Consider the following 115,343-nt stretch of genomic DNA (forward strand, 5'->3'; position numbering starts at 1 on the left):
GGCATTTTCCAGCGCGAGCCGGTTGGCACGCGTGGCCGTGGCGGCCAGCTGGCGGGTGTAGTCGCTGAAGGAATCGGTGAACGCGGACGCCATGGTCAGGACGGTTCGAGAACGTTGATGCAATGCAGCATACGCTGAAAATATTGCGATGCAACATATTTTTCCCGAACCGGTCCGGATTTGCCCGGTGGCGGTCAGAAATGCTTCAGGATCAAGGGGATGGCATGGCATCCCCGGAAACGATCAACCGCGATAGCGGCAGCCGGAGGTGCAGGTTTCGTGCACGGTGACTTCGCTCAGCGCAGGCAACCCCGGCTTGAGCTCGTTCCAGATCCATATCGCCAGCCGCTCGCTGGTCGGGTTCTCCAGGCCGGGAATGTCGTTGAGGTAGTGGTGGTCCAGGCGATCGTAGATCGGCTGGAAGGCGGCTTTGACGTCGCCGAAATCCATGATCCAGCCGGTCTGCTCGCCGGGCTCGCCTTCCACCTTCAGTTCCACCCGGAACGAGTGGCCGTGCAGGCGCGCGCACTTGTGGCCCGGGGGCACGTTGGGCAGGTGGTGAGCGGCCTCGAGGGTAAAGACTTTGAAGATTTCCATGCCCGCATTGTAGCGGTGGGCCGGGGAGGGCGCGGGTCCCGTTCGTTAATTTTTGCTCACTAAAACATTTCCATCCGGATGAAGAGATGTTAGTTTCTCTTATATCCGTATGAAGAGATGTTATTGGCCGTGGTTCAGCCAGACATGGACTACTGCGGAACTTGTCGTCCACCACCCCACTGAAGTTCATGCCCAAGCACACTCTTCTCGTAGCGGCGCTGTCCGTCGCTCTGGCAACGCCTTTGACCGCGTTCGCCGACGCCGCCCCCGATGCCGCCGCCACCGGCGACAGCAAGACCCTCGCCGCCGTGCGGGTCACCGGATCCAACATCAAACGCACTGACACCGAGTCGGCCAACCCGGTGCAGGTGATCGAGCGCCAGCAACTGGAGGAGACCGGCAAGGCCACCGTCGCCGACCTGCTGCGCTCGATCTCGGCCAACACCGGCAACGCCAACAACGAAACCACCAACAACGGCTGGGCCTCCGGTTCGGCCGGCATCGGCCTGCGCGGCCTGTCGCAGAAGAACACCCTGGTGCTGCTCAACGGCCGCCGCCTGGCCAACTACGGCTTCCCGGCCGGCGGCCTGTCGGACACCTTCGTCAATCTCAACGCGCTGCCGCTGGTCGCCGTGGAGCGCATCGAAGTGCTCAAGGACGGCGCTTCGGCCGTGTACGGCTCCGATGCCGTGGCCGGCGTGGTCAACATCATCACCCGGCAGAATTTCGAAGGCGCCGAACTCGGTGGCAGCCTCGGCACCGCCGATCAGGGGGGACTCGACGAGCAGAACCTGAAGTTCATCGGTGGCATTGGTGACTTGGACACGGACGGCTACAACATCCTGGTCAGCCTGGAAGGCTACAACCGCGAGCGCCTGGACCAGGACCAGCGCGACCTGACCAAGTCGGGCATCTACACCGACAAGCCCGGCGGCCGCTGGAACGGCTGGTCGGCCAAGGGTGCGCGCTATCTGGTCAACGGCACCTCGGTGCCCATGCTCGATGCCAACGGCAACTGCCCCGACGGCACCACGCTGGTGGCCAGCGCGCCGATCGATGGCCTGGCCGGCAATACCTGCGGCTTCAACCAGGCGCCGTACACCACGCTGATCCCTTCGACCAAGCGTTACCAGGCCTACGTCAACGGCACCTTCCGGGTGAACGACAACGTGGAAGCCTTCGGTGAAGTGCTCTACAGCGACATCAAGGGCGTTGCCTGGTTCGGCAGCAGCCCGTTCTTCACCTTGGAAAGCGGCCGCTTCGCGCTCAACGCCGATACCGGCCTGGCCGAGCCGGTATCGTCGAACCTGCCGGCCAGCAGCCCGTACAACCCGTACGGCCGCGCGGTGCCGATCGAGTACACCTTCTTCAACCTCGGCGCGACCATCAAGACCAACCGCTCGCAGGCGTACCGCGGCCTGGTCGGGCTGCGTGGCAGCCTGCAGAACTGGGATTGGGAAGTGGGCGCGTTCGGCGCGCGCAGCAGTGAGCGCGAGACTGTCTCCGGTGGCTTCGCCAACCGCTATGCGCTGGCCGATGCCCTCGCCACCGGCAGCTACAACCTGCTCAATCCCGCAGCCACCCCGCAGGACGTGCTCAACGCGATCAACATCAGCACGCTGCGCCCGGCCGAGTCGGTGCTGCAGGGCGTGGATGCCAAGATCTCCGGTGCGATCGGCCACACCTGGGCGGGTGAGATCGGGTTTGCCGCGGGTGCCGAATGGCGCCGCGAGAAGCTCGATTCCAACAACCCCTGGCAGATCGATGCGGGCCTGCAGATCCGCCCGGCGATCGCCGAGGTTCACGGTGAGCGCAAGGTCAGCGCGGCCTATGCCGAGGTGAACGTGCCGCTGGCCGAGCGCCTGGAACTGCAGGCGGCCGCGCGCGCCGATCACTACAGCGACTTTGGCGATGCCTTCTCGCCCAAGCTGAGCCTGCGCTGGCAGCCGTGGGACATCCTGCTGGTGCGCGCCGCCGCCTCCAAGGGTTTCCGGGCGCCGTCGCTGTCGGAGAACTCCAACAGCACTAGCATCGCCTACGGCAGCGTGATCGATCCGCGCGACCCGGACGTGCCGGGCTCGCGGCAGAACCCGACCTTCTTCACCGTCGGCAACAACGACCTCAAGCCCGAACGCACCAAGAGCTTCAACGCCGGCATCGTGCTGTCGCCGTGGTCCAACACCAGCCTGAGCGTGGACTACTACCGCATCGAGCTGGAGAACCTGGTGGGCACCAACAACACCCAGACCCTGGTGACCGACAACGTTCCCGGCGCGGTGCTGCGCGATGAGCGCGGCAAGCTGCTGGCGGTCTACAACCGCTACCAGAACCTGAGCGAGCTGAAGACCTCCGGCTTCGATGTCGAGCTGCGCCAGCGCTTCCCGACCGAGCGCGCGGGCGACTTCGGCCTGAGCACCGCCTTCACCCACGTGCGCGACTACAGCCGCCCCACCGTGGTCGGTGGTCCGCTGGTGGATTACGCCGGCAGCAACCTCGGCGCCACCCTGCCCAAGAACAAGGCGACCACCACCTTCGATTGGAGCTACGGCGACTTCCGCACCGCGCTGACCTGGTACTACACCAGCGGCTACGACCAGAAGGCCGGCGCCGCGGCCACCGCCGTGCAGGACCGCGTGGATGCGTACAACCAGTTCGATCTGTACCTGGGCTACACCGGCATCGACAAGCTGACCCTGTACGCGAAGATCCAGAACCTGGCCGACGAGGAACCGCCCTACGACGCCTCGTTCCCGGGCATCCGCGCGCCGTACGACTTCAGTCAGTACGACCTGCGCGGCCGCTACTTCACGGTCGGCTTCGACTACCGCTTCTGACCTTGTCCACTGCACCGGAGCGTGCGCATCCACAGGGCCGGAAGGAACCGGCCCGTCTCCCGGGGAATCGCTGTGTCTCTGCAACGTCTGCTCTCTCCCATCGCCTGGCTGGCGCTGGTGCTGTGCCTGTCCGCTGCGCCTGCGTCCGCGCAGAGCGCGTATTTCTTCCCGGCCGGCGGTGATTTCGATCCCGCCGTGCCGACCCCGCAGCAGTTCCTTGGCTATGAGATCGGCAGCCGCTACACGCGGCACGATCAGCTGGTGGCCTATTTCAACGAACTGGCCAGGCACTCCGACAAGATCAAGGTCGAGGAGATCGGCCGCAGTTACGAGGGCCGCCCGCTGCTGATCGCCACGGTGACCTCGGCGCAGAACCTGCAGAACCTGGAGGCGCTGCGGCGCCAGCACGTCACCCTGATCGATCCGGCGCAGCCGCTCGCGGCCGCCGGCAGCAGCCCGGTGGTGGTGTGGCTGGGCTACAGCGTGCACGGCAATGAAACCTCCAGTGGTGAAGCGGCGATGCTGACTGCCTACTACCTGGTCGCCAACCGCAGCGCGGAGACCGCGCAGTGGCTGCAGCAGGCGGTGGTGCTGTTCGATCCGGCGCAGAATCCGGACGGGCGCGACCGCGCGGCGAGCTGGCACAACGCGTACGCGTCCTCGCCGGCCTCGGCCGATCCGGCCGACAAAGAACATGTCGAACCGTTCCCGCAGGGCCGCACCAATCACTACTTCACCGACCTCAACCGCGACTGGCTGGCGCTGACCCAGCAGGACACGCGGCCGAAGATCGCGTATTTCCATCAGTGGTATCCCAACGTCCAGATCGACTTCCACGAGATGGGCAAGGACAGCACCTACTACTTCGAACCGTCGCCGGCGAGCATGCACAGCCCGCTGATTCCGGCGGCGTCGTATGCGTTCAACAAGACCCTGGCCAAGTACCACGCACAGTCGCTGGATGCGCTGGGCTCGCTGTACTACACCGGGGAGACCTTCGACAATTTCTCGCCGGTCTACGGCTCGACCTACCCGGACTTCCACGGTGCAGTGGGTGTGACCGTGGAGCAGGCCAGCTCGCGCGGCCGCGTGCAGGAATCGGTCAACGGCCTGCTGACCTTCGGCTTCACCATCCGCAACCAGGTAGCCACCGGGCTGGGCACGGTGCGCGGCGCGGTCACCGAGCGCGACGGGTTGCTCAAGCTGCAGAAGGAGTTCTTCCAGTCCGCGTTGAAGCAGGCCAACCAGCAGCCGGTAAAGTCGTTCGTGTTCGGCGATGCGGCCGATCCGGGCCTGACCCAGCGCCTGCTGGATCTGCTGCTGCAGCACCAGATCACCGTGCAGGCACTGAGCGCCCCGGTGACCGTGGAGGGGCAGCGTTTCGAGCCGGGCAGCGCCTACGTGGTGCAGGCGGCGCAGCCGCAGTTCCGTCTCGTGCATTCGATCTTTGCCGACACCCCACCGATCAAGGGCGATGTGTTCTACGGCAGTACCTCCTATGCGATCGCGCCGGCCTACGGCATCGCTTTCGCTGCCAGCCGCAGCCGGATTGCCGGTGGCGAGCGCGTCGCCAGTGTGCCGGCCGCCAACGGTGGCGTGGTCGGTGGCCAGGCCGGCTACGCCTACGTGTTCGATTGGCGCGATTACAACGCCAGCCGCGCGCTGTATGCGCTGCAGGCCAAGGGCCTGCTGACCCGCGCCGCGTTCCAGCCGTTCACCGCAACCACCGCGCAGGGCGAGCAATCGTTCGGCTACGGCAGCGTGGTCGTGCCGGTGGCTGGCCAGCCGCTGGCCGGTGCCGACCTGCTCGCCGCGGTCGACGCGGCCGCGCGCAGCAGTGGCGTGCACATCCAGGCGCTGTCCAGTGGGCAGAGCCGCGGTGGCATCGACCTGGGCAGCGACAGCGTCAAGGCGCTGCGAAAGCCGGCGGTCGCACTGGTGATGGGCGAGGGGGTCAGTGCCACCGAGATCGGCTCGGCATGGTTCCTGCTTGATCAGCACCTGCAGTTGCCGGCCAGCAAGATCGACCCGGCCCAGCTGGGCAAGATCGCCCTGGATCGCTACACCACGATCGTCCTGGCCGGTGGCACCTATGCCGGCGTGGACGCGACCGCCGTCGCGGCGCTCAAGCGCTGGATCAACGCCGGGGGCTCGCTGGTCACCTACGGCACCGCCGCGCGCTGGGCGATCGAGCAGAAGCTCAGCGACGAAGTGCTGGGGCCGGAGGAAAAGGAGCCGGAGGCAGCACGACGTGCGTTCGGCGACCAGCGTGATATCGCCGCGATCGAGCGCGTGAGCGGCAACATCCTCAGCGCGGACGTGGACACTACCCATCCGCTGGGCTTCGGCGTGCCGCGCCGGCAGCTGGCGGTGAACAAGGAAAACGGCCTGAGCTTCCAGCCCAGCCGCAACCCGTTCTCCACGGTGGTGCGCATCGACGAGACGCCGAAGGTCAACGGTTACCTCTCTGAGCGCAACCGCAGCCGGGTCGCCGGTGCTGCCTGGCTGCTGGTGTCGCCGCAGGGGCAGGGCAATGTGGTGCTGTTCGCCGATGACCCGGCCCACCGCAAGTACTGGCATGGCACCGAGCGCCTGCTGTTGAACGCGATCTTCTTCGGCAACCAGCTCAACCCGACCAAGCCGCGCGGCTGAGGGGTCGGATCCGGAAACAGCCGACCCAGGTCGGCTGTTTCCGGTTGTTGGACACCCGTCACACCCCCTGTGAAAATTCCGTATTGCGAATCATTCGCAATACGCATACGATGGCGCCCGCCGGGATCGCCCGGTCCCGGCCGCGAGAGTCCGTCATGTCGTTCCGCCCGATCGCTGCGTTGTTGCTGGCCGCGCTCTACGCGAGCCTGGACCGGACCGCCACCCCGATGTACGACGGCGCCGACACATTGAGCGTCCGCGTTTTCGAACCGTAACCGTCCTTTCTCCAGGGGAACCACCATGAAGATCGTCCCGCTCACCGCGGCCGTGCTGGCGCTGGTGCTGGCGCCGGCCGCCCATGCGCAGCCGGCCAACAAGGCCACCACTGTTTCGCCGACCGCCGCCGCCTTCCTGGCGCAGTTCGCCACCGAGGGCAACGACAGCGTCAGCTGGGCCCAGTTCGAGGCTTTCCGCAAGCAGCGCTACGCCGACACCGACCGCAACCAGGACGGCCATGTCGACGAACAGGAATACGTCGACGAATACCTGCAGCGCTTCGACGTGCGGCTGGCCGATGCACGCGCCGGCCACCTGCGCCAGACCGACACCCGCTTCAAGGCACTGGACCGCGACGGCAATGGGGCGATCAGCCGCGCCGAATACGACGCCGCTGGCGAACGCACCTGGGCCGGCTACGAGCGGTCGCAGAACGCCACGCAGGAGACTGCTGCGGCGTCCTCGCGCGATCCGCTGAAGATGCCGACCTCGCATACCGCCAATGGCATGTTGGACCTGTACGACCGCAACAAGGATGGCGCGGTGGATCGCGAGGAGTTCGACGCGGTGCGCGCAGCGAGCTTCGCCGCGACCGACACCGACGGCAACGGCACGCTGTCGTTGGCCGAGTACACCGCCGAATTCGAAGGCCGCCTGGACCAGCAGCGCCAGCGCGTGCGCGCCGATGCCGAGCGCCAGGCACGCGTGCGCTTCGCCTCGCTGGACAAGGACACCGATGGCCGCATGACGTTCGCCGAGTACCAGCTCTCGGGCAAGCGCATGTTCGACCGTGCCGACAGCAATGGCGATGGCGTCGTCGACGCACGCGATCCCGAGCCGATCGCCGGCGCGCACTCGGCCAACGGCAACCGCTAGCGCCCCGGACGTGCCGCGCACGTCCCACGTATCAGCCAACGATGAATCCGGCGCGTGGTTTCCCGCGCGCCCTCGCGCCTCCCAGCCCCGCTCGATCCACCGATCGCCGCAGCCAGGAACGGCCCGCCGCCACCGCGGCGTTCACGCCATTCCCTTTCCCTCCTGCGGAGTCTGATCATGAAGTCGTCCCTCACCCTGCTGGCCATGGCGGTCGCCGCCAGCCTGTCCTTCACCGTGCACGCTGAAACCGCTGCCGACGCCAGCACGCTCGATACCGTGCGCGTGCAGGCCGAGCGCGCCAAGAAAACACGCTCGGCCAACCAGAACGTCACCGTGCTGACCGCGGCCGATCTCGACAACGAGATGGCCAACACGATGGAAGAAGCCATCCGCTACATCCCCGGCGTCAGCATCGTGGACATGGGCCGCTTCGGCGACAACGGCTTCAACATCCGCGGCCTGGAAAGCGACCGCGTGGCGATCACCGTCGATGGCCTGAGCCTGGGCGAATCGGTGGAAACCGCGCGTTCCTACGAGTTCTTCCGCGGTGGCCGCGGCGATGTGGACATCGATACGCTCAAGAGCCTGGCCGTGATCAAGGGCGCCGATTCGATCAGCGCCGGCAGCGGCGCGCTCGGTGGCGCGGTGGTGTTCACCACCAAGGACCCGGCCGATTACCTCAAGCCCGCCGGCAACGACACCCACCTGGGCTTCAAGGCGGGCTACTCCGGTGCCAACGACGAAACCATGGGCACGCTGACCTTCGCCAACCGCACCGGCATCGTCGAATCGATGCTGGTCTACACCCGCCGCGAAGGTCATGAATCCGAGTCGTGGTACGACACCACGAACGACCGCATCGGGGTCGGCCGCCGCACGCCGGACCCGGTCGACAGCACGCGCGACAACCTGCTCGGCAAGCTCGACCTGCAGCTGGACGACGCCAACACGCTGGGCTTCCTCTACGAGCGCGGCCGCGCCACCAACGATGTGGACAACCTGTCGCGTGTCTATGCGCCGGGTTATCTGTCGCGCAAAGGCCATGACACCAACGACCGTGACCGCTACGGGGTGAACTACCAGTGGCGCGCCGACACCGCGCTGTTCGATACGCTGGATGCGCAGGTGGACCGCCAGGTCACTGACAGCCGTGGCATCACCACGATCGTGGCCGGCAGCGGCTGTCCCGGCGGCGCCACGCCGTGCCTGCGCAGCGAGAACCGCTCGACCAAGCAGACCTTGGACCGTGCCGCGGCCGACTTCAGCAAGGTGTTTGCCACCGCAGGCGCGCGCCATGATGTGGTCTACGGCCTGGCCTGGCAGCAGCGCGACATCGATTTCACCGCCGTCGATACGCGCTGGAATGCCGCCGGCGCCATCGCCTCGGTGGAGATCGATCCGCGCCAGGTACCCAAGACCGATGTGACCGCCTGGAACCTGTACCTGCGCGACAGCGTGCAGCTGCTGGACGAACGGCTGACCCTCAGTGCCGGCGCACGCTATGACCGCTACGACTATTCGCCGCAGGTGGATGCCACCTTCGTGGATCGCACCGGCACCGTGCGCGATGTGAGCTTCGCTTCGCCGAGTTGGCAGGCCGGCGTCGAGTATCGCTTCCTGCCCGACCATGCGCTGTGGGCGCAGGTGGGACGCGGCTTCCGTGCGCCGACCGTGGCGGACATGTATTCGCCGACCAGTGCGACGCAGGTGATCAACGCGCAGAACGGCCAGCCGCTGCTGCTCAACGACACCGTGTCCAATCCGGACCTGGAGTCGGAAAAGAGCCTGAATCTCGAGTTCGGCTACCGCTGGAGCACCGATCGCGCGCAGCTCGGCCTGTCGGTGTTCCGCGACCGTTACGAGAACTTCATCGAATACACCAACCTGGTGCAGTCCGTACCCGGCGGCTTCCGCACCACCGCGACCGGCCCGGTGCTGTATTCGCGCAACTACACGATGCCGACCAACGCCGGCGAAGTGACGGTCAAGGGCGTGGAACTGGAGGGCCGCTGGCAGGTCAATGATGCATGGTCCTCGCGCCTGGCGGCCTCCTACAGCGAAGGCGAGAAGCGCAACGGCGACCCACTGGAGAGCATCGTGCCGGCCAGTGCCGTACTGGGCGTGCGCTACGCACCCTCGCCGGTGTGGAATGTCACGGCCAGCATCACCCACGCCGTGGCCAAGAAGGCCAAGGACGCCTACACCACCGACGCCACCGGCAAGGTCACCACGCCGGCCTTCGTCGACAAGGCCGACGGCTACACTGTGCTGGATCTGTACGGCACCTGGAACGTCACTCCGCAGTGGAAGCTCAGTGCCGGCCTCTACAACCTGACCAACGAGGAGTACTACCTCTGGCAGCGCGTGCGCAACATCAACAAGGGCAGCAACACGCTCTACGGCTACGTCAACGATGAAGGCATCGGCCGTTACAGCGAGCCGGGCCGCAATGCGCGGATCACGGTGGCCTACAGCTTCTGACGCAGGGGCGCCTACCCAGGGCCGGGCCGGTAGTGCCGGCCACTCACCGGCTCCGTACACATAAAAAAAGGGCGACGCAGCTGCGTCGCCCTTTTTGCGTTTCAGCGATGCCCGAAGGAATCAGCTGGCGCGACCGCCACCGCCGCCCTGGCTGCGGCCACCACCGCCACGGCGCTGGCCCTGCGGCTGGCCACCGCGCGGTGCACCGCGACCGGCGCCATCACGCTGACCGCCACCGGCCTTCTTCGGGCCGGCATGGGCGTGGCGCGGGGCCTCGGCGTGCGGACGACGCGCGTGCTTGCGCGGCGAACGATCGCCACCCGGCACTTCGGCCTTGCCCGGCGCGCTGTTGCCCCAGCGGATCGGGGTCTGCGGCTCGAAGCCCGGCACGTCGCGGATGTCCATGTCCTTGTCGAGCAGGCGCACGATCTGGCGCAGCAGCTTGGCTTCGTCCTGGGCCACCAGCGAAATCGCCTGGCCGGTCGAGCCGTTGCGGCCGGTACGGCCGATGCGGTGCACGTAATCCTCGGCCACCATCGGCAGGTCATAGTTGATGACCTTCGGCAGCTCGTTGATGTCGATACCGCGCGCAGCGATGTCGGTGGCCACCAGCACGGTCACGCGGCCGGCCTTGAAGTCACCCAGCGCACGCAGGCGCTGGCCCTGGCTCTTGTTGCCGTGGATCGCCGCGGTCTTGATGCCGGACTTGTCCAGGAACATGGCCAGCTTGTCGCAGCCGTGCTTGGTACGGCCGAACACCAGGGTCTGCTCACGGCTGTCCTGCGCCAGCAGGTGCAGCAGCAGTTCGCGCTTGCGCGCGCCATCGACCGGATGCACGCGGTGAGTAATGGTCTCGGCGACGGTGTTCTTCGGGGTCACCTGGATCTGCGCCGGATCGCGCATGAACTCCAGGGCCAGCTGCTTGATGCTCTCTTCGAAGGTAGCCGAGAACAGCAGGGTCTGGCGGTTCTGGCGCGGCAGCTTGGCGAGGATCTTCTTGATCGACGGCAGGAAGCCCATGTCGAGCATGCGGTCGGCTTCATCCAGAACCAGGATCTCGATGCCGGACAAGTCGACGCTGCGGCGCTCGATGTGATCGATCAGGCGGCCCGGGCAGGCGACCAGCAGGTCCACGCCACGGCGCAGCACGTCGAACTGGTTGCCCATGCCGACGCCGCCGTAGATGCACGCGCTCGGGATGCGCAGGTACTTGCTGTAACCGCGCAGGCTGTCATGCACCTGGGTGGCCAGTTCGCGGGTCGGGGCGAGCACCAGGGCGCGCGGCTTGCGCGGGCCGCTGACGGCCTGCGGGTTGGTGCCCAGGTGCTGCAGCAGCGGCAGGCCGAAGGCAGCGGTCTTGCCGGTGCCGGTCTGTGCGCCGGCCAGCAGGTCGCGGCCTTCCAGGGCGAGCGGGATGGCCTGCTCCTGGATCGGGGTGGGGGTATCGTAGCCCTGCTCGGTCAACGCGCGCAGCAGGAACGGGGCAAGGCCCAAGGATTCAAAAGACATCGGGTGGAAGCTCCAAAGACAAAGTAACGCCAGGCCGAATGGCCGGACGCGAGGCAGATCAATGTGATCGGCTGACTCGGAGCGTTCCCGTAAACCGCGCTGCGAGAATTGGGTGCAGTCGACGCGGTGCGAAGACTGGAATGCATGACGAATGGCGTCGGAGTGGGGGCGGGCGACGGATCGTTGATCCATATCGCCGGCGATCCCGAAGGGAAACGGACGGCCGCTGCAGACCCGGATAGTCTAACGGATGTTTGAGACCCATACCAAATCCCCCTGTTCAGTTTGCAAGGAGGGGGAGGGGGCGGTAGTGCCAGGCCACGCGTGGCTGGGGCAATGCATTACGGTAAGGCGATGCGGCGGTGCAGCTGGTCGCCCCGCCAACCATTTGATTACACTTGAAACCTATTTTCGCGATCCCGGATACCCACCCATGAAGCTTGGTTCTTTGAAGGAAGGCGGCCGCGACGGCACCCTGATCGTGGTCTCGCGCGATCTGCGCCACGGCGTGCGCGCCACCGGCATCGCCGCGACCCTGCAGCAGGCCCTGGAAGACTGGAGCCACCTGGCCCCGCGCCTGAACGCCCTGTACGAATCGCTGAACGATGGCGACGCCGATGGCGTGTTCGACATCGACCTGCAGGCGCTGGCCGCGCCGCTGCCGCGTTCCTATGAATTCGTCGACGGCAGCGCCTACCTGCCGCACGTGGCCCGCGTGCGCCGCGCCCGTGGCGCCGAAGTGCCGGAGAGCTTCTACACCGACCCACTGATGTACCAGGCCACCAGCGCCGGGTTCTACGGCCCGCGCGATGCGGTCAAGGTGGTGAGCGAGGACTACGGCATCGATCTGGAAGCCGAGCTGGTGGTGATCACCGACGACGTGCCGATGGCGGTGAGCCCGGAGCAGGCCGCCGGCCATATCCAGCTGATCGGCCTGGTCAACGACGTCTCGCTGCGCAACCTGATCCCGGGTGAGCTGGCCAAGGGGTTCGGCTTCCTGCAGTCCAAGCCGCGCTCGGCGCTGTCGCCGGTGTTCGTCACCCCGGATGAGCTGGGTGACGCCTGGCAGGACAGCAAGGTCCACCTGCCGCTGGTCACGCATATCAACGGCACCTGGTTCGGTGCGCCGGAGGCGGGCGTGGACATGCAGTTCAACTTCGCCCAGCTGGTCGCCCATGCGGCCAAGACCCGCCCGCTGGGCGCCGGTGCAATCGTCGGCTCGGGCACCATCGCCAACGAGGACACCAGCAAGGGCGCCTCCTGCTTCGCCGAACAGCGCACGGTGGAAACCCTGCGCGACGGCAAGCCGAGCACGCCGTTCATGTCCTTCGGCGACGTGGTGCGGATCGAGATGTTCGATGCGGCCGGTGAGAGCATCTTCGGTGCGATCGAGCAGCGCATCGAGCAGGCGGCCAAACCCTGAGCGGCGCTGCGGAGACCGTCATGGAACCGATCGAGCTTTTCAGTTACTGGCGGTCCAGCGCGGCCTACCGCGTGCGCATCGGGCTGAACCTCAAGGGTCTGCCGCACCGGATCACCCCGGTGCATCTGGTCCGCGAGGGCGGCGAGCAGCACAGCGCGGCCTATGCCGCGCTCAACCCGCAGGAGCTGGTCCCGACCCTGCGCCATGGCGATCGGGTACTGCAGCAGTCGATGGCGATCCTGGAGTACCTCGACGAGGTGTTCCCGGCGACGTCGCTGCTGCCCGGCGACGCCGAAGGCAGGGCGCGGGTGCGCGCGCTGGCCCAGCTGGTGGCCTGTGACATCCACCCGCTCAACAACCTGCGGGTGATGCAGTACCTGGAGCGCACGCTGCAGGCCAGCGCCGAGGCGCGCACGCAGTGGACGCTGCACTGGATGGCAGAAGGGTTCGCGGCGATGGAAACGCTGCTGGCCGGTCATACAGCGACCGGCACGTTCTGCCATGGCGACCAGCCCGGCCTGGCCGACGCCTGCCTGGTGCCGCAGCTGTACAACGCGCACCGCTTCGGCCTGGCGCTGACGCCGTACCCGACCCTGCAGCGGATTGAAGCCGCGTGCCTGGCGCTGCCGGCCTTCGATGCCGCCCGCCCCGAGCATCAGATCGACGCCACGTAGATCCACGCCCTGCGTGGAGCCACGGGCACCCACTGCCGGAACCGTCAGAACCCGTGTGTGATCGCCGGGGCCGAGGCCGCCGAGTAATCCGCGTACGGGTCGTGCTCGCTGCCGCCTTCGGAGAGCCGGAACTTCAGTGCCAGCCCATCGCGCGAGTCGGCCGCGCGCAGCGCTTCCTCCTGCTCGATGATGCCGTTCTTGGCCATCCGGAACAGGCACTGGTCGAAGCTCTCCATGCCTTCTTCCAGCGAAGCTTCCATCGCCGCCTTGATCTCGTGCACCTGGCCGCGGCGCAGCAGGTCGCGGATCATCGGCGTGTTGATCAGCACTTCGGTGGCGGGCAGGCGGCGCCCGTCCTTGCCTTTGACCAGGCGCTGGGAGACCACCGCGCGCAGGTTCAGCGAGAGATTCATCAGCACGTTGCGGTGCGCGCTCTCGGGGAAGAAGTTGAGGATGCGCTCGATGGTCTGGTCGGCGTTGTTGGAGTGCAGGGTGGCCAGGCACAGGTGCCCGGTTTCGGCAAACGCGATCGCCGCCTCCATGGTTTCCGCATCCAGGATTTCGCCGATCAGGATCACGTCGGGCGCTTCACGCATCGCGTTCTTCAACGCGTCGTGGAAGGTGTGCGTGTCCAGCCCGACCTCGCGCTGGTTCACGATCGACATCTTGTGCTTGTGCAGGTACTCGATCGGATCCTCGATGGTAAGGATGTGCCCGGTCGTGGTGGTATTGCGGTGGTCGATCATCGAGGCCAGCGAGGTCGACTTGCCCGAGCCGGTCGAGCCGACCACCAGCACCAGCCCGCGCGGGGTCATGATGACGTCCTTGAGCACCTGCGGCAGGTTGAGCTCTTCGATGCTGGGGATCTTGCTGCGGATCGCACGGATCACCATGCCGACCTCGCCGCGCTGCTTGAACACGTTGACGCGGAAGCGCCCGGCATCGGGCAGGGCAATGGCCATGTTGAGCTCGAGCTCGCGCTCGAACTGCGGGGCCTGGCCTTCATCCATCAACGAGTAGGCGATCTTCTTGACCATCCCGGGCGGCAGCCCGGTATTGCCCAGCGGATAGAGTTTCCCCTCGATCTTGATGTATACCGGTGCTCCGGTCGTCAAGAACATGTCCGACGCGTTCTTTTCGGTCATCAGCTTCAGGAAATAGCCGATATCCATGCGAAATGTTTCCCCAACAATCAGCGGCTTGCCATTGCAAGCGCACCGCAGGCTTCCGACAATGGCCGTGCACACAACTTCTGGCGACGGCACCCCCAATGAAACCTAGCTTCGCACAAATACGACGGGCCCTGTATGTGACGGTGTGCGCATTCGCGCTCTCTGGTGCCGCACACGCGCAGGATGGCGCCCTGGAACTGATGCAGGCCCGGCAGGCGGTCGACAAGGCCACCCAGGCCGATGCCGACCAGTACGCCCCGGACCTGATCGCCGTGGCCCGCCAAGGCCTGGAGCAGGCCCAGCGTGCCGCCGGCGACCGCCGCGAGCGCAAGAACGCGCCGATGCTGGCCGTTCGCGCCACGGTCGATGCCGACCTGGCCCGCGCCCGCAGCGAAGAAGCCACCGCCACTGCCCAGCTGCAGCTGCGCCGCAATGAAGTCACTCAGCTGCAGCGCCAGCTCGCCACCGGGGAAGACCGCTGATGATGTCCACCAAGATGCGCATGCCCTGCCTGCTGCTGGCCGCCAGCCTCAGCCTGCCGCTGCTGGTCCAGGCCGCCGATGACCCGGCCGTGGCCCAGCTGACCCAGCGCCTGATGGCGATCCAGGCCAACCCGGATGCCGCCCAGCTGGCTGCCTTCGAGCGCCTGCAGGCCCAGCAGGCCGTGGCCGATCTGGCCAAGGCCAAGCGTCGCGACCAGGACCAGGCCCGTTACCTGGCTGAGCGCCGGGTGGAAATCGCCGAGACCAGCGTGCGGGCCGCGCTGGCCCAGCGTGAGGTCGACCAGCTCGAACGCACCCGCAGCGAGCTGCTGATCGAAGCCAGCCGCCGCGATGCCCAGCGTGCCCGCCAGGAGGCCGAGCGCCTGCGCGTGCAGGCCCAGATCCAGGCCGAGGAAAGCGAACGCCTGCGCCAGGCCGCCGAGCAGGAAGCGTTGGCCCGCCAGGATGCCGAAACCGCGCTGACCAGCGTGGCCGGCAAGCAGACCGCCCGCCTGAGCGCGGCCCAGCAGAACGCCGCCAAGCTGGCCCGTGAAGAAGCCGAGCTGGTGTCGGGCAGCAAGCTGCCGGGCTCCAAGTTTGATTCCCGCGGCGAAGTGTTCACGTTCAATGGCGATGCCTTCGCGGCCGGCAAGGGCAGCCTGTCCGGCGGTGCCAAGGGGCAGGCCAAGGCCCTGGCCGAGTACCTGAACATCGGCAAGAAGGGCCGGGTCCGGATCGAGGCTTACGACGCCGCGGCCGGGGTTGGCCAGCAACGCGCCGAGGCCCTGCGCGATGCGCTTGTCGCGGCCGGCGTGAGCGCCAGCCGCCTGCAGGTCAGCGGCAAGAAGGCGGCGGCAACCAAGGCCCGCTCGGCGGAAGTCATCATCGCGCCGTGATGCCGGGCCGGTGCGGCGTCATGCCCATGGGGCATGACGCAACTGGTTGTTTTTGTTTATTTTTCGTTGTTCTGCGCGTTCAGCCTGAACCCCGCTTAGGCGCGGTCGACGATATCGTTTGAAAGGGTTGAACCGGCTCCGAAGCAAGCGTAGGGTCAATTGTCCGGGTCGCCTTCCGCGCCCCGGACGATTGGAGGGCCGGCAATGCACCAGCGCCACGAATCACAGCAGTCGCAGGTCCAGTACGCACTGGACGCCGCTGCGGGTTCGCAGGTCAGGGTTGCCCGGCACTCCGCCCCAAGCAGCGCCCCGTGCCGTCAGGCCGGGGCGTTCTTGTTTCTGCAAAAGCGATAGGAGGTTCATCATGTTTGAAGGTCAGCCCCAGAGCGATATCGACGCACGGCGCAAGCAGGATCCCGAATTCAAGGCGCTTTACGAACGGCACCAGAAGTTGAACAAGAAGTGCATGGATGCCGAGCTGGGTGTGCTCCCGATAGACAGCCTCACCCTGGGACAGATGAAGCGTGAAAAGCTGCTGGCCAAGCAGAAACTGGAACGGATGTACGCCTCCCCCGTGCACTGACCCCTTTACCGCCCTACGTCGCGGGCGGTTCCGGTCTCCTCGTCGACCGGTGCCGTCCGCGCCGCTCCGGGTCTCCCGCTGCAGCGGGATTGCGGCGGCAGGGTCGATGAACGCGGCAACCTGACTTTCGCCGCCAACCGTCGGATAATCACCGGTCCGGCCGCATTGCGGCGCGAATCGATGTGAACCGATGGCAATCCACTCCTCCGTACTCGAACTCATTGGCCAGACCCCGATCGTCAAGGCCCAGCGCTTGGATACCGGTGTCTGCGAGCTTTACCTGAAGCTCGAGAGTGCCAATCCCGGAGGATCGATCAAGGACCGCATCGGCCTGTCGATGATTGAAGCCGCCGAGAAGCGTGGCGACCTCAAGCCGGGCGCGACCCTGGTCGAGGGCACCGCCGGCAATACCGGCCTGGGCCTGGCGCTGGTCGCCCAGCAGAAGGGCTACAAGCTGATCCTGGTCGTGCCGGACAAGATGAGCCGCGAGAAGATCTTCAACCTCAAGGCGATGGGCGCCGAAGTGCGCCTGACCCGTTCGGACGTGGCCAAGGGCCATCCGGAGTACTACCAGGACATGGCCAAGCGCGTGGCCGAGGAAACCCCCGGCGCGTACTTCATCAACCAGTTCGGCAACCCGGACAACCCGGCTGCCCACGAATTCGGCACCGGCCCGGAAATCCTGGCGCAGATGGACGGCGACCTCGACGCGATCGTGTTCGGTTGCGGCAGCTCGGGCACCATGACCGGCCTGTCGCGCGCCTTCTCCACCCTCTCGCCGAAGACCGAGCTGGTCCTGGCCGATCCGGTCGGCTCGATCCTGGCCGAGTACATCAATGACGGCGTGCTCAACGACAAGTCGGGCAGCTGGCTGGTGGAAGGCATCGGCGAGGACTTCCTGCCGTCGATCGCCGATTTCAGCCGCGTCACCAAGGCCTACGCGATCAGCGATGCCGAGAGCTTCCATACCGCGCGCGAGCTGCTGGGCAAGGAAGGCATCCTCGGCGGCTCCTCGACCGGCACCCTGCTGGCCGCGGCGCTGAAGTACTGCAAAGAGCAGACCACCCCGAAGAAGGTGCTGGTGTTGGTCTGCGACACCGGCAACAAGTACCTCTCCAAGATGTACAACGACTACTGGATGCTGGACAACGGCTTCCTGGAGCGCCCGCAGTCGGGCGACCTGCGCGACCTGATCCTGCGCCCGTATGGCCAGCGCGACACCGTCGTGATCGGCCCGAACGACCTGCTGACCACCGCCTACCAGCGCATGAAGCTGTACGACGTCTCGCAGCTGCCGGTAATGGATGGCGACCAGCTGGTGGGCATCGTGGATGAAAGCGACGTCCTGCTGCACGTCTACGGTGACGAAGCCCGCTTCCGCGACCCGGTCGCCACCGCGATGGTCAGCAAGCTGGACCGCCTGGACGTGAAATCCCCGATCGAGGCCCTGCTGCCGGTGTTCGACCGTGGCCAGGTCGCCATTGTCATGGATGGCGCCAACTTCCTCGGCCTGATCACCCGCATCGACCTGCTGAACTACCTGCGCCGCCGGGTACAGTAAGCCGTAGTGTCGCAATGAACCCATGTTTATCCGCGTCAACGGCCGATTAAGCCACCGCTGATAGACTTCCGCTCCTTTTGCGGGGCCCCCCATGGGGGCTCCTCTTGCTGGGAAACAACATGTCCGATCACGCTTCTTCCGGGCACGGCGACCGCTCGCTCGCCCTGGCCACGCTGGCCATCCATGGCGGCCAGTCGCCGGATCCGAGCACTGGCGCGGTGATGCCGCCGATCTATGCGACCTCCACCTACGCCCAGTCCAGCCCCGGCGAGCACCAGGGCTTCGAGTACTCGCGTACCCACAACCCCACCCGTTTCGCCTATGAGCGGTGCGTGGCCTCCCTGGAAGGCGGCAGCCGCGGTTACGCCTTCGCCTCGGGCATGGCCGCCAGCTCCACGGTGATGGAACTGCTGGATGCCGGCAGCCACGTGGTGGCGATGGATGACATCTATGGCGGCACCTTCCGCCTGTTCGAGCGTGTGCGTAAGCGCACTGCCGGCCTGCAGTTCAGCTTCGTCGACCTGACCGACCTGGCCGCGTTCGAGGCCTCGATCACCCCGCAGACCAAGATGGTCTGGATCGAAACCCCGACCAACCCGATGCTGAAGATCGTGGATATCGCCGCGGTCGCCGAGATCGCCAAGCGCCACAACCTGCTGGTGGTGGTCGACAACACCTTCGCCTCGCCGATGCTGCAGCGCCCGCTGGAGCAGGGCGCGGACCTGGTTCTGCACTCGGCCACCAAGTACCTCAACGGGCACTCGGACATGGTCGGCGGCATGGTGGTGGTCGGCGACAACGCCGAACTGGCCGAGCAGATGGCCTTCCTGCAGAACTCCATCGGCGCCGTGCAGGGCCCGTTCGACAGCTTCCTGGCCCTGCGTGGCCTGAAGACCCTGCCGCTGCGCATGAAGGCGCACTGCGCCAACGCGCTGGCCTTGGCCCAGTGGCTGGAAAAGCACCCGGCCGTGGAAAAGGTCATCTACCCCGGCCTGACCTCGCACCCGCAGCACGAACTGGCGACCCGCCAGATGAACGGCTACGGCGGCATCGTTTCGATCGTCCTCAAGGGCGGGTTCGATGCAGCCAAGCGCTTCTGCGAGAAGACCGAACTGTTCACCCTGGCCGAGTCGCTGGGCGGCGTGGAAAGCCTGGTGAATCATCCCGCAGTGATGACGCATGCCTCGATTCCGGTGGAACGCCGCGAGAAGCTGGGCATCAGTGATGCGCTGGTGCGGCTGAGCGTGGGGGTTGAGGAGTTGGGGGATCTGCAGTTGGATCTGGAGCGGGCACTGGCGGAATCCGTCTGATGAGTGCCATTCATACTGAATTTGGCAGCTCTCCGATGGCGCTTGTGAGGAGCTTCCTGTCCAATCGAATGCTCGTCTGGCAGTTGACCCGGCGTGACGTAGTGAGCCGATATCGTGGCTCCGTATTTGGGCTGGCGTGGTCCTTCTTCAATCCCTTGCTAATGCTGGCCGTCTACACATTTGTTTTCTCAGTGGTCTTCAAGGCCCGCTGGGGTCTGGATACAAATGGTCACGGCGACTTTGCGGTGATTCTCTTTGTTGGAATCATCGTGCATGGTGTATTCGCCGAGTGCGTGAATCGTGCACCGGGCCTGATACTCAACAATGCCAGCTACGTGAAGCGCGTGATATTTCCGTTGGAGACCTTGCCTTGGGTGGCGATGGGGGCAACCCTTTTCCATTCGCTGGTCTCCGTGCTTGTGCTGCTGATCGCGCAGATTGTTCTTCGTGGTTCCGTTCCCTTAACTGCTCTGTGGCTGCCGGTGGTCGTGCTGCCCCTGATCGTAGGTACGATGGGAATTTCATGGCTGCTTGCTGCCTTTGGGGTTTATCTGCGGGATATCGGGCAGGTCACAGGCATTCTGACCACCGTCATGCTGTTCATGGCACCCGTCCTGTATCCGGTGCAGGCACTTCCCGAGGGCTTGCGGCCATACATTTACTTGAACCCATTGACCTTCATCATCGAACAGTCGCGTGAGGTCTTGTTGTGGGGGAATGCGCCGAATCTGGTGGGACTGGGTAAATACGCGCTGGGCGCGATGCTTGTGGCCTGGTTCGGATTTGCTGCATTCCAGAAAATGCGTAGGGGGTTTGCTGATGTCCTCTGATGCTCCGACCGATGTCGCAATCCGGGTGACCGGCGTGACCAAGTGCTTCCAGATCTACGACCAGCCGCATCAGCGCCTCCGTCAGGCAATAATGCCTCGGCTCCGCCGTGCGTTTGGACTTTCCCAACGCTCCTATTTTCAGGAGTTCTGGGCACTCAAGGGGGTGGACTTCGAGGTCCGTCGCGGCGATACGGTGGGTATCATCGGCCGCAATGGTTCGGGGAAATCCACCCTGCTTCAGATTATCTGTGGCACGCTGCAGGCCACCTCCGGCACGGTGGAAGTGAACGGCCGCGTTGCAGCGTTGCTGGAGCTTGGCGCCGGCTTCAATCCCGAATTCACCGGTCGGGAGAATGTGTATCTCAGTGCGTCGATCCTTGGCTTGACTCGAGAGGAGATCGATGCACGTTTCGATGACATCGTCGATTTCGCCGATATCGGTGATTTCGTCGAGCGCCCGGTCAAAACATACTCCAGTGGCATGTATGTCCGCTTGGCGTTCGCGGTCATCGCGCATGTTGACGCCGACATCCTCGTCATTGACGAGGCCTTGGCCGTTGGTGATGCCATCTTTGTCCAGAAATGCATGCGGTTCCTGCGCAAGTTCCGTGAGAACGGCACGCTTCTATTCGTAAGCCATGACACCTCGTCGGTGCTGAACTTCTGTCAGAGCGCGGTATGGCTCAATCGCGGCGACATGCTCATGCATGGGTCGGCAGAAGAGACCTGTAATGCCTACATCGAGTACTGCTCGCAGGAGGTCTATGGAGATTCGGTCAAGATCACCTCGCGCCAGGTTGCCCGTGAAGCGGTGCCGACGGCGCTGAAACCGAAGGCGAAGATTGAGAAGGACACCCGATTGGAGATGTTCGACAATGTTGCCAACGCGGCAGGTTGGCAATCCGGCGTCGCCAGCATCGATTCGGTGGTTCTAGGCAGTCTGGAAGGGCAGCCCCTTTCATCCTTTGCTGGCGGCGAGGAAGTTCTGCTCAGGGTCCGTGCTACTGCGCATCAAGCCTTGTCGAGCCCGCTGATCGGCTTCTTCGTGAAGGATCGGCTGGGTCAGTCGCTGTTTGGGGAGCACACCTTCACGTATATCCAGCCGCCCATGCAGGTAGAGGCCGGCACCACTCTCGAGGCCAGCTTCCGCTTCACTTTGCCGATGCTGCCAAACGGCGACTATTCGATGACCGTGTCAATTGCCGACGGTGATCCGTTCGCCAACACCCAGCATGCCTGGTTGCACGACGCGGTATTGATCAAGGTTGCGTCGCCCAAGCTGCGCTACGGCCTGGTAGGCATTCCCTTCGATGAGGTCACCATGAAGCGGGTAGGGACAACAGAATGAATCACGGTTTCATTCCCCCGCTGACGACCGACGACCCCCGTGTCAGCATCGGTCGTTTTACCTATGGCGGCGCCAAGTTCAAGCTGTGGAGCGACGGGGAGCGTATCGAGGTGGGGGCATTCTGCTCGTTCGCCGAAGATGTGTTGATCTTCGGTGGCGGCGAGCACCGCACGGACTGGGTCACCACCCATCCACTGCGCATCGCATTCGGCTCTCCGGGTGCGGGGCAGGATGGGCACCCCCATAGCAAGGGCACCACCCGTATTGGCAACGACGTGTGGATCGGCCATGGCGCCCTGGTTCTCTCCGGGGTCACCGTGGGCGATGGCGCCTGTATAGGTGCTGGCGCCGTGGTCAGCAAGGATGTCCCTCCCTATGCCCTGGTTGCCGGCAATCCTGGACGCGTCGTGCGCATGCGGTTCAGCGAGTCACAGATCGAACAGCTGTTGGGTATCGCCTGGTGGAACTGGTCGATCGAGAAAATCAGGCAATTCGAATCGCTGCTGTGCAGCCCCAGCATCGATGCATTCATTGCGGCCGCGCTGGCCGATCCGGACGCTGCGGCGTCGATACCGTGATAGAGACTGAAATGATTGATTTCCCGTTGTCGCCCAGCATGCTGATGATGCCTCGCAAGCTTCCGCACAGTGCGTGGCTGGGGCACATCCCCTTCGCCAGCTGGCTGGTAGATGTGGTGCGCCCGAAAAGCATCGTCGAGTTGGGGACGCACAACGGCGCGTCGTTCCTGGCGTTCTGCCAAGCGGTGGAAGCCCAGCAGGTGAGCGCGCGCGTGTTCGCGGTGGATACCTGGCAGGGTGACGAGCATGCCGGTTTCTACGGCAATGAGATTCATGCGGAGCTTCGCGATTACCAGCAGCGGCACTACGCGGGCATTTCCGAGATGATGCGGATGCGCTTCGACCAAGCGCTGGAGTACTTTGCCGACGGATCGATCGACGTGCTTCACGTTGACGGGCTTCATACGTATGAAGCTGTCCGCGAGGACTTCGAAACCTGGCGCTGCAAGCTCTCTCCACGTGCGGTGGTGCTTTTCCATGACAGCTGCGTTCGTGAGCGTGGATTCGGGGTGTGGCAGTACTGGAGTGAAGTGTCCTCCCAGTTTCCGTCATTTGAGTTCACCCATACCCATGGGTTGGGCGTGCTGCTGGTCGGGGAGGAGCAGCCGGATGACCTGCTGCGGCTTGCCGAGGCCTCGCGCAATGGACAGTTCGCGACCATCAACCAGCTCTTCGATGCGCTGGGGCGCAACATCAAGAACGTGGAGGAGATCGAGCGGGTGAATCAGGGCCTGATCGCCGCCCACGGGGAGATCGGACGGCTTACCGCAGAGGAGGCTCGCCTGCGCGCGCTGCTCGACCGGAGCAGCGACGTTACTGAAGAGCATTACGCCGTTGTCGAATCGCAGCTTCCCAGCCTCGCCCAGGGGCTGTCGACGTTGGAGCGTCGCGTCATCGAAGAGATGAACGACACACGACTGGCGCTGGATCAGTCGCGCGAAGCGTCCGTTGCCAACGTCGTGGCGTCGGTGGTCCCACGATTGGATGAGCAGGACCGAAAATTGAATCACCTCATGCGCCCTTGGTGGCGCCGTGTCCTTGGCCGTTGAGCAACGAGGATCCGCAAGGCACCCACATGTCCATCGACAAGACTTTCCTCAAGCGTGGCCTGAAGCGGGTGGCGATCAAACTGCTATCCATCAACTGGTTTTCGCTGCTTCCAGACCGCCTCAAGTTGCTGGTCGCCCGCCGGGCGGGCGTTTGCGACTGGCACTGGTATGCGCGCTTCATCCTGCGTGCGCCTGATGCCGTCGCGGACGGGCCACGTCATTTCCTGTCCTACGGCAACGCTGAAGGAAAATCTCCCAGCCCCTTGTTCGATCCGGCATGGTACTGCGCGCGTTTTGGTCTCAAGGCGAGTCCGCTCGATGCACTGATGCAGTATCTCCTCATCGGTGAGAGGCTGGGTCTGGCTCCGAGCCCTTGGTTTGATCCGCGCCATTGTCGGGCGACGGGGGCTTCGGCAGGCGTGCTGCAGTCGGTGCTGGGCAAGTACCTGACCGACTACCGACGGGCGGGGGCGCCGCATCCCTTGTTCGACCAGGATTGGTACCTGAACCGCTACCCGGACGTGCGCGATAGCGGCGCCAATCCGCTGTTGCACTTCCTCTACGACGGCATTCCCGAAGGGCGATTGCCAAATCCCTACTTCGTGCCGCTGTGGTATGTGGAGACCTACCCGGACGTGGGCGGCAATGATCCGTTTGCCCATTTCTTCCAGCATGGCGCGGCGGAAGGGCGCAGTCCGGGGCCTGAATTCAACGCGCGACAGTACCTCGACCAGAATCCGGACGTCGCCCAATCAGGGATGAACGCGCTGGCTCATTATCTGGCAGTCGGGCGTCACGACGGCCGCGAACTTGGCAAACGCCCTCTGTCGCTGGCGGACCTTGTATCTCCTGCACCGGTTGCGGATAGGGGGCTGAGCGCAGGTGTCGTCGACATCGTGCTGCCGGTCTATCGCGGCCTGGAAGAAACAAGGAACTGCATCGATTCGGTGCTGCGCTCGCACAACCGTACGCGTACCCGGCTTCACATCTACAACGATTGCTCCCCCGAGCCGGAAGTCACCGCCTACCTGCGAGAGCTTGCCAGCCGTGAGCCGTCGGTGCGCCTGGCCGAGAATCCGCAGAACCTGGGTTTCGTGCTGACCGTCAATGCTGGAATGGCACATGCGCTGCAGCAGCCGGACAGCATCGGCGCGCTGCTGCTCAACAGCGACACCATTGTTGCCGCGGACTGGGTCGATCGCATGGTCGCCCATCTGGACGCCGATGTCGGCTCGGTGACGGCGCTGTCCAACAACGCCACCATCTGCAGCTATCCACAGCTGGGTGCCAACGCGCTTCCCGAGGGGATGGACGCGGCGGCGCTGGACCACCTGACGCGGAGCACCAATGCAGGAGTGGCCGTGGACGTTCCGACCGGCGTCGGCTTCTGCATGCTGATTTCCCGCACGGCTCTGGAGAAGGCCGGTCTGTTCGACGCAGAGGCCTTTGGCAAGGGCTATGGCGAGGAGAACGACTTCTGCATGCGCTCCGGGCGCCTGGGCTTCCGCCACCGATTGGCCATGGACGTGTTCGTCGAGCACGTGGGCGAGGTCAGCTTTGCCGACGACAGCAAGCCCGGCAAGATCATTGCCCAGAGGATCATTGACGAGCGCTATCCGGACTATGGTTCACAGGTCGCTCGTTTCTGCTCGATGGATCCAGGCTTCTCGGCGCGCGTGCGACTGACCCTGCAGGTGTGGAAGGCACGGCGACGCCCGGTTTCGGTGTTGCTGAGCCACACCTGGGGCGGGGGGACAGAGCGCGCCGTCCAGGCGATGCGGGCTTCGCTGGCTGGTGCCGGCGAAGTCGTGATCGTACGCCCGATGGAAGACAACAACGGCGCGGGCCTGGTCAACGTGAGCCATGCCTCCGACTTCGACGGTTTCGAGTTCCTGTTCCGTTATCGGACGCCAGAAGAGCTGGCGGCGCTGCTGGAAGTGATTGGGGCAAGTGTGCTGCAGATCCATCACCTTGTTGGATTTGGCCCCTCGGTCCGGCGCGCAGTAGCCTCGTCGGGTCTACCTTATAGTTTCCACGTGCACGACAACTATGCGATCTGCCCGCAGATCACGCTTACCGATGCCTCGGGGAATTATTGCGGCGAGCCGGCCGAGAATGGCTGTGACGCCTGCATTGCCGAGCGACCCTCCAATGGAGCGGCAGATATCCGCAACTGGCGCGCCAACAACCAGTGGCCCCTTCTGGGCGCGCAGGCCGTGCTGGCACCGAGCCGGGATGCGGCGCAGCGGATGCAGCGTTACAGCGGCATTCCTGTCCAGGCCGTTTACCACGAGTCGAACATCGATGCGCATCCGGGGCGGTTGGGGCGGGGTCTGCGGCCGTATCGCGTGCTTTTGCTGGGGGTGATGGCCGCGCACAAGGGCTTGAACCATCTGTTGGCCATCGCCGATGAAGCCCGACGGGCAGGGGCGCCGCTGGAGTTCCATTTGATCGGATACCCGCAGACGGAAGTGCCGAAGAACCCAGGCTTCAGCTGGAGCGGTCCGTATGAGGAGCATGCGTTGGATGACCTGATCCAAGCCTACGACCCCGACGCCTTCCTCTTCCTGTCTCAGGCACCTGAAACCTATTCCTACACCTTGTCGCACGCTCTTCGTGACGGTAGGCCGATCGCCGCCAACCGCCTCGGTGCGTTTACCGAGCGGCTCGAAGGCGTGCCGAATGCACTGATGCTGGCGCATGACGCACCTGCGACGGACGCCGTAGATGCGCTTGTTGCATGGATGGAAGGTCTGTACGCAAAGGAAAGCGCATGAACCAGCGATTTGGCATGGGTGCACGCCTCGCACTGCGTTCACAGTACGGCCTGCGCGTTGCCGTAATACCCGAGCGCTACGGTGCGGTGATGTCGCCGTGTGCCAGCATTCGCTTGCACTCGTTCACTGAACGCTTTGCTGCAGATGTGCGGTATCTGATGCCCGAAGAGCTGGCGGCTTTTGCACCCCACCTCGTGCTGTGGAATCGCGGGGCGGTCGTTGCCGAGGCGGAATTGGCGCTGATCGCCGAAGCGGGGCGGCAGGGGGCGTCGCTTGTCTACGACTTGGACGACAATCTGTTGGCCATGGACGAGCATCCCGAGCGGGAGGCGTATGCTGTGGTCATCGACGCGGTCCGTGTGTCGATTGCAATGGCCGACGTCACCTGGTGTTCGACGCGCAGGTTGGCCGATGTCGTCAAGGATGCCGGTGGCACGGCACAATGGATGCCCAACGCGCTGGATGCCGACCTTTGGCTGGCAGCACCGCAGACGCCGATGCCACTTCCCGATAAGGGCGTGTTGAGGCTGCTCTATATGGGAACGCGCACCCATGACGACGACTTCCTTCTACTCGACGCGGCGCTTCGCCAGGCGTGGGACGAGCGGCCCGATACGTTTTCGTTGACGCTCGTTGGCGTCACTGCGGCTGCAACCGACAGCCGTCCGTGGATGGCAGGTTTGAGCCCGCCGCCGCATGTGGGGGCATCCTATCCTGCATTCGTGCACTGGTTCTCGCGCCTCCGTGGCTTCCATGCGGGCGTGGCGCCATTGCTCGACACAGGTTTCAACCGTTGCAAGAGTTCGATCAAGGTGCTGGACTATGCCGCAATGGGCTTGGCGACGTTTGCATCAAACGTGCCGGCCTATGCTGACGATGCACAGGAAGATCGCATCCTGGTCGACAATACGCACGACGCTTGGGCAGAGAAGATCGTCGCACTGATTGATCGGCGCCTTGCGGTAGATGAGGTTGCCGCACGCGCTATTTCGCGCGTGGGGCCGCATATGTTCGACGAGGCGGTGACCCGTCGCTGGCAAAGTTGCATGCAGGTTTTGGGGGAGTGATGAAACAAGGTCTATTGAGGCGCGGGCTGGGGTGGTTGTTGCCCATCGAGAATCCGCGTATCGCGGGTGCGTTGCTCGCACTTGGTGTGGTCGTAATGCTTGTGGCGCGGCTGTTCTCCTGGCCGGGGTTTGCAACGCACGACACGGTGTTCATCACCCAGGAGGCGCTCCGCGGTGAGTACACCTCGTACCATCCGGTTCTCAATGCACTGCTGATCCGTTGGCTGGCGGTGCCATTCGAGTCTTTCAGCATCTACACCACGCTGCAGATCGTGTTCTGCGGGACACTTTACTTGCGTAGTGCGACGCTGTTTGCGCGGATGGTCAACCGACCGGTGTGGATTCTGCTTGGCGTAGCGCTTTGGGCGGCTATGCCCAGCACGTATCTCTATCTGGGCATGATCTGGAAGGACGTGCTCTGCGCATACTGTCTTCTTTTCCTGGCGACGCTGGTTTTGCAGGCGCGCCAGACTGGCGTTCTTGCCGGGCGTGGCGACGCCGTTCTTCTCGGCCTGTCGCTGTTCTTGATCGTTGCCACCCGTCATGGAATGGCGATCAACTTCCTGTTGCTCCCGCTAGCCATCGGAGCCCGTCGACTGTGGGCGGCACGGCCTTACCGAGCTGCCTTTGTGGCCGCGGTAGTCGGTTGGTTGTTCATGTCAGTGATCACGGCTTCCCCCTTGGTGAAGAATGACGTCGCGCATCTGAACAAGCTGAAGATCTCAGCCGTGTCCGGCCCTTTCCTGGGCATGGTGTCCAACCGGAGTGGATATACCAGTAATGATCCAGGACAGGACCAGGCGTTGGCCGCCCGCGTCTTTGGTCCGGATTACGCTGAGAAGTACCGTCCGGACTATCTCATGAATGACGTGGTACTCACCGATGCCCAGGAGCTCGATGAGGCTTATCGTCTCATCCTGCGTCGTACCGCACGTTTGTGTCTGCTCAATGTCTCGCAGTGTGGCTCCGACCGCCTGCAGATGATGCTTGCAACGCTGCAACCCAGTACCGCCTTCGGCGGCATGAAGTTCTATGACTTGGCCATCATGGAAAACTGCCCGAAGGTGTTCGGCATGGATCCCGAGAAATGCGACGTGCTCGAGCGCTTCGAACGCGGTGAACGGCCCAGCATGCTGGTCGATTTCCAGCGAAAGTTCGTTTCACGGTTTGTGGATACCCGCGGCACCACGCAGAACCTGTTCGTGTGGAACCTGCTGCCAGCTTTCGTGCTGCTGCTGTCGTTGTTGGTATTCAGTGCACCGCGGCGCCCGCTCTGGATCCTGTCGTTGTTCATCCTGATGCAGATGGTATTGCCGATCGCAACGTCAATGGCCAACGACTTCCGCTACTACTATTTTTTGGCGCCGCTCAGCACGCTGCTGGCGGTATTCGTGATTGGCCGGATGGTGCATGGTCGTGGGTTCTGGCATGACCGCCCAATGAATTCTAATGAGGCTACCCATGTCTGACGTCAAGGCGGATAAGCCGCGCCAACAGGTGGCAGTGGTGATTCCCTGCTACAAAGTCCGCCGCCATATTCTCGGGGTCATCGACGCGATTGGGCCGGAAGTCGATGCGATCTACTGCGTCGACGACCGGTGCCCGGACTCAAGCGGTGACTTCATCGAACAGCAGGCGCGGGACACGCGCGTGGTCGTACTGCGCCATGAGCAGAACCAGGGTGTAGGCGGAGCGGTCATGACGGGCTACCAGCGTGCGATAGCCGATGGCATGTCGATTCTGGTCAAGGTGGACGGCGATGGGCAGATGGATCCAACGCTGGTGCCGCTGTTCATCGGGCCGATTTTGAAGGGCCAGGCGGACTACACCAAGGGCAACCGATTCTGGGACCTGTCCAACATCCGCCGCATGCCGCTGGTGCGGCGTATCGGAAATCTTGGCCTGTCGTTCATGACCAAGGCGTCGACAGGCTACTGGGATGTGTTTGATCCCACAAATGGCTACACGGCCATCCATGCCAATGTCGCTGCCCGACTTCCGTTTGCCTCCATCAGCCGGCGCTACTTCTTCGAGACCGACATCCTGTTCCGCCTGAACATCATGCGGGCGGTTGTGTGTGACGTGCCGATGGACGCTACCTATGGTGACGAAGAGAGCAATCTGAAGATTGGTCAGGTTCTGACTGAATTCTCGTACAAGCATGCGAGGAATCTCTTGAAACGCATCGGGTACCGCTATTTCCTGCGTGACCTCTCTATCGCATCGTTCGAGTTGCTTGCCGGGCTGCTTCTACTGGTCAGCGGCGTGCTCTATGGCGGCTGGCACTGGTGGCAGGCGCTGGAGGCTCAGCAGGCGTCGGCTGTCGGCACGGTGGTCCTGCCGTCGATTGCGGTGGTCAGCGGACTACAGTTCCTGCTGGCATTCATCGGGTATGACATCGCCAGCGTGCCGCGCCAGGTGCTGCACCCCCTGTTTGCCCCGTTCCGGCCTGGCAAACGTGCCTGAATCGAGGACGACCCGCGGGCCAGCGACGCCGGCCCGCATGTTGGTGTCATCTAGGGCCGGAAGATGGCCTGAATACCAGTCGTGAGAACAACAGGTAGTTCCACGCCGCGATCATGCCCATCACCATGAACTTGGCGAGCAGGACATGGACGTGTGCATGGTCAACCAGCATCACCATGGCGAAGTTGCCCAGCACCAAGTTAACTGCTGCAAGCGCACCGTAGCGCGCCAGTTCGGTAGTCCAGGTGTTCTCGCTGCGGAACACCCAGCGGCGGTTGAGTAGAAAGCTGACTACGAAGCCGCATGCGAAGCTGGTCGACTGACTGACGAGCAGCCAGCGGTTACCGAAAGCTGTCTGCATCCCGAGGAACACCAGGTATTCAACTGCGGCAGCGGAGCAACCGGACAGCAGGAAACGAATAAGGCGCGGAATCATGTGGCATCGCTCATCCGGCTGACAGGGAGCGCCTCGCGGCGCCCCTGTCTGAGGTGGACGAATGCCTCAAAGCGCCTTTTCCAGTTCCGGCAGCAGGGTGAACAGATCCCCCACCAGCCCGATATCGGCGATCTCGAAGATCGGCGAGTCCGGATCCTTGTTGATCGCTACGATGGTGCCGGCGTCCTTGATCCCGGTCAGGTGCTGGATGGCACCGCTGATGCCCACCGCCACGTACAGCTCCGGCGAGATGATCTTGCCGGTCTGGCCGACCTGCAGGTCGCTGGGCACATAGCCGGCATCCACGGCGGCGCGGGAGGCACCCACGGCGGCCCCGAGCTTGTCGGCCAGCTGGAAGATCACCTTGAAGTTCTCTTCTGATCCGACACCACGGCCGCCGGAGACCACGCGCTTGGCGCTCTGCAGGTCCGGGCGGTCGGTGGCACCGGCCGCCAGGCCGACGAAGCGGGTGTGGGTCGGCAGGGCCGCATCGACGCTGGCCGCTTCCACGCTGGCGCTGCCACCCTTGGCCGCTTCCGGCCAGGAGGCTGCACGCACGGTAGCGACCACGATCTGGTCGGCCGGCACGTCCACGGTGATGATCGCGTTGCCCGCATAGATCGGGCGCTTGAAGCTGTGGCTGCCTTCGACGGTCATGAGGTCGGAGACCTGGTTGACGCCCAGCAGGGCGGCCACGCACGGCATGAGGTCCTTGCCGAAGGTGGTCGAGGGGCCGAACACGTGGGTGTAGCCGGTGGCCAGCTTCGCGATCTGCGGGGCCAGCACCTGGGCCAGCGCCTGCGCGTTGGCGGCGTTGGCCACGGTCAGCACCTTGGCGACGCCGGCCAGCTGGGCCGCTTCAGCGGCGGCCGCGGTCGGGTCCGCGGCCAGCACCACCACATCGATGCTGGCGCCGCTGATCGCAGCGGCTGCGCTCACGGTCTTGGCGGTGGCGGCGTTGAGCTTGCCGTCGTGGTGTTCAGCGACAACGAGGATCTTGGTCATTACAGCAACCCCTTCTGCTTGAGTGCAGCGACCAGTTCGGCCGCGTCCTTGACCATCACGCCCTTGCTGCGCTTGACCGGCGCCGCGTACTGGGTGGTCTTGAAGGTATCGGCGGCTTCAACGCCGAGGTCGGCCAGCTGCAGGGTCTCCAGCGGCTTGGCCTTGGCCTTCATGATGTCGGGCAGCTTGATGAAGCGCGGCTCGTTCAGGCGCAGGTCGGTGGTGACCACGGCCGGCAGGTCGACTTCCAGCGTTTCCAGGCCGGCGTCGACTTCACGGGTGACCGTGGCCTTGCCGTCGGCGATCTCCAGCCTGCTGGCGAAGGTCGCCTGCGGGCGCCCCCACAGCGTGGCCAGCATCTGGCCGGTCTGGTTGGCATCGTCATCGATGGCCTGCTTGCCGAGGATCACCAGGTCCGGCTGTTCCTTCTCCACCAGCTTGAGCAGGGTACGAGCCGCCGTCAGCGGCTGGATGGCCTGGTCGGTCATCACATGGATGGCGCGGTTGGCGCCCATGGCCAGGCCGTTGCGCAGGTGCGCCTGGGCATCGGCCGGTGCGATCGTGGCAACCACGACCTCGGTGGCGATGCCCTTGTCACGCAGGCGCAGCGCTTCTTCCAGGGCGATTTCATCGAACGGGTTGGGGGACAGCTTGACGCCGTCGGTGACCACGCCGGAACCGTCCGGCTTGACCTGAATGCGGACGTTGTAGTCCACCACGCGCTTGTACGCGACGAGGATTTTCATCTGGTGCTCGATCCTTCAATAACGGGGGGAACGTCCGGTTCTGTACACAGCAACCGGTTCTCGGGTGGGACAGCGATTCTAACTGGCGCAGCGGCACCATGCGAATGCGTATGGAGGCTGCAGGCCTGCTGCACCTGCAGCAAGATTCCCAGCCCTGTCGCTAGTATCCTCAGCCTCAGTACGTCCCCCAGCCGTCGCGAGTCCGTACTTTCCGCTGCCTCGCCACCCGAGTCCTAGCCTGAGGAGACCAATGAATGGAAGTCGGTCACTGTCCTGCTTGCGAACAACCATTGAGCAAAGGTCTTCAGAGTTGGCACCGCCAATGTACCCGCTGCACCTACGAGGGAAGCACGTTGCAGGTCGACATCGATCTCCAAGGTGATCGCGAGGTGCTGGATGAAGTTCTGCGCGAAGAGGGCCTGGGGACGTTGCGGCAGCGTAATTTCCGAATTCTTGCCGAGGAGCTGGCAGCGCGCTTCCCCCATGACGGTCGACGCCCCAGGCTGCTGGATGTTGGCTGCGCTCATGGTTGGTTTCTTGAAGCCGCAGCCGGCCATTTTGATGTGCTGGGAATCGAACCGGACGCGCGTGTAGCGGAGCTGGCTACTGCGCGGGGACTGCCTGCTCGACGTGGTTTCTTTCCAGATGTGTTGGCCGCAGACGATTCTTTTGACGTCATCATTTTCAATGACGTCATGGAGCACATCCCCGATATCCGTGCGGCTTTGCACGCATGTGCACGTCATCTTCTGCCTGGTGGGATGATTGTGATCAATGCCCCAGCGCGGACGGGGGTGCTGTATCGAACTTCACGGGTAATGGCCGGCATTGGTCTCTCCGCCAGCTTCGATCGCATGTGGCAAAAGGGCTTCCCTTCCCCCCATGTGCACTACCTCGATGACCGGACAATGGCAGCATTGGGTGCACGGGCGGGCCTGCGCTTACACAGTGTCCGTACCTTGAAGTCAATAAGCGTACGGGGGTTGTACGCGCGGATACGTTACGACCGCTCTGTTTCCGCTACGAAGGCTCTGGCAACGACAGGGGTTCTGGCCGTATTGGCCCCGCTATTGGGCCTGCTCCCGGCGGATATCAAGGTCTGGACCCTGGTGGCAGCGTAGCCGGATCGTTCAATTTAAGGATCGTCGGCCGGCGGCGCTGTATCCTTGGGGGTCTAGTTCTGCGGGGGGCTGCTTCCATCCGCGGGTAGCTCTACTCAAGGAGAATCTTTTGGTGCCCACATGGCTTGTCACCGGCGGAGCCGGATTCATTGGCGGTAACTTTGTCCTCGAAGCGGTCGCCAAAGGCGTGCGCGTCATCAATCTCGATGCGCTGACCTACGCGGGCAACCTCAAGACGCTGGCCTCTCTGGACGGCAACCCGGACCACGTGTTCGTCGAAGGCGACATCGGCGACCCGGCGCTCGTCGCCCGCCTGCTGGCCGAACACCGCCCGGACGCCGTGCTGAACTTCGCCGCCGAAAGCCACGTGGACCGCTCCATCGACGGCCCCGGCGCCTTCATCCAGACCAACGTGGTCGGCACCCTGGCGCTGCTGGAAGCCGTTCGCGATTACTGGAAGGCACTGCCGACGGACAAGGGCCAGGCGTTCCGCTTCCTGCACGTGTCCACCGATGAGGTGTACGGCACCCTCGGCGAGACCGGCAAGTTCAGCGAGACCACCCCGTACGCGCCCAACTCGCCGTACTCGGCGTCCAAGGCGGCCTCGGACCATCTGGTGCGCGCGTTCCACCACACCTACGGGTTGCCGGTGCTGACCACCAACTGCTCCAACAACTACGGCCCGTACCACTTCCCCGAGAAGCTGATCCCGCTGGTGATCGCCAAGGCCCTGGCCGGCGAACCGCTGCCGGTCTACGGCGATGGCAAGCAGGTGCGCGACTGGCTGTTCGTGAGCGACCACTGCGAAGCGATCCGCACCGTGCTGGCCAAGGGCCAGGTCGGCGAGACCTACAACGTCGGCGGCAACTCCGAGAAGCAGAACATCGAAGTGGTGCAGGCGATCTGCGCACTGCTCGATGCACGCCGCCCGCGTGAGGATGGCCAGCCGCGCGCCAGCCAGATTACCTATGTGACCGACCGCCCCGGCCATGACCGCCGCTACGCGATCGATGCCTCCAAGCTCAAGGACCAGCTGGGCTGGGAGCCGAAGTACACCTTCGAGCAGGGCATCGGCTTCACCGTGGACTGGTACCTGGACAACCAGGCCTGGGTCAACGGCGTGCTGGACGGAAGCTACCGCCTGCAGCGCATCGGCACCACCGCCTGAGGGCGGTGATCACCAGACAGAGGACAACCGCATGACTCAACGCAAGGGCATCATCCTCGCGGGTGGTTCGGGCACCCGCCTGTATCCGATCACCAAGGGCGTCAGCAAGCAGTTGCTGCCCGTGTACGACAAGCCGATGATCTATTATCCCCTCAGCGTGCTGATGCTGGCCGGGATCCGCGACGTGTTGATCATCAACACGCCGCACGAGCAGGCGCTGTTCCAGAGCCTGCTCGGCGATGGCTCGCAGTGGGGCATGAACATCGAGTACGCCGTGCAGCCGAGTCCGGATGGGCTGGCGCAGGCCTACCTGATCGGCAAGGACTTCATCGGCGGCAAGCCGAGCTGCCTGGTGCTGGGCGACAACATCTTCCACGGTCATGGCCTGCGTGAAGTGCTGCGCAATGCCGACCAGCGCGATACCGGGGCCACGGTGTTCGGTTACTGGGTCAATGATCCGGAGCGCTACGGCGTGGCCGAATTCGACAAGGCCGGCAAGGTGATCGACCTGGTCGAGAAGCCGGAGAAGCCGCGTTCCAACTATGCGGTCACCGGCCTGTACTTCTACGACGGCCATGCCAGCGAGTATGCCGCCGAGCTGAAGCCGTCGCCGCGTGGCGAGCTGGAGATCACCGATCTCAACCAGCGTTACCTGCGCGAGGGCAACCTGCATCTGGAAGCGCTGGGCCGGGGCTATGCGTGGCTGGACACCGGTACGCACCAGTCACTGCTGGAAGCCTCCAACTTCATCGAGACCATCCAGACCCGTCAGGGCCTGCAGGTCTGCTGTCCGGAAGAAATCGCCTTTGGCCAGGGCTGGATCACCGCCGAACAGCTGGAGGCGCTGGCGGCGCCGCTGATCAAGAACGGCTACGGCCAGTATCTGCACACGCTGGCTGTGCGAGGAGTGGTGCCGTGAAAATTGTCGAGACCAAGCTGCCAGGTTGCGTCGTGATCGAGCCGGCCGTGTTCGGTGACGAGCGCGGGTTTTTCTTTGAAACTTGGAACGCCGAGCGTTTCGGCCAGCACGGCCTGCCCACGAAGTTCGTTCAGAGCAACGTCTCCACCTCGGCCAAGGGCGTGCTGCGTGGCCTGCATTACCAGTGGCCGCGGCCGCAGGGCAAGCTGGTTAGCGTGCTCGAAGGCGAGGTCTATGACGTGGCCGTGGACATCCGCCGCGGCTCGCCGACGTTCGGCCAGTGGGAAGCGGTGGTGCTGAGCGCGGACAACAAGAAGCAGTTCTGGATTCCGGAAGGGTTCGCACACGGCTTTGCCGTGCTCAGCGAGCGTGCGGTCTTCAGCTATTTGTGCACCGAAGTGTACTTGAAGGACTTCGATGCTGGCGTACGCTGGAACGATGCCGACGTCGCCGTCGATTGGCCGATCAGCGCACCAACGCTCTCGGGCAAGGATGAAGCCGCGCCGTTCCTGAAGGACATCGCCGAGGACCGCCTGCCGGTCTATCAGCCGTGATTCTGCTGCTGGGTGCCAACGGCCAGCTCGGTCGTGAACTGCAACGCGCGCTGGCTCCGCTGGGCACGATCGTGGCGACCACGCGCAGCGGCGTGCTGCCCGATGGCGGCGCGTGCGAGGTGGCCGATTTCGATCAGCCCAGCTCGCTCACCGCACTGCTGGATCGCCTCCGTCCGAGCGTGGTGGTCAACGCAGCGGCCTATACCGCTGTGGACCGCGCCGAGGAAAATCGCGATGCCGCCTTCCGTGCGAACGCCGAGGCACCGGGGGTGCTGGCGCGCTGGTGCGCACAAGCCGGCGTCTCGCTGGTGCATTACTCCACCGACTACGTCTTCGACGGGCAGGGCACGCGCCCCTATCGCGAGGATGACGCGACGGCACCGCTCGGCGTGTATGGTGCCAGCAAGCTGGCCGGTGAGGGCGCCATCCGTGTGGCCGGTGGGCGGCACCTGATCTTCCGTACGGCGTGGGTGTATGCCTCGCACAGCGCCAATTTCCTGCGCACCATGCTGCGGGTCGGCGCGGATCGTGATGTGCTTCGCGTGGTCGCCGACCAGGTCGGAACGCCGACACCAGCGGCGCTGATTGCCGATGTGACCGCGCAGGCGCTGCAGCAGGGCGGTGGGTTGTCGGGCACCTGGCACCTGACCGCCAAGGGTGAAACCAGCTGGCACGGCTTTGCCGAAGCGATCTTTGCCGAGGCGGTAGCAGCAGGCGTACTGCCGCGCGCGCCGACCGTCGAGGCGATCACCACGGCCGAGTACCCGACGCCGGCCAGGCGTCCTGCGTATTCGCACCTGGATGTGGCGAAGCTGGAGCAGGACTTCGGCATCGTGCTGCCACGCTGGCAGGAAGGCCTGAAGCGGGTCATCGCGGACTGCTGACCCGGGCGTAGACCCACGCCATGCGTGGCTGACGCGGAGTCAGAATCCCGGGCAGGGCAGCCACGCATGGCGTTGCTCTACCGGCAATGAAAAAACCCGGCCTTGGCCGGGTTTTTTCATGGTTCATCCATACGCTCAACTCCGCCCGTACGTATCCTCGAACCGCACGATATCGTCTTCGCCCAGGTAACTACCGGACTGCACTTCGATCAGCTCCAGTGGCAGCTTGCCCGGGTTCTTCAGGCGATGGGTGACGCCCAGCGGGATGTAGGTGCTCTGGTTTTCGGTGAGCAGCAGCACTTCATCGCCCCGCGTGACCTCGGCCGTACCGCTGACCACAATCCAGTGTTCGGCGCGGTGGTGATGCATCTGCAGGCTCAGCGTTGCACCCGGCTTGACCGTGATGCGCTTGACCTGGAAGCGGGCGCCATTGTCGATCGAGTCGTAGGCGCCCCACGGGCGGTACACCTTGCGGTGCCAGGTCGCTTCGGGACGGCCATCGGCCTTGATCCGCGCCACCACCTGCTTGATCTCCTGCATCCGGTCGCTCTTGCCGACCATGACCGCGTCATCGGTTTCCACCACGATCACGTCGTCCAGGCCGACCAGGGCGATCAGGCGCTCGCCGTAGGCAAAGGTATTTCGGCAGTCGATCGCGATCACGTCGCCGTGGTGCGCGTTACCATCCCCATCCTGTTCGGACACGTCACGCAGCGCGGTCCACGAACCCACGTCGTTCCAGCCGGCATCCAGCGGCACGACCACGGCATCGGCGGTCTTTTCCATCACCGCGTAATCGATGGAGTCCGACGGCACGGCGGCGAAGGCGTCTTTGTCCAGGCGGGTGAAATCGCTGTCGCGGCGCGCCTGCTGCCAGGCGGTGCGGCTGCCGGCGAGCATGGCGGGATGGAACTTCTCCAGCTCGGCCAGGAAGCGCGAGGCCTTGAACAGGAACATCCCGCTGTTCCAGAAGTACTCGCCCGATTGCACGTAAGCACTCGCGGTCTCCGCATCCGGCTTCTCGACAAACCGATCCACCGCACGGACATCACCACCCGAGGCGGCCTTGATGTAGCCGTAGCCGGTTTCCGGGCCGGTCGGCACGATACCAAACGTCACCAGTTTGCCGGATTCCGCCGCCGGCACCGCACGCAGTACCGCGGCACGGAATGCGTTCTCGTCGGCGATCACATGGTCCGAGGGCAGCACCAGCAGCAGCGCGTCATCGCCATCCCGGGTCGCTTCCAATGCGGCCACTGCGATCGCCGGTGCGGTGTTGCGGCCGACCGGCTCGAGCAGGATCGCCTGCGGCTCCACGCCGAGCTGCTGCAGCTGCTCGGCAGCTACGAAGCGGTGTTCCTCGTTGGCGACGATCAGAGGCGCGCGGCCGGCAATCGGCGCCACGCGCTGCCACGTGGCCTGCAGCATCGTCTGTTCACCGGCCAGGGCCAGGAACTGCTTTGGGTAGGACTCGCGCGACAGCGGCCACAGGCGGGTGCCGGAGCCACCGGAGAGGATGACGGGAAGAAGATTCTGCATGGTGGGGGGTACTCGCCTCAGGCGTCCTTGAGCAACTGCGAAATTTCATCGGTGCGCGCGCGCAGCAGTGCTGCGTCGCCGCGGGTTTCAACATTCAGGCGCAGCAGCGGCTCGGTGTTGGAGCTGCGCAGGTTGAAGCGCCAGTCGCCGAAATCGGCGCTGATGCCATCGGTATGGTCCAGCGACGGTGCCTGCGCCGCGTAGTGCTCCATCACGCGGGCGACGGAACGCTTGGCGTCGGCCACCTTGAAGTTGATCTCGCCGCTGCACGGGAACTTCTGCATGCGCGCTTCGACCAGATCGGCCAGCGAGCGGCCGGATTCGGAGACCAGCGCGGCGATCAATAGCCACGGGATCATGCCGGAATCGGCGTAGGCAAACTCGCGGAAATAATGGTGCGCACTCATCTCGCCGCCGTAGACGGCATTTTCGGAGCGCATCTTTTCCTTGATGAAGGCGTGGCCGCTCTTGCACAGCACCGGCTGGCCACCGGCTTCCTCCACCATTTCCACGGTGTTCCACGTCAGGCGCGGGTCGTGCACGATCTTGCCGCCGGGTTGGCGTGCCAGAATCGCCTGGGCGAGCAGACCGACCAGGTAATAGCCTTCGATGAAGCGACCGTTGTGGTCGAAGAAGAAGCAGCGGTCGAAATCGCCATCCCAGGCGATGCCGAAGTCCGCGCCATGCTCGCGCACGGCCTGCGCGGTGAGCTCGCGGTTTTCCGGCAGCAACGGATTGGGGATGCCGTTGGGGAAGCTGCCATCGGGCTCGTGGCAGATGCGGATGAACTCCAATGGCAGATGCGGGGCCAGCAGATCGACGATCGTGCCGGCGCCACCGTTGCCGGCATTGACCACGAGCTTCAGCGGCTTGAGCGCCTTGGGTTCGATGTAGCTCAGCAGATGCGTGATGTAGGCGCTCTTGTCCGGATGCGACTGCAGGCCGGCGCTCGGCGCGGCGGCGGGCGCCTGGTCGGCCTCGACCGCATCGGAGATCGCGAACAGGCCGGTATCGGAGCTGATCGGGCGCGCCTGCTCCTTGACCAGCTTCATCCCGTTGTAATCCATCGGATTATGGCTGGCGGTGACCATCACGCCACCGGCCGCCTTCAGATGATCCACCTGGAAATAGACTTCCTCGGTGCCGCACAGGCCGATATCCAGCACTTCACGGCCGGCGCCACGTAGGCCGGCGGCCAGGGCATCCTGGAGGGCCCCGCTGGTCAGGCGGACATCGTGGCCGACGACCACCGTGCCGGGCGACAGCTGCGCTGCCAGCGCCACACCGATGCGGCGGGCCAGATCTTCGTTCAGTTCATCCGGAACCCGGCCGCGGATGTCGTACGCCTTGAAAGCGGGGAGCGTCATCTTTTCAGTCCTTCTGACAGTCAGCGCAGTAGTTTAGCCGCTGCCGTGTATGGGAATCGTTTTCACCGGGGCGGGTCGGGGCAACGCGGGACCCCAGGCCGGGGAAAGGCTCGGGCAATGGCTACAATGGCCACTTACATCAACGAGGTGAGGGCGTAGATGAGCAAGTCCCCAGACAACGCCGGGCGACGTGGCAAGCAGTACGCCAGTGCGGCCGAGGCGCTGCAAGGTGCAATCGCCGACGGTCAGACCCTGGCGGTCGGCGGGTTCGGCCTGTGCGGTATTCCCGAGGCCCTGATCGCCGCGCTGCGCGATACCGGCGCCAGGGATCTGACCGTGATCTCCAATAATGCGGGCGTGGATGGCTTCGGCCTCGGCCAGCTGCTGGCGACCCGCCAGATCCGGAAAATGATCTCGTCCTACGTGGGCGAGAACAAAGAGTTCGAGCGCCAGTACCTGGCCGGTGAGCTGGAGCTGGAGTTCAATCCGCAGGGCACCCTGGCCGAGCGGCTGCGCGCCGGTGGCGCTGGCATTCCGGCCTTCTTCACCGCGACCGGTTACGGCACGGTGGTGGCCGAAGGCAAGGAAACCCGCGAGTTCGATGGCAAGCACTACGTGATGGAGACCGCGCTGCGGGCCGACGTAGCGCTGGTCAAAGCCTGGAAGGCAGACGAGGCCGGCAACCTGGTGTTCCGCAAGACCGCGCGCAACTTCAACCCGGCCTGCGCGATGGCCGGCAAGCTGTGCATCGTGGAAGTGGAAGAGGTGGTGCCGGTGGGCAGCATCGACCCGGACCAGGTGCACCTGCCGGGCATCTACGTGCACCGCATCGTGCACAACCCGCACCCCGAGAAGCGTATCGAACAGCGTACCGTGCGCCAGGAGGCGAACTGAGATGGCCTGGACCCGCGATGAAATGGCACAGCGCGCCGCGCGCGAACTGACCGACGGCGCCTACGTCAACCTGGGCATCGGCCTGCCGACGCTGGTCGCCAACCACATTCCCGACGGCGTGGATGTGTGGCTGCAGTCCGAGAACGGCCTGCTCGGCATCGGACCGTTCCCGACCGAGGCCGAAGTGGATGCCGACCTGATCAATGCCGGCAAGCAGACGGTGACCGCACGCGCGGGCGCCAGCTACTTCGGCAGCCACGACAGCTTCGCGATGATCCGCGGCGGCCACATCAACCTGGCCATCCTCGGCGCGATGCAGGTCACCGACAAGGGCGACCTCGCGAACTGGATGGTGCCGGGCAAGATGGTGAAGGGGATGGGCGGCGCGATGGATCTGGTCGCCGGCGTGCAGCGCGTGGTGGTGCTGATGGAGCACACCGCCAAGAGCGGTGAGCACAAGATCCTGCCCGAGTGCACGCTGCCGCTGACCGGCGTGGGCGTGGTCGATCGGATCATCACCGAGCTGGCCGTGTTCGATGTCACCGACAAGGGGCTGGTGCTGGTCGAGGCGGCCCCGGGCGTCGGCATCGATGAGCTGAAGGAAAAGACCGGCGTGGCGTTCGCTACGGCTTGATGTGAAAGCCGCCCCGACGCATCGGGGCGGTCCGCGAGCGAAGTCAGCCCTTCTGCGCGAAGCGGTAGGGCTGACCGGCATCGAATACCTCGCCCAACAGGCTCGCAGCTGTCGCTTCGCGTTTTCCGCTGCTACGCACCACCAGCGAGATGATGCGCTCGATCGCGTGCGCCAGCGTGCCATCGAGCTGTCCGGCCTCGGTATCGAATGCCGAACAGTAGAGATGCGCATCCAGCAACGGCCGTAGCGACGACAAGCGCACCCAGAACATGCTGCCCGCGACGAAGGTATCGGTGTCGATGTCGGCCGCCGGCAGGCCAAGCCGGGCCAACAGGGCGCCTACGTTGCGCTGGTTGGCACCCCAATAGAAATGCAGGGGCTGGACGTGCCCTTCCGGGGCCACCAAGCCCAGCGATTCATCTTCGGCGAAGCCTTGGAAGATCCGTCCCGCACGGTCAGCATCCAGCAATCGACGGGTCAGCTCGCGCCGCCAGTCTTCGCCGTCGCTGCGATGCGTGGACCTCTTGGTATGCAGTTTGAGTACGATCTGTTCGCCGTCTTGGTACAGACGTTCGGCGACTTGGAGGAAGGGCAGGATGTCGCGGCCATGGTTGGCGAACACTTCGATCTCCGCATCGAGATGGGCATCCGTTACCGCCCGCTGCACGTCGTTGCGTTTTTCTTCGGTCGTGGTGATCACGATCCTCCACGCCAGCCCACTGGCGCCCAGATCGGCAAGCAGTTCGGCGAGCACGTCCAGGTACCACGCATGTATCACCACGCAGGGGCGGGTCACGACGCCCTGCACCGTCGGCGCATTCAGCGCATCGCGCGTCGCTTGCAGGTACGCGTGTCCCAAGCGGGCATCCGGCTCCAGCACCGCGCCCTCGGCCCACTCATTCCACGCGTTGATGAACACCAATCGCTGGTCGGCCGACACCGCGGCCAAGCGCGTGTGCACGGTGGTCGACAACCAGTCGCCGTAGCCGCGCGGCGAGGCATGCAGGTAGACGCGGCCCTTGCCGGAGCGGCGTGCTTCGTTGTCCCAGCCCGGGTTGACCCCCGGATAAAGCGTGTAAGACGGCAGCGGGCGCGCGGCGCTTTCTGCGGCCAGCTCGCGCCAGTCGCGCACGTCGCCCTCGAAATCCGGGTTGATCAGGTACTGGTCGGCAGTGAGCGAGCGCGGGTTGCTCATGTTCGGCGGGAACTCGACAGCCGCGTCGAAGCCGATGTCACGCGGATCCGGGCGTTCGAAGCCTTGTACATACGCCAGATGGATCTCGCCGATGCCGTTGTCCAAGCACCACTGCCGCCAGCGCTGGGCGGTGGCGCGTGCATCGGGCAGCAGGTGCGGGCGGTAGACCAGCAGCATGGGCTTACCGTCCACCTTCAGTGCCCGGCGATCCCGCAGGTAGTGGGCGACGTGGGCGATGAAGGCTAGATCATCTTCGGCGCTGTGCTGCTGTCCGATCAGGATGTCCTCGTCGCGACCGTCCCAGCGCCGGGCCCAGTTCTCGTTGGCCCAGCACAGGCAGAACGGCAGGTCGATGCTGTCATCGGCCAGCCACTGGCGCAGCGGGTCCTCCATCAACGTGGTGCCGCTGAACCAGTAGTAGTAGAAGCAGAATGCGCCGATGCCGTACTCGCCGGCCAGTTGCGCCTGGTCGCGCATGGTCTGCGGGTTGCGCAGATCATAGAACCCCAGGTCAGCGGGCAGGCGCGGCTGGATGTGGCCCTCGAACTGGGGCAGGGCGCGGGTGACGTTGCGCCATTCGGTGAACCCCTTGCCCCACCACGCATCATTCTCGGCGAAGGGATGGAACTGCGGCAGGTAGAACGCCACCAGCGTCGCGGGCAGCTGCGCGGGCAACGTATCCACCCGATGCGGTACGTAGCCGATCGCAGCCTCATCGGCGCGCTGCAGCGGGCGATGGACAGTCGCTGCCGTGGCATCGATGTGGCCGCGGGGCGGTGGCGGGACCCAGTCGCCGTGATCGCGCAGGAAGCGCGCGCGAAGCCGATCACGCTGGTCATCGGACAGGGGCAACGTCCGAAATCCGGTGCGGAGCGCCACGAAGAGCGCCTGGCGCAGCCTGGTCTTGATCGTGCTCACGCGCGACGGACCTCGATCCAGGGAAAAACGACAGCAGGCATGCGGGCTCCAGCGGCACAACGGGGTGGCCGCCATTCTCGGGGTTTGCCTGCGCACGGGCAAATCCGCACGTGCTAGCGTCACCCCATGGATCTCCACCTCCCCGACGCCCAGGTGCACTGGCACCGCCATTGGCTCTCCCGCGACGCCGCCGACACCCTTCAGCGCACGCTCCGCGACGATGTCCCGTGGGAAGTGCACAAGATCCGCATCTTCGGCCGCCAGGTCGATTCCCCGCGGCTGAGCTGCTGGATGGGCGACCCGGCCGCGCGCTACCGCTATTCCGGCACCGCGTTCGTGCCCGAGCCCTGGCATCCGGCGCTGCTGCCGCTGCGCGATCAGCTGGCAACCTTCTGCGGCGCGCCGTTCAACAGCGTGCTGCTCAATCGCTACCGCGATGGCGATGACGGAATGGGCTGGCATAGTGACAACGAGGCCGAGCTTGGGCCGGCGCCCGTGATCGCGTCATTGAGCCTGGGCGCGCCGCGGCGGTTCCTGCTGCGCCGCCGGGACGACCATGCCAAAAAGGCCGAGGTGCTGCTGGACCATGGCGATCTGCTGGTGATGGGCGGGCAGACCCAGCGCCATTACCAGCATTCCCTGCCCAAAAGCGCGCGACCGCTGGCCGAGCGCCTCAATCTGACCTTCCGCTGGATTACCGCACCCGGGTCGGCGTGACCGCAGCGCGGGCGTGATCCTGCTCGCCGGTGACCAGCGTCCAGCCCACCACGTTTGTGGTCAGCGTCTGCAGCCCCTGTTCCAGCGCGGCGGTGACCTGGGCGACGTCGGTGCTGCCGACCGGGTTTTCCTGGCGGAAGGTGCGATCGGCGACGACGCGCTGGTCGATCACGTGGATCAGCTTGGCGTTGACTTCGATCAGCGCGGTCGGCGTGGCCTGGCCGCGGTAGTCAGCTTCGAAGCGGCGCACGTCCATCGCCAGCTTGTAGTCGGCACGGATGCCGGTGGTGACGCGGGCGACGCCGTTGATGCGGCCGGAATCCTCGAAGCCGCGCACCAGCGCGTCGTCGAGCATGTCGGTGGCCGGCTGGGCCCAGCTCACGCCCTTGTAGACCTCCAGTTCGGAGGGGGTCGGGCGTACGTTGATGCGCGGGCTGTCGACCACGCGCGCGGCGCTGGGCTTGACCAGCACCAGCTGCCAGTCGACGGTCGGCCAGCTGGGGTCGGCCTGGATGCGCACCACGGGCGAATAGATGGTCACTGCGCTGCGCTCGTTGCTGCCCAGCAGCGAGCAGCCGCCAAGCGCGGCGATCAGGGCGATCGGCAGCAGGGGCCGGAAGAAGGTCGGGCGGCTCATTTGGGTTCGAACTCCTTGGGTGCGTCGCGGCCGAGCAGATAGCGTGCCGGGTTGTTGTCCAGGCGGTCGCTGACCCGGCGCAGGTCGCGGATCAGGCCGCGCAGCTCGGTCAGGGTCGGGCCGAGCTGGGCCAGGCCATCGTTGGCGAAGCTGTTGATCGCGGCGCGGTTCTCGCCAAGGATCGAGTCGGCATTGCCGGCGGCCGAATCCAGCTTGCTCAGCGTGGTCTCCAGCTTGTCCAGGATCGGCGGCAGCTGCTGCACCAGGTTCTTGTCCAGGCGCTGGATGGTGCCGTTGGTGCTCTTGAGGGTGACATCCAGGCTGCGGGCGGCATCACGCGCGCTGAGCAGCAGCGCCTGGGTGCCCTGGTCACGGTCGGCCAGGCCGCCGCTGATGGTTTCCAGGTTGGCCAGGGTCGCATTGATGCTGGCCACGTTGCGGTCGCTGAGCACCTGGTCCATCCGCTCGACGATGCGGTTGGCCACGTCGGTGATGTTCTGCAGCGCGGAAGGCGTGGTCGGGATGATCGGCGCCGGATCCTTGTTGACCGCGGTCAGCGCGGGCGATTGCGGCGTGCCCCCACTGAGCTGGATGATCGACGGGCCGGTCAGGCTGGTGATCGCCAGCTTGGCGCGGGTGTCGGTCTTGACCGGCGTATTGGAGTTCAGGCGGATCCGCGCGACCACCTGGCGCGGGTCGTCCGGCACCAGGTTCAGCTCGGTGATCGAGCCGACCGCGATGCCGTTGTACTGCACCGGGCTGCCCACCGACAGGCCGGTGACGGCCTCGCGGAACACCACGCGGTACTCGGTCCAGGTGCGGTCGGAGGAGTACTTGGCGGCCCACAGGCCGAAGGCCAGCAGCGCCAGGCCCACTATCAGGGTGAAGGCGCCGATCAGGACGTAATTGGCTTTGGTTTCCATGGCTTACTCGCTCTCGTGCTTTGCATCGCGCGCAGCACGCGCGCGCGGTCCGTGGAAGTACTCCTGGATCCACGGGTGGTCCAGTTGTTCGATCTCGTGCAGCGGGGCATTGGCGATGACCTTCTTGTCGGCCAGCACCGCCACCCGGTCACAGATCGCATACAGCGTGTCCAGATCGTGTGTGATCAGGAAGACCGTCAGGCCCAGTGCTTCCTGCAGGGTCTTGATCAGGCGGTCGAAGGCGGCCGCGCCGATCGGATCCAACCCTGCGGTGGGCTCATCGAGGAACAGCAGCGGCGGGTCCAGCGCCAGCGCCCTGGCCAGGCCGGCGCGCTTGCGCATGCCGCCGGACAGCTGCGAAGGCAGCTTGTTGATCGCATCGGCGGGCAGCCCGGCCAGCTTCACCTTGAGCAGGGCCAGCTCGTAATGCCAGCGCTCGGGCAGCTCGCCGTGATGTTCCTTCAGCGGCACCTGCACGTTCTCGCCCACGGTCAGCGAGGAAAACAGCGCGCCATCCTGGAACAGCACGCCGGTGTTGCGCTCGATATGCAGGCGGTTGGCCGGGTCGCTGGAGCGGGCGTCGACGCCCAGCACCTCGATCTGGCCATCGTCGGGCGTACGCAGACCAAGGATGCTGCGCATCAACACCGATTTGCCGGTACCCGAGCCGCCGACCACGCCGAGGATCTCGCCGCGGCGCACATCCAGGTCCAGCCCGTCGTGCACGACCTGCGCGCCGAACCGGTTGGTCAGCCCGCGCACACGGATCAGCAGTTCACCGTCGTCGGTGGCGGCGTCGTCGCGGTCAGCGGCCGGGGCGGTGTCGGTGATCATCGGTTACCAGCCCATCTTCATGAACCACAGTGCGGCGAACGCATCGAGGATGATCACCAGCGAAATCGCCTGTACCACGCTGGAGGTGGTGCGCTCGCCGACCGACTGCGCGGTGCCTTCAACCTTGAGGCCTTCCAGACAGCCGATCAGGCCGATCACCAGCGCGAACACCGGGGCCTTGGACAGGCCGACCAGCATGTTGCGCACTTCCATGGTGTCGTGCATCCGCGCGATATACATCTGCGGCGGGATATCCAGATCGAACGCGCCCACGGTGATGCCACCGGCCAGGCCGGCGACCATCGCGATGAAGGTCAGCAGCGGCAGCGTGATCAGCAAGGCGATCAGGCGCGGCAGCACCAGCAGGTCGACCGGGTCCAGGCCGAGCGTCTTCATCGCGTCGATTTCTTCGCGCGCCTTCATCGCACCGATCTGCGCGGTGAACGCACTGGCGGTGCGGCCGGCCAGCACGATGGCGGTCAACAGCACCGCGAACTCGCGCAGGAAGGCGATGCTGACCAGTTCGACCACATAGATCTCTGCGCCGAAGTCGCGCAGGATCGTGGAGCCGAGGAAGGCGATCACCGCGCCGACCAGGTACGACAACAGGGCCACCAGCGGCACCGCGTCCAGGCCGACCTGCTCCATCTGGGCGACGGTGGCAGTGAGACGGAAACGGCGCGGTTCCTTGATCAGGCGCGCACCCTTGACCAGGTTCTCGCCCAGGAAACTGGCCAACGCCACGATGTTGTGGCCCATGCCATGCACGCTGACACCCAGCCGCTCCAGCGCGGCCAGCACGCCGAAGTCGCGCTTGGCCTTGGGGCGGTCGTCGGCAACTTCCTCGATGGTGGAGACCAGTGCGCGATGTTCTTCGCGGAACGTCACCGCGTCCTCGCCGAGGTCGGCACGGTGGGCCACGCGCAGCAGCTGCAGCACGCCGGCCGAGTCGAGCAGGGTGATCCCGCTGGCGTCCAGCCCGGTCACTTTCTCCGGAAGGCCGCGCAGCACTTCGGCCGCGTCCAGCGCGGTGCGTAGTGTCCAATGGCCAGACAACCGGATCAGGCCGGGGTCCTGGGCATCCTGCTCGAGATGGGGGGCTTGGTCTGAGGTCATGTAGGCGTCCTGCGCGCAGCATAACCTGTCCGGGTGCATGGCTCGCGTATGCGCCGGAGCAGGCTGAACGCGTCGGTCAGTGCGCCCAGCGCCCGCACACCGGCGCACGATGACACCGGGATTCCTCAGGCCGGGGCGTGTTCGGGTAATACTACGGCGCATGTCTGCCGACGCCCCCACCATCGTTGCACCACCGGCCACCTACGCACAGCGCGTGGCCTTCGTTTCGGAAATGGCCGGGCGCCTGCACAGCTATGGCACCACCGCGCAGCGGCTGGAGGCAGCCGTGGTCGCGCTGGCGCAGCGCCTGGACCTGGATTGCGAGCCGTGGTCGAACCCGACTGGCCTGATCCTGAGTTTCAGTGACCCGACCAAGGCCATCGGTTCATCGGACATTACCCGCGTGATCCGGCTGGCACCGGGCGAGAACGACCTGCATAAACTCAGCATCGCCGACCAGATCACCGACGCGGTGGCCAACGGCACCATGAGCATCGCGCAGGGCCATACCGCACTGCGCCAGCTGGACAAGGACCCCGGCCGCTGGGGCAAGATCCGCACCATTCTGTCCTACAGCCTGGGCGCGGCGGGCGTGGCCGGCCTGTGGAAACTGCCGTGGCTGGATATCGCCACCGCTGGCGTGATCGGCCTGCTGATCGGCGTCATGGGCATGTATACCGACCGCCGCCCGGCCACGCGCGAAGCCAACGAAGCGCTGGCGGCCCTGCTGGCCGGCTCGGTGGCCACGCTGGTGGCCTCCTTCATCGGGGCGCTCAACCTCAACACGGTGATCATCGCCTCGCTGGTGGTGCTGCTGCCCGGAATGTCGCTGACCAATGCGGTCAACGAACTGGCCAGCCAGCATTGGGTGTCGGGCACGGCGCGGTTTGCCGGTGCGGTGACCACGATCCTGAAACTCACCGTGGGCGCGGTGATCGCGGTGACCCTGTCCGGCATCGTCGGGCTGGAGCCGCTGGTGCGTGCTTCGCGGCCGCAGGCCGATTGGGTCGAGTGGGGCGCGTTGCTGCTGGCCGCGTTCGCGTTCGCGATGCTGTTCAAAGCCAACCGCCGCGATTTCCCGTGGGTGATGGCCGCGGCGGTGGCCGGCTATGCGATTTCCAAGTTCGCGGGCCAGGCCTGGGGCATACCGGCGGGCATTTTCATGTCGGCGATGCTGCTGACCGCGGCGGGCAATCTGTTCGGTCGCCTGGCGCAGCGGCCGGGCGCGATCATCCGCCTGCCCGGCATCATCATGCTGGTGCCTGGCAGCACCAGCCTTCGCGGCGTGCTGACGCTGGTCCAGCAGCAGGACATGAGCGCCGGGCAGACGGTGTTGATGACCGTGCTCAACGTGGTGATGGCGCTGGTGGCCGGCCTGCTGTTCGGCAACCTGCTGATCCCGGCGCGCAAGAATCTCTGACCGCGCGGGCCAGGCCCGCTCGATCAATGGATAAGAAAACGCCGGCGCGAGGCCGGCGTTTTCATATGCAGCAGTGACTGACCGGCTTACTTCTTGATCAGGAACTCTTCGACCTTCTTGCCCTTGGCGGTATGCGCGGCCAGCCAACGCGGCTGCTTGCCACGGCCGGTCCAGGTTTCCTTCGGGTTGGCCGGGTTGCGGTACTTCGGGGCGACCTTGCCAAGCTTGCGCACGGCCTTGGCCGGAGCCTTGGTGGCCTTTGCGGCACGGCCGCGTGCGGCCGGGGCGGCGCCGCCGAACAGTTCTTCCACCGAATAGCCCTGGGCCTTGGCCAGCTTGGTCAGCTGTGCGCGGACCTTGCTGATCGCCGGACGCTTGGCCACGATGGTCTGCTGCTTCTTGGCGTTCTTGATCAGCGCGCCCAGCTCTTTGGCGGACAGGCCGCTCAGGTCAATGCTCATCTACTACTCCGCAATATATTAAGGACAGGGTGAGCCGGTCCTTGGCATCGGAAACAGCATACATTCTCTTTTGCGAAATACACAAACAAACCGGAGATATTGAAACCGGGTCCGCCATTGAAAAGGCCGGGTTACTCACCCGGCCTTTGTCATTACTTCGTCAATTTCGCCAGCAGTGCGTCCTTGTCGAGGACCTCCGCTTCGGCGGCATTGCGCGCGCGGTACTCGAACGTGCCGGCGGCGACGCCGCGTTCGGAGACCACGATCCGGTGCGGGACACCGATCAGTTCCATGTCGGCGAACATCGCGCCCGGGCGCAGGCCGCGGTCGTCCAGTGCCACGTCCAGGCCGGCGGCCTGCAGCTGTGCCAGCAGGTCGGCGGCGGTGGCCGCCACGGTCTCGTCCTGCTTCGGGTTGATCATGCAGACCACCACCTGCCACGGCGCCATCGCGTCGGGCCAGATAATGCCGGCGTCGTCATGATTCTGCTCGATCGCCGCGGCGACGATGCGCGAAATACCGATGCCGTAGCAGCCCATCGCCAATACCGCGGCCTTGCCGTTCTCGTCGAGCACGGTCGCATTCAACGCCTGCGCGTACTGGCGGCCGAGCTGGAACACGTGGCCGACTTCGATACCGCGCGCGATCTTCAGTTCACCGCCATCGGCGGCACGATCACCGGCCTTGGCGTTGCGGATGTCCGCTACTTCCGGTTCGGGCAGGTCGCGGCCCCAGTTGACGCCGGCGATATGGAAACCGGCTTCATTGGCACCGATGACGAAATCGGCCAGTGCGGCGACGTCGCGGTCGGCCACGATGCGGATCGGCTGGGCCGGATTGAGCGGGCCGAGGAAGCCCGGCTCGCTGCCCAGGTGCGTGGCGATCTCCGCCTCGCTGGCCATGCGATAGCCCTGCAGGCCCTCGACCTTGCCCAGCTTGATTTCATTGACGTCGTGATCGCCGCGCACCAGCGCCAGCACGAAACCGGCTTCGCTCATGATCGCAATCGACTTGACCGTGCGCTCCAGGCCCAGGCCAAGCAGGGCGGCCACCGCCTCGCAGGTTTTCTGCGTGGGCGTTTCGACCTTGCGCAGTGATTCGCTGCCGGCCGGGCGCTCGCCGGGAGCGGCAGCGATGGCGGCTTCCATATTGGCCGCGTAATCCGAACCGGTGGAAAACACCAGCGCATCTTCGCCGGACTCGGCGATCACGTGGAATTCCTGCGAGGCGTCGCCACCGATCGCGCCGGAGTCGGCCTGCACCATGCGGAAATCCAGGCCCAGGCGGGTGAAGATGCGGGCATAGGCCGACTTCATGTTTTCATATTCGCGCACCAGGCACTCATCGTGCAGGTGGAAAGAATATGCATCCTTCATCAGGAATTCGCGCGAGCGCATCACGCCGAAGCGCGGGCGGATCTCATCGCGGAACTTGGTCTGGATCTGGAAGAAGTTGACCGGCAGCTGCTTGTAGCTGGACAGTTCCTGGCGCGCGAAATCGGCGGCGGCTTCTTCAGCGGTCGGGCTGTAGCAGAACACCTGCTCCTTGCGATCCTTGATCTTGAGCAGCTGCGGGCCGAACTTTTCCCAGCGGCCGGTGGCTTCCCACAGTTCCTTGGGCTGGATGGTCGGAATCTGGAATTCCACCGCGCCGGCACGCTCCATTTCCTCACGCACGATGCGCTCGACCTTGCGCAGCACGCGCAGGCCCAGCGGCGACCAGGTGTACAGCCCCGAGGCCAGCTTGCGGATCATGCCCGCGCGCAGCATCAAGCGGTGGCTGGTCAGCTCCGCGTCGCTGGGGGTTTCCTTGGTGGTGTGCAGGTGGAACTGGGAGAGGCGCATCGTCGGCTTCGCTGAACGGCAGAAGCCGATATTCTGCCAGTCCGGCCGCCGCGATGGGTGCTGGCGGTGGTTTTGGCCCCTCGCAGGGGCCGGCGGCTCAGGCCTTGGGCGTGCAGTAGGCCTGGATGGCGGTCTCGGCGAGGGTCTTCTGCGCGCTGCGCTGCTCATCGGTCAGGGCGGTATCGGGCTTGCCATCGCCATCGGTGTCCTGCAGAACCTTGCCGGGCCCGTCGAGCAGGGCCAGATTGCCGCGGGCGGTGGTGCAGGCGCTGTTCTCGGCCGGGGCGGCCGCCGTCGCGCGCGGGGCCGGGTCCCGGTTCTCGACCTGGCGGGCCTCGTATTTCTGCCCGGTCGGCGGCTTCTCCGAATACTGGGTGACGCCGTTGGCGTCTTTCCACTTGTAGACGTTGCCAGCGCTGGCCGCGGCGCTGGCGAGCAGCAGCAGGGCGCTCAGACGGGACAGGGCACGCATGGCAACTCCGGGAACGGGGCAGAACCGCGATTGCAGCACCCCGGGCCGGTGCTGGCAAGCTAAACTGGCCGCATGGATCAACTGAAACCCCCGCCGCGCTCGCGCAGCATTTACCTGCTGCCCAACCTGTTCACTACCGCAGGCCTGTTCGCCGGCTTCTACGCGATCATCGCCGCGGCCAACGGCGACTTCGTCAACGCCGCCATCGCCGTGTTCGTCGCGGCGGTCATGGATGGCCTGGACGGCCGCGTGGCCCGGCTGACCGGGACCAGCAGCGAATTCGGCGTGCAGTACGACTCGCTGGCCGATCTGGTCAGCTTCGGCATGGCCCCGGCCCTGGTGATGTACCACTGGTCGCTGTCCTGGCTGAAGTTCGACGACCCGGTGCTCGGCCGCGTCGGCTGGGCGGTCGCCTTCCTGTATGCCGCCTGCGCTGCATTGCGCCTTGCCCGCTTCAATACCCAGGTCACCGTGGTCGACAAGCGCTGGTTCATCGGCCTGGCCAGCCCGGCCGCGGCCGGCCTGATGATGTCCTTCGTCTGGGCCTTTGCCGATGGCAACCTGGGCTGGGACGGCAACCAGCTGCGCTATGTCGCCCTGGGCGTGACCCTGGTGTCGGCCCTGCTGATGGTCAGCCGGATCCGCTTCTGGAGCTTCAAGGGCAGTGGCGAGAAGGGACCGCGCGCGGACCGCGTGCCGTTCCTGGCGCTGGCCCTGGTACCGATCGCCATCGCGATCATGGTCATCGATCTGCCGCGCGTGCTGTTCGCGGTGGGCGTGGTGTATGCCCTGTCCGGCCCGTGCTACTGGGTGTGGCAGCGTACCCGCAAGACGGTCGAGCCGAACGCGTGAGCGGCCAGGCGCTGCCGCCATTGTGGTCGCCGGCGCAGCAGTCCTGGCTGCAGGCCATGGGCTACACGGTATTCGTCGATGGCAGTGTCGCGCCGGAAGCGTCGGTGGCGCCGGAGGTCGAGCTGCGTGTGGCCCCGGTTGCCGAGCCGCCGGCGCCTGCGCGCCCCTCGCGCCCGCCAGCGCCGGCGGATGAGCCGTCAGCGGCACGGCGCAGCGCCCCGCGCACGGTGGAAGAACAGGCACCGGCCCGTCCGTCGGCGGCCACGCCGGCACGCGCCAGTGGCGGGCGCCGCGCGGCGGTACGGATGCCCGATCGCCTGCAGATCGCCCTGCTGCGCGCCTCCGGCTGCAACCCGGCCGAGCCGGATACCCAGGCCTTGATGGCCAGCTGGAACTTGGATGAACTGCGCAGCAGCGCGGCCGCCAAGCGTGCGTTGTGGCCGCAGCTGCGCGCCCTGCGCAAACGGGGCCGCCCGTGAGCGCGGTGAGCTCGCCGCGGCCGTTGTCGCTGCGCGCGCTGCGCGAAAGCGACCTCAATGCGGTGATGGCGATCGAAGTGCGTGGTTATCCGTATCCGTGGACCCGCGGCATCTTCCAGGATTGCCTGCGGGCCGGTTATCCCGGCCTGGCGATGGAAGAGGACGGCCTGCTGATGGGCTACGGCCTGCTCAGCATCGCCGCCGATGAAGCCCATATCCTCAATATCTGCGTGGACCCGCTGTGCCAGTCGCGCGGTCACGGTCGTCATCTGCTGCGCGCGCTGGTAAAGCTGGCGCGTGACCACGGTGCGCACCGCGTGTTCCTGGAAGTGCGGCCGTCCAATACCCCAGCGGTGGCGCTTTACCATAGCGAAGGATTCAACGAGATCGGTCGCCGGCCGCGTTATTACCCGGCTCGCGAGGGGCGCGAGGATGCGCTGGTGATGGCGATCGAACTGGTCGACGACGATATCCAGGTGATGCCGCCGCTCTGACGGCGTGGGGTGGCACTACGCCATCCGCAGCAGCACCGCGCCGAGCAAGATCAGGCCGGCGGCGATCCAGCGCTGGCCGGTCACGCGTTCGCGCAGCAGCCAGGCCGAGATCAGGATCCCGAACAGGATCGAGGTTTCGCGCAGTGCGGAGATCATCGCGATCGGCGCGACCGTCATGGCCCACAGCGCCAGCCCATATGAGACCAGCGTGCCGACACCACCGATGATGCCGTAGCGCCAGTTGCGGCGCGCGTAATCACGCAGCGCGCCGGCCCGGGTACATAGCGCCCACAGCGGCAGGGGCAGCCCGGAGAGGAGGAACAGCCACAGCGTGTAGCTCACCGCGGCGCCCGAGTGGCGTGCGCCCCAGCCATCGACCAGCGTATAGGTGGCGATGACGCCGGCATTGAGCAGGGGCAGCCACAGGTGCTGGCGTGAGGTGCCGCGGGTCATGCACAGGATGCCCAGGCAGATCAGCGCGATCCCGCTCCAGGCGATCCAGGTCAGGCGCTCGCCGAGGAACAGTGTGCTGACCAGCGCGACCAGGATCGGCGCGCAGCCGCGCATCAGCGGGTAGGACGCGCTCATGTCCGTCAGCTGGTAGGTGCGGGCGACCAGCAGGTAATACCCGACCTGGAGGAGCGTGGAGGTCGCCAGCCACGGCCAGCTCTGCGGCGCGGGGGCGGGCAGGAACGGCAGGCCGATCGCGGCGATCACCGCCGCCGAGCCGGTGACCAGCAGCGTGGTCATCAGCTTGTCGGTGCCACGTTTGACGATCGCGTTCCAGCTGGCATGCAGCAGGGCGGCGAACAGCACGATGCAGAAGATGGACAGCGACATCGTGTCGGCGGTCATTCATTCCATGGGCGAACCCGCATCATGCCGCAGATGCGCGGACATCGCGCCCGAAACCGCTCGGGCGGGCCCTGCATGCACTATGGACTGGGTAGAGCCACGCATGGCGTGGCTCTACCCGGGCGCTTACAGCTTCGCGCGCTGCGAACGCAGGCCATCCAGCTGTGCGGTCCACTCGACCAGGCGCACACGCTCCTGCTCGACCACCGCCGCCGGCACCTTGTCGGTGAACTTGGCCAGCTTGGTCTCGCTCTTTTCCTTCTCCGATTCCACCCGGGCGATTTCCTTGTCCAGGCGCGCGCGCTCGGCGCCCAGATCGACCAGGCCCTCCAGCGGCACCAGCAGGGTGAGATCGCCCACGATCGCGGCGGCCGCCGGGGGCGTGTCGCTGCCGTTGGCCAGCCACTCGATGCGCTCCAGCTTGAGCAGGAACGACAGCGAGGAGGTGAAGCGGGTCATGCGTGCGCGGTCGTCGTCGGTGCCGCCCTGCAGCAGCAGCGGCACCAGCTTGGACGGCGGCACATTCAACTCGCTGCGCACGCGGCGCAGGGCGTTGACCATCGACTTCAGCCATTCCACGTCGGCCTCGGCGCGGGCGAAATCACCGGCGAACTCCTCGGCGGTCGGGTACGGCCGCAGCGAGATGGTGTCCTCGGTGATGCCCAGGCGCGGGGCGACCTGGCGCCACAGCTGCTCGGTGACGAACGGGGTCAGCGGATGCAGCAGGCGCAGCAGCGCTTCCAGCACGTACAGCAGGGTGTGACGGGTGCTGTTGGCATCCTCGGCGTCGGCCCCGTTGAGGGCCGGCTTGGTCAGTTCCAGGAACCAATCGCAGAACTCGTTCCAGGCGAACTCGTACAGGCACTGTGCCAGCAGGTCGAAGCGGTAGTTGGCGTAATGCGTCTGCGCTTCGGCCGAGACCGCCGCCAGGCGCGCGAGGATCCAGCGCTCGGCATCGGTCCGCGGCTGCGGCACGCCGGTGAAGCTGCCACCCTCGGTGTTCATCAGGGTGAAGCGGCTGGCGTTCCACAGCTTGTTGCAGAAGTTCTTGTAGCCCTCGGCGCGGTTCATGTCGAACTTGATATCGCGGCCATGGGTGGCCAGCGCGGCGATGGTGAAGCGCAGCGCATCGGCACCGTGGGCGATGATGCCCTCGGGGAATTCGCGGCGGGTCGCCTTCTCGATCTTCGGCGCATCCTTGGGCTTCATCAGGCCGGTGGTGCGCTTGGCGACCAGGTCCTCCAGCGAAATGCCGTCGATGATGTCCAGCGGGTCGAGCACGTTGCCCTTGGACTTGGACATCTTCTGACCCTGCGCATCGCGGATCAGGCCGGTCATGTAGATGTCCTTGAACGGAATCTTCCCGGTGAAGCTGTCGGTGGCCATGATCATGCGGGCCACCCAGAAGAAGATGATGTCAAAGCCGGTGACCAGCACCGCCGACGGCAGGTAGCGCTCGAAACCGCGCGCTTGCATGGCCTGCTCGTTCGGCCAGCCCAGCGTGGAGAACGGCCACAGCTGCGAGGAGAACCAGGTCTCCAGCACGTCGCTGTCCTGGTGCAGGGGGAGGTCGGCGGCGAGGTTGTTCTTCGCGCGCGCTTCGGCTTCGTCGCGGCCGACATAGCAGTTGCCTGCAGCGTCGAACCACGCCGGAATGCGGTGGCCCCACCACAGCTGGCGGCTGATGCACCAGTCCTGGATGTTCTCCATCCAGTGGCGGTAGGTGTTGATCCAGTTGGCCGGGACGAACTGGATGCTGCCGTTCTCGACCAGCTCCAGGCCGCGCTTGGCCAGCACGTCCATCTTCACGAACCACTGGTCGGTCAGGTACGGCTCGATCACCTGCTGGGTGCGATCACCACGCGGCACCTGCAGCTTGTGTGCCTTGGTCTCCACCAGGATGCCCAGGTCTTCCAGCTCGGCCAGGATCACCTTGCGTGCTTCGTAACGGTCCAGCCCGCGGTACTTCTCCGGGGCGTTGTCGTTGATCGCCGCCTCCGGGGTGAACAGGTTGATCATCGGCAGGCTGTGGCGCAGGCCGACCTGGTAATCGTTGAAATCGTGTGCCGGGGTGACCTTGACCACGCCGGTACCGAACTCGCGGTCGACGTAATCATCGGCGATCACCGGAATCTCGCGATCGGTCAGCGGCAGTTTCACCATTTTGCCGATCAGGTGCGCGTAGCGCTCATCGTCCGGGTGCACCATCACCGCGGTGTCGCCCAGCATGGTTTCCGGGCGCGTGGTGGCCACGGTCAGGGTGCCGCTGCCATCGGCCAGCGGGTAGCTGATCGACCACAGGAAGCCGTCTTCCTCCACGCTCTCCACTTCCAGATCGGAGATGGCGGTCTTGAGCACCGGATCCCAGTTGACCAGGCGCTGGCCACGGTAGATCAGGCCCTGCTCGTGCCAGCGCACGAAGGCCTCGATCACCGCTTCGGACGGCTGCGGGTCCATGGTGAAGGTGCTGCGCGACCAGTCGCTGGAGGTGCCCAGGCGGCGCATCTGGCGCTCGATGGTGTCACCGGACTGCGCCTTCCACTCCCACACCTTTTCGATGAAGCCGTCGCGGCCCAGCGAATCGCGGGTCTCGCCCTGGCCGGCCAGCGCCAGGTTGCGCGACACCACCATCTCGGTGGCGATGCCGGCGTGGTCGGTGCCCACCTGCCACAACGTGTCGTAGCCGCGCATGCGGTGGTAGCGCACCAGCGCATCCATCAGGGTCTGCTGGAAGGCATGGCCCATGTGCAGCGTGCCGGTCACGTTCGGCGGCGGCAGCAGGATGGTGTACGGCTCGCCCTTGCCGGACGGCTTGAAATGGCCGGCCTTCTCCCACGCGTCGTACAACGCGGTTTCAAAGGTTTTGGGGTCGTAGCTGGAGGCGAGTTGGGTCATGCGGGAACCAGGATCGAATACGGAAGGTGGGGGTGCCGGAAGCTCAGCGCCCTAAGGCGCGACGGATCTTCTGGTCGGTATGGAACTGTGAGACCGCGTAGGCGGCCCAGATCGCGGCGGGCAGCCAGCCGATCAGCGTGATCTGCAGGATCAGGCAGAGGATGCCTGCGATCGGGCGGCCGATGGTGAAGAAGGCGAACCAGGGAAAGATCAGGGCGATCAGCAGGCGCATCAAGGGTCTCCGGGGGCGGCGGCGACCGGACGGGCGCCGCGCGGGTTACATGTCGTACTTGTTCAGGTCAAAGCCCAGCGCCTTGTACTGGCGCCAGCGCTCGCGCAGCGGTTCGCGCGCTTCCGGGTCGGCCGGGACCACTTCCAGCACGCGGTCGCAGGCGGCCAGGTAGGGGTCGTCACGCAGGTTGATCACCAGCGGCCGGGCCGGGGCCTCGGTACCGGGGACGGCGATCAGCACCAGCGCCTCTTCCTCGTCCATGTCTTCGCCGGCGATCTGGTGCGGGATATAGGCATCGTTGTCGAACGCCCACAGCAGTTCGTCCAGCTCTTCGGCCTGGGCCTGGTCGCGCGCCAGCACCAGGGTGAACAGCCCGGCGTCGTTGGCCTTGCGGGCCAGTTCACAGACCAGCCGCAACGGCTCGGTCAGGAAGCGGGGCTTGGCGATCAGGTAGAAATCAGCACGGGACATGGCAGGGCCTGGAGCGGAGGGAGAACCCGGCGCCAGGCCGGGCGGGATCGCGGCCACCGATGGGCGGCCGCGATCGGGCAGGACATCAGGCGCGGGCGACCTGGTCCAGCAGCCACTGGCTCAGCAGGCCAACCGGGCGACCGGTGGCCATGCCACGCTTGCCTTCATCGCTGGCCACGCCGGCGATGTCCAGGTGGGCCCAGCGCTGGCCTTCGGCGAAGCGCGACAGGAAGCAGCCGGCGGTGATCGCGCCAGCCCAGCGGCCGCCGATGTTGTAGATGTCAGCGAAGCTGGAATCCAGCATCGGCTGGTACTCGTCCCACAGCGGCAGGCGCCAGGCGCGGTCGAACACGTGCTCGCCGGCGGCCAGCAGTTCGTTGGCCAGGTCGTCATGCTTGGTCATCAGGCCGGCGGTCTGGTGGCCCAGGGCAACCAGGCAGGCGCCGGTCAGGGTGGCCACGTCGATCAGCGCGGCCGGCTCGAAGCGCTGCGCGTAGGTCAGGGCGTCGCACAGGATCAGGCGGCCTTCGGCGTCGGTGTTGCCCACTTCGATGGTCTTGCCCGACATCGAGGTGATCACGTCCGAGGGGCGGTAGGCATTGCCGTCGATGGCGTTCTCCACCGCCGGCACCACCACCACCAGGTTCAGCGGCAGCTTGGCCGTGACGGCCGCGACGAAGGTGCCGATGACGTTGGCGCCACCGCACATGTCGTACTTCATTTCCTCGATGCCGCCCTGGGTCTTCAGGTTGACGCCACCGGTATCGAAGGTGATGCCCTTGCCGACCAGCACGTAGGGCTTGGCGTCGCCACCGTTGTTCCACTTCAGCACGACCAGGTGCGGGCGGTTGGCCGAACCACGGGCCACGGCCAGCAGCGAGCCCATGCCCAGCGCTTCCATCTGGTGCTCGTCCAGGATCTCCGCTTCGGCGCCTTCATGGGCCTGGGCGAACGCGACCGAGGATTCGGCCAGGTAGGCCGGGGTGCAGACATTCGGCGGCAGGTTGCCCAGCTCGCGGGCGTACTGCACGCCGGCGGCGATGGCCTGGCCCTGGGCCAGGGCTGCGGTGTCCGTGCCGGCGATGGCCAGCGTGGTCAGGCCGGGCTCGTCGGCCTTCTTCTTGCCCAGCGTGGCGCTGTAGCGGTAGGCGGCGTGGTCGGCGGTGATGATGGCCTGGCGGATGTTCCAGGCGGCATCGCGGCCCTTGACCTCGATCTCGGTCAGGGTCAGCAGCGCGTGGTGGTTGACCCCGCTCTTCAGGGCGCGGCTGGCATCGCCGACCGCCTTGAGGTACTGCGGCACGCCGAATTTGGCCGGCTCACCCAGCCCGACCACCAGCACGCGTGCGGCGCTGACGCCGGGCAGATCGTGCAGGAGGGTGGTGTTGCCGGTCTTGCCGCCCACGTCGCCGCGGGCGACCAGGGCCGACAGGCGGCCACCGGATGCGGTGTCCAGGGCCTGTGCCGCCGGGCTCAGGGTCTGGTCGGCGTAGGCGCCGACGATGACGCAATCGCACTCGGCCGAGGCCGGCGCTGCGTGGTTCAGGGTGAATTCCAGGGCCATTGATCAGATTCCGTTGGCAAATCCGTACAATCGCGAGCTGTTTACGTCCCGTCAGTAGACTGGGCAGCACCGCGAACGAATCCGAGAGTTTAAACCACCGCCCCATGTCGAAGCTCGATCGCTATCTCCTGCGTGATTTCGTCCAGAGTTTCCTGGCCACCCTGATCGTGTTGCTGGTGGTGAGCGTCGGTGGTGTCCTGGTGGACATCCTCGGCAACATCGCCGACGGCCGCCTGCCTGCCCGCCTGCTGTTCTCCCAGCTGGGCCTGCAGTTCATCGTCTATATGCCGCTGATCCTGCCGCTGGCGCTGATGCTGGGCCTGCTGCTGGCCACGGCCCGGCTCTACCGGGATTCGGAAATGGCGGTCATCACCGCCATCGGCGTCGGTCCCAAGCGCCTGCTGCGCCCGCTGCTGATGCTGGTGTTGCCGGTGGTCGGGCTGATCGCCCTGTGCTCGCTGTGGCTGGGCCCCTGGGCCGACCGCACCGGCGAGACGATGATCGACGAGGCCAACCGCAGCGTGGTCATGGCCGGCCTGGAAGCGGGCAAGTTCACCTCCCTGCCCAATGGCGGCGTGGTCTACCTGTCCTCGGTCTCCCCCGACGGCACCCAGCTGGGCAAGGTCTTCCTGCAGCGCCAGAAGGAGGACCGCCTTGAGGTGATCTCCGCCGATCACGGCCGGATGTACTTCGAGGGTGCCAAGCAGCGCTACCTGGAACTGGACGACGGCCACCAGGTCGAAGGCCCGGCCAATGGCGCGCTGGACTACAAGCTGATGACCTTCGCCCGCAACGACGTGGCCATGCCCGACGGTGCCGAGACCCGCAAGGACGACGATCCCGAACTGCTGCGCACCACCCAGCTGTTCGGCGATGAACGCCCTGAAGCCCAGGCTCAGCTGCACTCGCGCATCGCCCCGCCGCTGATCGCGCTGGCTTTCGCCCTGATGACCCTGCCGTTGGCCCGCAGCTCGCCGCGCCAGCAGCGCTACGGCCGGATGATGCTGGCCTTCCTGGCCTACATGGTGGGCATGAACCTGATGTTCATCGGCACCCGCTGGATCGCCGATGGCAAGATCCCCGCCGTGGCGGGCCTGTGGTGGCTGACCTTGCCGTTGCTGGCCCTCGCCCTGTGGATGTACTTCCGCGACGGCAAACTGTCGCGTCCCCGGAGGACCGCATGAACGTGTTGCGCCCCATGCGGTTTGATCTATACCTGGGCCGTGCCGTGTTCGGCACCGTCCTGCTGACCTGGGCAGTGCTGGTCGGCCTGGACGTGGTGATGGCCTTCTCCGGTGAGTTCAAGGACGTGGGCAAGGGCAGCTACACCCTTGGTCACGCCGCCGCCTGGGTGCTGTACACCGTGCCGCGCCGTGCCTATACCTTCTTCCCGACCGCGGCCGTGATCGGCGCGCTGATGGGCCTGGGCCAGCTGGCCGCCACCTCCGAGCTCACCGCCCTGCGCGCGCTGGGCCTGTCGCGCAAGCGGCTGAGTGTCTCGGTGGCGATCGCGCTGTCGCTGATGACCGCGGTGATGGTGTTCAGCGGCGAAACGCTGGGCCCGTGGGGCCAGAGCAAGGCCGACGACATCAAGATCAGCGCCAAGTGGGGCAGCAGCCTGAGCGCGGCCCGCTACTCCGGTGTATGGGCGCGCGAAGGCGATACCTTCCTCAACGCCCAGAGCGGCGACGAGCAGCTGCAGGCCGGCGGCGGTACGCGCCTGATCCTGCACGATGTGCGCCTGTACAAGATCGCCGACGACGGTCGCCTGGCATCGCTCACCTATGCCACCACCGCCGAGCATGGCGCCGACGGCTGGGTCCTGAACAAGGTCCGCCGCGACACCTTCGGTGAGCGTTCGGCAACGCGCGAGACGGCTGAGTCCGAGCCGTGGGATTCACGCCTGGATGCGGCGGCGCTGGCCAGCGGCATTTCCAAGCCACGCAATCTGACGGCGATGGATCTGCGCACCAGCATCGAGTACCGCAAGCGCAATGGGCTGGACGCGCGCGATTACGAGGATGTGTACTGGAGCCGCTGGTTCTATCCGATCAATGTGCTGGCGCTGTGCCTGGCGGCGGTGCCGTTCGCGTTCGGTTCGCTGCGCAGTGGCGGCATGGGCAAGCGCTTGTTCCTGGGCATTCTGTTCGCGCTGGGCTTCTGGTTGCTGCAGTTGTTCTTCGGCCGGATGGCGGGTGCGTTGAAGTTCGATTATCGGATTGCGTATGCGTTGCCACCGATCGTGATGATGGTGGTATCCGGGTTGTTGTTCCGGCGAAAGTCGGGCTGATTTTTCCGCTCGAGCGGAAGATGTCAAACGCTGCAAGAGCCAAAGACCAAAGCCAAAGCGGCCACCATGTTCTCTCAGGCTAGGCGCGACGGGCTCACCATTCCGGGACCCGCCGCAAGTACGTCCCTGTAGGCTCGTGTGCTGCCATCCATGGCAGCACACGGTCCCGGCCTGGTAATCCCGCCGCGCCTCCGATCGTGTGCTGGTGGGGAGGGGAGAGCAGCCGGGCATGGCCCGGCTCTACCCGTTCTGATGGAATGCGCAGGCGCCTTTGCTCGTGTCGAATCCTGTTGGTCGAGCGGCAGAGCGGCAGAGCGGCGAATGAATTTATCGATTGAGCCAACGTTCGACTTCGCGATGAAGGTTGCGCTCCTTGAGGCATCTTGATCGCGACACTCGGTGTTCAGCGCGATACCTCAGGCACGCAGTAATTCCGCTTCTACCAACCGCATTACGTGATCTGTCAATGCGGAGAGGCGCAGCCCATTTCAGGACCGTAGTGCGCCATGGATGGCGCACTACGAGCCTACAGGGACGTACTTGCGGCGGGTCCAGAAATGGGTTGCGCCTCTCCGCAAACACAGAGAAAACAGAGACGCTGCCGTTTTGCGTTTTGCGTTTTGCGCATTGCGGTTGGCAGTTGCCTTCAACGCTTCGGCAACCGCACAACCCGTGTCCCGCTGGCCCGGTCATGCCAGGTCAGCCGCTGCCGATCCACCAGCGCCCACCAGAACCCCAGCCCGGCCGCCAACACCGACAGCGACCCCACCGCATAGCGCCGCCACAACTGCCCGCGCGTCGGCACCGTGCCGTCCAACGACACCACCCGCAACCGCCACGGCCGCATCCCCAGCGTCTGCCCACCACGACGCCAGCTCATCGTCGCGTACAGCCCCGTCACCACCCAGCAGCACGCCCACAACGCCCACTGCCATGCACTGAACGGTGCGATGTTCTCGCGCTCCGCATGGCCGCTCAACGTGTAGATCGCCACGAACACCGCACCGAGCAGCATCCACAACGCCAGCGCCGGGAAGAGGTCGTACAACAGCGACAACAACCGCCACAGCAGCAACGATGCAGGGCGATCAGCAGCAGGGGACGACAGCGCGGTATCGGTCATGTTCCGGAGCATACCCGGCCCGCCGCCCGCGTTCGATGGCCCACGCGTGTTCCGCTCCGTATGCTGTCCACATGTCCGACGCCACCACCCCCGCCCTGCGCCGCCAGCTTGTCCAGCACCTGCCCGCGCTGCGCGACGACGACAACGTCCGCATCCAGCGCTTCCTCGACACCGCCTGGGCCGAACACGGCCTGGCCCGGGCCAGCCTGGACAGCTACCGGCGCGATCTCGAAGGTCTGGCGCGCTGGCGTGATGGCGCCACGGGGGGCTTGGCCGGGCTCGACCGCGCCGCGCTCTTCGATTACCTCGCCTGGCGCTCGCGCCATGGCTGGTCGCCACGCAGCAACGCCCGCCTGCTCTCCGCCCTGCGTGCCTTCTTCGCCGATGCCGTGCGCCGCGGCGAGCGCACAGATGACCCCAGTGCGCTGCTGGACCCGCCCAAGCTGCCGCGGCTGCTGCCCAAGGCGCTGGCCGAAAGCCAGATCGACGCCCTGCTGGCCAGCCCTGACATCGAGACGCCGCTCGGGCTGCGCGACCGCGCCATGCTGGAGCTGATGTATGCCGCGGGCCTGCGCGTGAGTGAACTGGTCAACCTGCCAGCCAATGCCGTCAACCTGCGCCAGGGCGTGCTGCGCGTGACCGGCAAGGGCAGCAAGGAGCGGCTGGTACCGCTTGGGGAAGAATCCCAGCACTGGCTTGAGCGTTATCTGGGGGAGTCGCGGCCGCAGCTCACCGGCAAGCGCAACGTGCCGACGCCGCAGGATGGCGCCGTGCCGATGTTCCTGGAGCCCTCGCTGCACCCGCTCAGCCGCCAGCAGTTCTGGGGACTGGTGAAAAAATACGCGGTCCTGGCCGGGATCGATCCGGTCAGGATCAGCCCGCACGGCCTGCGCCACAGCTTTGCCACCCATCTGCTCAACCGCGGCGCCGACCTGCGCGCGCTGCAGATGCTGCTGGGCCACAGTTCGCTGTCCACCACCCAGATCTACACGCTGGTCGCCCGCGAACACCTGCAGAAACTGCACGCCAAGCACCACCCGCGCGGCTGAGGGGGCGGGCAGAACCGGGCCGCGCGTCACCGTTCCACTGCGGTCCAGCTGCGTGAGCAGGCAGCTGTGCGAGAATCCAGCCTGACCTCTTACACCGGAATGCTCGATGCTCCGTGTTGCCATTGCGGCGCTCTTCGGCGCGCTCAGCCTGACTGCCTGCGCGCAGCAACCGTCCGCCCCGGCGGCCAACTCCACTGCCGCCGCCCCGGCCCCGGCCCCGGCCGCTGCCGGTGATGCCGACCAGCGCGTGCGCACCGCGCTGCAGCAGCTGGATCCGACCTTCAAGCCCGATTTCATCGGGGCCGCGCCGTTTGCCGGTTTCCGCGAGGTGCTGGTCGGCGGCCAGGTGCTGTACGTCTCCGATGACGGCCGTTACCTGATGCAGTCCCAGCCGTACGACATCCAGAACAAGGCGCCGGTGAGCAGCCAGGGCCTGCTCAGCTACCGCCGCAAGCTGCTCGATGGCGTGCCGCACAACGAGCGCATCGTGTTCGCTGCGCCGAATGCGAAGTACACCGTCAGCGTCTTCACCGACATCGAGTGCGGTTACTGCCGCAAGCTGCACCAGGACATCGCCGAGCTCAACCGCAACGGCATCACCGTGGAATACCTCGCGTTTCCGCGCATGGGCCTGGGCAGCCAGGACTACACCGACATGATCTCGGTCTGGTGCGCGGCCGATCGCAAGCAGGCCTTGACCGCGGCCAAGACCGGCAAGGCGGTTACCCCGAAGAACTGCACCAATCCGGTGGCCATGCAGTACAAGCTTGGCCAGCAGATGGGCGTCAACGGCACGCCGGCGATCTTCGCCGCCGACGGCACCCAGCTCGGTGGCTACCTGCCGCCGGCCCAGCTCAAGGCGGCGCTGGAGCGCGTCTCGGCAGGCGGTAGCCGCTGAAACAGAACGCCCCGGCCAGGCCGGGGCGTTTTTTTCACTCGGCGGGAGCGCCCTGCTCGATCAGCGGGGCCGCGTCCCGCGCCACGGCATCACTTCAAGCCGTCGCTGATCGCCTTGGTCAGGGTGCCCTGCGCATCATCGCCACTGAACTCCCAGAAGAACGCACCGCCCAGGCCCTGTGTTTTCACATAGCCCATCTTCTCGGTAACCATCGCCGGCGTGTCCAGAGTCCAGAACGTGGTGCCGTTGGAGATCCACGTGGCCTTGGCGACGTTGTCGGTGTAGACCGGCCAGTTGAGGTTCTTCAGCACCTTCCAGTCTTCGATGCCGGCTTCGTAGGTGCCCGGTGCAGCCCCGCTGGCGCTCTTGTAGAGGCCGTTGTTGCCGCTGGCCACACCGGTCCAGCCGCGCCCGTAGTAGCCGATGCCGAGGTTCAATTTGCTGGCCGGCACCCCGCGGCTGAGGAAGGCCTCCATCGCATCATTGCTGTTGTAGAACTTCTGGTCACCGGTGGAGGGATCGGCCGGTGAATCGAATAGCGCCGAGTGATGGTTGGTCTGCGGATCCCACGCGCCGTGGAAGTCGTAGGTCATCACGTTGATGAAATCCAGGTACGGGTGGTAGCTGGCCGGATCGGTCACGCGGATCTTGTCCACGCCTGCGCCCACGGCGACCGTCAGCAGCAGGCCCGGCCGCACCGCATCGAGCTGGCGGCGGAACTCGGCCAGCAGCGCGGTGAAGTTGGCGTTGTCCGCCGGCGTGCCGCAGCTCAGCCCGCAGGCCACCGGGTACTCCCAGTCGATGTCGATGCCATCGAACACGCCGAGCGCGGCACCTGCGCCGCCCGCACCGTCGGCGACCGGCAGGTTGCCCTTGATGTAGGCATCGATGCACGAGGCCACGAACGCCTGCCGGTTGGCCGGCTGCGCCGCGCTGGAGAAGCCGCGCGACCAGGTCCAGCCGCCGAGCGAGATCAGCACCTTGATGTTCGGGTGCTTGGCCTTGAGCTGCTTGAGCTGGTTCCAGTTGCCGCGCAGCGGCTGGTCCCACGTGTCGCCCGTGCCACTGACGCTGTCGCCGGCAGCGAAGGATTTGCCATAGTCGGCATACGCATCACCGCCCACGCCGGTGTTCGGGTCGGAGGCCTGGGTCACGCCCACTTCGCAGCGGTTGTTGCGCACATTGCCGAAGGCATAGTTGATGTGCGTCAGCTTGGCGGCCGAGCCGCTGGTGTCGATGTTCTTGACCTGGTAATTGCGGCCGTAGATGCCCCATTGGGTGAAGTAGCCGATCACGCGTTTGTTGCCGCCGCCGCCGCCGCCGGCGGCCGTGGTCACGCTGATCGAGCCGCTCTGCGCCGAGGCGTTGCCGGCGTTGTCGCGCGCGCGCACGGTGTAGGTGTAGGCCGTGCTCGCGGTGAGGCCGCCATCGGTGTACTGGGTGGCACTGGGTGAGCCGACCAGACTGCCGTTGCGGTACACGTCGTAGCCGGCCACGCCGCTGCCGCCGCTGTTGTCGGTGGCGGCGTTCCAGGCCAGGTTCACCGTGGTGGCGGTCCTGGAAGGTGAGGCCAGCCCACCCGGCACGCTGGGCGGGGTGGTGTCGTTGCTGGCCGCGGTAACGGTCACGCTGACCGTGGCCGAGGAGGTCACCGCGTTGTTGTTGTCGGTGGCCACCGCCTTGAAGGTGTGGCTGCCGGCCGAGGCGTTGCTCCACACCACGCTGTAAGGCGCGCTGGTGTCGATGCCCAGCGAGGTGCCGCCACGGAAGAACTCGACCTTGCTGATGCTGCCGTCGGTGTCGCTGGCATTGGCGCTGACGGTGATGCTGCTGCCAGCGGTGAAGCTGGCCCCGGCCGTGGGCGAGGTCAGTGCGACGCTGGGCGGCTGGTTGCTGCCGCTGCCATCGCAGGCGCCCAGGTTGGTGTAGTAGGGCGCACCGGCCGGGTGGTCGGGCGGGGCGTTCCAGATGTCCTGGTTGGCGCGGTACAGCACGCCGCCTTTCTGCAGGGTCTGGCCGGCCAGGTAGATGGCCGCGCCGTTCCATTCGGGTACCCCGGTACAGTTCGCGGCCTGCACCAGCGTGGGGGTGCCAGCGGCAGCGGCCAGGGCCAAGGCGAGCAGCCAGCGCTGTCGGCGCGGCAAGAGGGCGGGGGAGGAAAACGATGTCACTGCACGGCGCGCAATCGGGTCTGGCATGGTCGGTCTCCGATCAGGTGGGCGCATGCCGCCGGGATGGCGGCATGCGTGCAGCAGGTCCGGGCGCCGGTGAGAGAGGCCGGCAACGACATGGGGGACGGACAGCACCGGGCACTGGGCCAGGTGGTGATAACGTTGTCATGTAATTCCGGCGCAATCCGTGAACCAGCGCATGGTTCGGGCGTGAACGCCCCTGGCCCCCTGCTTGGGCGGCCGATCCCCCGGGCCGGGCCGCGGCGGCCGAGTTGGGTACAATAGTGGGCCCCGTTCCCAACCACGGTTCCCCGGACATGATGGTCCTCGAGGGCGCATCCGCCCTTTCGCCGTTCCGCCGCGAACGTCTTGAATCCCGCCTGCAGTCCCTGGCCGCCGATCTGCGCATCACCGGTGCCTGGCATGTCTACTTCATCCAGACCGAGGGCGATGCGGCCCCGGACCCGGCGATCCTGAGCCGGATCCTGGAAGCCCAGCCGGACCTGGCCGGGCGTGAGGACGGGGCGGTGTCGCGCTTCGTGGTGCCGCGGTTGGGCACGCTGTCGCCGTGGTCGAGCAAGTCCACCGAGCTGGTCCGGGGCGCCGGGCAGCCGATCCGCCGGGTCGAACGCGGCCTGCGCATCGATCTGGCCGGCTGGCCGGCCGACGCGGCTGCGCAGGAGGCGGTGATCCGCGCCCTGCACGACCCGATGACCCAGTCCGTGCTGGCCGAGACTGCCCAGGCGCAGGCGCTGTTCAGTGCCCCGGCCCGCGGTGAGCTGGAACGGATCGCCCTGGATGACCTGGAGGCAGCCAACAGCCGCCTCGGCCTGGCCATGGCCCAGGACGAGATCGACTACCTGCGCCAGCGCTTCGGCGAACTGGGCCGCAAGCCGTCGGACGTGGAACTGATGATGTTCGCCCAGGCCAACTCCGAGCACTGCCGCCACAAGATCTTCAATGCCAGCTGGACCATCGACGGTGCCGACCAGTCGCACTCGCTGTTCCGGATGATCAAGAACACCCACCAGCAGACCCCGCAGCACACGTTGAGCGCGTACAGCGACAACGCCGCCGTGGTCGCCGGTTTCCCGGCCGCGCGCTATCGCCCGGACCCGGCCACCGGTCAGTACCGCAGCGAAGCCGTGGTCGATTCGGCGTTCTGCATCAAGGTGGAAACGCACAACCACCCGACCGCGATCGCCCCGTTCCCGGGCGCGGCCACCGGTGCGGGCGGCGAAATCCGCGATGAAGGCGCGACCGGCCGCGGCGGCAAGCCCAAGGCTGGCCTGACCGGGTTCTCGGTCTCGCACCTGCGCATCCCGACCCTGCCGCAGCCGTGGGAAGCGCCGCGCGCGCTGAACCCGCGCATGGCCCCGGCGCTGGACATCATGCTGGACGGCCCGCTCGGCGGCGCTGCGTTCAATAATGAATTCGGCCGCCCGAATCTGCTGGGCTACTTCCGCAGCTTCGAACTGCCTGAAGGCGAGGGCCTGACCCGCGCGTACGATAAGCCGATCATGCTGGCCGGTGGCCTCGGCGCGATCGACCAGAACCAGGTCGAGAAGCTGCGCCTGCAGCCTGGCGATGCGGTGATCGTGCTCGGCGGCCCGGCGATGCTGATCGGTCTGGGCGGCGGCGCCGCCAGTTCGGTGGCCTCCGGTGAAAGCGCTGAAGACCTCGATTTCGCCAGCGTGCAGCGCGACAACCCGGAAATGGAGCGTCGCTGCCAGGAAGTGATCGACCGCTGCGTCGCCCTCGGCTTGGACAACCCGATCCGCTGGTTCCATGACGTCGGCGCGGGTGGCCTGTCCAACGCGATTCCGGAATTGCTGCACGACTCCGGCGTGGGCGGTGTGATCGATCTGGGCAAGGTGCCCACCGATGACCCGTCACTGTCGCCGATGCAGTTGTGGTGCAACGAATCGCAGGAACGCTATGTGCTCGGTGTGCCGCAGGCGCGCCTGGCCGAGTTCGCCGCGCTGTGCGCACGCGAGCGCTGCCCGTTCGCCGCGGTCGGTGTCGCCACCGCAGAAGAGCGGCTGGTGGTGGCCTATGGCGCGACCGTGGGCAACACCCCGGCCGATGCCCCGATCGACCTGCCGATGGACGTGCTGTTCGGCAAGGCGCCGAAGATGCACCGCGACACCGTGCACCCGGCGGCGCCGCGCTGGCCGGCGCTGAAGACGGCCGGGCTGGACCTGCATGAAGCGGGTCTGCGCGTGCTGGCGCATCCTTCGGTGGCCTCGAAGAACTTCCTGGTCACCATCGGTGACCGCAGCGTCGGTGGCCTGACCGCACGCGAGCAGATGGTTGGTCCGTGGCAGCTGCCGCTGGCCAACGTCGCCATTACGCTGGCCGGTTTCGACACCGTGGCCGGTGAAGCGATGGCGATCGGCGAGCGCACCCCGCTGGCCCTGCTGGATGCGGCCGCCTCGGCGCGCATGGCCGTCGGTGAAGCGATCACCAACCTGTGCGCGGCCCCGGTCGATGCACTGGAAACGGTGAAGCTGTCGGCCAACTGGATGGCTGCGGCCGGCCATCACGGTGAAGACGCGCTGCTGTATGACGCGGTGCGTGCGGTCGGCATGGAGCTGTGCCCGCAGCTGGACCTGAGCATTCCGGTCGGCAAGGACTCGTTGTCCATGCAGGCGCAGTGGCAGGCCGACGGCCAGGCGCACAAGTCGGTGTCGCCGGTGTCGCTGGTGATCTCGGCGTTCGCGCCGGTTGCCGATGCCACCGGCCAGCTGACCCCGCTGCTCGACCGTGACGCCGACAGCGAGCTGTGGCTGATCGGCCTGGGCGCCGGCAAGCAGCGCCTGGGCGGCTCGATCCTGGCCCAGGTGCACGCCGACCATTCCGCACTGCCGGCCTTTGCCGGTGCCGTGCCGGATCTGGACGACGCACAGCGCCTGCGCGCCTTCTTCGAACTGATCCGCGATGCGCGCCAGGCCGGCCTGCTGCTGGCGTACCACGACCGCAGCGATGGCGGCGCGTTTGCCGCGCTGTGCGAAATGGCCTTTGCCTCGCGCCTGGGCCTGGACATCACCCTGGATGCCTGGGGCGATGATCCGTTCCGCAGCCTGTTCAATGAAGAGCTGGGTGCGGTGGTGCAGATCGCCAAGGAAGACCGCGCCGCGTTTGCCGATCTGGTCGAGCGTCATGCACTGACCGAATGCGCGCAGCGCATCGCCCGCCCGACCACCGCACCGGTGGTGCGCGTCTCGCTGCAGGGCGAGAGCCTGGTGGAGTGGCGCTGGGAGGCGCTGTTCGACGCCTGGTGGTCGGTCACTCACGCCATGCAGAAGCTGCGCGACAACCCGGACAACGCCGACCAGGAGCGTGCCATCGCGCGCAACTTCAACGCGCCGGGCCTGAAGCCCAAGCTGACCTTCGATCTCAACGAAGACGTGGCGATGCCCTTCATCAACACCGGCGCGCGCCCGCGCGTGGCGGTGCTGCGCGAGCAGGGCGTCAATGGCCAGATCGAAATGGCCAACGTCTTCGAACGTGCCGGCTTCAGTTCGTTCGATGTGCATATGAGCGACCTCATCGAAGGCCGTGTCGCGCTGTCCGATTTCACCGGCCTGGTTGCCTGTGGCGGCTTCAGCTACGGCGACGTGCTCGGTGCCGGCCGCGGCTGGGCGACCTCGGTGCTGGAGCGCAGTGCGCTGCGCGATGCCTTCGCCGCGTTCTTCGCCCGTGAGGACAGCTTCGCGCTGGGCGTGTGCAACGGCTGCCAGATGATGAGCCAGCTCAAGGACATCATCCCCGGTGCCGAGCACTGGCCGCAGTTCCGCCGCAACCGCAGCGAGCAGTTCGAAGCGCGCACCGCATTGCTGGAAGTGGTGGAATCGCCGTCGATCCTGCTGCGCGGCATGGCCGGCTCGCGCCTGCCGGTCGCGGTGGCGCATGGCGAGGGCCAGGCGGTGTTCACCAATGCGGTCGATCAGGCAGCGGCGCGCGTGTCGCTGCGTTACATCGATGGCGACGGCAATGTGGCCACCCAGTACCCGCTGAATCCGAACGGCTCGCCCGACGGCATCACCGGCCTGACCACCACCGATGGCCGTACCACGATCATGATGCCGCACCCGGAGCGCACCCCGCGTGCGATCAACCACAGCTGGCATCCGGAAGATTGGAACGGTGATTCACCGTGGCTGCGGATGTTCCGCAACGCAAGAGTATGGTGCGGCTAATACTGCGCACCGCCTCAAAATCGAGGCAGTGAATATCGCGTGAAGAAGCCGCCGGCATGTCCGGCGGTTTTCTTTTGTATGCCCGACAACATGATCGGTGCCAATGAGTTACATCGCGTTACAACGTGAAAACGCGTTATGGCGATTGCTCACATGTATCTAACAAACTCACGCAATTACACGTCGTTTTTGTGACGCACTGCGCGGTCATATGAATTTCAATGTCAAAGTCTTGACGTTGTTCAAACTGTACGTTAACACTGGATCCTCATTTCGACAGCGTTCAGTTCCACAGTAACCGCATGGATGGCGTGCACGCTGTAGGTATCTGCCAGCCATTGCGCACAACGCAGTAAATCAAGCGAAAAACGCCCCCAGGGGACGTTGGACCACGCGGTCCGGCGTTGGCGTCGCTTTGCCTAAAACCAGCCTAATCAGGAGCCGCATCGATGAATCGGATTTATCGCAAGGTCTGGAACAAAGCACTGGGGCAGATGGTCGTCGCCTCGGAATTGGCCAGCAGCCAGTCCTCGGGTGTCGTCATCGATCAGCGCCGAACCTCTGGCGGACGCAACACCGCACTGCTCTCGGCCGCCATCGCGTTGACGCTGGGATTGAGCGCGGCAGGCGCGTCGCAGACTGCTTACGCGCAGTCGGTGGAGGTCGGTGGCAATGCCAACTGCCTGGTGCTCAACAGCAACATCGTCGACAGCTGCGTGGTCGATGGCAACGCCACCGCCTCGGGCACGAACGCGGTCGCGATCGGCAGCAACAGCACCGCCTCCGGCGCCAACAGCGTGGCGCTTGGCGCCGGCTCGAAGACCAACCGCGCCAACACGGTATCGGTGGGGGACGCCGGCAAGGAACGGCAGGTCACCAACGTGGCCGCCGGCACCGCCGCCACCGATGCGGTGAACAAGGCACAGCTGGACAGGGTTGCGGTCGCTGCCGAAGGCGCGACCCGCTATTTCAAGGCCGATGGTGACGGCACCGATGCCGACGCGGCGAAGATCGATGGCGAAGGTGCACTGGCCGCAGGGGCGAGCGCCAACGCAGACGGTGACGGCGCAACGGCGCTGGGCCACAGCAGCCAGGCCATCGGCAATGCAACCACCGCAGTGGGCAGCGAGGCACTCGCGGTCGGCCTCGGGGCGAGCTCGTTCGGCCAGGGCAGCCTGGCCTTCGGTGATGCCAGCATCGCGCTCGGCCAGAGCGCCGCGGCGTTCGGTCTGGGCGATGTCGCGCTCGGTGCCTCGGCGGTAGCGGCCAGTGAAAACGGCGCGGCCACCGCAATTGGCGGTCTCGCCGAAGCCAGCGCCGATGGCGCGACCGCGATTGGGGGCGGCGCACTGGCCATCGGCCCGGGCAGCACCTCGCTCGGGCGCGGTGCGGCCAGTGCCGGCGAAGCCTCGGTGGCGGTCGGTGCGTTCAGTGTCGCGGTCGCCGATTTCAGTGCCACGTTGGGCGCCAATTCGGCTGCGGTGGCGGTGGGCAGCGTGGCGCTTGGCGCCGGTTCGTATGCCGATCGTGTCGACACGGTATCGGTCGGCAATGCCGAGAACGGCCTGCGTCGCCAGATCACCAATCTGGCCGACGGTACCGAAGACAGCGATGCGGTGAACAAGGCGCAGCTCGATGCCGTCGGTGCCGTCGCCACCAACACGGACAAACGCTTCCAGGCCACCGGCGGCAGCGACAGCGATGCCGGCGCGCTGGCGGCAGGCGACAACGCCACCGCGATCGGTGAAGCCTCCAACGCGCTGGCCGATGGCGCGACCGCGCTTGGCAGCGGCGCCACCGTCACCGCGCAGAACGCCACCGCGGTCGGCTACAACGCCAGTGCCACCGGCCAGAACAGCGCGGCCTTCGGCACCAATGCGCAGGCCAATGGCCCGGGCAGCGTGGCGGTTGGCGGTGCAGCGGTGGATGCCGACGGCAACCCGCTGATCACCAATGGCGGCGTGCCGGTCGATACCGGTGCGACCAGCGCTGGCGTGGGCGGCACGGCGGTGGGCGCGAGCGCGGAAGCATCCGGATTTGCTGCGTCGTCCTACGGCGTCGGTGCGTACGCGGCCGGTGCGCAGGCGTCGGCCTTTGGTGCGGTTGCCAACGCGACCGGCGATTACGCCACTGCCGTCGGCACGCAGAGCGTGGCGACCGGCAACAGCAGCACGGCCATCGGTGGCCCAGCGGATCTGCTCCCGGGGCTGGGCTTCTTCGTGCAGACCCAGGCCAGTGGCGAAGCCGCTACCGCAGTGGGCGCCGGTGCGATCGCCAGCGGCGATTACGCCGTGGCAAACGGCACCTTGAGCGAAGCCTCGGGCACCGAAGCCACGGCGGTGGGCTACTTCGCCTATGCCCCGGGCGAGGGCGCCACCGCGCTGGGCGCCGAGACCTGGGCCAGTGGTGAGCTGAGCACGGCGGTCGGTTTCTACAGCACCGCGCGCGGCGCCAACAGCGTTGCCCTCGGCGCCAACTCCACCGCCACCCGTGACAACACGGTCTCGGTCGGTGACGTCGGCAACGAGCGCCAGATCACCAGCGTCGCAGCCGGTACCGAAGCCACGGACGCGGTCAACAAGGCACAGCTTGATGCCGTCGCGACGTCGGCCTCGGCGACCTCGGCGCAGTTCAAGGCGAACGGTGCGGCCGGCGGTGTGGTCGGTGCCTTCGCCGAGGGTGAGGATGCGCTGGCGGCCGGTGAGGCCAGCAATGCGCTGGGTGCCGGTGCCACGGCGGTCGGCGGCGGCGCGACCGCGGTCGGCGATGACACTGTCGCGCTGGGCCGCAACAGCAGCGCCACCGGCAATGGCAGTGTCGCCATCGGTGGGCTGGGCCAAGCCTATGACGAATACAACCAGCCGCTGGTCGATGACCAGGGCAATGCGATCCTGATCGGTGCGACCGCGGCGCCGGACAGCGTGGCGGTCGGTGCCGGTGCACAGGCGACCGGCACCACCAGCAACGCCTTCGGCAGCGGTGCGCAGGCCACCGGCAGCAACAGCCTGGCCAGCGGCTACAAGGCGCGCGCGACCGGCGATTACAGCGTGGCGCAGGGCGACAACGCCTTCGCCAGTGGCGAAGAAACCACGGCCACCGGCGCCTATGCATGGGCGACCGCCGATGGGGCCACCGCCTTCGGCTCCAGTGCGTGGGCGACCGAAGCCAACGCCACGGCGGTAGGTCAGTCGGCCTGGGCCAGCGGTACCGGGTCCACCTCGATCGGCTACAACAGCTGGGCGCGCGGCAGCAGTTCCACGGCACTCGGCCGCGGTGCCTTCGGTTACGGCGACAACAGCGTCGCGGTCGGTTTCCAGGCTCTGGGCAACAGCATCAACACCATCGCCATCGGCACCAATGTGGTGGCCGGCGGTGAAAGCGCGATCGGTATCGGCGCCGGCAGCAATGCCAGTGCCTCCAACAGCGTGGCGCTGGGCGCGGGTGCGGTCGCTGATCGTGCCTACACCGTCTCGGTCGGCAACGATGGCCGGCAGCGCCAGATCACCCAGGTCGCCGCCGGTACCGAAGGCAGTGATGCGGTCAATCTCGATCAGCTGAGCGCAGCCACCGATCAGTTCCAGGCCAGCGGTGATGGTGTCGCTGTCGCCGGTGGCGAGGAGAGTGTGGCCGCCGGCGCAAACGCGGCGACCGATGGCAACTACGCCACTGCCGTGGGCTCGAGCAGCTTCGCGGCCGGTACCGGCGCATCGGCTGTCGGCAGTGGTGCCTTTGCCTTGGCCGACAACGCCAGTGCCCTGGGCTTCAACGCCGTCGCCAGCGGTGCCAACGCAAGCGCAACCGGTGCCAACGCACAGGCGACCGCCGAGTACGCAACGGCCAGCGGCGCCGAAAGCCTGGCCTCGGGTGAGCAGAGCACCGCGACCGGTGCTGCCAGCGTCGCCTCTGGTGCCGGCAGTCTGGCCGGTGGCGCGCTGTCCGACGCGGCGGGTGAAGAGTCGGTGGCCCTGGGCTACTTCAGCAGCGCCAGCGGTGAGGGTGCGACGGCCGTCGGCGCGGAAAGCGTGGTCAGCGGCACCCTCTCGGCGGGTTACGGGTTCGCCTCCGAAGCGACCGCCAACTACACCACCGCGATCGGCGGGTATGCCGTGGCCTCGGCCTTCAACGCCACCGCGCTCGGCAGCTTCGCGCAGGCGACCGGCTCCAACAGCGTGGCGCTCGGTGGTGATGCTGAAGCCTCCGGTGCATACAGCACTGCCACCGGTCAAGGCAGCCTGGCCAGTGGCATCAACAGCGTGGCCGTCGGTGGTGCGCTGTTCGGCCTGCTGCCTACCGAAGCGTCGGGCAATTACTCCACGGCTGTCGGTGGCGGGGCATGGTCGCCCGGTGTGAACAGCACCGCGCTCGGCAATGCAGCGACCTCCACCGGGGCGAACAGCGTGGCGCTGGGGGCGGACTCGATCGCCGACCGCGATGACAGCGTCTCGGTCGGCAGCGCCGATGCGCAGCGCCAGATCACCCACGTCGCCGCCGGTACCGAAGGCACGGACGCGGTCAACGTGAACCAGTTGAATGCGGTGGCCGATGCGGCCGCCACCACCAGCAAGTACTTCCAGGCCAGCGGCAGCGCCGACAGCGATGCTGGTGCCTATGTGGAAGGCGACAATGCGCTGGCCGCCGGTGAGGCCGCCAATGCCATCGGCAACGGCGCCACCGCGCTGGGCAGTGGCAGCACCGTGATCGCCAACGAATCCACGGCACTGGGCTTCAACGCCACGGTTACAGGTGACAACGCTGTGGCAATCGGCAGCAATGCCACCAGCAGTGCTGCCGGGGCGGTCGCCATCGGCGATCTGAGCGCGGCATCCGGTGCGGCGTCCGTCGCCATCGGTGGTGGTTCGCTGTCGCAGGGCTTCGGTGCGGTGGCGATCGGCGCTGGCTCGGAGGCGGCGGGTCTGGCCGCGACGGCGGTCGGCTACGGCGCCTGGGCCCTGGGCCGGGAGTCCACTGCGATCGGCAACTTCGCTACCGCCGACGGCTGGCAGGCCAGCGCGTTCGGCGCCAATGCCAGTGCCGCCTTCTTCGGCACCGCGCTGGGCAGCAATGCACAGGCGGGCGAGGTCGCCACGGCCGTCGGCCAGGGCACGCGTGCGGACATCGCTGGCGCCGCGTTCGGCGTGCAGGCCAATGCCGGCCAGTATGGCGTGGCGGTCGGCAACAATGCGGCCACCGCCGAGGACGGCGTGGCCGTGGGCTTCAACGCATTGGCCGGTGCGGATGCCGGCAGCGTGACCCAGGGCATCCAGACAACGGCCATCGGCAGCGAAGCGTGGGCGACCGAAGACGGTGCCACCGTGGTGGGCTACAACAGCTACGCGCAGGCAGTGAATTCCACGGTGGTCGGCAGCAACACCTGGACCACCAAGGATGCCGACAACAGCGTCGCGCTCGGTGCGGGTTCGCTGGCCGATCGTGCCAATGCGGTTTCGGTGGGCGCGGCACAGGCCTGGACCGATGCGGCGGGGGTGGTGCATGCGGCCATCGATCGCCAGATCACCAATGTCGGTGCCGGTACCGAAGACACCGATGCGGTCAACGTCGCGCAGTTGAAGGAGGTGGCCGCCGCCGCCGAAGCCACCAGCAAGTACTTCCAGGCCAGCGGCAGCGCCGACAGCGATGCTGGTGCCTATGTGGAAGGCGACAATGCGCTGGCCGCCGGTGAGGCCGCCAATGCCATCGGCAACGGCGCCAGCGCGCTCGGCAGCGGGGCGACCGCCATCGCCGACAACGCCACGGCCGTCGGCTTCAATGCCTTGGCCAGCGCCGAGGGCGCCGCCGCGCTGGGCAGTGACGCGCAGGCGACCGGCGAAGACAGTGTGGCGATCGGCAACGGCGCCAGTGCCAGTGAGATCGGTGCGAGCGCCACCGGTTCCGGCGCGCAGGCCAGCGGTGCATACGCCACGGCCAGCGGCAGCCAGTCCACGGCGGCCGGCCAGCAGGCCACCGCCAACGGTTTCCGCTCCAACGCTTCGGAAGCGGGGGCCTCGGCCTTCGGCAGCTACAGTGAAGCGACCGGCCAGCTCGCTTCCGCGCTGGGCTACGGCGCGGTGGCCTCCAACGCCTACGCCGTCGCGGTAGGTGCGGCCTCGACCGCGTCCGGCTCGGGTGCGGTGGCGGTCGGCGAGTACTCCGAAGCCACCGGCGATGAGAGCGTGGCGATCGGTGGCACGACCTTCTTCGGTCTGCTGCCGTCGCGCGCCTCGGGAACCGGTGCCTCGGCGTTCGGTGCGGGCGCCTGGGCAACCGATGACTACGCCACCGCGATCGGTTGGAATTCGTGGGCCGATGCGGGCAACGCCACCGCGCTGGGAGCCAGTGCCAGCGCAGAGGGCGTGAACAGCGTCGCGCTCGGCGCCGGTTCGGTCGCCGACCGTGACAACACGGTTTCGGTCGGCACCGCCACCGCGCAACGGCAGATCACCAACGTCGCCGCCGGTACCGAAGGCACCGACGCGGTGAATGTCGATCAGCTCAATGCAGTTGCCGATGTGGCCGGCACCACCAGCCGCTATTTCCAGGCCTCGGGCAGCGCGGACAGCGATGCCGGCGCCTACGTGGACGGCGACAACGCACTGGCCGCCGGTGAGGCCGCCAATGCGATCGGCAATGGCAGCACGGCCCTGGGCAGTGGCGCTACGGCGCTGGGCAACTATGCCACCGCGAGCGGCTACGGCAGCAGCGCAACGGCCGATTACGCCGCTGCGGCCGGCTATGGGAGTTCTGCCAGCGGTGATTCCAGCCTGGCCTTGGGGCGCGAAGCCTCGGCGCAGGGAGCGGGCAGCCTGGCGGCCGGTCAACTGGCCAACGCCAGCGGGGCGCTGGGCGTGGCCGTTGGTGCACTCAGCCAGGCCGGGGCGAGCAGTTCGGTCGCGGTCGGTACGCTGGCCAGCGTGGGCGAAGACGGCATCAACGGCATCGCGGTCGGTACGCTGTCCGGCGTCAACAGCGGGGCGCAGAACGCCATCGCCGTGGGCACCTATGCAACCTCGACCGATGACCGCGCGATCGCGATCGGTGGCATCTACGCTGGCGTCATCGACGGTGCGCTGATCACCCGCAATACCGTCGCCGATGGTGTGGATGCGATCGCCCTGGGTGGCGGTGCGCGTGCCAGCGCGGACAACACCGTCAGTCTGGGCGCGATGAGCACCAGCAGCGCCGAGGGCGCGGTGGCGGTCGGTTTCAACAGTGCAGCCACCGCCGCCGACAGCGTCGCCATCGGTACCGCCTCCGTGGCGGACCGGGCCCGCACGGTCTCGGTGGGGTCGGTCGGTTCAGAGCGCCAGATCACGAACGTGGCCGAGGGTGCAGAATCCACCGATGCGGTCAACAAGGCGCAGCTGGATCGGGTCGCTGCCACCGCCGATGCAGTCGGCAAGCACTTCCAGGCCAGCGGCAGCGGCGTGGCCACGGCCAGTGGCAGTGATGCGCTTGCCGCCGGTTCCGGTGCCACCGCCAGTGCCACCCGCAGCAGCGCGCTGGGTACGGCGGCGGTCGCCTCGGCCACCGGCGCCACCGCGGTCGGTGCCGATGCCTCGGCACGCGGTGCCAACAGTACGGTGCTCGGTCGCCAGGCCTCCACCAGTGCCACCAACGGCGTGGCGATCGGCAACGGGGCGTTCGCCAGCAACGGTGCCAACAGCATCGCAATCGGTTCGGCGGCAGGCGTCTCCGGTGCCAACGCTGTGGCCTTGGGCGCCGGCTCGCGCGCGGTGGAAGCCAATGTGGTCTCGGTCGGCGGCGGCAACGGGACGGACGGTCCGGCCACGCGCCGCATCGTCAATGTGGGTGCCGGCCGCATCGCCGCCGGCAGCACCGATGCGGTGACCGGCGGCCAGCTCAACACCACCAACCAGCGGGTCGGCGCGGTGGAAACCCAGGTCGGCGACATCGACACCCGCATCGGCTCGGTCGAGAACGTCACCGCCAATGCGCTCACCTATGACGACAGCAGCCGCGACACGCTGACCCTCTCGGGTCTGCAGGGCACCACGCTGGACAACGTCGGCGGCGGTTCGATCGCGTCCGGCAGCCGCCAGGCGATCAACGGCGGGCAGTTGTTCCAGTCGCTGACCGATGTCGCCACCTTCCTCGGCGGCGGGGCCAGCGTCGGCATGCAGGGCGTGTTCGTCGCGCCGAACTATGTGATCCAAGGCGCGACGTACAGCAACGTGGGCGATGCACTGGGCGCGCTCGACCGCAAGGTCAGCGATCTCGATCAGCGCGTGGCCGGTGGCAGCAGCAGCGGTGCACGGGCACGTACCGCCGCGCTCGCTACGGCCAGTGTCGCACCGGAGGCCAGTGTGATGAGTGCCACCAGCGACGACGCCATCGCCTCGGTGCAGGGCACGCCCACCGCCGCCAGCGTGGGCGGCAGCCAGCCGCTCAGCGCACCGGCCGCGGCACCGGCGGCAGTCAATGCGGTGGTGATGGGCGACGGTGCCGTGGCCAGCGGGGCCTCGGCAACGGCCATCGGCCAGGGTGCGACCGCCTCGGCCGCCAACTCGGTGGCACTGGGCCAGGGCTCGGTGGCCGATCGTGCCGATACGGTCTCCGTCGGCAGCGTCGGCAATGAACGCCAGGTCGCCAACGTAGCGGCCGGTACGCAGGCCACCGATGCGGTCAACAAGGGCCAGCTGGATGGCGGCATCGCGACTGCCAACAGCTATACCGACCAACGCTTCACCTCGATGGCCGACAGCTTCGATATCTACAAGGGCGAGATCGATCAGCGCCTGCGTCACCAAGACCGTCGCATTGATCGCCAGGGCGCGATGAGCGCGGCCATGCTCAACATGGCCACCAGCGCCGCCGGTGTGCGCACCCAGAACCGCGTCGGTGTGGGCGTCGGTTTCCAGGGCGGCGAATCGGCGCTGTCGCTGGGCTACCAGCGTGCGCTCAGCGAGCGCGCCACGGTGACCCTGGGCGGTGCCTTCAGCAGTGATGACAGCTCGGTCGGCGTGGGTGCCGGCTTCGGTTGGTAAGCCGTTTCAACGCGGGGCCGTGCGCGGCCCCGCCGCAACGCAATGCAAGGCCTGAGGGGGCGGGTCACGGGAACCCTGGCCAGGGCCGGCCAGGGAGCTCGCATGGAGTGTTGGCCTGAACAGTCGTTTGATCCATGACCTTGAAGAGGACGTCAACGTGACCAGTAAGCAGAACCTTCGCATCAATGTGCTGGCAGCCGCCGTGCTGTCGTTGTCCGCAGGCGCCAGCGCCTATGCCGCGGGCCTGCCGGCCAAGGAGCCGGTGCGCCAGCCGGCTGCCGCCCAGGGCGCAGAGCGCATCATCGTCAAGTACCGCGCCGGCAGCGCTGCGGCGACGGATCGTTCGGCCAAGCTGACGGCCGTGCAGTCGGCGGTCGCCCGTGCCAGTGTCGGTGGCTCCGCCGCCGGGCGTGCCAGCGCGGTGAGCCCGCAGATCGTGCGCAAGCTCGGTGTCGGTGCCGATCTGATCCGCCTGCAGGGCCGCTTGAGCCCGGCCGAACTGCAGAAGGTGCTGGCCGAGATCAAGGCCGACCCCTCCGTGCAGTACGCCGAAGTGGACGTAAAGCTGCAGCGCACCGATGTGCGCCCGCGTGATGCCACGCCGCAGCTGGTGCCGAACGATCCCTACTACGCGCAGTACCAGTGGCATCTGAACAGCGCCACCGGCGGCATCAACGCGCCGGCCGCATGGGACATCGCCCAGGGCGAAGGCGTGGTGGTGGCGGTGCTGGATACCGGCATCCTGCCGCAGCATCCGGATTTCTCCGGCAACCTGCTGGCCGGTTATGACTTCATCAGCGATGCGGAAACCTCGCGTCGTCCGACCGACGAGCGCGTGCCGGGTGCGCTGGATTACGGCGACTGGGTCGAGAACGACAACGAGTGCTATGCCGGCTCGCTGGCCGATGACAGCTCCTGGCACGGTACCCACGTCGCCGGCACGATCGCCGAGTCCACCAATAACGGGGTGGGCATGGCGGGCGTGGCGTACAAGGCACGCGTGCTGCCGGTGCGCGTGCTCGGCAAGTGCGGCGGGTACCTGTCCGACATCGCCGACGCGATCACCTGGGCCTCTGGCGGCACCGTGGCCGGCATCCCGGCCAACGCCAATCCGGCCGAGGTCATCAACATGAGCCTGGGCGGTGGCGGCGCATGCGATGCGCTCTACCAGGACGCCATCAACGGTGCCGTGTCGCGCGGCACCACCGTAGTGGTCGCGGCCGGCAACTCGGCCTCCAACGCGGCCAACTTCCGCCCGGCCAGCTGCGCCAACGTGGTGGCGGTCGGTGCGACCCGCATCACCGGCGGCATCGCCTACTACTCCAACTTCGGCACGGTGGTGGACCTGTCCGGCCCGGGCGGCGGTGGCAGCGTGGACGGCAACCCGGGCGGTTACGTCTGGCAGTCCGGCTACAACGGCTTGACCACGCCGACTTCCGGCGCCTACAGCTACATGGGCATGGCCGGTACCTCGATGGCCTCCCCGCATGTGGCGGCGGTGGCGGCACTGGTGCAGGGCGCGGTCGCCGCGGCCGGCAAGGATCCGCTCACCCCGGCGGCGCTGGAAGCCCTGCTCAAGCAGACCTCGCGTCCCTTCCCGGTCACCATTCCGACCGCCACGCCGATCGGCACCGGCATCGTCGATGCCAAGGCCGCCCTGGACAAGGCGCTGGAAGAAGAGTGCACCGAGAACTGCGGCCCGGTGGCCACGCCGCTGACCAACAAGGTCGCCGTCGGTGGCCTGAGCGGTGCCGGTGGCAGCGAAGTGCTGTACAGCTTCGAGGCGCAGGCCGGCAAGGTGCTGAGCCTGCTCACCTACGGTGGCAGCGGTAACGTGTCGGTCTACGTGAGCCAGGGCAAGGAGCCGACCGCGACCGCGTTCGACGCCAAGTCCACCCGTCCGGGCAACAGTGAAACGGTGCGCTTCACCGCGCCGGTGGCCGGCACGTACTACATCAAGGTGGTGGGCGAGTCCGCGTTCAGCGGCGTGAGCATCCTCGCCAACCAGTAATACGGGTAAACCGCCAACGGGAGTCCGTCATGTGACGGGCTCCCGTTTTTACATCTGGACGTCGTGCAATCCCGCGTACGGACGCGGTGAACTGCTAAAGTCGCAGCGGTTGCCAGGAGAAGATTCTTGAACGCGGTCGCCCCGGATCCCACTGAAGAATCCACCGCTGAATCCCGCATCGTCGGGGTGTTGCTGGAGAAAGGTCGGCTCAAGGACAGCGACCTGGCCCGCGCGCGTCCGCTGCACCGCGAATCCGGTGGCAGCCTGCTGGGTCTGCTGGTCCGCCTGGGCCTGGTCTCCGAGCGCGACCATGCACAGACCTGTGCCGAGGTGCTCGGCCTGCCGCTGCTGGATGCCAAGGCGGTGCCCGAGTCGCCGCCCGAAGCGCTGCTGGATGGGTTGCCGCTGACGCTGCGTTTCCTCAAACAATTCCATGTCTGCCCGTTGGCGTTGCATGACGACGTGCTGGATCTGTGGCTGTCCGACCCGCAGGATCCCTACGCGGCCGACGCCGTGCAGCTGGCCATGGGGCTGCCGGTGCGCCTGCACGTGGGCCTGCGCTCGGAGATCGATGATCTGATCGAGCGCTGGTTCGGCCAGGGCCGCAGCGCGATGGGCGCGATCATCGAAACCGCCGACGGCGAAGGCGCTGCGGTCGACGACATCGAACACCTGCGCGATCTGGCCTCCGAAGCACCGGTGATCCGGCTGGTCAACCTAGTGATCCAGCGGGCGGTAGAACTGCGCGCCTCGGATATCCATATCGAACCGTTCGAGAATCGCCTGAAGGTGCGTTACCGCGTGGACGGCGTGCTGATCGAAGGCGAAAGCCCGCCGGTCAATCTCACCGCCGCAGTGATCAGCCGCATCAAGATCATGGCGCGGCTGAACATCGCCGAGCGCCGGCTGCCGCAGGACGGCCGCATCATGCTGCGCGTGCAGGGCAAGGAACTGGACCTGCGCGTCAGCACGGTGCCGACCGCGCACGGCGAAAGCGTCGTGATGCGCCTGCTTGATCGCGATACGGTGGTGTTCGATTTCCATCGGTTGGGGTTCACCGATGCCTTCCTGCCGCAGTTCCGCAAAGTGCTTGAACAGCCGCACGGCATCCTGCTGGTCACTGGCCCGACCGGTTCGGGCAAGACCACCACGCTGTACACCGCGCTGAGCCAGCTCAACACCGCCGACGTCAAGATCATCACGGTCGAGGACCCGGTCGAGTACCAGATCGAAGGCATCAACCAGATCCAGGCCAAGCCGCAGATCGGGCTGGATTTCGCCAATGCGCTGCGCAGCATCGTGCGCCAGGATCCGGACATCATCATGATCGGCGAGATGCGCGATCTGGAAACCGCGCGCATTGCGATCCAGTCCGCGCTCACCGGCCACCTGGTGCTGTCCACGCTGCACACCAACAACGCCGCTGGCGGCATCACCCGCCTGCTCGACATGGGCGTGGAAGATTATCTGCTGACCTCCACCATCAACGGCATCCTGGCCCAGCGCCTGGTCCGTCGGCTGGAGCCGCAGCATGCGCAGCGCTACCGCGCCTCGCCCGAAGAGATCGAGAAATTCGGCCTGCGCCGGCTGCAGCCGGAGGGCGAGATTTTCCTGTACCGCGCGCAACCGTCGGCGATCGCGCCCACCGGGTATCTGGGGCGCACCACCATCGTCGAATTCCTGGTGATGAACGACGCGCTGCGCAGCGCGGTGATGCGGCGCGCCGGCATGGGCGAGATCGAGCAGATCGCACGTGCTGCGGGTATGCGCACCATGTACGAAGATGGGCTGTCCAAAGCGCTGCAGGGCCACACCACATTGGAAGAAGTACTACGCGTGACGGAGGAATCCTGATGCGTGCCTGCGGCCAACACCGGGTGGGCGACTGAGCATGCCCCAGTACCGCTACAAGGCACTGAACGCCCACGGCGAACTGTTCGATGGCCAGATGGAGGCGGCCAGCGAGGCCGAGGTGGCCGCGCGCCTGCAGGACCAGGGGCACATGCCGATGGAAGCACGGCTTGCCAGCGAAGGTGTCGCAGGGGCATCGACCTGGATGGCGCTGCTGCGCCGCAAGCCGTTCGACGGCGGGGCGCTGGTGCAGTTCACCCAGCAGCTGGCCACGCTGCTCGGCGCCGGCCAGCCGCTGGATCGCGCGCTGAGCATCCTGCTGGAGCTGCCCGAAGACGAGCGCACGCGCCGGGTCATCACCGACATCCGCGACATCGTGCGCGGCGGCGCGCCGCTCTCGACCGCGCTGGAACGCCAGCACGGATTGTTCTCGCGGCTGTACATCAACATGGTGCGTGCCGGTGAAGCCGGTGGCAGCCTGCACGACACCCTGCAGCGGCTGTCGGATTACCTGGAGCGCAGCGCCGAGCTGAAAGGGCGCGTGATCAACGCGCTGATCTATCCGGCGATCCTGCTCGCGGTGGTGGGTGGCGCACTGCTGTTCCTGCTCGGCTATGTGGTGCCGCAGTTCGCGCTGATGTACGAGAGCCTGGATGTCGCGCTGCCGTGGTTCACCCAGTGGGTGCTCACCGCCGGGCTGGTCGTGCGCGAAGGCTGGCTCATCATGATCGTGGTGCCGGCCGTGGCCGCACTGGTGGTGGAGCGGCGGCTGCGGCAACCAGCCACGCGCCTGGCCGTGGATAGCTGGCTGCTGCAGCGCAAAGGCATCGGCCCGTTGCTGGGCAAGCTGGAAACCGCGCGTCTGGCCCGCACCCTGGGCACATTGCTGCGCAACGGGGTGCCGCTGCTGTCCGGCCTGGGCATCGCGCGCAACGTGTTGAGCAACCGCGCGCTGGCGGCCGATGTGGATGCCGCCAGCGACGAGGTCAAGAACGGCAACGGGCTGTCGGCATCGTTGTCGCGTGGCAAGCGTTTTCCGCGCCTGGCACTGCAGATGATCCAGGTCGGCGAGGAATCCGGCGCGCTGGATACGATGCTGCTCAAGACCGCCGATACGTTCGAGCAGGAAAGCGCCCGCGCAATCGACCGTCTGCTGTCGGCACTGGTGCCGGTGATCACCCTGGTGCTGGCCTCGGTGGTCGGCCTGGTGATCGTGGCCGTGCTGGTGCCGCTGTACGACCTGACCAATGCCATCGGCTGACCGGCCGCTGGTCAATACCCCTATGTTTCGATGCAAGGAGCCCGCCACATGCAACGCCGCCGCCTGACCCGCTTCTCTTCCGCGCGCCACCAGTCCGGCATGAGCCTGCTGGAAATCATCATCGTCATCGTGCTGATCGGCGCGGTGCTGACCCTGGTCGGCAGCCGTGTGCTTGGCGGCGCCGACCGCGGCAAGGCCAACATCGCCAAGGCGCAGGTGCAGACCATGGCCGGCAAGATCGACAACTACCAGCTCGATACCGGCAAGCTGCCGGCCAAGCTGGAGGATCTGGTCACCCAGCCCAGCGGCAGCGCGGGCTGGCTCGGGCCGTATGCCAAGCCGGCCGACCTCAACGACCCGTGGGGCCATGCGCTGGAATACCGCGTGCCGGGCGAAGGTCAGCCGTATGACCTGATCAGCCTCGGCAAGGACGGCAAGGTGGGTGGCAGCAGTTACGACGCGGACATCCGGTACGAGTAATCGGCAGTGGGAGCACTGTGGCCCATGCCAGGCAGACCGCCGCGCCGCGTGCCCACGGGCGCGCATGCGCGTGGTCTGTCGTTGCTGGAAATGCTGCTGGTGGTCGCGCTGATCGCGATCATCGGGGTGGTCACCGCCACCGCGATGAACGGCGGCATCGATGGCATGCGCCTGCGCAACGCCGGCAAGGAGATCGCCAGCCAGCTGCGCTACACGCGCACCCAGGCCATCGCCACCGGGCAGACTCAGCGTTTTCTGATCGACCCACGCCAACGCACGTGGCAGGCCGCCAACGGCCGCCACGGGCAGATTCCCGCCGCGCTGGACGTGCGGTTCCGCGGCGCCGGCCAGCTCAGCACTGCGCCCGGGCAGGGGGCGATCGCCTTCTTCGCCGACGGCGCCGCCAGTGGCGGCAGCATCGACCTGAGCACGCGCGGTGCAGTGTGGGAGATCCACGTGGGCTGGATCACCGGCGAAGTCCGCGCCGGCCCGCGCCGGGAGGGACGATGAAGCGCCAGCGTGGGTATTCGCTGCTGGAGGTGATCATCGCCTTCGCGCTGCTGGCGTTGGCGTTGACGCTGTTGCTGGGCAGTCTGTCCGGCGCGGCGCGCCAGGTCGGGCAGGCCGATGTGCGCAGCCGCGCGACGCTGTATGCGCAGTCACTGCTGGCCAGCACCGGTGTGGAGGCCCCGTTGCAGGAGGGCAGCACGCAGGGCGAGTGGGAGCAGGGCAGGTACCGCTGGCAGCTGCAGGTGGCGCCGTATCAGGAACCACGCAACACCACGGGGCCGGTGACGCAGGACGTCGGCGGGCCGACCCTGGCGCAGATCACCCTGCAGGTGCGCTGGGGCCCGGGCAATGGCGAGCAGCTGCAGTGGCGCAGCCTGCGCCTGTTGCCGCCGGTACCGGGCGCGCCGCGATGACATTACGCGTCCGCCGTGCCCGCGGCTTCACCCTGATCGAGATCCTGCTGGCGACTGCGTTGCTGGTCGGTGGCCTCGCGCTGGCCTTCGCCACCGTGCGCTCGGCCATGGCGATCAGCCAGCGTGGCGAACGCATGGCCGCACAGAACGAGCGCATGCGCGCGGTCGAAGGCTTCCTGCGCCGGCGTTTGTCGACCGCGCTGGTGATTGCGACCTCGCCACCGGACCCGACCCGTGATCCGGTGTATTTCGTCGGCGAGCCGCAGCGCATGCTGTTTGTGTCCGATCTGCCGGGCTATCTCGGTCGCGGCGGGCCGTATGCGCATGAACTGCAGGTCCGCCGTGCCGGGGGGGCAGAGCAGTTGGAGGTCGCGTTGACCCTGCTGCAGAACGGCGAGGCGATCGACGAGAATCCGCCGCGCCCGCCGGAGATGCTGGCCGATCAGCTGCGCGAGGTGCGCTTCCGCTATCGCGGCACCGATCCGCGCACGGGCCAGCTGACACAGTGGCTGGACCGCTGGGACGACACCCGCCGTCTACCGCTGCTGGTCTCGATCGAGATCATGCCGCTGCAGGGACCGGCGTGGCCCCCGATGATCGCGGCGCTGCCGCCGGCCCGTGGGGATCGCCCATGAGGCCGGCGCGGGGTGCCGCACTGGTGCTGGTGCTGTGGATGATCGCCCTGCTGACCGCGGTGATCGGCGCGTTCGCGCTGAGCGCACGCGTGGAGCATATGCAGCAGCGCGTGATCGGCGACGATGCCATCGGCCAGGAGTACGCCCGTGCCGGCCTGGAATATGCGCTGCATCGGCTGCAGCCGCGTGCCGCCCAGCCGGCCTGGGTAGCCGATGGCCGCCGCTACCGGTGGACCTTCGATACGCGTCGGATCGATCTGACGATTCTTGACGAGAACGGCAAGATCAATCTGAATCTGGCCGACGTGAGCCTGCTCAGCGCATTCCTGCGCGCGATGGGAGAGGCGCCTGACCACGCCCAGCAGCTGGCCGGCGCTATCGTCGACTGGCGCGATGCCGACAGTCTCAAACAACCCGGTGGCGGCGCGGAGACGCCCGATTACGTCGCTGCGGGCCTTCCGTACGGCGCACGCAATGCGCGCTTCGAGACCGTGGGTGAACTGCAGCGCGTGCTCGGCATGGAGGCAGACCTGTATGCGCGGATCGAGCCGATGCTGACCCTGTACAGTCGCCAGGCACGCCCCGACCCGCGCTTTGCGGCGGGCCCGGTGCTGACGGCACTGGGGCTGGACGCTGAGCGCCTGCTGGCCGAGCGCGAACGTGCTGCCGCCGCTGATGAGGCCGGTTTGCCGGTCACGCCGCTTGCAGGTGGCAGTGGCACCTATAGTATCGAGAGTCGCGCCACGGACGAACGCGGCCGGGTATCGGTACTGCGCGCCGTGGTGAGGATGGGGTCGGCAGGCACGCCGGGAACGGCATACACAGTACTTCGCTGGGAACAGGGAATGGCAGCAAGATGACGGCATGGCGTGACAGTCTGGTGCGGGCCCGCGGGCGCTTGTCGCCCGGCGTGGGCAGCAGCCTGCGCTGGTGGCGGCAGTCGTTGCTGGCCTGGCTGCCGGTGCGGTGGCAATGGGCGATGGGGTGGTCGCGTTCGCGCCTGCTGTTGCAACGCGCAGGCGACGTTCTGCGGCTGCAGCGCCAGACCGGCGAGCAGATCGAGGCGATCGCCGAGCTGCCGTGGCCGGTAGCGCCAGCCGCGCTGGAGGGTGTGCTGGACGCGCGCCTGCGCAGCCTGCCCCGGCACTGGCTGCTCCCCGCCGGGAGCGTGCTGCGCCGTCCGCTGCGCTTGCCCGCGGCGGCCGCCGAACGGCTGCGCGATGTGGTCGGTTTTGAAATCGATCGGCAGACGCCCTTCGATGCCAGCCAGGTCAGCTATGACGTGCGCGAGCTCGGGGCCTTGCCGGATGGTCAGCTGCAGGTCGAGCTGGTGGTGATCCCGCGCGCGCAGCTGGAGCAGTGGGCGCTGCAGGCCGGGCCGTGGGCGCAGGCGGTGGCCGGCGTCGATGCAGTGGATGCCACGGGTCAGCCGCTGGACGTCAATCTGCTTCCGATCGGGCAGCGGCAGCCGTATCGCGACCCGATGGCGCGCTGGAACTGGCTCCTGGCCGTGGGCGCGATCGTGCTGCTCGCGCTGGCCGGCCATCAACTCCTGGACAACCGCCAGGCGGCGGCCGACCAGCTGCGCACGCAGGTGGATGACGCCGCGCGTGATGCGCGCCGGGTCGCGGCCGAGCGACAACAGTTGCAGAGCTTGGTCGAAGGCGCTGCGTTCCTGGAGGGCAAGCGCGCCGAGCATGCCAGTACCGTTGAGCTGTGGAACGAGCTGACCCGCCTGCTGCCCGATGGCACTTACCTGGAAAAACTCTCCATCGAAGGCAACACGCTGCAGTTGATCGGGCTCAGCCGCGAAGCCTCGCAACTGGTGCCGCTGCTGCAGGACTCGCCGTTGTGGCGCAAGGTCAACCTGACCGGCGTGCTGCAGGCTGATGGAGCGACCAGCGGCCGCGACCGCTTCACGCTCACCGCAGAGCTGCAGCCGCTGCCCGGTGCGACGCCCCCTGCCAAGGAGGTTGCCGATGGCAGCACAACCGACGCGCCGTGATCGCTGGCTGGCGCTGGGGCTGCTGCTGGCGGTGATCGCCGTGGCCTACCTGCTGCTCGTGCATCCGTGGTTGACCCGCCCACTGCTGGCGATCAACGCCGACATCACCGCCGTGCAGGAACGCCAGCAGCGCGTGGAGGCGCAGCTGGCGCAGCGCGGGCAGATCGCCACGCAGCTGCGCGAGGTACAGGCGGCGCTCGAGGGCCGCCCCGGCTTCCTGCGCGAGGCCACGGCCGAATCGGCCGCTGCTGCGCTCTCCAGCCGTCTGCAGGATGCGGTGGCGTCCGCCAGCCCGGGCAATCGCAGCTGCACGATCAGCAACCGCACCCCGCTGCCCGATACCAACCGCGAGCCGGCCTTCCCGCGCGTGGCACTGCAGGTGCGTCTGCGCTGCGGGGTGCCCGAGATGGCGGCCGTACTGCACACGCTGGAGACCGGCAGCCCGCGCCTGTTCGTGGACAACCTCAACCTGCTTGCGCAGCGCTTCCAGCAATCGCCCAGCGAAACCGGCACCGGCCTGGATGTCTCGTTTGAACTGGTCGGCTATCTGCGCCCCGGCGCCGCGCTGGAGCCCGGAACTCCTGCCCCGGCACCCCTGGCGCTGCCGGCCGAGCAGAATGCCGGGCAGCATTCCGACCCGGGCACGGCGCCGCCCAGCGATGCGGCCGAACCGGCGCCTGCACCCGACGCTGCCGAGGAGGTCGAGCATGAAGCTTGAAGCAGCCGGCCTGCGCACGTGGTGGCTGGGAGGCATCGCCCTGTGGGCGTTGGCGATCTGGATTGCCACGTTGTTCGGCCTTGGCGGCCGCATCGCACCGGCCACGCATGGCGATGCCGGTCCTGCGCCGTTGCCCAGCCTAGCGCCTGCCGCACCGGAGCGCATGGCCTCGGCCAGCACCTATGCACAGATCGGCGCGCGCCCGCTGTTTGCCGAAGACCGCCAACCGCGGCCCTATCTGCTCGGCGGCAGCGAGCAGGGCGCCGCCAGCAGCGTCTCGCTGACCGGGGTGCTGCTGACTCCCGGCTTCGGCATGGCGATCCTGACCACCGATCAGCGCCAGTCGCTGCGGTTGCGTTTGAATGGTGAAGCGGTGAACGGGTGGCAACTGCTGGCGCTGGAACCGCGCCGCGCCACCGTCAGCGGCCCCGGTGGCACGCAGGTCCTGGAATTGCCGGTGTTCAATGGGCAGGGCGGTGAACCACCCACGGTGCTGGGCGCTACGCCGCTCACCACGGTTCCCCCGGCCGGGGCCGGTGCCCGTCCGATCAATGGCGCAGCCGTACCGATGCCCGTCCCACCGCCGTCCGCACCCCCTGCGCCCCAGGCAGGGACGCCGTCGAATGCGGCGGCTCCTGCGCAGAACGCGCAGGGCCCCAGCGAAGACCAGATGAAGGCGATCCGCGAGCGCATCCAGGCGCGTCGCCAGCAATTGCAGCAGCAACAGCAACAGCAGCAGTCGCAGCAACCGCCCGCGGGCGGCTCCGGCCAAAACCCTTAGAGTGACAGCATGACCCTGCGCCTTTTTCCCGTCTCGTTCCTTGTCGCCCTGCTGGTGGGCTGCACCACCGTGCCTGCGCCGGAGGTGCGCCGTGATGCAGTCCTCGGCAGTCACCAGGTGGTCGCCGGCGATGGGTCCCGCGAGGGCATCGACGCCGAGCCGTTGGGCAGCAGCGGCACGCCGCAGGCGGTGATACGCCGCGGCACCGGGACCATGATCAACCGCAGTGCGGCCGCCGCCCCGCAGCCGTCGCTGGGCAATGCCTCCACCGGCAATGCCACCTTCAATTTCGAAGGCGAATCGGTGCATGCGGTGGTCAAGGCGATCCTCGGTGACTTCCTCGGCCAGAACTATGTGATTGCGCCGGGCGTGCAGGGCACCGTGACCCTGGCTACGCCCAAGCCGGTCTCCTCGGCGCAGGCGTTGAACCTGCTGGAAATGGTGCTGGGCTGGAACAACGCGCGGATGGTCTACAGCGCAGGCCGCTACAACATCGTGCCCGCCGACCAGGCACTGGCCGGGACGGTTTCGCCGAGCACCGCCTCGCCGGCCAACGCGCGCGGCTTCGAGGTACGCGTGGTGCCGCTGCAGTACATCTCGGCCACCGAAATGAAGAAGGTGCTGGAGCCGTACGCGCGCCCGAATGCCATCGTCAACGTCGACAACGGCCGCAACGTGATCACCCTCGGCGGCACCCGCAGCGAGCTGGAGAACTACCTGCGCACGGTGGAGATCTTCGATGTGGACTGGCTTTCGGGCATGTCCGTGGGGGTGTTCCCGATCCAGTCCGGCAAGGCCGAGCAGGTCGCCGCCGATCTGGAAAAAGTGTTTGGTGAGGAGAGCAAAACCCCCAGCGCCGGCATGTTCCGCTTCCTGCCGTTGGAGAATGCCAACGCGGTGCTGGTGATCACCCCGCAGGTGCGTTACCTGGATCAGATCCAGCAATGGCTGGACCGCATCGATACCGCTGGCGGCAGCGCCCGGCTGTTCTCCTACGAGCTGCGTTACGTCAAGGCCAAGGACCTGGCCGAGCGACTGGCCGAGGCCTTTGCCAACGAGAACGGCCGCAGCGGCCGTAGCAGCAGCGCGTTGGCGCCCGGTGCCTCGCCGATGGACCTCGGCAGCCGTGATGGCAACAGCAGCAACAACAATTTCTCCAATAGCGGCAGCAGCAATGGGAGCAGTCGCGGCGGGCTTGGCGATGGCACGATGAGCCTGCCACAGCGCCAGTCCGGCAACGCCAGCTTCAGCCTGGAAGTGCAGGGCGATACGGTCGGCGTTTCGGCAGTGGAGGAAACCAACACCTTGCTGGTGCGCTCCACGCCGCAGGCCTGGCGCTCGATCCGCGAAGTGATCGAAAAGCTCGATGTGATGCCGATGCAGGTCCACATCGAAGCGCAGGTGGCCGAGGTCGCGCTGACCGGTGACCTCAGCTACGGCGTGAACTGGTTCTTCGAACAGGCCGTGACCACCGGCAAGACCGAGAGCGGCATCGACCTGCCCAGCGCGCTGGGCCGATCGATCTGGGGCAGCATCTCCGGCACCGTGGGCAACGACGGCGTGGGCTGGACCTTCCTCGGCAAGAACGCGGCCGCCGTGGTCAGCGCGCTGGACAAAGTCAGCAACCTGCGGTTGCTGCAGACACCGTCGCTGTTCGTGCGCAACAACGCCGAAGCTACCCTCAACGTGGGCACCCAGATCCCGATCAACTCGGTCTCGGTCAATACCGGCATCGGCGGCGACAACACCTACAGCCAGGTCCAGTACCTGGATACCGGCGTGATCCTCAAGGTGCGCCCGCGGATCACCCGCGATGGCGTGGTCTTCCTGGACATCGTGCAGGAGGTGAGCTCGGCCGGCGCGATCCCCAGCGGCTGCGACCCGACCCGCACCACCTGCAACCCGCCGATCAATACCCGCAAGATCTCCACTGAAGCGGCGGTGCAGAGTGGCGACACCATCATGCTCGCAGGGTTGATCACCAACTCCGATGACGATGGTGCCAACGGCGTGCCTGGCCTGAGCAGGATCCCGGTCATCGGCGCGCTGTTCGGCAGCAAGACGAAGAAGTCCGGGCGTTCCGAAGTGATCGTGCTGCTGACCCCGACCATCGTGCGCAACGCGCAGGAGTCGCGAAACCTGACCGACGAGTACAGCAGCCGCTTCCGCGCGATGGAGCCGTTCCCCGAGCACAAGGGCAAGCGCTGAGGGTGGCCCGGCCCCTGCTGTCACCGCAGGGGCCGATCTTGTTACGCTGGCCGCGCCCAAGGGAGCCTGCGATGACACAGCGACACGGCGAAGACGGCAGTACGCAGAGGTCCCCATGAGCACGGTCATCCTGCTGCCGATCGGGGTCGACGATGCCGCCCTGGACCGTTGCCTGGCCGCGCTCGATGCCGGTACCGCGCCAGGCACGGCGATCTGGCTGGCCGATGATGGGCAGGCCGGGCCGCGTGCCCAGGCCGTGATCGAGCACTGGCTCACGCACACGCCGCTGCAGGCCGAGTACACCCGCCGCGCCCGGGCCATCGGCGAAATCGCCCATCTGGATGAAATGCTGACCGCGTGCGCCGGCGCCGATGTGGTGGTGCTGGCACCGGACGCGATCCCGGCCCCGGGGTGGCTGCAGCAGTTGGAGGCCTGCCTGGCGCGCGACGCCTCGATCGGCTCGGCCACGCCATGGTGCAATGCTGGCGAGACGGCGGCCTGGCCGCGCCTGGGCGAGATCAATCCGCTGCCCGATGACCTGGATCTGGCCCCGTTGGCGCAGGCCTGCGCGGCGATGCCGCCACTGCATCCCGAGCTGCCCTCGGCGGTCACGCATGCCGTCATGCTGCGTGGCAATGCGCGACGCAAGGCCGGCGGGCTGGACATGCACAGCTATGCTTCGTGGAATGCGGCGCTGATCGACCTGAGCCTGCGCATGGCCGGGCTCGGCTGGCGCAACGCGCTGTGCGAGAGCGCCTTTATCGCCCGCGTCGCCGAAGGGCTGACCGGCGAAGGCGACATGGAGGCGCTGGCCACGCGCTGGCCGGGCTGGCCGCCACGGTTGGCCGGCTTCCTGATGGCCGATCCCCTGCAGCAGGCGCGCCACGACCTCCAGCAGCATCACCGGCAGGCGATAATGCCCAAGGCGCAGGGCGATCTGTTCGCGCCCCCTGTCACTGCTGCCCCGGAGTCGCCCGCTTGAGCCCTGCCATCGCCGCCATCATCGTCAGCTACCAGAGCGCCAGCACGCTGGATGCCTGCCTGCTGCGCCTGCGCGAGGCGCGCGACATCGCCGAGATCCGCGTGGTCGACAACGATTCCACCGATGGCACCCTGGAGATCGTGCAGCGCCATGCCAGCGCCGACCCGCGGGTGCGCTTCATCGCCAATCCGGACAACCCCGGCTTTGCTGCGGCCAACAACCAGGGCGTGGCCGACAGCCAAGCGCCGTGGCTGGCCTTCATCAATCCGGACCTGATGGTCGGCCCGGATACCCTGGCCCTGTTGCGCGAACGCGCGCTGCCGCTGGGTGACTGCCTGCTGGGGGTCGAGCAGGTGGACGAGGATGGCCGCCCCGACGATGCAGTGCGCCGCCGCGATCCGGATTTCGCCGCGATGCTGCGCAGCCCCGGGCAGGGCGGCAAGCTGGCCATCCCGGTGGACCGCAGCCAGCCACTGCAGGTCGTGCCGGCCCTGTCCGGGGCCTTGCTGCTGATGCCGCGGGCGCTGTTCGACCGGATCGGTGGCTGGGATGCGGGCTACCGCCTGCACGCCGAGGATCTGGACCTGTGCCGCCGCGCACGCGAGGCCGGCGCGGTGATCGCGATCGCCAACGACCTGCAGGTCACCCATGTGCGCGGTGTCTCCAGCCGCTCGCGGCCGTTCTTCGTGGAATGGCACAAGCACCGCGGGTTGTGGCGGTACTTCCGGAAATTCGAGGCAGCGCAGCGTGCGTGGCCGGTGCGCTGCGCGGTATGGGGCGCAATCTGGGCGCATGCGCTGGTGCAGGTCCCGCGCCTGCTCCGCCGCCGCTAGATGCCCGCGCACCCGGGTCCGCACCGGGGGCGATACGTGCCGTGAACGCATTCCACGCCGAGCCCGTCGGCCGTTGGTCGTACACGGTGGCAGGCGCATAATCCTCAGCATGATCATCCAGTCCCTGCTCGACACCGACCTGTACAAATTCACCATGATGCAGGCGGTGCTGCATCAGTACCCCGGCGCGCAGGTGCAGTACCGGTTCAAGTGCCGGACCCCGGGCATCGACCTGGCGCAGTTCATCGACCAGATCAACGCCGAGATCGATCACCTGTGCAGCCTGCGCTTCAGCGCCGAAGAGCTGGACTACGTGCGCGGCCTGCGCTTCGTCAAACCGGATTTCGCCGATTTCCTCGGCCTGTTCCACCTGGACCGCAAGTACATCGCGCTGCGCCCCTCGACCACCGTCGCGGACGAGATCGACCTGGACATCACCGGTCCGTGGCTGCACACCATCCTGTTCGAGGTGCCGCTGCTGGCGATCATCAACGAGGTCTGGTTCCGCAACACCACCGATTCGGACTTCAGCGAGGGCGAGCGCCGCCTGCAGGCCAAGACCGCGCTGCTGCGCGATACCCCGGGGTTCGAACTGTGCCGGATCGCCGATTACGGCAGCCGCCGCCGTTACTCGCGCGAGTGGCACGGGCGCATGCTGCCGATGCTGCGCGACGCGCTGGGCGCGCAGTTCGTGGGCACCAGCAACGTGCATTTCGCCCGCCTGTACGGCATGACCCCGCACGGCACCATGGCCCACGAGTACCTGCAGGCCTTCCAGGCGCTGGGCCCGCGGCTGCGCGATTCGCAGGTGGCCGCGCTGGAATCCTGGGCACGCGAGTACCGCGGTGACCTGGGCATCGCGCTGTCGGATGTGGTCGGGCTGGAGGCCTTCCTGCGCGACTTCGACATGTACTTCTGCAAGCTGTTCGACGGCGTCCGGCACGATTCCGGTGACCCCTTCACCTGGGGCGACCGGATGCTGGCGCACTTCCACAGCCGCCGCGTGGACCCACGCAGCAAGGTGCTGGTCTTCAGCGACGGGCTGAACATCGAAAAGGTCATGCAGCTGTTCGACTACTTCCGCGGCCGCTGCCAGGTCGCCTTCGGGGTCGGCACGCACCTGACCAACGACCTGGGGCCGACGCCGCTCAACATCGTCATCAAGATGGTCCGCTGCAACGGCCAGCCGGTCGCCAAGCTGAGCGATTCGCCGGGCAAGAGCATGTGTGATGACCCCGGGTATCTGGCGTATCTGCGGCAGGTGTTCGAGTTGCCGGCCGAGGGCTGAGTGGCGTCACGGCCGGCTCCACCCGCCGCGCCGTCACACTTTACCCCGCGCGCTCCACGTGTTTCGTTCAGCATGGCGGGTGGGGGTGACGCGGCGGGTCAGGAAGCGACGCAGGGCGCTCGCTATGCAGGAAAGCCAGATGTGCCACAATATTGTGAGGCGTAGTTCACACTTTTGACCGACATCGATGCCGGTAACTGCCCGTATACCGCCTCTGCATCGTGGTTCGTCTAGGCTTTCCAGATGAATTCATCAGCATTGCTTGATTACTACCGTGCCCACGCGTGCTCTCGTCAGTGGCGCGGCTTCCTGCTCGCGCTCTGCGAAGAGTTCGACAGTGCGCTGCCCGATGCCGAGCTGTCTCGGCTGATGGCGCGCATCGGTGAGCGCTTCGGCCGTGATCATGCGCTGCCGGCGGCCGCCACGCTGGAGGAACTGCAGCATGCGGCCAACGCCGTGTGGTCGGCGACGGAATGGGGACAGGTCGTATTCGAGGAAGCGCCCGAGCAGGTGCGCATCCATCACGCCGCCTCGCCGTTGTCGGCGGTACTCGGCGCCCGCGCCGGCTGGGATACCGGGTTTCTGGAAGGTGTGTACCGGCAGTGGTTCCGCGCCGCCGGGATGATGTCGGTGCTGGATGTGCGCTATCTGCAGAGCGATCATCCCGATGTAGCCACGTACACGCTCTCGCGTGTGTTCTGAATCTCTCCCCCTTTCGATGGTGCCATGAGCAAGCTTCAGCAACCTGCCGATTCAGAGAGCCACGACGACGTGGCCGGTCTCTTCAACCGCCTGGGTGACCGCGATGACACGCGGGCTTACCGGGATTTCTCCCACAGCCAGTCCCGCGTCAGCACGGTGGTCAAGCCGCGCGACGAGACACCGCCGCCGATTCCAGCCGTGGTAGCGCCGCCGGTGGTCAATGCCGCAGCGGTGACCGCGCCGGTGCAGACGACCCCGGTGGAGACGCCGGTCAGCGCCGCACCGGCGCAGAAGACACCGCTGGAGCAGTTGTTCCAGCGCCTGGCGGGCGCGCGCAGCGCAACGCCGGGGCACAGCCCGCTGAGCCGGTTGCGGCAGGGTTGAAACGTAGCCGGTGATCGTCCCTCGCGCCTCCCGGGGCGGGGCGACGGGGCCGGCTGATGCAAGGGGATGCCGCTGCAAGCGGCCGTGTTGGGGAACATCATGAGCAAGTCTTCCACCCCGAGAGGGGATGCCGTTCTGGCCCGCCTGGCGCTGCTTGCGCTGGCGGTCGGCGGTGCCATGCTGCTGGCCTTCGTGGTCACAGTTCCGATGGAGATCGGCCAGCAGTTCCTGTTCTCGGCCGTGGTGTTCCTGATCGCCCTGTGCCTGCGCAACCGCGAGAACCGGTTGATCCCGCTGGTGCTGATGGGCCTGTCGCTGGTGATGTCCACGCGCTACATGTACTGGCGCCTGACCGACACCATGGGCATGAGCAGCTTCGTGGATTTGACCCTGGGCCTTGGCCTGGTGGCGGCCGAGGTGTACTCGTTCATCGTGCTGGTGCTGGGCTACTTCCAGGTGGCCTGGCCGCTGCACCGCAAGCCGATGCCGCTGCCCGAGGACCAGTCGTTGTGGCCCAGCGTGGATGTCTTCATCCCCACCTACAACGAACCGCTCTCGGTGGTGCGCACCACGGTGCTGGCGGCGACCGTGCTGGACTGGCCCGCCGACAAGCTCAACATCTACCTGCTCGATGACGGCCGCCGCGAAGAATTCCGTGAATTCTGCGAAGAGGTCGGGGTGCAGTACATCACCCGGACCAACAACAACCACGCCAAGGCCGGCAACATCAACGCGGCGCTGAAGAAGACCACGGGCGACTACGTGGCCATCTTCGACTGCGACCACATGCCGACCCGCTCGTTCCTGCAGATGTCGATGGGCTGGTTCCTGCACGACGAGAAGATGGCGGTGGTGCAGACCCCGCATTACTTCTTCTCCGCGGATCCGTTCGAGCGCAACCTGGGCAACTTCGGCCGCGTGCCCAACGAGGGCGAATTGTTCTACGGGCTGCTGCAGGATGGCAACGATCAGTGGAACGCCACCTTCTTCTGTGGCTCCTGCGCGGTGATCAAGCGCGGCCCGCTGGAAGAGGTGGGCGGTGTGGCGATCGAGACGGTGACCGAGGATGCGCACACCGCGATCCGCCTGCACCGTGCCGGCTACCGCAGCGCCTACATCCCGGTGCCGCAGGCCGCTGGCCTGGCCACCGAAAGCCTCTCGGCCCACGTCGGCCAGCGCATCCGCTGGGCGCGTGGCATGGCGCAGATCCTGCGGGTGGACAACCCGATGTTCGGCAAGGGCCTGAGCTTCGTGCAGCGGCTCTGCTACACCAACGCGATGTTGCACTTCTTCTATGGCCTGCCGCGGATCATCTTCCTGACCGCGCCGCTGGCCTTCCTGTTTTTCGGTGCGCACGTCATCCACGCCTCGGCGCTGATGATCCTGGCCTACGCGCTGCCGCACATCGTGATGGCCAACCTGACCAACCTGCGCGTGCAGGGCAAGCACCGCCATCTGCTGTGGAACGAGGTGTACGAGACCACGCTGGCCTGGTACATCCTGCGCCCGACGTTGATGGCGGTGATCAACCCCAAGCTCGGCAAGTTCAACGTCACCGCCAAGGGCGGCCTGGTGCAGCGCAGCTACTTCGATGCACAGATTGCCCGCCCGTACCTGTTGCTGCTGCTGTTGAACCTGGCCGGCGTGATCGCCGGCATCGTACGGATGGTGATGGCCGAGACCAGCGGCGAGGTCAATACGATCTGGTTGAACCTGGGTTGGACCGTTTACAACATGATCATGCTGGGCGCGGTGATCGCCACCTCCAGCGAACAGCGCCAGATCCGCCGCGCGCACCGCGTGCCGCTCAACATGCGCGCCGTGCTGCACCTGCCCGATGGGCAGGCATTACCGTGTCGCACGCTGAATTTCTCCACCGGTGGCATGGCGATCCGCCTGGACCAGTCCCAGCCGGTGCAGCCGGGCACGCGCGTGGAGGTCGAGCTGGCCCATCGCCAACGCAGCCAGCGCTTGCCGGCCGAAGTACGGCATGACCGCGACGACCAGGGCATCAGCATCCAGTTCGGTGAGCTCACCCTGGAACAGGAGCGCTGGCTGGTCACCTCCACCTTCGCCCGCGCCGATATCTGGGTGAAGCTGTGGGGTCGCCACGACCGCGACACCTTCCTGCGTTCCACCACCGACGTCCTCAAGGCCAGCATGCGCGGCTTCCACCGCCTGGGCCAGTTCGTTTTCGCGGGCGGCCGCAAGGATGCCCCCACGCCGCCGCGCACCGGAGATTCCGCATGACCCGTCGTCACCGTTCCCTGTTCCGCCCGGTGCGCCTGCCGCGCCCGTCCGCCGCAGCGGTGGCGTTCACCCTGACTTTGCTGTGCGGGGCCGTCTACGCGCAGAGCCCGCCCGTGCCCACGACGGCAGCGGCCGCTGAACCGATGGCCGCACCTGCCGACGCCGCGCCCGCCGCCGTGCTGCCCACCGCCCCGGCCGCGGGGACCCGGCAGAGCCGCTCCACACTCAAGCAGCTCGGCATCGATTACGAGATCACCCTGCGCGGCATCCAGGGTACGGCCGGCGTGCCGTTCTCGATCCGCAACGACCAGGTGGTGGATCGGGCCTTGCTGCACCTGAAGTACAGCTATTCGCCCGCGCTGCTGCCGGACCTGTCTCACCTGAAGGTGACCGTCAACGACGTCACCGTGGCGACCCTGCCGACCCCGGTCGACCAGGCCGGGCGGATGATCGAGCGCGATATCGATATCGATCCGCGCATGATCATCGACTACAACCGGATCAACCTGCAGTTGATCGGCCACTACACGCGCGAGTGCGAAGATCCCGATCACACCAGTCTGTGGGCGAACATCGACAGCGCCAGCTACCTGGAGCTGGGTTGGGCGCCGCTGCAGCTGACCAATGATCTGTCGCTGCTGCCGGTACCGTTCTTCGATGCCCGCGACACCAACCGGCTGGAACTGCCGTTCGTGTTCACCGGGCAGCCGGGGCAGGGCCTGCTGCAGTCGGCCGGCATCGTGTCGTCGTGGTTCGGCGCGCTGGCCGGTTACCGCGGTGCGCTGTTCCCCGCGTCGATCGACACCGTGCCGCTGGAAGGCAACGCAGTGGTCGTGGCCACCCCGCGCAATCCGCCTGCCGGTCTGGTGCTGCCCGACATCAGCGGGCCGACCCTGGCTGTGATTGCCAACCCGAATGATGCCAACGGCAAGCTGCTGCTGGTGCTCGGCCGCGACGATGGCGAACTGCGCATCGCCGCTACCGCACTGACCCTGGGCGCGCCGCTGTCCGGCCCGACCGCGAGCATCGGCGACTTCAAGGAGATCGCGCCGCGCAAGCCGTACGACGCGCCGAACTGGATTCCCAGCGATCGGCCCGTGCGCGTGTCCGAACTGGTGCGGCAGACCAGCGAGTTGAACGTGGTTGGCTACCACCCGGACCTGATCCGGATCGGCCTGCAGCTGCCGCCGGACCTGTTCGTGTGGCGCCGCGACGGCATTCCGCTGGACCTGCGCTACCGCTATACGCTGCCCGAAGGGGCGGACAAGTCGGCGCTGAACATCAGCATCAACGATGCCTTCGTTACCACGCTGCCATTGAACGGTCGACCGGCACCGCGTTCGGTGTCGGACATGCTGTGGAACAAGCTCAAGGCACCGGGTGCGATGCCGATCCAGCAGAAGGTGATGCTGCCCACCGGGCCGTTCTCGTCCAACAGCCAGCTGCGCTTCCACTTCTTCTTCGACCGCCCGCAGGCGGCCGAGTGCAAGAACACCTTCCCGGATGTCTCCGCGGCGATCGATGGCGACACCAGCATCGACCTGAGCGGTTTCGACCACTACATGGCGATGCCCAACCTGGCCGCCTTCGGCAATGCCGGGTATCCGTTCACGCGCCTGGCCGATCTGTCCGAGACGGTGCTGGTTCTGCCGGACAACCCCAACGCCGATGATGTCGGCAACGTGTTGACCCTGCTCGGCCGCATGGGCGCCTCGACCGGTTATCCCGCACTGCGCAACCGCATCATCGCCGCGCGCCAGGTTGGCGAGCATGCCGACCAGGATCTGGTGGTGCTCGGCTCGCGCCGCAGCCAGCCGCTGTTCGGCGAATGGGCCGCGCACCTGCCGATCGGCGAGGCGGGGCAGTCACGCCGTGTCCAGCTCTCGGACTGGGTATTCGAACGCATGCCCTCGTTCCTGTCGCCGGATGCGCGCCGCACCGATCTGCCGACCACCGCCGAAGTCTCCGTGCGCCCGGATGCCGGTGACGTCGTACTGATGGGCTTCGAGTCGCCGCTACGCAAGGGTCGCAGCGTGATCGCGGTGATGGCCGACGACCCGGCCCAGGTGAACCGCCTGTTTGAAGCGTGGTTCGATCCGGACCGCCTGCGCGATTTCCAGGGCAGTGTGGTGCTGCTGCAGAAGGACAAAGTGCGCAGCCTCGCCGGTAACCAGAGTTACTACGTCGGTCACCTGCCGCCGCTGACCTGGCTGCGCTGGTATTTCTCGCAGAGCCCGCTGCTCCTGGGGGCGTTCGTCGGCCTGGCCTGCCTGTTGCTGGCGCTGATCGCGCGGTGGCTGCTCAAGCGCAATGCCAAGGCCCGCATCGGGATGTCCGGCTGAGCATGCGCGACCCGTCCGTCCCCGTGCTGGCGCCCGCGCGCCGGCGCTTTCTGCAGGCGATGGCGGCGGCCGGTGCCGCCGCCGTGCTGCCGCTCACTGCCCTGGCACAGGCCTGCGGCACGCCTTGGCGCGAGTGGCGCGCGTTTGTCGATCGGCATATCGAGCCGGACGGCCGCGTGGTCGATCATCTCAATACCGACCTGCGCAGCACCTCCGAATCGCAGTCCTACGGGTTGTTCTTCGCCCTGGTGGACAATGATCCGATCCTGTTTGATCGGATTCTGGCCTGGACCCGCCGCCATCTCTGCCGTGGCCGTGCCGATCTCAATCTGCCGGCGTGGCTGTGGGGCCGGGCCGCCGATGGCCAGTTCCGCGTGCTCGATACCAACACCGCCTCCGACGGTGAGCTGTGGATCGCCTACGCACTGCTTGAAGCCGGACGGTTGTGGAACCGCCCCGGCCTGGTCGAAGCCGGCCGGCAGACGCTGGCGCTGATGCGTACGGCCGAAGTCGTCGAGCTGCCCGGCTTCGGACCGATGCTGCTGCCAGGAAACCGCGGCTTCGTCCATGCCGACCGCTGGACGCTCAACCCCAGCTACCTGCCGCTGTTCGTGCTGCGCCGCTTTGCCGCCGTTGATGCGCGCGGCCCGTGGGCGCGGCTGGCCGAACGCAGCGTGGCGATGACGCGGGCCAGTGCACCGGTTGGTTTCGCGCCGGACTGGATCGCCTGGAACGGCAAGGCCTTCGTGGTCGACCCGGGCAAAGGCGCGAACGGCAGCTACGATGCCATCCGCTGCTATCTGTGGGCGGGGATGACCGATCCGGCCGATCCATTGCGGCGCACGCTGCTGGACGGCTTGTCCGGCCCGGCATCCCTGCTGCGTGCACAGACCGGCTTTGCCGAGAAGATCGATACGCGTCGCGGCGTCGGCACCGGCGCACCGTCGCCGGGCTTTGCCGCTGCGCTGCTGCCCTACCTCAGTGCCCTCGGGCAGCCCGCGCTGGCCAAGGCGCAGCTGGCACGGATTCCCGCGGCCGGCACCCTCAACTATTACGATCGTGCCCTGGTGCTGTTCGGCAAGGGCTGGATGGATCGCCGCTACCGTTTTTCTGCCGATGGGCGACTGCTGCCCGCGTGGAGTTCGCCATGTTCCGCAAGACCCTGACCCCCCTTTGCCTGGTCGGCCTGTGTGTGTTGACCGTGCCGGCCTTCGCGCAGAACGCGTCGTCGACGCAGCAGCTGGTCAGCCAGGGCAATTACTGGCAGGACCAGGGCCGTGAGGATCTGGCGGCCGATGCCTGGCGCAAACTGCTGGCGACCGATCCCAACCAGGCCGACGCACTGCTCGGCCTGGGCCTGATCGACCTCAACCAGGGCCGCCGTGCCGAGGCGCAGAAGCGACTGCAGCAACTGCAGGCACGTCATCCGTCCTCGGCGCAGACCACGCGCCTGCGCATGGCGCTCGGCGGTGGCGGTGGTGGCAACCAGCTGCAGACCGCGCGTCGCGCGGCGGCGGCCGGTCGCTATGTCGAAGCGGTGCGCGCCTACGACGAAGCGTTCGGTGCGGGCGGCCCGCCCAATGATCTGGCGCTGGAGTACTACCAGGTGCTGGCCGGCACGCCGGAAGGCTGGACGCGTGCGCGCGATGGCCTGCGCCGCATCGCCACCGGCAACAACAACCCGGCCAAGCTCGCGCTGGCGCAGGTGCTGACCTACCGCGAGCCGACCCGCCGCGAAGGCATCGCCCAGCTGCGCACGCTCAGCCAGGCCAACGACACCGCCGGCCCCGCACGCGCGGCCTGGCGCCAGGCGCTGCTGTGGCTCAACGCCACCACCGCCGATGCGCCGCTGTACCAGGCCTTCCTGGAGGTGGTGCCGAATGACCGCGAGGTGGCGGCCAAGCAGGCGCAGCTGCGCGAACAGGCCATCGCCAACCGCCCGGTGCCGCAGGACCCGAACCAGCGACTGCTGGGCGAAGGCTTCCGTGCTTTGGACGGCAACAACCTGGCCCAGGCTGAAGCCCGTTTCGCCCAGGTGCTGCGCGCGCGTCCGCGCGATGCCGAGGCACTCGGTGGCCTGGGCTCGGTGCGCCTGCGCCAGGAGCGCTTTGGCGAGGCCAATGAACTGCTGCGCCCGGCGGCTGCGATCAACGGCAAGTGGCGCAGCGCGGCAGATGCCGCGCGCTACTGGCTGACCCTGCAGGAGGTGCGTCGCCAGCCCGGCGCCGATGCCATCACCCGCGTGCAGCAGGTCATCGCGCTGCAGCCCAAAGAACCGGCCGGCTATGTCGCGCTGGCCGACCTGCAGAGTGGCAGCGATCCGGCTGCGGCTGAACGCAGCTACCGCAAGGCGCTGGAACTGGATGCCGGCAACGCCGGCGCCCTGCAGGGCCTGGTCGGTCTGCTGGGTCGCCTGGGCCGCGCCGATGAGGCGGCCGCGCTGTTCGACCGCCTGACCCCGGCCCAGCAGGAAAGCGCCGGTGGCCAGTCCGTGCTGCGCGCCAACCTGGCCCGTGCCCGCGCGCAGCAGGCGCTGGCCGAGGGCAGCATCGAGATGGCGCAGATCGAGCTGGAAGATGCATTGCTGGTACAGCCGCGTGATCCATGGCTGCGGTTGGAACTGGCGCGGCTGTACAAGCGTGCCGGCCGCCCCGACCAGGCCAACGGCGTGATCGAAGGCCTGCGCGCGCTGGATGACAGCTCGGCGACCTCGCTGTATGCCCAGGCCCTGTTCGCGCAGGAAAACAGCGATTGGCCGCGCGCGTATGCGCTGCTCGAACGCATTCCCGCCGCCTCGCGCGATTCGGAAATGACCGCCCTGCACGACACCGCTTGGGTGCAGGTGCAGGCCGCCCAGGCCCGTTCCCTCATGCAGCGCCAGCGCAGTGGGGAAGCGCAGCTCCTGCTGGCCCGCGCCGAAGCCGCCCTTGGCGACCGGGTCAAGAACCCGGCCATCGTGGCCGCGTTGGCCGGTGCCTACGCCGACATCGGCAGCCAGCAGCGCGCGCTGGTGCTCGCGCAGCGCCTGATCGAAGGCGGCTCGCCCAGCGTGGACAACCGCCTGGAATATGCCTCGGTGCTGCTGCGCGCAGGTCGTGATGGTGAGGTCGCCGCGATTCTGCGCCAGCTGGCCGATGTGCCATTGTCGGCCAGCCAGCAGACCCGGTTGAACGATCTGCGCAGCGGCTACGTGCTGCGCCAGGTCGATGCGCTGCGCGAGCTCGGCAATCTCGAAGGTGCATACGCGGTATTGGCCCCGGCGTTGGCCGAGCGCCCGCAGGATCCGCGCAACATCGCTGCCCTGGCACGGCTGTATGCCGCCGCGGGAGACAACGGCCAGGCGTTGGCGTTGTACCAGCAGCAGCTGCAGCTGGCCCCGGGCGATCTGGATGCGATGGTCGCCGCTGCCGGCAGTGCCGCGGCGATGCGCGACATGGACCTGGCCGAACAGTATCTGGAGCGCGCGCTCAAACAGGCGCCGCAGTCGCCGGATGTGTTGGCCGCCGCAGGACGTGTGTATCGCGCCGCGGGCAAGAACCGCCGCGCCGAAAGCTACTTCCGTGCCTCCCTGGCCGCTGCCGCGAAGGGCAGTGGCCAGCTCGACAACGGCTACCCGCAGGCCAGCACCGCGATGCTGGCAAGCGGTGGCAGCTTCAACCCGTTCGCCGGTCTCAACCGTGGCGGTGGCACCCGCACCGCGGCGCTGCGCGATGGTGGCCTGCCGTTGCCGACCGCGGCCGCACGTCTGGCTGCCGAACCGCTGCCGATGGATGCAGCGCCGTCGATGGGCATGAGCACGGGACTGGCGGGCGTCACCCCGGTGATCGATGCCGATGGCCTGCCCGAACCGGTCATGGCCACGGCCGCCGCCAGTGGCGGGGTCGCCCTGCCGTTGCCGGTGCCAGGCTCGCGCCAGGTGCCGAGCCAGGCGAGCGTGCCGCGCGCGTCGCGCAACACCGCGCTTGGCCCGCTGCCACCGGCCACCACTGGCAATGGCGTGCTTGATGAACTGCGCGCGCTCAAGGCCGAGAACAGCAGCAGCCTGGCCGTGGGCGCGGCGTATCGCACCCGTGCGGGCGAAGCGGGCATGGGGCAGCTCGACGACCTGCAGGTGCCGCTGGAAGGGCAGTTCGCGGTGGGCGACGGCAAGCTCAAGGTGGCCATCACCCCGACCGTGCTCGATGCGGGGCGCCCGGATCCCGAGTACACCAGCGCCAGCCGCTTCGGTGGTGGCCCGCAGGCCGCCCTGGCCGGGGCGCTGGCCGCGGACCGCACGCCGGTCGATGATCTGGTTGGCTCGTCGCTGTACCAGACGCTGTTGACCCGTGGCGAAAGCAACGCGACCCGCAATCTGATCTACGACCGCGCGCTGGACAACGGCCGCTACCAGGAACTGTTCAACCAGACCGACGGTTCGCTCACCCAGGCAGAACGTGCCGCTGCCGCACGTGCGCTGCTGTTCGCTGATCCACTGCCGAGCTACATCCTCAGCCGTGATCTGGCCAACACCCCGATCAGCGACATCGCCACCCAGGTGCTGGGCAATGCCGGCCTGGTACGCGGGCTGAGCGCCGCCGAGCAGGCCCAGCTCAAAACGCTGGCCCAGGGCGGGGGTGGCTCGCAGACCCCGCAGGCGTTCCAGGACACTCTCTACGCGATGGTGGCCAACGCCGCCGGTGCGCGCCGAATGAGTTCTCAGGATGCCAGCGGTGCCGGCGTCTCGGTCGGCTACGAGCGCGGTGGTTTCCGTGCCGATGTCGGCAGCACGCCACTGGGCTTCGATGACACACAGATCGTCGGCGGCATTGGCTACCGCGGTCAGATCGGCGATGCGCTGACCTGGTCCGGCGAAGCCTCGCGCCGCGCGGTGACCGACAGCCTGCTGTCCTTCGCCGGTGTGGAAGATGCGCGCAGCGGCCTGCGCTGGGGCGGGGTGACCGCCAGCGGTGCCAAGCTCGCAGCGACGGTCGACAACGGCCAGCTTGGCGGCTACGCGAGCCTGTCCTGGCATCGCCTGGAAGGCGAGAACGTGGCCGACAATGATCGCCAGGAAGTGGGCGTGGGCGTCTACGTGCATGCCCTGGAAACCGACAACCAGTCGCTGACCGCCGGCCTGAACCTGACCGCGATGCAGTACGACCGCAACCTCAGTGGCTTCACCTATGGCCATGGCGGTTACTTCAGCCCGCAACGCTACGTGGATGTCGGCTTCCCGGTGCACTGGAACGGCCGCACCTCCAGCGGCCGCGTCGCGTGGCAGCTCGATACCAGCGTCGGCGTGCAACACTTCAAGGAAGACGCCGCGCCGTACTTCCCGACCGACCCGGCGATGCAGCAGGCCGCCTACGAGGCGGCCTCGATGGCCGCGCTGCTGGGTCTGACCACCGAGTACGTGGAACCGGTCTACACCGGCCAGACCAAGACCGGCGTGTCCTACAACCTCAGTGCCGCCGCCGAATGGCAGCTGTCTTCGCAGCTGTTCCTGGGCGGGCGCATGGAGTTCAACAATGCGCGCGATTACCGCCAGTTCGGTACCAGCCTGTACCTGCGCTTCCTGCTCGACCGGCTCGGCGCCGGGCTGGGCAAGCAGCCGCAGCCGCTGCGCTCGCCGTACGCCTCGGGTGAATGATCGCCGTCATGCGCTGATGACCGGCCCGCTGCCAGGCTTTACCTGGCCGCGGGCGTCCCGCAGGCTTGCCGGGTTACTGCTGCGAAGAGGCTGACGTCCGTGACTGATTCCCCATCGTTCCATCGGATGCGCCGCCGCCTGCTGCAGGCGCTGGCCGTTACTCCGCTGCTGGCCTGCTCGGCCAACGGCCCGGCACGCGGCCCCGGCCCATGGACGGCATGGCAGGTGATGCGTGCTTCCAGCGTGACCCCGGACGGGCGCATGGTCGACCACAACAACACCGATCAGCGCTCCACCTCCGAAGGCCAGTCCTACGCACTGTTCTTCGCGCTGGTGGACAACGACCAGCCACTGTTCGACCGCATCCTGCGCTGGACCGAGGACAACCTCGCCGGCGGCAGCATGGCCCAGCGCCTGCCGGCCTGGCTGTGGGGGCGCGACACCACGGCCAATGCGTGGAAGGTGCTCGACGACAATCCCGCCAGCGATTCGGACGTCTGGCTGGCCTACACCCTGCACGAAGCTGCGCGGTTGTGGAAACGCCCGGCGCTGCGCCAGACCGCCGAGGCGATGCTGGCCGCGGTCCAGGTGCAGGAGCTGGTCGATGTGCCCGGCCTGGGCACGATGCTGATGCCCGGCCCGAAAGGATTTGCGACCGAAGATACCTGGCGCTTCAATCCCAGCTACGTGCCGCTGCCGTTGCTGCGCCGGTTTGCCGCGCTCGACCCGACCGGCCCGTGGACCACCGTGATCGGCAACAGCGTGCGCCTGTTGCGCGACACCGCACCCCACGGCTTTGCGCCCGATTGGACGGCGTGGCGCGATGGTGCCTTCATCGCCGATCCGGATAAGGGCCCGCTCGGCAGTTACGACGCCATCCGCTGCTACCTATGGGCGGGCATGACCGCCGTGAACGATCCCAGTTTCCGCTCGCTGCTGGATGCGCTGCACGGCCCGTTGAGCACGCTGCGCGAAGGGCAGCCGATGCCGGAGAAGGTCAACACGCTCACCGGTACACGCGAAGGCACGGGCAACTACGGCTTCCAGGCGGCCCTGGTGCCGTATCTGCAGGCGCAGGGTGAGGCAGACCGGGCAAAGGCGATGGCTGCCTCGCTGCCCACCCCGGAGCAGCAACGCGCCGCACCGCCACGCTATTACGAGCAGGTGCTCAGCCTGTTTGCCATCGGTTGGTACGAAGGCCGCTATCGCTTCGCCGCAGACGGCCAACTGCGGCCGTCCTGGGCGTGATGCGCCGCCTACCGACTACCGGTCGGTAGGCGCGTGCGCCCTCACTCCAGCGCGTAACGCAGCACGAACAGCCCGGCCACCAGCCACACCGCCGGGTGCACCTCACGCCAGCGCCCGGTGCCGGCCTTGAGCACGGCGTAGGCGATGAAGCCGAAGGCCAGGCCATTGGCGATGGAGTAGGTGAACGGCATCGCCAGCGCGCACAGCGCGGCCGGCACCGATTCGGTCAGGTCGCCCCAGTCCACATCCACCAGCTCGCGCAGCATCAGCCCGGCCACGAACAGCAGGGCCGGGGCGGTGGCGTAGCCGGGCACCATCGCCGCCAGCGGCGAGAACAGCAGCGCGGCCAGGAACAGGGCGGCCACCACCAGCGCGGTCAGACCGGTACGGCCACCGGCCTGCACGCCCGAGGCGCTTTCAGCGAAGGCGGTGGTGCTGCTGGTCCCGAGCAGCGAGCCGGCCACGATCGCGGTGCTGTCGGCCAGCAGCGCACGGCCGAAGCGCTTCTGCGCGCCCGGCAGCTTCAGCAGCCCCGCGCGGCCGACCACGCCGTACAGCGTGCCGGTGGCATCGAACACCTCCACCAGCACGAACACCAGCACCACCTGCAGCAGCACTGCGATCGGCGCGCCGCCGTCGTGGTGCAGCAGGCCGGGCAGGTCCAGCTGCAGGAAGGTCGGGGCCAGGCTCGGGGGCAGCGAGATCAGTCCATGGAACTGCACATCGCCGAGCAGCCAGGCGGCACCGGTGACGGCCAGAATCCCGATCAGGATCGCCCCGCGCACCTTGCGTACTTCCAGAATGGCGATCAGCAGGAAGCCGGCCAGGGCCAGCAGCGGCGGCGCGGTATTGAGCGGGCCGAGTGCAACCAGGGTGTCGGTGTTGGCGATGATCACGCCGGATTTCTGCAGCGCGATGATCGCCAGGAACAGGCCGATGCCGGCCACGATCGAGGCGCGCAGCGAGGGCGGAATGCCGGCCACCAGCCACGCGCGCACGCCGGTGAGCGACAACACCAGGAACACCAGGCCGGAAATGAAGACGGCGGCCAGTGCCTGCTGCCAGGGCAGGCCGGCGGCGCCGACCACGGTGAAGGCAAAGAACGCATTCAAGCCCATGCCCGGGGCCATGCCGACCGGGAAGTTGGCCGCGAAGGCCATCACCAGCGAGCCCAGTGCGGCAGCCAGGCAGGTGGCGACAAATACCGCGCCCGGGTCCATGCCGGTGGTACCCAGGATGTCCGGGTTGACGAAGACGATGTAGGACATCGTCAGGAAGGTGGTCAGGCCGGCCAGCAGTTCGGTGCGCACGGAGGTGCCGTGCTGCTGCAGCTGGAACAGGCGCTCGGGAAGGGACATGCTGGTTATCTCGCGACGATAAGGCGTCACGACCAACGGTCGTGACCTACCGGAATGCAAACGGCCGCGCAGTGCGCGGCCGTTTTTGCTTTCTTACTTCAGCGCCTTGAAGCGCAGGCGCTTCGGCGCGGCGTCGTCGCCCATGCGGCGGCGCTTGTCTTCTTCGTACTCGCGGTAGTTGCCCTGGAAGAACTCCACGTGCGAGTTGCCTTCGAACGCCAGGATGTGGGTCGCGATGCGATCCAGGAACCAGCGGTCATGCGAAATCACGAAGGTGTTGCCCGGGAACTCCAGCAGCGCATCTTCCAATGCACGCAGGGTTTCGATGTCCAGATCGTTGGACGGTTCATCGAGCAGCAGCACGTTGCCACCCTGCAGCAGGGTCTTGGCCATGTGCAGGCGGCCACGCTCACCACCGGACAGCGAACCGACCAGCTTCTGCTGATCCTGGCCCTTGAAGTTGAAGCGGCCGATGTAGGCGCGCGACTGGATCTCGATGCCGTTGATGTTGAGGATGTCCAGACCGCCGGCGATTTCCTGGAAGACGTTGTGGTTGCCCTCCAGCGCGTCGCGGCTCTGGTCCACGTAGGACAGCTTGACGGTCGGGCCGACGGTGATTTCGCCCGAATCCGGCTTTTCCTGGCCGGTGATCATCTTGAACAGGGTCGACTTGCCGGCGCCGTTGGGGCCGATGATGCCCACGATCGCGCCACCGGGCACCAGGAAGCTCAGCTCGTCGAACAGCAGACGGTCGCCGAACTTCTTGGAGACGTTCTTGAACTCCATCACCGAGGCGCCCAGACGCTCGCCCGGCGGGATGAAGATTTCATTGGTCTCGTTGCGCTTCTGGTAATCCACCGACTGCAGCTCTTCCAGGCGGGCCAGACGGGCCTTGCCCTTGGTGCGGCCGCCCTTGGCGTTCTGGCGCGACCACTCCAATTCCTTCTGGATCGCCTTCTGGCGGGACTTCTCCTGGTTGTCTTCCTGCTTCAGGCGCTCGTCCTTCTGCATCAGCCAGTCGGTGTAGTTGCCCTTCCACGGAATGCCGCGGCCGCGATCCAGTTCCAGGATCCACTCGGCGGCGTTGTCCAGGAAGTAGCGATCATGGGTGACTGCCACGACGGTGCCGGTGTAGCGCGCCAGGAACTGCTCCAGCCATTCCACGGACTCGGCATCCAGATGGTTGGTCGGTTCGTCGAGCAGCAGCATGTCCGGCTTCTGCAGCAGCAGGCGGCACAGCGCCACGCGGCGCTTTTCACCACCGGAGAGCTTGCCGATCACGGCATCCCACGGCGGCAGGCGCAGCGCATCGGCGGCCACGTCCAGCTGGTTTTCCAGGGTGTGCGCATCGCCAGCGGCGAGGATCGCCTCCAGGCGCTCCTGTTCCTTGGCCAGCTTGTCGAAGTCGGCGCCTTCCTCTGCATAGGCCAGGTAGACGGCGTCCAGCTGGGCCTGGGCCTGCAGCACTTCGCCGACGCCTTCCTCGACCGCTTCACGCACGGTCTTGGTCGGGTCCAGCTCCGGTTCCTGGGCCAGGTAGCCGACCTTGATGCCGGCCTGCGGGCGGGCTTCGCCCTCGAAATCGGTATCCACGCCGGCCATGATCTTGAGCACCGTGGACTTGCCGGCGCCGTTCAGGCCCAGCAGGCCGATCTTGGCACCCGGGAAGAACGACAGCGAGATGTCCTTGATGATCTGCCGCTTGGGCGGGACCACCTTGCTGACGCGGTTCATGGTGTAGATGTATTGCGAGGACATGAGGTCTCCGAAGGCGCAACCCTGCGCCCGTTCCAGACGGAACAGGAACAGATGGAAGAAAAGGATGCCCCGATTATAGCCGGAAGCGATCAGTGCCGCCGGGAGCCAAGGGCTCCGGGGCTTGCCGCCGCCTGAATGCGGGGTCAAAGCCCTTGAATTGGAAACCGTTTCCAGCCGGAGACCGTTCAGATGCCGTGCGCATGATGGAGTCATCCACCCACCAAGCGAGGCCAGTCATGCGCATGAATCGATTTGTAGTAGGGGCGGTCGCCTCGCTGCTGGCCTTGGGCACGGTGGCCCCGGCCTTTGCCGATGACCATCGTGGGCGCGGTCACGACCGCCGCGAGTGGCGTGATGACCGTGGCCGCGGCCATGACCGTCATGACCGCCACGACAACCGTCGTGACGACCGCCGCCATTACAGCAACGGCTACCGGGAGGGGTACCGCGACGCCCGCTACAACGACCGCCGTTACTACGCCCCGCCGCCGCCGCGTGTGGTGTATCGCCCGGCGCCGGGGTATGGCTCGTACGGCTGGGCGCGCGGCCACCGCTACCGTGAGTACTACGGCGGCCCGGTCTACGTGGTCAACGATTACAGCCGCTACTCGGTGCGCCGCCCGCCGCGCGATCACCAGTGGATTCGCGATGATCGCGGCAACCTGCTGCTGGTCGCCATCGCCACCGGGATCATTGCCGACTACGTGATCAACCGATAAGCAGGCCTGGCATCGCACTGACACGCTGACCGTTAGTGTTCGAAAGGCACCATGACAAAGGGCCCGCGCAAGCGGGCCCTTTGTTTGAAGCAACGCGCTGCATCAGAACTGGACGGACCAGTTCAGCTGCACCCCCACATCGCGCTGGCCGTCGCCGGCGCTGGTCTGTGCCTGCAGCGACAGGCGGCTTGCCGTCGTCGGGCTGACCGCCACGCCCAGCTCGGCAAGACCCATGCTGCGTGCCAGCGGCACGGACTGCATCGCAAAGGTCGTATCGCCGTTCTCGAAGCGCGCACGCGTCGCTGCCCCCAGATCACCATCGGCATACTGCCAGCCAACCCGTGCAGTGAGCGCCGCACGGTCACGCTGCCCGCCGCTGATGTCCCACACCGCGCGCAGAGCTGCCACGCCGGTGCTCAGTTCATCGCGGTTGGCCTGCACCTGCAGTGCACTGCTGCCGCCGGTTTCAGCGACCTGCTCACTGCGCAGACGCACGTGTGCCAGCTCGATCTCCGGGGTCAACGTCACGGTGCGGGCGGTGAAGTCCCAGCCCGCCCGGGCGAACATGCGGTCGGCGGTCGCATCCGAACGTGCTGCCAACGACTGCGACATCGTGCTGCCGACGGTCACCTCGCGGGTGGTGTCGATGCGGTAGTCGGTGCGGCTGACGCCACCGCGCAGGCTGAGGTGTTCGCCCTGGAACTGGCCGTAGACGCCGTATTCGGTGGCGTCCGCGTCGGCCTTGGCCTGGCGCTCGTCCAATCGATTGGTCAAGGTCTGCTCGCCCACGGCCACGCCCAACAGCACACGCTCGCTGATGCGCCAGTCGGCACCGGCCATCAGGCCCTGCTGCTGCACGCGCGAACGCGCGCCCACGCCATCGGCGTCCAGGCGCAGCGAGTTGCCGCTGCCGGCCACCCACACGCCGGTGTTGCCGGCGAGGACGCCACTCATCGCCGCGCCGTCCAGGCGCTGGTGGATGCCATCGCGCAGGAAGCGATCCTGCAGCAGCGCGGTGCGCGCGGCGGCGTGGATCTCACCGCCCAGGCTGTCGAAGGCCGGTACGACCTGCGGCACTTCCAGGCGTACCACGGCGTCGTACACCGCATTGCCCGCGCCCAGCGCTTCCACCGCGCCGGCGACCTGCTTCTGGTTGGTGTTGACCACCACGTCCGGGAAGGCCAGCTCGATGTCCGGCATCGCAACATCGTTGCGCGCCAGGGTCAGGTAGACGTGGTTGGCGTCGTAATCCAGCGTGGGTGCAAGGAAGGCCAGCGTACTGGTGGCGCCGGCAAAGCGGCCCTCCACGCCATCGTTCGCCGTCAACAGGGTGTAGCGGGTGGACGGCGCCCACTCACCGGCCGAGGCCAGGGCCACGGTGTTGGCCTGGCCCAGGGTGGCGGTGCCGGCCACGTCGACATGGTCACTGCTGCCGTTGGCTGCCACGTCCACGTTGAAGATCGCGCTGCTGTCGAACACCAGATTGCCGGTGATCGACAGACGGCCCACCGGCCCGGTCAGATTGCTGCCCGGTGACAGGGTGCTGCCGCCCCGGATCTCCACGTCGCCCAGGCGCCCGTTACCGGTGAGCCAGGCCGTGTTGCCCACCTGCACGGTGCCGCCCAGCGCCCCCTCCACAGCCAGTTGGCCGCCATCGACCACGGTGGTGCCGGTGAACGCGCTGCTGTCGCCGGTCAGGGTCAGGAAATGACGCCCCTGCTGCAGCTGACCATTGCCACTGAAGCGGCCCGCGTAGGTGACCACGCGGGTGGTATCGGTCTGGAAGCGCCCGGCGCTGCCGATCTCGATGTCGCCGCTCGGCATGGCATTGCCGATCGCGCGCACGGTGCCGCCGTTGACCCGGGTCAGGCCGCTGAAGGCGCCGCTGCTCAGGACCAGCTCACCGCCATCGTTCTTTTCCAGCACGGCACCGGTGACGCCGCTCAGTCCGCCGCCGAAGGTCACGCTGGTGCCGTTGGGCACCCACACCCCCGCATTGCCCAGCAGGCGCACGCTGTTGACCAGGGTGGTCATGTTGACCAGGCCCAGCGAGGTGCCATCACCCAGTGTCACCCCGCCGCGGCCCGCCGAGGCCGCGCCGTTCAGCGACAACGTGCCGGCGTCGATCTGCAGGCCGCCGCTGAAGCTGTTTGCGCCGCTGAGCATCAGCACGCCCGCGCCGGTCTTGCGCAGCGCGCCGGTGCCGCTGATATCGCCCTGGATGCCCAGGTTGCCCACGGTATCCAGCTGCGAGGACACGCTCACCAGCACGTCGCTGTCGAGGTTCACCCAGCCATTGCTGCGAAGCAGGCCGCCGGCCAGTTCAACGCTGCCGGTGCCATCGCCGGTACGGATGCTTTCGATGCCGGTGCTGTTGCCGACCGCCAGCGTCGCGTTGTTGCCGACCAGCAGCGAGCCACGGGCAGTACCGTCCGCGGCCAGCAGGATCGACCCGCTGACGGAGGCGGTTGCGCCGTTGTCGACGCTGAAGGTGCCGATGCCTTCCTGGCCCACCTGCAACGTGTTGCTGATCCAGCGGGCGGTGGGGCCGTTCACGAGCACCTCGCCGAAGCTGCCCACGGCACGACCCAGAATGGCCGTGTCGGTGACCAGCAGACCGCCCACGTTGATCGTGGCCGCGTTGCTATCGCCGAAGGTGGCCGTGGCACCGCTGTTGTCGACGCCCGCATCCGCGCCGATGGTCAGCATGCCGCTGCCGCCCTGCGTAGCCACCAGCAGGCCGTGGGTGACCACGCTGGCCCCGTTGTAGACCTGCAGGTCGCCATGACCGCGGCTGCCGATGGTCAGCAGGCCATCGTTGATCCACTGCGAGGTGGCATTGTTGATGGTGGCCACGCCGGTGCCGCCGGCGCCGAGGACCGCCGTGGTACTCAGCAGGCCCGCGCCCCCCTGGACGATCAGCTCGCCCATGCCGGCCGCGCCCACCTGCAGGTCGGTGGCCGTCAGATGCGAACCGGTGCCGCTGACGACCACCGTGCCCACGCCGGTGTTGGTCCATCCCAGGATGGTCTTGTCACTGACGGTCTTTGCGCCGTTGGTGATCTCCACCCGCCCGGTGCCTTGAGCGCCGGCATAGATCGTGCCGGCATCCCAGCGGCTGGTGGCGCCATCCACCTGCACAAAGCCGGTGCTGC

At 66.8% G+C, this 115,343-nt stretch carries 86 protein-coding genes and 1 pseudogene (2 of these 87 only partly in view); 60 read left to right on the plus strand and 27 right to left on the minus strand.

The window, feature by feature from the left end; all coding sequences use genetic code 11:
- Together ACTT2I_RS00800 and queD are read right to left on the minus strand one after the other, a co-directional pair.
- Positions 1-93, minus strand: the start of a protein-coding gene (locus ACTT2I_RS00800; RefSeq protein ID WP_088432036.1) for a phasin family protein. Its footprint begins 273 nt before the window's first position; 93 of the gene's 366 nt are visible here — the first part of the coding sequence; its start codon is at positions 91-93; its stop codon lies off the left edge, out of view.
- Positions 94-243: 150 nt separating this feature from the next.
- The gene (queD, locus tag ACTT2I_RS00805; protein ID WP_421100252.1) at positions 244-597 is read right to left on the minus strand and encodes a 6-carboxytetrahydropterin synthase QueD; all 354 of its coding nucleotides are present in this window, start codon (positions 595-597) and stop codon (positions 244-246) included.
- Between the two features lie 188 nt (positions 598-785).
- On the opposite strand from queD, the gene ACTT2I_RS00810 reads away from it, so the two are divergent.
- The 4 genes from ACTT2I_RS00810 (at position 786) to ACTT2I_RS00825 (ending at position 9,716) form a co-directional block, all read left to right on the plus strand.
- On the plus strand, positions 786-3,431 hold the full coding sequence (locus ACTT2I_RS00810; RefSeq protein WP_421100300.1) for a TonB-dependent receptor: 2,646 nt from the start codon (positions 786-788) through the stop codon (positions 3,429-3,431).
- A 78-nt stretch (positions 3,432-3,509) separates the two neighbouring features.
- Positions 3,510-6,083: a M14 family zinc carboxypeptidase gene (locus tag ACTT2I_RS00815; protein WP_421100299.1), complete on the plus strand. Its 2,574-nt coding sequence runs from the start codon at positions 3,510-3,512 to the stop codon at positions 6,081-6,083.
- 300 nt (positions 6,084-6,383) lie between these two features.
- The gene (locus tag ACTT2I_RS00820; RefSeq protein ID WP_421100251.1) at positions 6,384-7,235 is read left to right on the plus strand and encodes an EF-hand domain-containing protein; all 852 of its coding nucleotides are present in this window, start codon (positions 6,384-6,386) and stop codon (positions 7,233-7,235) included.
- 177 nt (positions 7,236-7,412) lie between these two features.
- On the plus strand, positions 7,413-9,716 hold the full coding sequence (locus ACTT2I_RS00825) for a TonB-dependent hemoglobin/transferrin/lactoferrin family receptor (RefSeq protein WP_421100250.1): 2,304 nt from the start codon (positions 7,413-7,415) through the stop codon (positions 9,714-9,716).
- A 120-nt stretch (positions 9,717-9,836) separates the two neighbouring features.
- On the opposite strand, the gene ACTT2I_RS00830 is transcribed toward ACTT2I_RS00825, so the two are convergent.
- A complete protein-coding gene (locus ACTT2I_RS00830; protein WP_088432041.1) occupies positions 9,837-11,225 on the minus strand; it encodes a DEAD/DEAH box helicase in 1,389 nt (462 codons plus the stop codon).
- 433 nt (positions 11,226-11,658) lie between these two features.
- Here ACTT2I_RS00830 and ACTT2I_RS00835 point away from each other — a divergent pair, with 433 nt between their 5' ends.
- Together ACTT2I_RS00835 and maiA are read left to right on the plus strand one after the other, a co-directional pair.
- Positions 11,659-12,648, plus strand: a complete 990-nt coding sequence (locus ACTT2I_RS00835) for a fumarylacetoacetate hydrolase family protein (protein WP_088432042.1) — start codon at positions 11,659-11,661, stop codon at positions 12,646-12,648.
- Positions 12,649-12,668: 20 nt separating this feature from the next.
- Positions 12,669-13,322 (plus strand): maleylacetoacetate isomerase, encoded by a 654-nt coding sequence (gene maiA, locus ACTT2I_RS00840; protein WP_088432043.1) that lies wholly within the window; start codon positions 12,669-12,671, stop codon positions 13,320-13,322.
- Between the two features lie 44 nt (positions 13,323-13,366).
- On the opposite strand, the gene ACTT2I_RS00845 is transcribed toward maiA, so the two are convergent.
- Positions 13,367-14,494, minus strand: coding sequence for a PilT/PilU family type 4a pilus ATPase (locus ACTT2I_RS00845; RefSeq protein WP_088432044.1), 1,128 nt, complete (start codon positions 14,492-14,494; stop codon positions 13,367-13,369).
- 98 nt (positions 14,495-14,592) lie between these two features.
- On the opposite strand from ACTT2I_RS00845, the gene ACTT2I_RS00850 reads away from it, so the two are divergent.
- The 13 genes from ACTT2I_RS00850 (at position 14,593) to ACTT2I_RS00910 (ending at position 29,441) form a co-directional block, all read left to right on the plus strand.
- Positions 14,593-14,976, plus strand: a complete 384-nt coding sequence (locus ACTT2I_RS00850) for a DUF4398 domain-containing protein (protein ID WP_172407449.1) — start codon at positions 14,593-14,595, stop codon at positions 14,974-14,976.
- A 14-nt stretch (positions 14,977-14,990) separates the two neighbouring features.
- A complete protein-coding gene (locus ACTT2I_RS00855; protein WP_088432084.1) occupies positions 14,991-15,872 on the plus strand; it encodes an OmpA family protein in 882 nt (293 codons plus the stop codon).
- 364 nt (positions 15,873-16,236) lie between these two features.
- Positions 16,237-16,455 carry a YdcH family protein gene (locus ACTT2I_RS00860; protein ID WP_019182593.1) on the plus strand — a complete coding sequence of 73 codons (219 nt, stop codon included), beginning with the start codon at positions 16,237-16,239 and terminating at the stop codon, positions 16,453-16,455.
- A gap of 190 nt (positions 16,456-16,645) precedes the next feature.
- The gene (locus ACTT2I_RS00865) at positions 16,646-18,016 is read left to right on the plus strand and encodes a pyridoxal-phosphate dependent enzyme (protein ID WP_421100249.1); all 1,371 of its coding nucleotides are present in this window, start codon (positions 16,646-16,648) and stop codon (positions 18,014-18,016) included.
- Positions 18,017-18,135: 119 nt separating this feature from the next.
- Positions 18,136-19,326, plus strand: a complete 1,191-nt coding sequence (locus ACTT2I_RS00870; protein WP_421100248.1) for a cystathionine gamma-synthase — start codon at positions 18,136-18,138, stop codon at positions 19,324-19,326.
- Entirely contained in the window at positions 19,326-20,156 is an 831-nt protein-coding gene (locus ACTT2I_RS00875) for an ABC transporter permease (protein WP_421100247.1), read from the plus strand. Before ACTT2I_RS00870 ends, ACTT2I_RS00875 begins: the two co-directional genes overlap by 1 nt.
- Complete coding sequence (locus ACTT2I_RS00880; RefSeq protein WP_421100246.1) at positions 20,146-21,504, plus strand: ABC transporter ATP-binding protein; 1,359 nt, start codon at positions 20,146-20,148, stop codon at positions 21,502-21,504. Before ACTT2I_RS00875 ends, ACTT2I_RS00880 begins: the two co-directional genes overlap by 11 nt.
- Entirely contained in the window at positions 21,501-22,082 is a 582-nt protein-coding gene (locus ACTT2I_RS00885) for a CatB-related O-acetyltransferase (RefSeq protein ID WP_421100245.1), read from the plus strand. The genes ACTT2I_RS00880 and ACTT2I_RS00885 overlap by 4 nt, the downstream gene beginning before the upstream one ends.
- A gap of 11 nt (positions 22,083-22,093) precedes the next feature.
- Positions 22,094-23,131, plus strand: coding sequence for a class I SAM-dependent methyltransferase (locus tag ACTT2I_RS00890; protein ID WP_421100244.1), 1,038 nt, complete (start codon positions 22,094-22,096; stop codon positions 23,129-23,131).
- 26 nt (positions 23,132-23,157) lie between these two features.
- The gene (locus ACTT2I_RS00895) at positions 23,158-25,908 is read left to right on the plus strand and encodes a glycosyltransferase (protein WP_421100243.1); all 2,751 of its coding nucleotides are present in this window, start codon (positions 23,158-23,160) and stop codon (positions 25,906-25,908) included.
- Positions 25,905-26,975 carry a hypothetical protein gene (locus tag ACTT2I_RS00900; RefSeq protein ID WP_421100242.1) on the plus strand — a complete coding sequence of 357 codons (1,071 nt, stop codon included), beginning with the start codon at positions 25,905-25,907 and terminating at the stop codon, positions 26,973-26,975. Before ACTT2I_RS00895 ends, ACTT2I_RS00900 begins: the two co-directional genes overlap by 4 nt.
- Positions 26,975-28,444, plus strand: a complete 1,470-nt coding sequence (locus ACTT2I_RS00905) for a hypothetical protein (protein WP_421100241.1) — start codon at positions 26,975-26,977, stop codon at positions 28,442-28,444. Before ACTT2I_RS00900 ends, ACTT2I_RS00905 begins: the two co-directional genes overlap by 1 nt.
- Positions 28,437-29,441 carry a glycosyltransferase family 2 protein gene (locus ACTT2I_RS00910; RefSeq protein WP_421100240.1) on the plus strand — a complete coding sequence of 335 codons (1,005 nt, stop codon included), beginning with the start codon at positions 28,437-28,439 and terminating at the stop codon, positions 29,439-29,441. Before ACTT2I_RS00905 ends, ACTT2I_RS00910 begins: the two co-directional genes overlap by 8 nt.
- A gap of 46 nt (positions 29,442-29,487) precedes the next feature.
- On the opposite strand, the gene ACTT2I_RS00915 is transcribed toward ACTT2I_RS00910, so the two are convergent.
- The 3 genes from ACTT2I_RS00915 to ACTT2I_RS00925 all read right to left on the minus strand — a co-directional run bounded on the left by ACTT2I_RS00915 (position 29,488) and on the right by ACTT2I_RS00925 (position 31,628).
- A complete protein-coding gene (locus ACTT2I_RS00915; RefSeq protein WP_421100239.1) occupies positions 29,488-29,877 on the minus strand; it encodes a GtrA family protein in 390 nt (129 codons plus the stop codon).
- 66 nt (positions 29,878-29,943) lie between these two features.
- On the minus strand, positions 29,944-30,882 hold the full coding sequence (locus ACTT2I_RS00920) for an electron transfer flavoprotein subunit alpha/FixB family protein (protein ID WP_421100238.1): 939 nt from the start codon (positions 30,880-30,882) through the stop codon (positions 29,944-29,946).
- A complete protein-coding gene (locus ACTT2I_RS00925) occupies positions 30,882-31,628 on the minus strand; it encodes an electron transfer flavoprotein subunit beta/FixA family protein (RefSeq protein ID WP_421100237.1) in 747 nt (248 codons plus the stop codon). The genes ACTT2I_RS00920 and ACTT2I_RS00925 overlap by 1 nt, the downstream gene beginning before the upstream one ends.
- A gap of 353 nt (positions 31,629-31,981) precedes the next feature.
- Here ACTT2I_RS00925 and ACTT2I_RS00930 point away from each other — a divergent pair, with 353 nt between their 5' ends.
- The 5 genes from ACTT2I_RS00930 to rfbD all read left to right on the plus strand — a co-directional run bounded on the left by ACTT2I_RS00930 (position 31,982) and on the right by rfbD (position 36,274).
- Positions 31,982-32,749 carry a class I SAM-dependent methyltransferase gene (locus ACTT2I_RS00930; protein WP_421100236.1) on the plus strand — a complete coding sequence of 256 codons (768 nt, stop codon included), beginning with the start codon at positions 31,982-31,984 and terminating at the stop codon, positions 32,747-32,749.
- A 112-nt stretch (positions 32,750-32,861) separates the two neighbouring features.
- Complete coding sequence (rfbB, locus tag ACTT2I_RS00935) at positions 32,862-33,917, plus strand: dTDP-glucose 4,6-dehydratase (RefSeq protein WP_421100235.1); 1,056 nt, start codon at positions 32,862-32,864, stop codon at positions 33,915-33,917.
- A 31-nt stretch (positions 33,918-33,948) separates the two neighbouring features.
- Positions 33,949-34,836, plus strand: coding sequence for a glucose-1-phosphate thymidylyltransferase RfbA (gene rfbA, locus ACTT2I_RS00940; protein WP_421100234.1), 888 nt, complete (start codon positions 33,949-33,951; stop codon positions 34,834-34,836).
- Positions 34,833-35,390: a dTDP-4-dehydrorhamnose 3,5-epimerase gene (gene rfbC, locus ACTT2I_RS00945; RefSeq protein WP_346491858.1), complete on the plus strand. Its 558-nt coding sequence runs from the start codon at positions 34,833-34,835 to the stop codon at positions 35,388-35,390. The genes rfbA and rfbC overlap by 4 nt, the downstream gene beginning before the upstream one ends.
- Positions 35,387-36,274, plus strand: a complete 888-nt coding sequence (gene rfbD, locus ACTT2I_RS00950) for a dTDP-4-dehydrorhamnose reductase (RefSeq protein WP_421100233.1) — start codon at positions 35,387-35,389, stop codon at positions 36,272-36,274. Before rfbC ends, rfbD begins: the two co-directional genes overlap by 4 nt.
- Positions 36,275-36,409: 135 nt before the next feature.
- Here rfbD and ACTT2I_RS00955 read toward each other — a convergent pair whose 3' ends face one another.
- Entirely contained in the window at positions 36,410-37,813 is a 1,404-nt protein-coding gene (locus ACTT2I_RS00955; RefSeq protein WP_421100232.1) for a mannose-1-phosphate guanylyltransferase/mannose-6-phosphate isomerase, read from the minus strand.
- A 17-nt stretch (positions 37,814-37,830) separates the two neighbouring features.
- The gene (locus ACTT2I_RS00960) at positions 37,831-39,180 is read right to left on the minus strand and encodes a phosphomannomutase (RefSeq protein ID WP_421100231.1); all 1,350 of its coding nucleotides are present in this window, start codon (positions 39,178-39,180) and stop codon (positions 37,831-37,833) included.
- A 159-nt stretch (positions 39,181-39,339) separates the two neighbouring features.
- On the opposite strand from ACTT2I_RS00960, the gene ACTT2I_RS00965 reads away from it, so the two are divergent.
- Positions 39,340-40,074, plus strand: a complete 735-nt coding sequence (locus ACTT2I_RS00965; protein ID WP_421100230.1) for a CoA transferase subunit A — start codon at positions 39,340-39,342, stop codon at positions 40,072-40,074.
- A 1-nt stretch (position 40,075) separates the two neighbouring features.
- On the plus strand, positions 40,076-40,708 hold the full coding sequence (locus tag ACTT2I_RS00970; RefSeq protein WP_346491863.1) for a CoA transferase subunit B: 633 nt from the start codon (positions 40,076-40,078) through the stop codon (positions 40,706-40,708).
- Between the two features lie 43 nt (positions 40,709-40,751).
- Here ACTT2I_RS00970 and ACTT2I_RS00975 read toward each other — a convergent pair whose 3' ends face one another.
- Positions 40,752-42,821 carry a glycoside hydrolase family 99-like domain-containing protein gene (locus ACTT2I_RS00975; RefSeq protein ID WP_421100229.1) on the minus strand — a complete coding sequence of 690 codons (2,070 nt, stop codon included), beginning with the start codon at positions 42,819-42,821 and terminating at the stop codon, positions 40,752-40,754.
- 126 nt (positions 42,822-42,947) lie between these two features.
- Here ACTT2I_RS00975 and ACTT2I_RS00980 point away from each other — a divergent pair, with 126 nt between their 5' ends.
- Positions 42,948-43,538: an alpha-ketoglutarate-dependent dioxygenase AlkB family protein gene (locus ACTT2I_RS00980; RefSeq protein ID WP_421100228.1), complete on the plus strand. Its 591-nt coding sequence runs from the start codon at positions 42,948-42,950 to the stop codon at positions 43,536-43,538.
- Here ACTT2I_RS00980 and ACTT2I_RS00985 read toward each other — a convergent pair.
- The 4 genes from ACTT2I_RS00985 to ACTT2I_RS01000 are packed head-to-tail and all read right to left on the minus strand — an operon-like array spanning position 43,516 to position 47,087.
- Positions 43,516-44,175, minus strand: coding sequence for an ABC-type transport auxiliary lipoprotein family protein (locus tag ACTT2I_RS00985; RefSeq protein ID WP_088432069.1), 660 nt, complete (start codon positions 44,173-44,175; stop codon positions 43,516-43,518). The two genes, ACTT2I_RS00980 and ACTT2I_RS00985, sit on opposite strands and share 23 nt — an antisense overlap.
- Entirely contained in the window at positions 44,172-45,098 is a 927-nt protein-coding gene (locus ACTT2I_RS00990) for an MlaD family protein (protein ID WP_019182569.1), read from the minus strand. Before ACTT2I_RS00990 ends, ACTT2I_RS00985 begins: the two co-directional genes overlap by 4 nt.
- 3 nt (positions 45,099-45,101) lie before the next feature.
- On the minus strand, positions 45,102-45,932 hold the full coding sequence (locus ACTT2I_RS00995) for an ABC transporter ATP-binding protein (protein ID WP_088432071.1): 831 nt from the start codon (positions 45,930-45,932) through the stop codon (positions 45,102-45,104).
- Between the two features lie 3 nt (positions 45,933-45,935).
- Positions 45,936-47,087 (minus strand): ABC transporter permease, encoded by a 1,152-nt coding sequence (locus ACTT2I_RS01000; protein ID WP_421100227.1) that lies wholly within the window; start codon positions 47,085-47,087, stop codon positions 45,936-45,938.
- Positions 47,088-47,208: 121 nt separating this feature from the next.
- On the opposite strand from ACTT2I_RS01000, the gene ACTT2I_RS01005 reads away from it, so the two are divergent.
- Positions 47,209-48,468 carry a threonine/serine ThrE exporter family protein gene (locus ACTT2I_RS01005; protein ID WP_088432072.1) on the plus strand — a complete coding sequence of 420 codons (1,260 nt, stop codon included), beginning with the start codon at positions 47,209-47,211 and terminating at the stop codon, positions 48,466-48,468.
- An 89-nt stretch (positions 48,469-48,557) separates the two neighbouring features.
- Here the strand turns inward: ACTT2I_RS01005 and ACTT2I_RS01010 are convergent.
- The 3 genes and pseudogenes from ACTT2I_RS01010 to ACTT2I_RS01020 all read right to left on the minus strand — a co-directional run.
- Positions 48,558-48,929, minus strand: a pseudogene (locus ACTT2I_RS01010) (H-NS histone family protein); the annotation flags it as partial.
- Between the two features lie 152 nt (positions 48,930-49,081).
- The gene (locus tag ACTT2I_RS01015; protein ID WP_088432074.1) at positions 49,082-50,773 is read right to left on the minus strand and encodes a proline--tRNA ligase; all 1,692 of its coding nucleotides are present in this window, start codon (positions 50,771-50,773) and stop codon (positions 49,082-49,084) included.
- Positions 50,774-50,870: 97 nt separating this feature from the next.
- The gene (locus ACTT2I_RS01020; RefSeq protein ID WP_293984638.1) at positions 50,871-51,245 is read right to left on the minus strand and encodes a DUF4124 domain-containing protein; all 375 of its coding nucleotides are present in this window, start codon (positions 51,243-51,245) and stop codon (positions 50,871-50,873) included.
- A gap of 72 nt (positions 51,246-51,317) precedes the next feature.
- Between ACTT2I_RS01020 and pssA the strand changes: the two genes are divergently transcribed.
- Genes pssA through rimI form a run of 3 tightly spaced genes read left to right on the plus strand, consistent with a single transcriptional unit; the run spans position 51,318 to position 53,070 of the window.
- Complete coding sequence (gene pssA, locus ACTT2I_RS01025) at positions 51,318-52,097, plus strand: CDP-diacylglycerol--serine O-phosphatidyltransferase (protein ID WP_088432076.1); 780 nt, start codon at positions 51,318-51,320, stop codon at positions 52,095-52,097.
- Positions 52,094-52,576 carry a hypothetical protein gene (locus tag ACTT2I_RS01030; RefSeq protein WP_421100226.1) on the plus strand — a complete coding sequence of 161 codons (483 nt, stop codon included), beginning with the start codon at positions 52,094-52,096 and terminating at the stop codon, positions 52,574-52,576. Before pssA ends, ACTT2I_RS01030 begins: the two co-directional genes overlap by 4 nt.
- Complete coding sequence (gene rimI / locus ACTT2I_RS01035; protein ID WP_070426579.1) at positions 52,573-53,070, plus strand: ribosomal protein S18-alanine N-acetyltransferase; 498 nt, start codon at positions 52,573-52,575, stop codon at positions 53,068-53,070. Before ACTT2I_RS01030 ends, rimI begins: the two co-directional genes overlap by 4 nt.
- Positions 53,071-53,085: 15 nt before the next feature.
- Here rimI and ACTT2I_RS01040 read toward each other — a convergent pair whose 3' ends face one another.
- The 5 genes from ACTT2I_RS01040 to ACTT2I_RS01060 all read right to left on the minus strand — a co-directional run bounded on the left by ACTT2I_RS01040 (position 53,086) and on the right by ACTT2I_RS01060 (position 59,087).
- Positions 53,086-53,910: a DMT family transporter gene (locus ACTT2I_RS01040; RefSeq protein WP_421100298.1), complete on the minus strand. Its 825-nt coding sequence runs from the start codon at positions 53,908-53,910 to the stop codon at positions 53,086-53,088.
- A 141-nt stretch (positions 53,911-54,051) separates the two neighbouring features.
- The gene (locus ACTT2I_RS01045) at positions 54,052-56,820 is read right to left on the minus strand and encodes a valine--tRNA ligase (protein WP_421100225.1); all 2,769 of its coding nucleotides are present in this window, start codon (positions 56,818-56,820) and stop codon (positions 54,052-54,054) included.
- 43 nt (positions 56,821-56,863) lie between these two features.
- The gene (locus ACTT2I_RS01050) at positions 56,864-57,052 is read right to left on the minus strand and encodes a YqaE/Pmp3 family membrane protein (RefSeq protein WP_088432079.1); all 189 of its coding nucleotides are present in this window, start codon (positions 57,050-57,052) and stop codon (positions 56,864-56,866) included.
- A gap of 45 nt (positions 57,053-57,097) precedes the next feature.
- Positions 57,098-57,523, minus strand: a complete 426-nt coding sequence (locus ACTT2I_RS01055) for a DNA polymerase III subunit chi (protein ID WP_019182556.1) — start codon at positions 57,521-57,523, stop codon at positions 57,098-57,100.
- Positions 57,524-57,608: 85 nt separating this feature from the next.
- A complete protein-coding gene (locus ACTT2I_RS01060) occupies positions 57,609-59,087 on the minus strand; it encodes a leucyl aminopeptidase (protein WP_088432080.1) in 1,479 nt (492 codons plus the stop codon).
- Positions 59,088-59,191: 104 nt separating this feature from the next.
- Here ACTT2I_RS01060 and lptF point away from each other — a divergent pair, with 104 nt between their 5' ends.
- Positions 59,192-60,271: an LPS export ABC transporter permease LptF gene (gene lptF, locus ACTT2I_RS01065; protein WP_286915902.1), complete on the plus strand. Its 1,080-nt coding sequence runs from the start codon at positions 59,192-59,194 to the stop codon at positions 60,269-60,271.
- A complete protein-coding gene (gene lptG, locus ACTT2I_RS01070; protein ID WP_019182553.1) occupies positions 60,268-61,377 on the plus strand; it encodes an LPS export ABC transporter permease LptG in 1,110 nt (369 codons plus the stop codon). The genes lptF and lptG overlap by 4 nt, the downstream gene beginning before the upstream one ends.
- A gap of 646 nt (positions 61,378-62,023) precedes the next feature.
- On the opposite strand, the gene ACTT2I_RS01075 is transcribed toward lptG, so the two are convergent.
- Positions 62,024-62,512, minus strand: a complete 489-nt coding sequence (locus ACTT2I_RS01075) for an RDD family protein (protein WP_088433912.1) — start codon at positions 62,510-62,512, stop codon at positions 62,024-62,026.
- Between the two features lie 59 nt (positions 62,513-62,571).
- Here ACTT2I_RS01075 and xerD point away from each other — a divergent pair, with 59 nt between their 5' ends.
- Positions 62,572-63,549, plus strand: coding sequence for a site-specific tyrosine recombinase XerD (gene xerD, locus ACTT2I_RS01080; RefSeq protein WP_088433913.1), 978 nt, complete (start codon positions 62,572-62,574; stop codon positions 63,547-63,549).
- A gap of 106 nt (positions 63,550-63,655) precedes the next feature.
- Positions 63,656-64,447, plus strand: a complete 792-nt coding sequence (locus ACTT2I_RS01085) for a thioredoxin fold domain-containing protein (RefSeq protein ID WP_421100224.1) — start codon at positions 63,656-63,658, stop codon at positions 64,445-64,447.
- Positions 64,448-64,536: 89 nt separating this feature from the next.
- On the opposite strand, the gene ACTT2I_RS01090 is transcribed toward ACTT2I_RS01085, so the two are convergent.
- Positions 64,537-66,645, minus strand: coding sequence for a glycosyl hydrolase family 18 protein (locus tag ACTT2I_RS01090; protein WP_421100223.1), 2,109 nt, complete (start codon positions 66,643-66,645; stop codon positions 64,537-64,539).
- Between the two features lie 290 nt (positions 66,646-66,935).
- On the opposite strand from ACTT2I_RS01090, the gene purL reads away from it, so the two are divergent.
- From purL to bcsZ (ACTT2I_RS01210), 24 genes are all read left to right on the plus strand, one after another.
- Positions 66,936-70,820 (plus strand): phosphoribosylformylglycinamidine synthase, encoded by a 3,885-nt coding sequence (gene purL / locus ACTT2I_RS01095; RefSeq protein WP_421100222.1) that lies wholly within the window; start codon positions 66,936-66,938, stop codon positions 70,818-70,820.
- A gap of 449 nt (positions 70,821-71,269) precedes the next feature.
- The gene (locus ACTT2I_RS01100; protein WP_421100221.1) at positions 71,270-79,822 is read left to right on the plus strand and encodes an ESPR-type extended signal peptide-containing protein; all 8,553 of its coding nucleotides are present in this window, start codon (positions 71,270-71,272) and stop codon (positions 79,820-79,822) included.
- A 157-nt stretch (positions 79,823-79,979) separates the two neighbouring features.
- The gene (locus ACTT2I_RS01105) at positions 79,980-81,833 is read left to right on the plus strand and encodes a S8 family peptidase (RefSeq protein ID WP_088434019.1); all 1,854 of its coding nucleotides are present in this window, start codon (positions 79,980-79,982) and stop codon (positions 81,831-81,833) included.
- A gap of 126 nt (positions 81,834-81,959) precedes the next feature.
- Complete coding sequence (gspE, locus tag ACTT2I_RS01110) at positions 81,960-83,687, plus strand: type II secretion system ATPase GspE (RefSeq protein WP_421100220.1); 1,728 nt, start codon at positions 81,960-81,962, stop codon at positions 83,685-83,687.
- 37 nt (positions 83,688-83,724) lie between these two features.
- Entirely contained in the window at positions 83,725-84,945 is a 1,221-nt protein-coding gene (gene xpsF, locus ACTT2I_RS01115; protein ID WP_421100219.1) for a type II secretion system protein XpsF, read from the plus strand.
- Between the two features lie 48 nt (positions 84,946-84,993).
- Positions 84,994-85,425, plus strand: a complete 432-nt coding sequence (gspG, locus tag ACTT2I_RS01120; protein WP_019182542.1) for a type II secretion system major pseudopilin GspG — start codon at positions 84,994-84,996, stop codon at positions 85,423-85,425.
- Positions 85,426-85,449: 24 nt separating this feature from the next.
- Complete coding sequence (gene xpsH, locus ACTT2I_RS01125; protein WP_421100218.1) at positions 85,450-85,935, plus strand: type II secretion system protein XpsH; 486 nt, start codon at positions 85,450-85,452, stop codon at positions 85,933-85,935.
- Positions 85,932-86,348, plus strand: coding sequence for a type II secretion system protein XpsI (gene xpsI, locus ACTT2I_RS01130; RefSeq protein ID WP_421100217.1), 417 nt, complete (start codon positions 85,932-85,934; stop codon positions 86,346-86,348). The genes xpsH and xpsI overlap by 4 nt, the downstream gene beginning before the upstream one ends.
- Positions 86,345-86,983: a type II secretion system protein J gene (locus tag ACTT2I_RS01135; RefSeq protein WP_421100216.1), complete on the plus strand. Its 639-nt coding sequence runs from the start codon at positions 86,345-86,347 to the stop codon at positions 86,981-86,983. Before xpsI ends, ACTT2I_RS01135 begins: the two co-directional genes overlap by 4 nt.
- Positions 86,980-87,843, plus strand: coding sequence for a general secretion pathway protein GspK (locus tag ACTT2I_RS01140; protein WP_421100215.1), 864 nt, complete (start codon positions 86,980-86,982; stop codon positions 87,841-87,843). The genes ACTT2I_RS01135 and ACTT2I_RS01140 overlap by 4 nt, the downstream gene beginning before the upstream one ends.
- Positions 87,840-88,988 (plus strand): PilN domain-containing protein, encoded by a 1,149-nt coding sequence (locus tag ACTT2I_RS01145; RefSeq protein ID WP_421100214.1) that lies wholly within the window; start codon positions 87,840-87,842, stop codon positions 88,986-88,988. Before ACTT2I_RS01140 ends, ACTT2I_RS01145 begins: the two co-directional genes overlap by 4 nt.
- Entirely contained in the window at positions 88,963-89,706 is a 744-nt protein-coding gene (gene gspM, locus ACTT2I_RS01150; protein WP_421100213.1) for a type II secretion system protein GspM, read from the plus strand. Before ACTT2I_RS01145 ends, gspM begins: the two co-directional genes overlap by 26 nt.
- The gene (locus tag ACTT2I_RS01155) at positions 89,696-90,487 is read left to right on the plus strand and encodes a hypothetical protein (RefSeq protein ID WP_421100212.1); all 792 of its coding nucleotides are present in this window, start codon (positions 89,696-89,698) and stop codon (positions 90,485-90,487) included. Before gspM ends, ACTT2I_RS01155 begins: the two co-directional genes overlap by 11 nt.
- A 9-nt stretch (positions 90,488-90,496) precedes the next feature.
- Positions 90,497-92,695 carry a type II secretion system secretin GspD gene (gene gspD, locus ACTT2I_RS01160; protein WP_443096759.1) on the plus strand — a complete coding sequence of 733 codons (2,199 nt, stop codon included), beginning with the start codon at positions 90,497-90,499 and terminating at the stop codon, positions 92,693-92,695.
- Positions 92,696-92,810: 115 nt separating this feature from the next.
- On the plus strand, positions 92,811-93,677 hold the full coding sequence (locus tag ACTT2I_RS01165; RefSeq protein WP_088433927.1) for a glycosyltransferase family 2 protein: 867 nt from the start codon (positions 92,811-92,813) through the stop codon (positions 93,675-93,677).
- The gene (locus ACTT2I_RS01170) at positions 93,674-94,510 is read left to right on the plus strand and encodes a glycosyltransferase family 2 protein (protein ID WP_421100210.1); all 837 of its coding nucleotides are present in this window, start codon (positions 93,674-93,676) and stop codon (positions 94,508-94,510) included. Before ACTT2I_RS01165 ends, ACTT2I_RS01170 begins: the two co-directional genes overlap by 4 nt.
- Before the next feature lie 109 nt (positions 94,511-94,619).
- Positions 94,620-95,798, plus strand: coding sequence for a nicotinate phosphoribosyltransferase (pncB, locus tag ACTT2I_RS01175; RefSeq protein ID WP_421100209.1), 1,179 nt, complete (start codon positions 94,620-94,622; stop codon positions 95,796-95,798).
- A gap of 243 nt (positions 95,799-96,041) precedes the next feature.
- On the plus strand, positions 96,042-96,500 hold the full coding sequence (gene bcsD, locus ACTT2I_RS01180) for a cellulose biosynthesis protein BcsD (protein WP_253247724.1): 459 nt from the start codon (positions 96,042-96,044) through the stop codon (positions 96,498-96,500).
- A 24-nt stretch (positions 96,501-96,524) separates the two neighbouring features.
- Positions 96,525-96,884 (plus strand): hypothetical protein, encoded by a 360-nt coding sequence (locus ACTT2I_RS01185; protein ID WP_421100208.1) that lies wholly within the window; start codon positions 96,525-96,527, stop codon positions 96,882-96,884.
- Positions 96,885-96,983: 99 nt separating this feature from the next.
- Positions 96,984-99,134, plus strand: a complete 2,151-nt coding sequence (gene bcsA, locus ACTT2I_RS01190; RefSeq protein WP_421100207.1) for a UDP-forming cellulose synthase catalytic subunit — start codon at positions 96,984-96,986, stop codon at positions 99,132-99,134.
- Positions 99,131-101,476, plus strand: a complete 2,346-nt coding sequence (bcsB, locus tag ACTT2I_RS01195; RefSeq protein WP_421100206.1) for a cellulose biosynthesis cyclic di-GMP-binding regulatory protein BcsB — start codon at positions 99,131-99,133, stop codon at positions 101,474-101,476. The genes bcsA and bcsB overlap by 4 nt, the downstream gene beginning before the upstream one ends.
- A 2-nt stretch (positions 101,477-101,478) precedes the next feature.
- Positions 101,479-102,642, plus strand: a complete 1,164-nt coding sequence (bcsZ, locus tag ACTT2I_RS01200) for a cellulose synthase complex periplasmic endoglucanase BcsZ (RefSeq protein ID WP_421100205.1) — start codon at positions 101,479-101,481, stop codon at positions 102,640-102,642.
- The gene (locus ACTT2I_RS01205) at positions 102,624-107,105 is read left to right on the plus strand and encodes a cellulose biosynthesis protein BcsC (protein WP_421100204.1); all 4,482 of its coding nucleotides are present in this window, start codon (positions 102,624-102,626) and stop codon (positions 107,103-107,105) included. The genes bcsZ (ACTT2I_RS01200) and ACTT2I_RS01205 overlap by 19 nt, the downstream gene beginning before the upstream one ends.
- A gap of 126 nt (positions 107,106-107,231) precedes the next feature.
- Complete coding sequence (gene bcsZ, locus ACTT2I_RS01210) at positions 107,232-108,353, plus strand: cellulose synthase complex periplasmic endoglucanase BcsZ (RefSeq protein WP_421100297.1); 1,122 nt, start codon at positions 107,232-107,234, stop codon at positions 108,351-108,353.
- Positions 108,354-108,394: 41 nt separating this feature from the next.
- On the opposite strand, the gene ACTT2I_RS01215 is transcribed toward bcsZ (ACTT2I_RS01210), so the two are convergent.
- Positions 108,395-109,711: an NCS2 family permease gene (locus ACTT2I_RS01215; protein ID WP_443096760.1), complete on the minus strand. Its 1,317-nt coding sequence runs from the start codon at positions 109,709-109,711 to the stop codon at positions 108,395-108,397.
- A gap of 93 nt (positions 109,712-109,804) precedes the next feature.
- The gene (ettA, locus tag ACTT2I_RS01220) at positions 109,805-111,469 is read right to left on the minus strand and encodes an energy-dependent translational throttle protein EttA (protein WP_088433936.1); all 1,665 of its coding nucleotides are present in this window, start codon (positions 111,467-111,469) and stop codon (positions 109,805-109,807) included.
- Positions 111,470-111,705: 236 nt separating this feature from the next.
- Here ettA and ACTT2I_RS01225 point away from each other — a divergent pair, with 236 nt between their 5' ends.
- A complete protein-coding gene (locus ACTT2I_RS01225; RefSeq protein WP_088433937.1) occupies positions 111,706-112,188 on the plus strand; it encodes an RcnB family protein in 483 nt (160 codons plus the stop codon).
- A 102-nt stretch (positions 112,189-112,290) separates the two neighbouring features.
- Here ACTT2I_RS01225 and ACTT2I_RS01230 read toward each other — a convergent pair whose 3' ends face one another.
- Positions 112,291-115,343: the 3' portion of an autotransporter outer membrane beta-barrel domain-containing protein gene (locus ACTT2I_RS01230; protein ID WP_421100203.1), read on the minus strand. 523 nt of this gene lie beyond the right edge of the window; 3,053 of the gene's 3,576 nt are visible here — the last part of the coding sequence; its start codon lies beyond the right edge, outside the window; the stop codon is at positions 112,291-112,293.

It is taken from the genome of Stenotrophomonas sp. PUT21, assembly GCF_052232875.1.
GTDB lineage: Bacteria > Pseudomonadota > Gammaproteobacteria > Xanthomonadales > Xanthomonadaceae > Stenotrophomonas > Stenotrophomonas maltophilia_N.

Coding starts and splice junctions, on each gene's coding strand:
- queD (WP_421100252.1), bottom strand. CDS start 597: ATGGAAATCTTCAAAGTCTTTACCCTCGAGGCCGCTCACCACCTGCCC.
- ACTT2I_RS00810 (WP_421100300.1), top strand. CDS start 786: ATGCCCAAGCACACTCTTCTCGTAGCGGCGCTGTCCGTCGCTCTGGCA.
- ACTT2I_RS00820 (WP_421100251.1), top strand. CDS start 6,384: ATGAAGATCGTCCCGCTCACCGCGGCCGTGCTGGCGCTGGTGCTGGCG.
- ACTT2I_RS00825 (WP_421100250.1), top strand. CDS start 7,413: ATGAAGTCGTCCCTCACCCTGCTGGCCATGGCGGTCGCCGCCAGCCTG.
- ACTT2I_RS00830 (WP_088432041.1), bottom strand. CDS start 11,225: ATGTCTTTTGAATCCTTGGGCCTTGCCCCGTTCCTGCTGCGCGCGTTG.
- ACTT2I_RS00835 (WP_088432042.1), top strand. CDS start 11,659: ATGAAGCTTGGTTCTTTGAAGGAAGGCGGCCGCGACGGCACCCTGATC.
- maiA (WP_088432043.1), top strand. CDS start 12,669: ATGGAACCGATCGAGCTTTTCAGTTACTGGCGGTCCAGCGCGGCCTAC.
- ACTT2I_RS00845 (WP_088432044.1), bottom strand. CDS start 14,494: ATGGATATCGGCTATTTCCTGAAGCTGATGACCGAAAAGAACGCGTCG.
- ACTT2I_RS00850 (WP_172407449.1), top strand. CDS start 14,593: ATGAAACCTAGCTTCGCACAAATACGACGGGCCCTGTATGTGACGGTG.
- ACTT2I_RS00855 (WP_088432084.1), top strand. CDS start 14,991: ATGCGCATGCCCTGCCTGCTGCTGGCCGCCAGCCTCAGCCTGCCGCTG.
- ACTT2I_RS00860 (WP_019182593.1), top strand. CDS start 16,237: ATGTTTGAAGGTCAGCCCCAGAGCGATATCGACGCACGGCGCAAGCAG.
- ACTT2I_RS00865 (WP_421100249.1), top strand. CDS start 16,646: ATGGCAATCCACTCCTCCGTACTCGAACTCATTGGCCAGACCCCGATC.
- ACTT2I_RS00870 (WP_421100248.1), top strand. CDS start 18,136: ATGTCCGATCACGCTTCTTCCGGGCACGGCGACCGCTCGCTCGCCCTG.
- ACTT2I_RS00875 (WP_421100247.1), top strand. CDS start 19,326: ATGAGTGCCATTCATACTGAATTTGGCAGCTCTCCGATGGCGCTTGTG.
- ACTT2I_RS00880 (WP_421100246.1), top strand. CDS start 20,146: ATGTCCTCTGATGCTCCGACCGATGTCGCAATCCGGGTGACCGGCGTG.
- ACTT2I_RS00885 (WP_421100245.1), top strand. CDS start 21,501: ATGAATCACGGTTTCATTCCCCCGCTGACGACCGACGACCCCCGTGTC.
- ACTT2I_RS00890 (WP_421100244.1), top strand. CDS start 22,094: ATGATTGATTTCCCGTTGTCGCCCAGCATGCTGATGATGCCTCGCAAG.
- ACTT2I_RS00895 (WP_421100243.1), top strand. CDS start 23,158: ATGTCCATCGACAAGACTTTCCTCAAGCGTGGCCTGAAGCGGGTGGCG.
- ACTT2I_RS00900 (WP_421100242.1), top strand. CDS start 25,905: ATGAACCAGCGATTTGGCATGGGTGCACGCCTCGCACTGCGTTCACAG.
- ACTT2I_RS00905 (WP_421100241.1), top strand. CDS start 26,975: ATGAAACAAGGTCTATTGAGGCGCGGGCTGGGGTGGTTGTTGCCCATC.
- ACTT2I_RS00910 (WP_421100240.1), top strand. CDS start 28,437: ATGTCTGACGTCAAGGCGGATAAGCCGCGCCAACAGGTGGCAGTGGTG.
- ACTT2I_RS00915 (WP_421100239.1), bottom strand. CDS start 29,877: ATGATTCCGCGCCTTATTCGTTTCCTGCTGTCCGGTTGCTCCGCTGCC.
- ACTT2I_RS00920 (WP_421100238.1), bottom strand. CDS start 30,882: ATGACCAAGATCCTCGTTGTCGCTGAACACCACGACGGCAAGCTCAAC.
- ACTT2I_RS00925 (WP_421100237.1), bottom strand. CDS start 31,628: ATGAAAATCCTCGTCGCGTACAAGCGCGTGGTGGACTACAACGTCCGC.
- rfbA (WP_421100234.1), top strand. CDS start 33,949: ATGACTCAACGCAAGGGCATCATCCTCGCGGGTGGTTCGGGCACCCGC.
- ACTT2I_RS00955 (WP_421100232.1), bottom strand. CDS start 37,813: ATGCAGAATCTTCTTCCCGTCATCCTCTCCGGTGGCTCCGGCACCCGC.
- ACTT2I_RS00960 (WP_421100231.1), bottom strand. CDS start 39,180: ATGACGCTCCCCGCTTTCAAGGCGTACGACATCCGCGGCCGGGTTCCG.
- ACTT2I_RS00965 (WP_421100230.1), top strand. CDS start 39,340: ATGAGCAAGTCCCCAGACAACGCCGGGCGACGTGGCAAGCAGTACGCC.
- ACTT2I_RS00970 (WP_346491863.1), top strand. CDS start 40,076: ATGGCCTGGACCCGCGATGAAATGGCACAGCGCGCCGCGCGCGAACTG.
- ACTT2I_RS00980 (WP_421100228.1), top strand. CDS start 42,948: ATGGATCTCCACCTCCCCGACGCCCAGGTGCACTGGCACCGCCATTGG.
- ACTT2I_RS00985 (WP_088432069.1), bottom strand. CDS start 44,175: ATGAGCCGCCCGACCTTCTTCCGGCCCCTGCTGCCGATCGCCCTGATC.
- ACTT2I_RS00990 (WP_019182569.1), bottom strand. CDS start 45,098: ATGGAAACCAAAGCCAATTACGTCCTGATCGGCGCCTTCACCCTGATA.
- ACTT2I_RS00995 (WP_088432071.1), bottom strand. CDS start 45,932: ATGATCACCGACACCGCCCCGGCCGCTGACCGCGACGACGCCGCCACC.
- ACTT2I_RS01000 (WP_421100227.1), bottom strand. CDS start 47,087: ATGCACCCGGACAGGTTATGCTGCGCGCAGGACGCCTACATGACCTCA.
- ACTT2I_RS01005 (WP_088432072.1), top strand. CDS start 47,209: ATGTCTGCCGACGCCCCCACCATCGTTGCACCACCGGCCACCTACGCA.
- ACTT2I_RS01015 (WP_088432074.1), bottom strand. CDS start 50,773: ATGCGCCTCTCCCAGTTCCACCTGCACACCACCAAGGAAACCCCCAGC.
- ACTT2I_RS01020 (WP_293984638.1), bottom strand. CDS start 51,245: ATGCGTGCCCTGTCCCGTCTGAGCGCCCTGCTGCTGCTCGCCAGCGCC.
- pssA (WP_088432076.1), top strand. CDS start 51,318: ATGGATCAACTGAAACCCCCGCCGCGCTCGCGCAGCATTTACCTGCTG.
- ACTT2I_RS01040 (WP_421100298.1), bottom strand. CDS start 53,910: ATGTCGCTGTCCATCTTCTGCATCGTGCTGTTCGCCGCCCTGCTGCAT.
- ACTT2I_RS01045 (WP_421100225.1), bottom strand. CDS start 56,820: ATGACCCAACTCGCCTCCAGCTACGACCCCAAAACCTTTGAAACCGCG.
- ACTT2I_RS01050 (WP_088432079.1), bottom strand. CDS start 57,052: ATGCGCCTGCTGATCGCCCTGATCTTTCCCTGGTTCGCCTTCTTCACC.
- ACTT2I_RS01055 (WP_019182556.1), bottom strand. CDS start 57,523: ATGTCCCGTGCTGATTTCTACCTGATCGCCAAGCCCCGCTTCCTGACC.
- ACTT2I_RS01060 (WP_088432080.1), bottom strand. CDS start 59,087: ATGGCCCTGGAATTCACCCTGAACCACGCAGCGCCGGCCTCGGCCGAG.
- lptF (WP_286915902.1), top strand. CDS start 59,192: ATGTCGAAGCTCGATCGCTATCTCCTGCGTGATTTCGTCCAGAGTTTC.
- lptG (WP_019182553.1), top strand. CDS start 60,268: ATGAACGTGTTGCGCCCCATGCGGTTTGATCTATACCTGGGCCGTGCC.
- ACTT2I_RS01075 (WP_088433912.1), bottom strand. CDS start 62,512: ATGCTCCGGAACATGACCGATACCGCGCTGTCGTCCCCTGCTGCTGAT.
- xerD (WP_088433913.1), top strand. CDS start 62,572: ATGTCCGACGCCACCACCCCCGCCCTGCGCCGCCAGCTTGTCCAGCAC.
- ACTT2I_RS01085 (WP_421100224.1), top strand. CDS start 63,656: ATGCTCCGTGTTGCCATTGCGGCGCTCTTCGGCGCGCTCAGCCTGACT.
- ACTT2I_RS01090 (WP_421100223.1), bottom strand. CDS start 66,645: ATGCCAGACCCGATTGCGCGCCGTGCAGTGACATCGTTTTCCTCCCCC.
- purL (WP_421100222.1), top strand. CDS start 66,936: ATGATGGTCCTCGAGGGCGCATCCGCCCTTTCGCCGTTCCGCCGCGAA.
- ACTT2I_RS01100 (WP_421100221.1), top strand. CDS start 71,270: ATGAATCGGATTTATCGCAAGGTCTGGAACAAAGCACTGGGGCAGATG.
- xpsF (WP_421100219.1), top strand. CDS start 83,725: ATGCCCCAGTACCGCTACAAGGCACTGAACGCCCACGGCGAACTGTTC.
- gspG (WP_019182542.1), top strand. CDS start 84,994: ATGCAACGCCGCCGCCTGACCCGCTTCTCTTCCGCGCGCCACCAGTCC.
- xpsH (WP_421100218.1), top strand. CDS start 85,450: ATGCCAGGCAGACCGCCGCGCCGCGTGCCCACGGGCGCGCATGCGCGT.
- xpsI (WP_421100217.1), top strand. CDS start 85,932: ATGAAGCGCCAGCGTGGGTATTCGCTGCTGGAGGTGATCATCGCCTTC.
- ACTT2I_RS01135 (WP_421100216.1), top strand. CDS start 86,345: ATGACATTACGCGTCCGCCGTGCCCGCGGCTTCACCCTGATCGAGATC.
- ACTT2I_RS01140 (WP_421100215.1), top strand. CDS start 86,980: ATGAGGCCGGCGCGGGGTGCCGCACTGGTGCTGGTGCTGTGGATGATC.
- ACTT2I_RS01145 (WP_421100214.1), top strand. CDS start 87,840: ATGACGGCATGGCGTGACAGTCTGGTGCGGGCCCGCGGGCGCTTGTCG.
- gspM (WP_421100213.1), top strand. CDS start 88,963: ATGGCAGCACAACCGACGCGCCGTGATCGCTGGCTGGCGCTGGGGCTG.
- ACTT2I_RS01155 (WP_421100212.1), top strand. CDS start 89,696: ATGAAGCTTGAAGCAGCCGGCCTGCGCACGTGGTGGCTGGGAGGCATC.
- gspD (WP_443096759.1), top strand. CDS start 90,497: ATGACCCTGCGCCTTTTTCCCGTCTCGTTCCTTGTCGCCCTGCTGGTG.
- ACTT2I_RS01165 (WP_088433927.1), top strand. CDS start 92,811: ATGAGCACGGTCATCCTGCTGCCGATCGGGGTCGACGATGCCGCCCTG.
- pncB (WP_421100209.1), top strand. CDS start 94,620: ATGATCATCCAGTCCCTGCTCGACACCGACCTGTACAAATTCACCATG.
- bcsD (WP_253247724.1), top strand. CDS start 96,042: ATGAATTCATCAGCATTGCTTGATTACTACCGTGCCCACGCGTGCTCT.
- ACTT2I_RS01185 (WP_421100208.1), top strand. CDS start 96,525: ATGAGCAAGCTTCAGCAACCTGCCGATTCAGAGAGCCACGACGACGTG.
- bcsA (WP_421100207.1), top strand. CDS start 96,984: ATGAGCAAGTCTTCCACCCCGAGAGGGGATGCCGTTCTGGCCCGCCTG.
- bcsB (WP_421100206.1), top strand. CDS start 99,131: ATGACCCGTCGTCACCGTTCCCTGTTCCGCCCGGTGCGCCTGCCGCGC.
- bcsZ (WP_421100205.1), top strand. CDS start 101,479: ATGCGCGACCCGTCCGTCCCCGTGCTGGCGCCCGCGCGCCGGCGCTTT.
- ACTT2I_RS01205 (WP_421100204.1), top strand. CDS start 102,624: ATGTTCCGCAAGACCCTGACCCCCCTTTGCCTGGTCGGCCTGTGTGTG.
- bcsZ (WP_421100297.1), top strand. CDS start 107,232: ATGCGCCGCCGCCTGCTGCAGGCGCTGGCCGTTACTCCGCTGCTGGCC.
- ACTT2I_RS01215 (WP_443096760.1), bottom strand. CDS start 109,711: ATGTCCCTTCCCGAGCGCCTGTTCCAGCTGCAGCAGCACGGCACCTCC.
- ettA (WP_088433936.1), bottom strand. CDS start 111,469: ATGTCCTCGCAATACATCTACACCATGAACCGCGTCAGCAAGGTGGTC.
- ACTT2I_RS01225 (WP_088433937.1), top strand. CDS start 111,706: ATGCGCATGAATCGATTTGTAGTAGGGGCGGTCGCCTCGCTGCTGGCC.